This is a genomic window from Falsiruegeria mediterranea M17, assembly GCF_900302455.1.
Classification (GTDB): Bacteria; Pseudomonadota; Alphaproteobacteria; order Rhodobacterales; family Rhodobacteraceae; genus Falsiruegeria; species Falsiruegeria mediterranea.
Genome location: NZ_ONZG01000010.1, coordinates 113,163 through 208,401, shown reverse-complemented (window position 1 = coordinate 208,401; position 95,239 = coordinate 113,163). Strand labels below are relative to the sequence as shown.

Sequence of the window (95,239 nt, the reverse complement as noted above, 5' to 3'; positions counted from 1 at the left end):
GCCGGCGCCATCACCCCGGTTCCCGGCGGCGTCGGCCCGATGACCATCGCCTGCCTGCTGGCCAACACGCTAACCGCCTGCTGCCGCGCAAACGGCCTGACGGAGCCAGAAGGCCTGACTGCCTGAGTTAGACAGGGACCGGAACAATGGTGCCCTGCAGGGCCGCCACATGTGTTTCCGTTCCGTCGCTGATGGCATAGACGTCAGCCGCCACAACAATCAGCCGTCGGCCGGGTTTCAACACCCGGCCGATTGCTTTCAGCCGGTCACCCCGCCCCGGAGCAAGCATGTTGATCTTGATTTCTGCGGTCACAACTTCGTGATCCGGAGGCGCGCAAGTCAAAGCGGCGTATCCGGCGGCCGTATCCCCAAGGGCAAAGCTGAGCGCCGCATGAGCATGGCCTTGTTGTTGTGCAAATTCAGGGACAATCGGGGCAGAAATCTCGACCCGGCCTTTTTCGATGCCGTCCAATTGCGCGTTGAGGGTGGTCATCATCCCCTGTTCCGCAAAACTCTCACTTATTCGTGTTTTCATATTTGTGGTGCTCAACCTCTGGTATTGTCTTGGCTGGTCCGATACAAACAAACCCCTAAAATGCCACTTAACATCACTCTGGGGATTTGAGGTCGTCCAGCGTCCGAAGTAAACAAACAGCGTAGTAATTGCTCAAGTTCTCGTAGTTCATGATTTCCAAATTCAAAAAATTATTGGCGGAACACAACCTTTTGGTTCTGGGGCCGATATTGGTTTTTCTGACGCTTCTCGCCGCGCAGGCCAAACCGTTCGGGGCCGAGGGCGTCTCGTTTCCGGGGCGGTTCCTGTTCTGGTCGGCAGTCATGACAGTGGGCGCGGTTATCGCCCATTTCAGCGCCAGATGCGTGCACCGCTACGCGGAAACTCACAGGCAGATCGTGCGCGACGTGGCCACGGTTGTTCTGGTGACGGCCCTGTTCACTCCGGTTCTATGGGCGCTGATCTGGCTGACAGCGCTGCCCGAGACACAGGATGTGCCTGATCTGACAACGATGCTGCAATACGGTACGATCTTTGCCAGCGGTCTGTTGGTACTGCGGCGCAGTTTCCCAGGGTTGGAACCTCAATCCCAGCAAGAAGAAGAGCAGGCGATTCAACCGCGTCTGTATCGTCGCCTGCCCGATGGGTTCGAGGGGCCGGTGCTGCGGCTCACGGTGCGTGACCACAGCGTTGACGTGGTCACGATGGACGAGACGATCACCATCCGATCGCGATTTGTCGATGCCATCGACGAGATGGAACCCATCATCGGTTATTGCACCCATCGGTCGCATTGGGTCACGCGCGATGCCATCGAAAGCGTCGAGCGGACCGGTGGGCGTATTCACATACGTCTTATCAACGGCGATCAGGTGCCGGTGAGTCGCAATTACAAGCCCAAACTGGAAGAGGCGGGGATCGTTTAAACGCTACCGTGGCATGGGCAGCAGGCAAGGGGTTGGACCGATCAGAATGGCCTGTGCCTTGGGTCCCATCAAATCACACAGCGGCGCGTCTTCGCTGCGCAAACCACCTGTATAGGTGCCATAGGCAGGCTGGATGATCCGCGTGTCATCCATCAGAAATGCAGGCCGGGTCACCGTCCGACCGCGCATCCTGATCCGCGCCTTGGGGTGATAGTGGCCTGACACTTCGCCATGTGCATCAGGTTCGGTGATGTGCCGAAATGTAAGGCCGCTCACGACCAGCTCAGCCACGTGGCTGCCCCCCATTTCGATCGGCCCGGGATCATGGTTGCCCTCGATCCAGAACCACTGCCGCCCGGCTTGCAGCTTGGCGATCCACAACCGGTGCTCTTCGTCCAGCGCCTGGGCCGCGGCAGTGTCGTCAAAACTGTCGCCAAGGCAGATCACCGTCTCGGCCCCGGTGCGATCCAGATCGCCTGACAGGCGCGTCAGTGTATCTTGCGTCTCATACGGCGGTAGCGTGCCGCGCCCCAGCCGTGCAAAGCGTTCGGATTTCCCCAGATGCAGATCCGAGACGGACAACAGGCGCTTGTCCGGCCACCACAACGCCCCGCTTTCAAGCGCAGTCAGGGGCGTATCGCGAAAGGTGAAATTCAAGCTGTTCATGAAACGTTCTTTGCGCGGATTTCGGGTCAGTGCAAGGGGGATCTGAGCTTAACCCACCTGCGCGAGACCCGAGGTTTCCATCAACCGAGCGCTTTCTTCCTGCAGCAGTTTCTCCTCCGCCGACCCTTTGACCGGCACCTTACCAACTTCCAACAGCAAGGGGGCGGCCAAGGGCGACACCCGCTCCAGCCGCTTGAGGTCGATGTGCGTGCCCACGCGCGCAATCATCTCTTCGATCCGACCAAAGTCCACCAGCCCGCGCATCGCCTCGTCCCGCGTGATCTGCATCAGCAGGTGGTCGGGGTCGTATTTCAGCAGCGTATCGTACAAGATATCCGACGAGAACGTCGCCTGCCGCCCGCTTTTGCGGGCCGAGGGCGTGTTGCGTTCAATCAGCCCGGCGATGGTGGCGCAGCCCCGAAACGTCCGCTTCATCACGGCGTTCCCGGCCAGCCAGGTGTCCAGCCCGTTGCGCAGGGCGTCGATCTGAAAAAGAGGCGCAGGGTCGCTGAGCGGATCCAGACCCCAAATCAGTGTGGCGTAATCCGTGGCCACAAACCCCAGGGGATGCAGCCCCAACTCCTCCATCCGCTTGGTGACCAACAGGCCCAGGGTCTGTTGCGCGTTGCGCCCGGAAAAGCCGTAGATGCAGGTATGTTCACGCCCATCATGCTGAAAGCTCTCGATCAGCAATCGGCCCCGCTGTGGCAGGGTGGAAACATGCCGCTGCAGTGCCAGCCACTCGGCCGTGTGCTTGGGCAACTGGGGCCAATCATCTTGTGCGAACATGTCCAGGATGCGATTGCTCAGCTGGGTAGAGGTGGCGAATTTCGTCCCCGAAAAGGTGGCGATCTTCGGTTTCTTGGCGGCATTGCGCGACACCTCCACTGTCATCTCGCGCAACCCCTCATAGCGCACGATCTGGCCCCCGATCAGAAAGGTGTCACCGGAGGTGAGTGACGCGGCAAAAGCTTCCTCGACTTCACCCAATGGCTTGCCACCCCGGCTGCGCCTCAGGCGAACCTTGAGCGTGTCGGTGTCCTGAATGGTGCCCATGTTCATGCGGATGCGCGCGGCGGCACGCGGGTCCCGCAACTGCCACTGTCCATCCGGGCGCTGCATCAGGCGTTGCCACCGGTCATAGGCGCGCAGCGCATAACCACCTGTGGCGCAAAACTCGAGGCAGGCGTCGAATGCCTCTCGGCTGAGCCCGGCGTAGGGGCCGGCGGATGACATCTCGGCGTAAAGGTCGTCGGCCACAAACGGCCCGGCTGCCGCGGCGACAAGGATGTGCTGGCAAAGCACGTCACGGGGGCCGTCGCCGCGTGGATCACCGTCCAGAGCGTGGGCTTTGACGGCCTCAAGCGCTGCCACGCATTCCACCACTTCGAACCGGTTGGCAGGCACCAGCAGGGCTTTCGAGGGCGCATTGTACTGGTGATTGGCGCGTCCGATGCGTTGCACCAGGCGTTTGACGTTCTTGGGCGCGCCGATCTGGATCACCAGATCCACATCGCCCCAATCAATGCCCAGATCCAAAGAGCCGGTGCAGACGATGGCGCGCAGATCACCGCGCACCATGGCAGCCTCGACCCGCTCGCGCTGTTGTCGATCCAGCGATCCGTGATGAATGCCGATGGGCAGCGCCTCGTCATTGGCGAGCCACAGGTTATGAAAGAAGATCTCGGCCTGCGCGCGGGTGTTGTGAAAGATGAGCGTGGTCTTGTGAGCCTTGATCTGCTCCATCACCGCCGGGATCGCATAGGCCGCACCACCCCCGGCCCAGGGAGGCATCTCTTCGGTGTCCAGCATGCCGATGTCCGGATCGGGACCAGGGTCTGCCATCAGGATGTCGCAGGTGTCCGGGTGACGGGCGAGGAACCGCGCAATGGCCTGCGGGTCTTCGACCGTGGCCGACAGACCCACGCGCCGCAGATCGGGGCAGAGCGTTTGCAGTCGCGCCAACGCCAGCATCAACTGATCCCCGCGCTTGCTTTCGGCCAACGCGTGGATTTCATCGACGATCACCCGCTGCAGGCCTGCAAACATCTGCGGAGCGTCCTCATAAGACGTCAGCAAGGCCAGGCTTTCGGGCGTCGTCAGCAGGATATGTGGTGGATCGGCGCGTTGGCGTTTCTTTTGTGTGGCCGAGGTGTCGCCGGTCCGATCCTCGATCCGAATGGGCAGGCCGATCTCATCCACTGGCGTGCGCAGGTTGCGTCTTATGTCCGCCGCCAGTGCTTTGAGCGGCGAGACATAAAGCGTATGCAAACCCTCATGTTCCCCCTGTGCCAGCTCTGCCAGAGTGGGCAGGAACCCGGCCATCGTCTTGCCCCCGCCGGTCGGCGCAATCAGCAGGGTCGCAGGGTCACGGGACCTGTCGAGCATTGCGCTTTGATGCGGGTGGATAGACCATCCGCGCGCGGTGAACCAATCGGCGATCTGAGAGGGGAGGGCGGACATGTCGCGACCCTAACTTGTGGGGCAGCGATGCGGAAGGGGGCTCTGCCTCCGCCGCCCCGCGGGGCTTTCCCCGGTAAGTTCGCGGCAAGAAAAAGAGAGGGGTGTGGGCCCGAATCTGTATTGTATTTTTAGCCGTACGGAGGCAAAAATATCTAACCTATTTTGCGAAATTTCAGCATCGAAGGTGTCCAGATATTTGCGCCGAAAGGCCAGCCAGCCTCTCGGTTCCCGTGGGATTGCTTGAAACACGCAAAGAAAGTACGTGCTATTTCACGATCGTCTCGTCCTTGACGAACATGTTGGCCCAGGCGCGGTCGATCAGTTCGGGCGACATCTGATACGGGATGCCTTCGAATTCGCAGATCGAGATCATCTGATCGATCAGGAACACTGGCTGATAGTTGGCATAGGTATTGTCGATGGTCGGGTATTTAACCTTGAGCAGATGCACCAGTGCGGTTTCGTCCAGCGGGATACCCTTTTTGCGGGCCACCAGGGCAAAGATCTTCAGGAAGTTTTCCTGGTTCGGCCCGTCGATCTTGATCTTGAAGAAGATCCGGCGCAACGCCGCTTGGTCAAAGATCTCGTTGGGGTGGAAGTTGGTTGAAAAGATCACCAGCGTGTCAAACGGCACTTCGAACTTTTCACCCGATTGCAGGCCGAGGATATCCTTGCCTTCTTCAAGCGGGACGATCCAGCGGTTGATCAGCGCCTGGGGCGGTTCTGCCTGACGGCCAAGGTCGTCGACGATGAAGATGCCACCGGTGGATTTCAATTGCAGCGGCGCCTGATACGTGCGCGCGGTGGGGTTATAGACCAGATCGAGCATCGACAGCGACAGCTCGCCCCCGGTGACCACTGTGGGCCGCTCGCATTGCACATAGCGGGAATCGAACCGCTTGCGACGGCGCAGCTGCGTGGGGTTGTCGGCCTCTTGTTCGATGGCGGTGTGCACGATGGGGTCGTAAACGGTGATGACCTGACCTGAATACTCAATAGCGCGGGGGACATAGACCGTATCGCCAAGTGCGTCTCGAATGCCGTTCGAGATCGAGGATTTGCCGTTGCCCGGTGGGCCGTACATCAGGATCGACCGTCCTGCGCTGACCGCCGGCCCCAGATGATCCAGCAGGCTGTCGGGCAGCACCAGATGTCCCATGGCATTGGTCAGCTGCGTGCGCGTGACCTGAATGTTGCGGATCGATTGGCGTTCGACCTGCTCACGGTACACCTCGAGCGGGACGGGCATGGCGCCAAAATACTCTGATTGGCTTAGGGCATCCAGCGCCCGCGCCTTGCCGGCATCGGTCAGCTGATAGCCCATCTCGTTGCCGCTGTTGGCGTTGAGCGTACCCGTAGCCTCCAGCAGTTTTTGATCGCGGGTCAAATCTACCAGCTCTTGGGTCACCGACAGGGGCAGGCAGATGGCCTCGGAAATCTCAGTGGCCATTTCCAGGTTCTTGCGGAACAGGGTCTTGAGCAGAATGTCCCGCATCATGACGATGGGAAGCTGCATGTCACCCAACCCTTTGGGGGCGGGGGGTGCGATCACCGAAGTGGGTTGCATGTTCATGGGCTGGACCTGTCTGTTTCGCGATCAACAATCAGCGGCCAATCTGGCCCAGCAATGTGGCATCACAAGGGCGCAGACAGGGCGCGAAAACGAAAGTGTCAGCTGCCGAACACCGTGCCCAGGATCAGGTAGAGCCCCAATGTGCCGCCGAGTGAGAGCCCCATGGGAAACTCCAACCCCATGGTCCAGCTTTGCCAATTGGGAGCAAGGCGGCGCAGAGCGGTAAACTTGGCGATCTTGTGGGTCGTCCAGGCGGCCAGCAGATTGGCGGCAAAGAGTGCCACCAGAACACGGATGTCACCAGCGGCGATAAAGGGCGCGGCAGCGGCGGCAAATTTTGCATCACCGGCCCCAACGGCGCCGATCATGTTCAACACCATACCCAAGAGCAGAACCACGACCAGTTGCAGAAACTGCCAGACGTACAATGGCAATTCGACCGCAAAGGGGCCGATAAACCCGACGGGCCAGGGATCGGTCAGGGGCAGGGCAAAGGGCCCCACGATCACAAAGACAAAGAACAGGGCCATCACGGCCTTGTTGGTGATCCGCATCTCACGCAGATCCGTCAGCGCCACATAGCAACAGATCGGAAGGACGAAGGGCAGGAACCACCACGCCGCATAGGCAGTCAGTGCCATGGATCAGCTTTCAAGCGCCCGCAGGGACCGGACCGCTTCTTCAAAGTGCTGCGGATGCGTGGCGATGGCTTCGCGCAACAGGCCCTTGCCGGTGCTCACGTCGCCTTGCTTGATGGCCGACAGTGCCATGGTGTGCAACAGTTGCGCGCGCTCCATCTGGTCCATCGGGATGACCGGCAGAGAATAGTTGCGCTGCGCGCCGCGGGCCAGAACAAGGTTGTTCTTGGCGGTAAACAGCGACTGGTCCTGGCGGATGGCATCGCCGAACAGGCGCTCGGCTTCGGCATAATCGCCCCGGGTCAGCTTGGAATAACCCCAGTTGTTCATGACACTGGCAGGCCGGGTCGTCAGGCCAACGGCTGTCTCGTAAAACGTATCGGCGCGAGACCATTCACGGTTGGCGTCGGCCACCATCGCCTCAAGCCGGTAACGTTTGAATGTTTCATGGGTGGGGGGCACGGAATCGAGCAGCTTTTCCGCTCCGTCCCAATCCCCGGTGCGGATCAGCGCATCAGCAAGATCGACCGAGTCATCCGGGCGTGCGCCGTCCATTTTCGACACGCGGGTCCAGGCGGTCACACCTTCTGTATTGCGTTTGGCGCGGATAAGAGATTTGGCCAAGCCTCGCTGCAGATCGATCCTGTCAGGGTTCGATTTGGCGGCGCGTGCAAAATAGTCGACGGCTTCGTTGGGGTCTGCCACCGTCAGCATCACGTCATTCAGATCGGTCTCGTCTACGACGTTCACGTCTTGAAACGCACGCTCGACGGTTTCATCTCCGCTTTCGGAGCACGCCGAAAGCGCCAAGCCACTGGCCAGCATCGCTGGAATCAAGATGAGGTGGCGCATTTTTTGCGTCCTTTACTGCTCTTGCCCTAGTCATGGTGTCTTGCGGATCTGGAACTCGCCCTGTCCCCGCTGCACCAATTTATATTCTTGTTGTTGTCCAGCATTATTATCAGGATTTTCGGATTTTGCGAGTGCAATCCGTAAATTATCCCGAATTGAGTCACTTTGGCCATTGTCCAGAGCATAAGCTTTGCGGAATACTCCGGTGGCCTCGGCCAACTCGCCTTTCTCCATCAGGACGACACCAAGGTTATTCCAGGCTTCAGGCCAATCGGGGGCTTCCTGGACGGCGCGGCGCAGCATCTCTTCGGATTGCCCTAGGCGACCCAGACCCAGGTTGGCCGTGCCCAGACCTGTCAGGATCTCGGTCGTCATGCCTTGATCCAGTGCGGCCCGCGTAAAGGCGTCAAGCGCAAGTTCGTATTCGCCTGCATTCAACAGACGTTGCCCGACCTCGATGCCGCTGACGGCCTCTTTCTTGTGATCCACACCAGGGGGAAAGGGGCCATCTGGTAGCTCATCCAGGTTGGTGGACGTGCAAGAGGCCACCGTCGCCGCTGCAACGATGGCCAGAAATCTTATTTTCATGGGGGTGCCTGTCTTCACACCGTGCCCGTGCCTTTTGTTAGTTGGAGCTCATGTTGCCCAGGTCCATGATACCTTTTGCTGACGGCCCAACAAGGATGATCAGCAGCGGCGGGACCGTGAGCATCATTGTGGCAAGCGTCATTTTGGTTGGCAACTTGTTTGCAGCCTCTTCTGCGCGCATCACGCGTTTGTCACGCATTTCCCCCGCGTAAACCCGCAACGCCTCGGCGATCGAGGTACCAAAGGTCGCAGATTGGATCAGCACAGTCACAAACGACGCGACATCAGACACGCCACAGCGGATCCCCATGTCGCGCAGAACCTTGTCCTTGTCCTTGCCCGCTTTCATCTCATAGGCGACAACTTCGAATTCATCGGCCAGATCAGGATAGGATGCGCGCAGCTCTTTGGCGACGCGGACGATGGATTGGTCCAGCGACTGACCGGCCTCGACACAGACCAGCATCATGTCCAGCGAGTCCGGGAAGCCGGCGGTGATGTTTTCCTTGCGCGTTTCCACGCGACGCGTGATCCAGTAGCGGGGCAGGAAGTAGCCAACGCCACCCGGGCCAAGCACGCGGATCAGCATGGCCTGGCTGTCGAAGTCTTGATCCGCGGCAATGATCGTTACGTAAACGACCCCGCAAATCAGACCAAAGATACCCAAGGCGAACTGGGCAAAGTGGAAGAACCGAACCGCGTCCTTGGATTGATAGCCAGCCTGACGCAGCTTGAGTTGCATTGCGGACAGCTCTTCGGCGTCCTGCGGTTCCAGAAAGGTTGCAAACCGGTCGAGCTGCTCGTTGCGCCCGCCCTGTCGAAGCTGCTCTTTCTTGGGTTTCTTCTGGGTTTTGGGATCAATGTCGCGCTTGAGTTTCTTAAGTGGATCCTCGGGTTGGCTCAGCATCATCGGAACCGTCAAAAGGATCATGAACAGACCCAGGATGCCGACAACGATCAGTGGGCCAAATTCGCCCAGATGCTCGGTCAGAAGGTCATTGATTTGTGTCAGGAACTCCATTTTGCTCCCTCCTTCAGACTTTGATGTTGGTCAGCGTGCGCATGACGAACAGGTTGGCGGTCAACAGAATGCCCACGATGAAGCAAGCGGGGATGAAATACGGGTGATCCATCACGCCGTCATAGTAGGCGGGGTCATTGACCAGGATCACGGCCAGCGCGATCAAAGGGAAGGCGGACAGGAATTTGCCCGACCACTGCGCCTCGGCGGTGATGGCCTTCACACGGCGGAACAGACGGAAGCGTGCCCGGATCACCTTGGCCAGGCCGGCCAGAACCTCGGCCAGGTTACCACCTGACTGCTGTTGGATGGTCACGGCCACAGCCAGAAACCGCAGATCCTGCATGTCGAGCCGTTCGGCCATGTCTTTCAAGGCTTCGCCCACCTCGCGGCCATAGGCGCTTTCATCGGCAATGATGCCAAACTCTGTTGCGATCGGATCATCGGATTCCTTTGCAACGATCTGAATCGCGGATACAAAGGGGTGCCCCACGCGCAGGCTTCGAACCATCAGTTCCACCGCATCGGGCAGTTGCTCTTCGAACAGGGCCATGCGTTTCTTGGCCTTGCCGTTGACCCAAAAATAGACCCCCCCGACACTCATCAGTATCGATGCCCCAACGCGTAGGGGCACTTCGGTCTGGGTTCCGATGCTGAGACCAACAAAAGCAACGCCAGCCAGTCCGATCATGATCATGATCAATTGGCGTGGTGTGAAAGCAATCGCCGCTTTTTGTGCCCGTTCCGCCAAAAGCGAATACAGCGGGATCGACGTTGATTTCATATGCTGCTGCATTTCCTTGCGCAGCTGTTCCAGCACCTGTTCCCGTCCAACGCCCTTGTCCAGCATGTCCAGGCGGCGATTTACCCTGCTGTTAAGGCTGATCGACTTGCCAAAGGCGACCAGATAGATGCCGTTGATCAGCACGATGACGCCCACAAAGATCAGGCCATAGATGATTGGTTCTGCACTCAATTGCATGGCATGTCCCCTTACATGGTCGTCGGTTCATAGATGGACGGCGGCAGGTCATACCCCCACATCCGGAACCGTTCGGAAAAGTGGCTGCGCACTCCGGTGGCGGTGAAGTGACCGATGATCTTGTTGTCTGGCGTCAGGCCAACACGCTGATAGCGAAAGATCTCCTGCATCGAGATCACGTCACCTTCCATCCCCGTAATCTCGGTGATCGAGGTCATGCGACGCGAGCCGTCTTGCAGGCGGCTTGCCTGCACGATCAGGTTCACAGCCGAAGAAATCTGGCTGCGCACCGCCTTGATCGGCATTTCGATCCCGGCCATAGCAATCATGTTTTCCAGACGGCTGACCCCATCGCGAGCCGAGTTGGCGTGGATCGTCGTCATCGATCCGTCGTGGCCAGTGTTCATGGCCTGCAACATGTCGATGACCTCTTCGCCGCGCGTCTCGCCCACGATGATGCGGTCTGGACGCATCCGCAGTGCGTTTTTCAGACAGTCGCGGGGCGAAACCTCGCCCTTGCCTTCGACGTTGGGCGGGCGGCTTTCCATCCGGCCCACATGGGTCTGCTGCAGCTGGAGTTCGGCCGTATCCTCGATCGTCAGGATGCGTTCGGCGTTGTCGATGAAGCTGGACAGTGCGTTGAGCGTTGTGGTCTTACCCGAACCGGTACCGCCCGACACGATCACGTTAAGCCGCGTTGAAACAGCCGCTTGCAGATAAGCTGCCATTTCTTCGGTAAAGGCGCCAAAGTTCACCAGGTCGTCGATGCCCAGCTTGTCCTTTTTGAACTTACGAATGGACACCAACGAGCCATCCACCGCAATCGGTGGCACCATTGCGTTGAAACGCGAGCCATCGGCCAGACGGGCGTCAACATAGGGGTTGGATTCATCGACGCGGCGACCCACGGCGGATACGATCTTGTCGATGATCCGCATCAGGTGCTTTTCATCCTTGAACGTCACATCGCTGATTTCCAGCTTACCGGCACGTTCGACAAAGACCTGTTGCGGGCCGTTGACCAGGATATCGTTGACGGTTTCGTCCTGTAGCAGCGTTTCCAGCGGGCCCAGGCCGGTGACCTCGTCATAGAGATCCTTGTTCAGCGTCGTGCGATCCTCGCGGTTGAGCACGATGCCCTTATTTTCCAGGATTTCGCTGGTAATGGTGCTGATTTCGTTGCGCAGTTCTGCCTCGGCGGCGTGTTCCAGCGCCGAAAGGTTCAGGTTTTCCAAAAGTTCTCGGTGCAGCTCGATCTTGATCTCGCCCATACGCTCTTTGCGTTTGCGATCCTTGTCGCCGGGCGCTGCAGTGGCGGCCTTGCCGGCCATCGGCTTGCGCAAGCTGGCTTGCGCAGGTTTTGGCTGGGGTGCGCTGGGCGCTGCTTCGACCTTTTTGACAGGCTTGGCCGGCTGCACCGGTTCGGCCTTGGCGTTCTTTTTGTATCTCGAAAACATTTCAGTCCCCCAATCTCACTCGTTTACGCGGCCTCGGCGTCGCTGCGACCCAGGTCATGCAAGGATTGCGCGAGTTTCGCGATTTCCTTGCGCAGTGGGTTTTTGACAGCGGACGAGGCCAAAGGCAGACCGTGATCGGCGCCTTGTGTGACCTGCTTGCCGCCGTCGGGCAGTTGCAGGTCGATGGAAATCCCAAGGGATTCGCCCATGCGTTTAACCCTGCTCTTGCCGCTCAGGTCCGTGAACTTGGGCGCCCGGTTCAGGGCAAAGCGCAGCTTGTTGAACGGCAGATCCTCTGATTGCAGTGCGCGTTTCATCCGCAGGGAGTTCTGTGCAGAACGCATGTCCAGTTCGATCAGCGCAAAATAGACATGGGCGGCCTGCAACACAGTTTCCGACCACTGCACCAGTGTCTTGGGCATATCGACAACGACATAGTCGAAATGCGCCCGCGCCATTTCGATCACGCGTTCGATGTCTTCCGGCGTGATGATATCCAGCGGCACCATGTCCGACGGTGCTGTCAGAACCTGAAGCTTGTCCTCAAAACTCAGCAACGCTTGGCCAAAAACCTCTTCGTCCATGCTGTCGGTGTCCGACATCATTTCAAACACGGCCTCGCGGCGCGGCAGGTCCAAATAGGTGGATACCGAGCCGTATTGCAGGTCCAGATCCAGTAGACAAACGCTGGGCGCATTGTCCTTGTCCACGTTGGTCAGTTCCCAGGCCAGGTTCACCGCCATTGTTGTGGCGCCGGTTCCACCCGCCAAGCCGTGCACGACAATCAGCGCGCCCTCTTTCGAGCTGCCGGACTTCAGTTGGGCGGTGTTGTGTTGGCTTTGTTGGGGTTCCGGCTCCGGCGAACTCAACCGGTCGATGGCGGATTGCAGTTCCTGCTCGGGCAGGGGATAGGGAACAAATTCGTCCGCCCCTTTGCGCAACAGTTGGTGAAGCGATGCCGGTGTCACATCTTCAGCTATGAGGATGACTTTGACGCCCCGGGATTTGGCCTGCGTGATGATTTCACCCATCAAAACCAGGTTGTCTTCATCATCGCCGTCAATGGCCAAGGCGATGAACTCGAGTGATTCCGCTTCGCGCTGTCCAAAAAACGCCAGTGCTTCGGCAAATCCCAGGTCGCCCCAGCTTTCGCCAAGCGCGGTTTCCATGTCCTCGATCAAAAGATCGAAATTCTGCACGTCCCGGCTGACCGTACAGGCCAGGATCGGGTTGTGTTCGGGTTGTGGCGCTACACTGCTCATTGCCTTCATCCTCTTTACGGGGCACCTGAGACGAACTTGCCCAGCTCGGTTCAGATGCTGTCGCGCAACCTGAAAACGGTCGCACGTCACCTATTGAAAGCAATGTCGCTGTGAAGTTGGGCGAGATTTGGGCCGAAACAAACCAATTGTAGGGAAATGGGCGACGATACCGCCCAATTCGCTTGGATTGTTACTCTGAGAAGCCGCCCGAGCTCGAGGTCGAGGTCACTTTGGTTGGTGCCTCGGCGCTCTTGACGTAGTCGCGGTAGATTATCTGCGCATATTTTCCATCCAAAACAGTGGGATGGCGGCCGACAAAGCCCGATACCTCGGTCACGGTGCGGCGGTTGCGGCGATCCCGATCAGGGGTGTTCACCAGCGGTTTGGTTTCTCCGAACGAAGCCAGCGCCTCGAGCCGTGAGCGTTTGATGCCCTGGGCTGCAAAAAAGGCAACAACAGCCTGCGCGCGCCGCAATCCCAGGCGCTTGTTGTACGAGGCCGAGCCGACCGCGTCGGTGTGACCGTAAACGCGGAACTTCACTTCGGGAAACTGACGAATGAAATTTGCCTGTTTCAGCAGGGTTTGGCGGGCCGTATCGTCCAAGCTTGCGCTGTCGAAGGCAAAGTTGATCTGAGTGGGCACTTCGCGGGCGAATCTATCCGCCAGGGTCTGGGCGAAGTTGCGTTCGCCGTTCTGCATTTGTGTGTTGTTCAGGGTAGAGTTGCCGAAAGTACCGGAATCAACCTCGTATCCGGCCTCGCGACCACAGGCTGCAACGGCAACCATCAAACCCAGTGAGACAACCCATTTATGCATCGGACCCATCCCTTGTTTAGTCCAGCACGTAGCCGTACGAGCCGCTGAAATCTTGCTTGGCCACTTCCGAGGCCGCCCCGCCACCGGCACGTTCGGTGCGTGCAACCTGGCCATAAAGGAACAAGCCATTCTCGCTTGGCGGTTTTACCCGGTCTGTCGGCAGGGCGAGCGCCTCGCCACGAGTGGGGGTGACCAAATGCGCGGTCACGATGATCACCAGCTCGGTCTGGCTGCGCTGATAGTTGGCGCTGCGGAACAATGCTCCCAGAACCGGTACATCCCCGATCCAGGGCAATTGCGAGTTGTTGTCCAGGAATTCGTCTTCGATCAGGCCGGCAATGGCAAAGCTTTCACCGTCGCGCAGTTCCACCGTGGTCGAAGTTTCGCGCCGTGCAAACGCGGCGATGTTGAATCCGTTCACAACAACGCTGTTGTTGGGGTCAAGCGATGAGACAGCCGCCAGCAGTTCCAGGTTGATCAGATCACCGTCGACTACGCGCGGGATAAAGCTCAACTCGATGCCGAAGGGTTTGTATTCAACTGAAAACAGCCCGTCGCGCTGTGCCACCGGGATCGGATACTCGCCGCCTGCCAGGAACTTTGCCTCTTGGCCCGACAGGGCCGACAGGTTCGGTTCCGCCAGCGTGCGTACAACGCCTTTGCGCTCCAAAGCTTCGATCAGCAGGCGGATCTGCGTCGCGCCTGCGCTGAAACCAAAGAGGATGGCACCAGTGTTCTGATTTGTCGCCGGAATGTTCCCGTTCAGGGCGCCGGTCAGGTTCGGCTGGTTGTTCAGGGTGTTGATACCACCGGTCGCGTCACCGCCGCTGAAGCCCAGCGAGGCACTGAGCGATTTCGAAACCGACCGCTGCATCTCGGCAAAGCGGACCTTGAGCATGACCTGCTGCACGCCACCGACGCTCATCAGGTTCGACACCCGCTCGGGCGCATAGCGTTCGGCTAGATCGAGGGCCCGCTGGAGGCGTTGGGCGCTGGACACCGTACCCGACAGGACGATTCCGTCGTTGGCGGTGCGCACTTCAATTCTTTCACCTGGCAGGATCTGTCCCAGACGTTCCTTGAACTCGGTCACATCTGCCGCCACGCGCACATTCACATTCGTGATCAGGCGGCCGGTGGCATCCAACAGGGTCAGGGTGGTCAGACCGGGCGATTTGCCCAAGACGTAAATCGTGCGATCCGACAGGGATGAAATATCGGCAATTCCGGGATTGGCGATACTGAGTTCCGCAAAGGGTTCGTCGCTTTCGACAACAACTGCGCGGTTCATGGGCACATCCAGCGTTGCCGCCGTGCCCTTCTTCACAACACGCAGATTTTCCGCCTGCGCCATGGATCCGATGATCGGGGTACACGCCAGCGACAGCCCCAGCAGGGCTGCTTTGATCCATCCATCAATCTTCATGTGACCTGCCTCTCCGATCACGCCTCAAACTCGGGTCTTGTTGCCCGCTCTTTGCGCTACTGTGCGCCAGTTCCATTTTTTTTGCAAGAATCAATGGTTTCCGGGGCATTTCTTATGTGTGGTCCAAGCAACAACACAAAAGAGGCCCGCGCAGAAAGCGCGAACCCCTTTTTGGTAACTGTCTGATTTCCCATCAGTTTGTGCAGGGGATCGGAATTTCCATAACCTCGGCACCACGACGGGTGCGAATGGTGCAAACCTTCTCTTCAACCTGTTGCGGAGCAGCTTCGAGCTCGCCCAGTCCCAGCAGCGAGCGCTGGTTCACTTCAATGGCCGATGCGATGGTGTCGTCTTCGGCTCCCACCAGCGACAGCGACAGTCGCCCGGTGGTCTGGGCCTGTGCCAACGCTGCAACCTGCTCGGGTCGCGCCGAGACGGTGACTGTCCGTGCAATGGTGGCCCCGGTCAGATCGCCGCCTGCAATCTGGTCGACGGCAATCAGGTTGATGCCGGCCTGGATCAGGCGGGTAACTTCGCCTCGGGCCCCTTCAACAGTGTCGCCGATGTTGCCGGTCCAATACACGTCGACGCGGTCGCCGGGACGCAGGAATCCGGACACGCCCGAGGACACGTCAACGCGGATCGCAAAGGCCCGCATACCCCGTTGCAGCTGCGAGGTCAGGCCCGCATCTTCGCCAGGGGCGGTGACCTTGATGGCCATGATGGCCTCATCCTTTTCCATGGCGCGCAACACGAACCGATTGTCTTCAGTGTTCTCTGGGAACAATGCGTTCACTTCGGAAAAAGACCCTTCTGGCAAGGCACTTACGGGCCATTTCACCACTCGAACGTCGTCTTTGTTAAGCCGCTCGCCATATCGCAGAGCACGGGTCGCCACAAAGACGTCCTGGGTCGGAACAACCGCTTGTCGTGCTTGGCGTTCTCTTGCCAGCTCATTCTTGTGAGCGGTGATATATTTCTGCGCCATCATCACGGCCCCGCCCGCAAGGGCGACTCCGACGATCAACACCAATCCAAACACTGCACGCATGATTGTACCTCTACTTGCTATTTTCTTCGCGACTTCGAGGTTCAAACCCCCCCTCGACGCAAACACCCATGCTCACAGCTATTGGCCAATTGTGTCACAAAAAGGGACAATAGGGGCCAATTCGATGTTTGTTGATTAGCTTTTGTAACAACTGTAGCTGGGTATGAATTCTGACGTCAGGCCTGGCTGACGTGCCGAAAGCAGCCTTCTGGCTGCGATCGAGCTTGTGGCTCTGTCGAATTTTGACAAGACCTGATTGCGGTCTTCGGCGTCGACGTTTTATTCGCCACCGACGGGGACTGCTACGGTCGAGTTGCTGAGCGAGTTGTTCAGCGCTGACGATACGTCACCAGTGGGGCCATGAAGCGAAGCGATTGTTGCCCCGGCCAAGCCAACGACTGCGGCGCACAACACAACCCAGTCAACGGTAACTGCACCATCTTCATCCCTGAAGATATTCTTTACTCTTTCCCACATGACAATTCCTCTCTGGGCAGCTGTATGAGGAACAAAGGGCCGCGTCTTCGTTAAGACGCGGCCCCTCGAAAACTTTTGGCTCTAAGCCGGAATATTACTCGCCGCCAACAGCAGTTGCCACGGTCGAGTTGGTCAGGGCGTTGTTGACGTCGGTCGACAGAGCGCCTGTACCGCTGTTGATGCCCTGGTAAGCAACGCCAGCCAGTGCAACAACGGCTGCGGTCAGAACGACCCAGTCAACAGTCACGGCACCGTTTTCGTCTTTGCGGAAGTTTTTGATGAACTTGATCATGGTATGTCCCTCCTAAAGGATCACTTAGATTTGGTTGTCTCACCCTCGGTGACCTTCGAACCTGCTCTCTCTCGTTGGCCCGTGTCCGCCGTGGTATGAATGTATGTTTGCCTGTGAGGCGTGGCAGGATTTGGGCCAAAACCGGAATTTTCGTGCCCGAATTTAACTTTTTGCTCAGAATTGACCTAAGGTATTGATTTTGCGTTGGAAAAAATTTGAAACTTTTTCTGCACAACCTATGCGGCGGTGCAAAATGGTGCCAAATGGTGCCAAATGGGGCGAAATCGCCTCAATTCGGCGGGTTTTTCTGGATTTTGAGCCCCTTATCGGGAAGAAAAAACAAAAAAACATATCCATGAGGCGAGCAGAATGAACCTCAGAATAATTGTATTGGGCGCAACCGCGCTGTTTTTGGCGATTCCTGGCGTCGGATTCTCGCAATCCCCGACGCCGTTCCCTGATTTTCAGGCCAAACGACTCAAGGCACCGCCAAAAGGCAGCCGCCCCAAGATCACGGTGCAGATCGACCCGACTCAGCAGGTGCGCCCAGCCAAGGCCAAACCGGCCGAGGATGCGCCTGAGACACCAACACCGGGCGCGCCAGGGAAATACGCCTGGTTCTGGGACAAGATCTCTCCGGATCTGAACAAATCCGGTCCCGGCCGGTTGGAAGAGGCGATGCACACGCTGGCGGCAACCGGCGGCGTGTCGGTGCCACGGCTGCAGTTCATGCAGAACATCGCCAAGGAGCGCGGCATCCCTATTTTGCGCTCAACCGTGGGGACGGATGTGTCCCCGGCGCTGGTCCTGGCCGTCATCGCAGTGGAATCGGCTGGCAAGGCGGACGCAGTCAGCGGGGCAGGGGCCCAGGGTCTGATGCAGCTGATGCCTGCCACCGCAGCCCGCTTTGGTGTCAGCGATAGCCTGGAGCCGGATGAAAACATCGCTGGCGGCGTCAAGTATCTGGATTGGCTGATGGGAGAGTTCGGCCACGACCCGATCATGGTTCTGGCAGGTTATAACGCTGGCGAGGGGTCGGTCAGGCAACATCAAGGCGTGCCGCCTTTTCCCGAAACGCGGGATTATGTGCCCAAAGTGCTGGCGGCGTTTCAGGTAGCCAGCGGGCTATGTGCTACGCCGCCACAGTTGATCTCGGATGGCTGTGTGTTCACTGGTATGAACTAAAGGGCATCTCGGACCGCCAAATAGAAAAGGCCCGCCGAAAACGGCGGGCCTTTGTGATTCCATGTTGGGATGATCAGTTGACGATGGTCGCCTGAGTCGCCGCGCGCAACTCGTCTTCGGTCACGCCGTCGGCGGTTTCCACGATTTTCAGGCCACCCTCGACCACGTCTAGGACGCCCAAGTTGGTGATGATGCGGTCGACCACCGATTTGCCGGTCAGTGGCAGGGTGCATTCCTTCAGCACCTTGCTGTCGCCGTGCTTGTTGGTGTGGTCCATGACGACAACCACGCGGCCAACACCAGCGACCAGGTCCATCGCGCCGCCCATGCCCTTGACCAGCTTGCCGGGAATCATCCAGTTCGCCAGATCGCCGTTTTCAGCCACTTCCATCGCGCCCAGGATCGCCATGGCGATCTTGCCGCCGCGGATCATCGCAAACGACTGCGCACTGTCAAAATACGCGGTCTGGGGCAGTTCGGTGATAGTTTGCTTGCCTGCGTTGATCAGGTCGGCATCCTCTTCACCCTCGATGGGGAAGGGGCCCATGCCCAGCATGCCGTTTTCCGACTGCAGGGTTACTTCGACACCCTCGGGGATGTAGTTCGACACCAGCGTCGGAATGCCGATGCCAAGGTTCACGTACCAGCCGTCCTGCAGCTCCTGTGCCGCGCGGGCGGCCATTTGATTACGGTCCCATGCCATGTTGCGGTCTCCTTATGCTGCCGGGCGCGTGGTGCGCTGTTCGATGCGTTTCTCGTGATCGCCCTGGATGATGCGATGCACATAAATGCCGGGCAGGTGGATCGAATCCGGGTCCAGCGAGCCAGTGGGCACGATTTCCTCGACCTCAACGACACAGACCTTGCCACAGGTGGCAGCAGGCGCGTTGAAGTTGCGCGCGGTCTTGCGGAACACCAGGTTGCCGGTTTCATCCGCTTTCCACGCCTTGACGATGGCCAGATCGGCAAAGAGGCCCTCTTCCATGATGTAGTCTTCCATCGCACCATCTGGGCCGGTGGGGAATTGCTTCTCCATCTTGCCGTCGGCGATCACGGTGCCCACGCCGGTCTTGGTAAAGAAGCCCGGGATGCCTGCGCCACCGGCGCGCATACGCTCGGCCAGGGTGCCCTGCGGGTTGAACTCAAGCTCGAGTTCACCGCTCAGATACTGGCGCATGAACTCGGCGTTCTCGCCCACGTATGAGCTGATCATCTTCTTGACCTGTTTGGTCTGCAACAGGATGCCGATGCCGAAATCATCGACGCCCGCGTTGTTGGACGCAAAGGTCAGATCCTTGGTGCCAGCTTCTTTGATGGCGTCGAGCAGCAGCTCGGGAATGCCGCACAGACCGAAGCCGCCGGCGGCGATGAACATGCCGTCGTGCAGCAGCCCGTCGAGCGCCTCGGCGGCGTTGGCGTAAACTTTCTTCATGGAAAACTCCCCCAATGACTTGGTGATGCAGGGGTTTTGCCGCCACGTCACGGTGAAGTCAACAAAGCGCAGGGGGCGCTGGTATTTCTACCTAAAGCGTTTCCGGGTTTGAGTATGAGAAATTTATCGCAAATGTCCTGAAAGCGCGCCGCGCGGCAAGGTTTTTGCGATTCTTCAGGCCCGAAACGCTTTAATCAAACGGCCGGGTGCGTGACCCGGCCGTCTGTAAACTTCAACTTTCAGCGGCCTTCTTTGTTGCGGCTTTCTTGGTCGTCGTCTTTTTGGCAGCCGCCTTCTTCTTAGGGGCTGCCTTTTTCTTGGAGCCCTTCTTGGCTGCCTTTTCGTTGACCAGCTCAACCGCCATCTCGACCGTCACATCCTCGGGCTTGGTCTCCTTGGGCAGGGTCGCGTTGACCTTCTCCCACTTCACATAAGGACCATAGCGCCCTTCATAAACGGCCATGACGCCGCCATCAGGGTGCTCGCCCAGCTCACGCAGGGGCTTGGCCGCTGTGCCACGTCCGCGGCCCGGATTGGCGCGCTTGTCAGCCAAAAGCTGCACGGCGTGGTTCATGCCGATGTCGAACATCTCTTCCCAGGTTTTGACGTTCACATAGGTCGGCTTTTCTGCGTCCGGCAACTTGTGCATGATATAGGGGCCAAACCGGCCCAGATTGGCGCTGATCTTGCCACCCTCGGGGTGGTCGCCCACATGGCGCGGCAGACTGAGCAGTTTCAGCGCCTGTTCGAATGTGGTGTTCTCCTTGGGCCAGCCGCCATGACGTACCTGCGGCAGAGAACTGCGCTTGGGCCGCTTGTTCTCGGGCGTTGCCTCGCCGCGCTGCACATACGGGCCAAAGCGTCCGTCCTTGAGCCAGATTTCGTCGCCTTCATCCGTGCCTAGCAGTTTCTCTTCGCCCTGCGCGCCTTCGCCCGCGATGGGACGCGTATAATTGCACTCAGGATAGTTGCCACAGCCCACAAAGCCGCCGGTGCGAGAGGTTTTCAGGTGCAACTGACCGGTGCCACACTTGGGGCAGACACGCGGGTCGGTGCCATCTTCACGCGGCGGATACAGCTGCGGGGCCAGCGCCTCATCGAGCTTGTCCAACACCTCGGAAATCCGCAGCTCGGATGTCTCACCAATCGCGGCCGAAAAATCGCGCCAGAATTTGCTGAGCAGCTCTTTATAGTCGCCGTCGCCCGCGCTGACGTGGTCCAGCTGGCTTTCCAGGTTCGCGGTGAACTCGTACCCCACATAGTTGCGGAAAAAATTCAGCAGGAAGATCGTGACGATCCGGCCCTTTTCTTCGGGAATCAGGCGGTTCTTGTCCTTGCGGACATATTCGCGGTCCTGAATCGTGGTCACGATCGACGCATAGGTCGACGGACGCCCGATGCCGAGCTCCTCCATCCGTTTGACCAGAGTGGCTTCGGTATAGCGCGGCGGGGGCTGTGTGTGGTGCTGCAGCGCCAGCACCGCTTCATTCTTGGCCAGGATCGCCTCTTTCGCGATCTTGGCCCCTTCGGTTACCTGCGCCTCGCCGGTGGCCTTGGCAAACTGATCCGCCAGAGAGGTCTTGGCAAAGACCGCCGGTTCGCCCTGCATCACTTGCGGCAGACGCTTGTCATCCTCGTCCGCTACATCATCGCGGCCCTCTTCATAGACGCGCATGAACCCGTCAAACAGCACGACTTGACCAGTAGCCCGCAGACCAACCTGGCCATCGTCACTGCCAACCTCAACCGTGGTGCGTTCCAGCCGCGCTGCCGCCATCTGGCAGGCAATCGTCCGTTTCCAGATCAGATCATAGAGCTTGCGCTGATCATCTTCGATTCTCAGCTGCGAGGCGTCCTTGGTCATATCCGTGGGCCGGATACATTCGTGCGCCTCTTGTGCGTTCTTGGCCTTGTTCTTGTACATGCGCGGACTGTCGGGCACGTACTCTGCGCCATAGCGATCCGCGATCGCGTCGCGTGCGGCAGTCACAGCCTCGGGCGCCATGTCGATGCCGTCGGTCCGCATATAAGTAATGTAACCCGCCTCATAGAGACGCTGCGCCGTGCTCATGGTCTGACGCGCGCCCATGCCGAACTTGCGGCTGGCCTCTTGCTGCAAGGTCGAGGTCATGAAAGGCGCCGAAGGGTTGCGGTTGGCAGGCTTGGCCTCGACCGACTGCACGCTCAGCGCGCGAGAGGTGATCGCCTGCACCGCCAATTCGGCCTGAGTGGCGTTGGTCAGGTCCATCTTGTCAAGTTTGTTGCCCGCCAGTTTGACCAACCGCGCCTCATACGTCTGACCGCGCGGCGTGTCGAACAGCGCCTTGACCGACCAGTACTCCACCGGCTTGAAGGCCTCGATCTCCATCTCGCGTTCGACGATCAGGCGCAGACAGACTGACTGCACGCGGCCCGCAGATTTCGCACCGGGCAGCTTGCGCCACAGAACGGGCGACAGGTTGAACCCCACCAGATAATCCAGCGCACGGCGGGCCAGATAGGCCTCGACCAGGGGCATGTCGACCTGGCGCGGGTTCTGCATCGCCTCGGTCACGGCAGATTTGGTGATCGCGTTGAACACCACGCGGCTGACCGGCGTGTCCTTTTTGATTGACCGGCGCTTGGTCAGCGCCTCTTGCAGGTGCCAGCTGATCGCCTCGCCTTCGCGGTCGGGGTCGGTCGCGAGGATCAGTTCGTTGTCTTCTTTCAGCGCATCGGCAATGGCTTTGACATGTTTGCGGCTGTCGTTCCCGACCTCCCATTTCATGTCAAACTCATTGTCTGTATCGACCGATCCATCCTTGGGCGGCAGGTCGCGAACGTGACCGTACGAGGCTAAGACGGTGTAGTTGGAGCCAAGATACTTGTTGATCGTTTTGGCCTTGGCTGGCGATTCTACAACAACTACGGGCATTTAGGGGCAAACCTCATTAAGCGGATACGGCGCGTTCTATGGCCGGGCAAGATGTGGGGTGCAAGGGCCGATTGTCAATCCGTGCCGTTTCGGCGCAGGATTGACGAAGCGTTTTGGATACAGGGGGTAGGGATGCGTACGGTTTGGGCAGCTGTGATATGGGCACTGCTGGCGGCGTCAGCTCAGGCCTGGACGGAACCCGCACGCGGCAGTCAAACCCGCAGCGATTTGATGAGTGCCGTGCGCCCGCTGGTCGAATGGCAGTTGGGCGCACCGGTGCAATTTGTGGTGAACGAACTGCGGGCCGAAGGCGATGTCGCCTACTGGTCGCTATCGCCGCAAAGACCGGGTGGCGCGGCGATCGACCTGTTTTCCACACCGGCCTATCAGCGGGGCGCGCTGAGTTACGAAGAACTCGATGGTTTGCGATTTCACGTGCTCTACCAGAAATCCGGCACCGTCTGGGTCGCTGTGCAATGGTCAATGGGGGCGACAGACGTTTGGTGGGCGGCGCCGGACTATTGCGCGATCTGGCGCCCAGTGACGCCAGAGGTCTGTCAGGGACTGTAACCGTCAGTGCGCCAATGACAGCAATCCACCTGCCTGTCGGTTGATCTTGCCATCAAGCTCCAGATCCACGAGCGCTGGGCCGACGTCTCCGGCCGAGGCCTGCAGGTCCCGGATCAACTGATCCTCGGCCACAGGCGAGGGGCCCAACCGGTTCAATATCTGGGTGTGCAGTTGCGCGGTCTCCTGCAAGCTGCGTTTTGGAGCAGGGCGCGGGGCCTCTTGCAGGACCTGATCCAGAGCCAATTGCTCGGGTTCCTGCATCGGCAATGCGGCAATCACGTCATCAGCGTTGCGCACAAGCTGCGCCCCGTCGCGGATCAACATGTTACAGCCCGCAGCGCGTGCATCAAAGGGGTGCCCCGGCACCGCCAGAACCTCGCGCCCCTGATCCAGCGCGTCGCGCGCAGTTATGAGACTGCCGGATTTGGCGGCGGCCTCGACCACGACAACGGCCTGAGACATGCCCGAGATGATCCGATTGCGACGTGGAAAATGCCGCGCCTGCAGGCGCATGCCCATCGGTTGCTCGGACACCCGCAGCCCTTGATGCGCAATGTCATTGGCCAAGCCTGCATTCTCGGATGGGTAAACAACGTCGACGCCGCCCGCCATGACGGCCACGGTGCCGGTTTTCAGCGACGCCAAATGCGCCGCTGTATCAATGCCACGTGCCAGCCCCGACACGATGACATTGTCCTTGGCCCCCAGATCATGCGCCAGGGCGCGGGCCATGCGGGCCCCCAACGAACTGCAATTGCGGGCGCCGACCATCGCGATCATCGATCGGTTCAGCAGGGACGTGTCGCCAATCGCCCACAACAGGGGCGGCGCGTCCGAGATGTCGGCCAGAAACTTGGGATACAAAACATCGCCCAGGCACAAAAGCTGCGCTTTGGCAGCCTTTGCGACCTTGAGCTCTGCTTCAATGACACCGGTCGGACAGATTTCATAGTCCTTTTCACCGGCTGCGCGCGCCACTTCGGGCAACGCGGCAAGCGCATTCTGCGCTGTGCCATGTTCGCTCAGAAGTCGCCGAAACGTTGTCGGCCCGACCCGTCGCGAGCGCAAAAGACGGAGCCACGAAAACCGATCCTCTTCCGTGGTGGGTGGGAGTGGGGGGTGATAGGAAGAATGCTGTTCCTCGGTCATCCTGTGCTCCGCCTTGTTGCAACTAAAGGTTTACAGGCGAGGAGGTTAACGCGCGGTGAATCGAATAAAATTTATTCCGTTTCTTTCACGTGTTTTGGGCGCGCCCATGGTTAGTAATTGAAATTACTTAGGAAAATCTTCCGTTGTGGTGGGGTTTGCACGCATGTGCCCGGTCAACACGGTCTCTCCCTGCGATTCGCCGCGGCGAAACGGGTTACTGCATTCACGTATTGACTCATAATACCAATGTACCTAGGTAACACATATGATCCAAAAGCCAGAACGCGTTCAAACCGGCATACGCATCGAAAAACGGTTGTTGAAAGTCCTCAAGGCGCTCGCCGAGCACCTCGACATGTCGTTGGGTGACATGATCGAGGGCATGGCGCTGCACAGTTTTGAGGGGAAACCACCTTTCTCAGCAGAGACGCTTGAGAAAATCGAAAAGCTCAAGAGCGTCTATGACCTGGATTGGACGGCTGCTGACAGTCACATGTTCAAAGAGGAGGACACATGACCCACACCCAAACCTCGGACCTCACGCAGGCGTTTGAAGCGCATGAGATCGACAACACGCAGTTTCGGCACGCCGAGCACGTGCAGGTCGCTTATGAACTGCTGCAGAAATACGATTTCATTGATGCGGCGGCGATCTATGCTAAAGGAATCCGTACCCTGGCCGCCGCCGCTGGGGCGCCGCAGAAGTTCAACCTGACGATAACTTACGCGTTCATGAGCCTGATTGCCGAACGACAGGCCCAATCACACAACGGCGGATTTGCCGGGTTCGTCTCTGCGAACCCCGATCTGATGTGCAAGGACGTTCTGGCACAGTGGTACGACACGGCACGTCTAACCTCGGATACCGCGCGCAATGTGTTCCTGATGCCGGAACCGGCATCCAACATGCGCGCGGCTTAGGGTCAGGCCGCAGAGCCGCCCACGGTCAGCCCGTCCATCAAAACGGTGGGCTGGCCCACGCCAACAGGCACCCATTGGCCGTCCTTGCCGCAGTTGCCCATGCCGGGGTCCAGCGCCATGTCGTTGCCCAAGCCCCGGATACGCTTAAGGGCCGAGGCGCCATCCCCGATCAGGGTCGCACCCTTCACAGGTGCGCCGATCTTGCCATTCTCAACCCGGTAGGCTTCGGTGCAGGAGAAGACAAACTTGCCGTTGGTGATGTCCACTTGACCGCCGCCAAAGCCCACGGCCCAGATGCCATCCTTGATCTGCGCCACCAGATCGGCTGGGTCTGCATCGCCGCCTAACATATATGTATTGGTCATCCGCGGCATCGGCTTGTGCGCATAGCTCTGCCGCCGCCCGTTGCCTGTGGGGTCCACCCCCATCAGTCGCGCGTTCTGCCGGTCCTGCATATAGCCAACCAGAATGCCGTCCTCGATCAGCGTGGTCTTGTGCGACGGCGTGCCTTCGTCATCCACGGTGATCGACCCGCGCCTGTCCGGGATGGTGCCATCGTCCAGAACGGTCACACCCTTGGCGGCCACCTGCTGTCCCATCAGTCCTGCAAAAGCCGAGCTGCCCTTGCGGTTGAAATCCCCCTCAAGCCCGTGACCGATGGCTTCGTGCAGTAGGATGCCGGGCCAACCGGGGCCAAGCGCCACCTCCATCACACCCGCAGGGGCGGGCACGGCCTCAAGGTTCACCAGGGCGACCCGCAATGCTTCGCGCGCTTTGGCCTGCCAATCCACCGGATCAATCAACCCGTCCAGGCCCACACGACCGCCACCGCCAGCACTGCCAGATTCACGGCGGCCGTTTTGTTCCACGATCACGGACACATTCACGCGGGTCATCGGACGCACATCGCGCACATGCACCCCATCGGGGCGCAGGATCTCGACCTCTTGCAGGGATGCCCCCAACGAGGCCGAGACCTGAACCACCCGCGAATCCAGATCGCGGGCAAAGGCGTCGATCTCGCGCAGCGTCTCGATCTTGACCGGAAATGAGGCGGATTCGATCGGATCTGCGTCCGTATAGAGATGCGTGTTGGTGCGGGCAGGGGCCTCGGCCAGGGTGCCACCCCCAGCCCCAACCGCAAGGCGCGCGGTCTCTGCGGCGCGCTTCATCGCCGCGATCGACACCTCGGTCGAGTGGGCATAGCCGGTCACGTCACCCTGCACAGCGCGCAACCCGAACCCTTCGGAAGCATCATAAGACGCCGACCGCAGCCGCCCGTCATCAAACACGAGAGATTCGGATTTGCGCCGCTCGACAAAGACTTCTCCGTCGTCGGCCCCATCGGTTGCCCCTTGCAGGACAGACAGGGCGTCATCCATGGGAAGAACGGTTTCAAAAGGTCGAAAGGTGTCCTGGGACATGGGCGGGGCCTCGTTCATTTGATCCAGATCAAAAATAGCGTCTGTTTGACGCAAGCATTTTGCTTTATCTGCCACCCGGAATATGATTTTTAGCGTCGACAAAGACAATGGGACCGGTGCGTTTTGATTCACCGTGCCCCGTCAGGGACAAAAAGATCAAACGATCAGGACACGAAATGAAAAACCTTTTCACGCTTACGGGGCTGTTTGCCACACTTCTCAGCCTGCCCGCCGCGGCGCAAGATCTGGAAATCATCGGCAAGCCAGTCGACGGCGCCATGGGCTTTCAGCCCGCAGCAACCGGTCTGGCTTCTGAGCTTCACAGCCTGGACAACCTTCTTCTGATCATCATCACAGTGATCTGTGTGTTTGTGGCGGGTCTGATCCTCTACGTGATCCTGCGCTTCAACCGTCGCGCCAACCCGAACCCCTCGTCGTTCACCCACAACACCCCGATCGAGATTCTGTGGACGGTTGGTCCGATCTTGATTCTGGTCTTCATTGGCGCGTTCAGCCTGCCGGTGCTGTTCAACCAGCAGGAAATCCCCGAAGGTGACATCACCATCAAGGTGACAGGCTACCAGTGGTACTGGGGTTATGAGTATGTCGATCACGAGTTCGGTTTTGAGAGCTTCATGCTGGGCCGCGAAGGTCTGGAAGCTGCCGGTTACAGCCAGGATGAATACCTGCTGGCCACCGACACCGCCGTTGTCGTGCCCGTTGGCAAGACCATCGTGATGCAGGTGACCGGTGCGGACGTGATCCACTCGTGGACGATCCCGGCGTTTGGCGTGAAACAGGACGCGGTTCCCGGTCGTCTGGCCGAACTGTGGTTCAATGCCGACAAAGAAGGCATCTATTTCGGTCAGTGTTCGGAACTCTGCGGCAAAGACCACGCCTATATGCCGATCACCGTCAAAGTCGTCAGCCAAGAGGCCTATGACGAATGGCTGAAAGGCGCGATCGAAGAGTATGCGGGCGTTCCGCAGGCCTATCAGGTCGCCTCGAACTAAGTCGGATGGGGTGTGGGTGACACACCCCGACGCACCCGAACGTGACAAGTAAGGTGCGCCACGCGGCGCATTTTTCGCCCCCGAAGGACCCAAGATGACCGACGCAAGCATCAACGCCAGCACACAGAGCCAGTCAAAGGCTTATGAGGACGAGGCCAGCTTTGGCGATTACTTCTCGCTGCTCAAGCCGCGCGTGATGTCTCTGGTCGTGTTCACGGCCTTTGTTGGCCTGGTGGCGGCACCCGTATCGGTGCACCCGGTCATCGGCTTCTGCGCCATCCTGTTCATTGCCATTGGCGGCGGCGCATCCGGCGCGCTGAACATGTGGTGGGATGCGGACATCGACCGCGTGATGAAACGCACCAAGGGCCGCCCGATCCCGTCGGGCAAAGTGCAGGAAGGCGAGGCGCTGAGCCTTGGTCTGGCGCTGTCGGGCCTGTCGGTGGTCATGCTGGCCCTGGCTGCAAATGTGTTTGCCGGTTTGTTCCTGGCCTTCACCATCTTCTTTTACGTCGTCATCTACACGATGTGGCTCAAGCGTTCGACGCCGCAGAACATCGTGATCGGCGGCGCGGCGGGTGCATTCCCGCCCGTGATCGGCTGGATCGCGGCGACTGGTACCATGTCGGTCGAGCCCTGGCTGATGTTTGCCCTGACCTTCATGTGGACCCCGCCGCATTTCTGGGCGCTGGCGCTGTTCATGCGCTCGGACTATGACGACGCAGGCGTGCCGATGCTGACCGTGACCCACGGTCGCCGCTCTACCCGGGTACACATCCTGGTCTACACCATCCTGCTGGCCTTGCTGGCCGTTGGCACGGCGTTTTCGGACATCGGTGGTCCGACCTACCTTGTGGTCGCGGCGGTCCTGAATGTCATGTTCCTTCACGGCGCCTGGAAGATCTCGCGCCGCAACGAGGACGACTCCGAGGCCGACAATTTCAAGGTCGAGCGCAGCTTCTTCAAACTGTCTCTGCTTTACCTGTTCCTGCACTTTGGTGCGATCTTGGCCGAGGCCGTCCTGAAACCCTATGGTCTGGGAGGCTGGTCATGAGCCTGCGCAAAGAGCATGAACTGCACGGCCGCCGCTTTGGCCGTAACCTGGGCGTGGGCCTCACGCTGGCTGCCTTCATCGTGATCGTGTTCAGCCTGACCATCGTCAAGGTCTCGCGCGGCGATTTCCAGATGGTCCCCAACACCGAGGTGCAGAACTGATGGCGATGAGCGGTCCCCAGAAAACGGTGATGCAGACCGTCGGCGTGGTTATCCTGATGGGCGGCCTGGCTTGGGCGTCGGTGCCGTTCTACGACTGGTTCTGCCGGGTCACCGGTTTTGGCGGTGTCACCGGCGTGGCCGAAACCGGCTCGGACACCATCCTGGACAAAACCATCAAGGTGCGTTTCGACGCCTCAAAAGACCGCGACATGCCGTGGGAGTTCAAGCCGGTTGAACGCACCATGGAGGTGCGCATCGGCGAGACCGGGCTCGCGTTTTACGAGGCCTACAACCCCACCGACCGCCCCGTGGCCGGGCAGGCGTCCTACAATGTGACGCCCTATGCTGCCGGTGGATATTTTGACAAGATTCAGTGCTTCTGCTTCGAGGAGCAGGTGCTGCAACCGGGTGAACGGGTGCAAATGCCCGTGACCTTCTTTGTCGATCCCGAGATTGTCGAGGATCGAGAGGGCAAATATGTGCATACGATCACGCTGTCGTATACATTCCACGAAATTGATCTGCCCGAGGGCTATGCCGCCCTTGATACAAAAGCAGACAATCAAACGAACTAAGCCGCTAGGTGAGGGACACTGAAATGGCACACGCTAAAAACCACGATTACCACATTCTACCGCCATCGATCCTGCCTTTGCTGGGTGCGATCGGTGGCTTTATCATGCTGTTCGGCGCTGTGCTGTGGATGCATGGCATCACGCCCTACATGTTCTGGGGCGGCCTGGTTCTGGTGCTCTACACCATGTACGACTGGTGGTCCAAAGTGGTGCAGGAAAGCCGTATCGGCGATCACACCAAAGTGGTTCGCATCGGCCTGCGCTATGGCTTCATCCTGTTTGTCATGTCCGAAATCATGTTCTTCTTCGCGTGGTTCTGGTCGTTCTTCAAACATGCGATGTATCCGATGCAGGAATACACCGGCACCGAATACGTCCAGCCTGACATCCACGTGGTTGACGCCTTCCACCTGCCGCTGATCAACACCGTTGTTCTGCTGCTGTCGGGTTGCGCCGTCACCTGGGCGCACCACGCTCTGGCGCACGACAACGACCGCAAGGGCCTGATCCAGGGTCTGGCCATCGGGATCGTTCTGGGCGTCTTCTTCACCTTCCTGCAGGCGTTCGAATACTACGAGCTGCTGGCTCACGAAGGCTGGAAATTCGGCGACGACATCTTCTACTCGAACTTCTTCATGGCCACCGGTTTCCACGGTTTCCACGTTCTGATCGGTACCATCTTCCTGCTGGTCTGCCTGGCGCGCGCTGGCAAGGGTGACTTCACCCCCGAGCAGCACGTCGGCTTTGAGGCCGCTGCCTGGTACTGGCACTTTGTTGACGTTGTATGGCTGTTCCTGTTCTTCGCTGTCTACCTCTGGGGCCAGTCGGTTCTGTAAGAAAGGCGTCGAGCGGTTGCAAAACGGCTGACAACACGTAACAAGCACAGCGCGCGGGGCACATCCCCGGGCGCTGTTTTCAATTCAACCAGTTGGGCAACGCACATCCATGGGCCGTTTCCTTTTTCTGCTGATCATCGTGGCCGCTGGCCTCGGGGTGCTGCTCTATCTGGGCACCTGGCAGGTGCAGCGCCTGGCCTGGAAGGAGGGCGTGCTGGCCGAGATCGAGGCCCGCATCGCCGCCGATCCCGTCGCCGTCCCTGATCAGATCGACCGCGAGCGTGATCGCTATCTGCCTGTCACCGTGACCGGGGAAATGCTGCCGGGCGAAATCCACGTGCTGGTCTCGGTAAAACGCGTTGGCCCCGGATACCGCATCCTGGCCCCGTTTGATGATGGCACCCGCGTGATCATGATCGACCGCGGTTTTGTTCCGCTAGAGGACAAGAACACGCTCCGCGCCATCGGCCCGATGACGATCACCGGAAACCTGCATTGGCCGGACGAGGTCGACGACTATACCCCCGAACCGGACGTCCAGGGAGAGATCTGGTTCGCGCGTGAGGTCGACATGGCCTCGGTCGTTTTGGGCACCGATCCGATCCTTTTGATCGCAAGGTCCAAAACCGACCCGAATGTGACGCCCTTGCCCGTCGACACCAGCGGCATTCCCAACGATCACTTGCAATACGCGGTCACATGGTTTGGCCTGGCCCTTGTCTGGGCCGCCATGAGCGCGTTTTTCCTGTGGCGCACCCGCGCCCGTACAGAGAGCTAGAGAGCGATGAAATACATCTCGACCCGGGGCCAAGCGCCCGAGCTTACATTTGAAGAAGCCATGCTGACCGGCCTGGCGCGCGACGGCGGCCTCTATGTGCCCGCCGAAATTCCGACGATGACCAAGGACGAGATCGCCGACCTTGCGGGCAAATCCTATGAAGAGGTCGCCTATCGCGTGATGCGCCCCTTTGTGGGCGACAGCTTCACGGACGAAGAATTCCGCGATATCATCGACCGCGCCTATGCAGTGTTCGGTCATGACGCCCGCGCGCCTTTGGTGCAGCTCAACGAAAACCACTACCTGCTGGAACTGTTCCACGGGCCCACGCTGGCGTTCAAAGACTTCGCAATGCAGCTGATTGGTCAGCTGTTTCAGGTGGCCCTGAAACGCCGCGGCGACCGTGTGACCATCGTTGGTGCGACCTCGGGCGATACCGGCTCGGCCGCGATGGAAGCCTTCAAGGGGCTGGATGCAGTCGACGTCTTCATCCTGTTCCCCGATGGCCGCGTCTCGGAGGTGCAGCGCCGTCAGATGACCACCCCGCAAGAGGCCAACGTTCACGCGCTGGCGCTGGATGGTGATTTCGACGACTGCCAGGCGGCTGTGAAGGAGATGTTCAACGATTTCGACTTCCGCGATGGCGTCAAACTGGCCGGTGTGAACTCGATCAACATCGCGCGCGTGTTGGCGCAGGTGGTCTATTACTTCACTTCCGCCGTCTCTTTGGGGGCTCCGCACCGCAAGGTCAGCTTTACCGTGCCCACCGGCAACTTTGGCGACATCTTTGCGGGCTACATCGCCAAGCAGATGGGCCTGCCCATCGAGCGTCTGGTCGTGGCTACCAACCAGAACGACATTCTGCACCGCTGCCTGAGCGGGCAGGGCTATCACAAGGGCGAAACCATCCCCTCGATCAGCCCCTCGATGGACATTCAGGTCAGCTCCAACTTCGAGCGCGCTTTGTATTTTGCCTATGGCCGCGACAGCAACGCCGTGGCGCAGCTGATGGACGAATTGAAATCGGGCGGCGGGTTCGAGGTCAGCCAGGGCGCAATGGAAGCCTTGCGCGAGCAATACGACTCGGGCCGCGTCAGCGAAGACGAGACACTGGCGACGATCAAGTCGACACTGGCGTCGAGCGGCGAGCTGCTGTGTCCGCACTCGGCTGTTGGTGTGATGGTGGGCGAGGCACAACGCGACGCCGCCATCCCGATGATCACCCTTGCCACCGCACACCCGGCCAAGTTCCCGGCAGCGGTCGAAGAAGCCAGCGGTGTACATCCACCTCTTCCCTCTCGCATGTCTGATCTATATGAACGCTCGGAACGGATGACCCGCGTTGCCAATGATCTGGGCGTCCTGCAATCCCATATCAAAGAGCATATCGCCAAGTGACAGTAAGACAGGACCAACTGAGCAACGGTTTCCGGATCGTCAGTGAACATATGCCGGGGCTGCAATCGGCCTCGATCGGGATCTGGGTATCCGCCGGTGCCCGCCACGAACGCATCGAGCAGAACGGCATTGCGCATTTCCTTGAACACATGGCGTTCAAGGGCACCAAACGGCGCAGTGCGTTGCAGATCGCCGAGGCGATCGAGGATGTGGGCGGCTATATCAACGCCTACACCTCGCGCGAGGTGACGGCTTACTATGCCCGAGTGCTCAAGGCCGATGTGCCGCTGGCGATGGACGTGATCGGCGACATCGTGATGAACCCGGTCTTTGATCCCAAAGAGATCGAGATCGAGCGCGGCGTGATCCTGCAGGAAATCGGTCAGGCCGCAGACACACCCGACGATGTGATCTTTGACTGGCTACAGGAAGAAAGCTATCGCGATCAGCCTTTGGGCCGGACTATTCTGGGCTCGACCGAGCGGGTGAGCAACTTCACGCGCGAGGATCTGTCTGGTTTTGTTGCCGAGCATTATGGTCCCGAACAGATGATCCTGTCCGCAGCCGGTGCCGTGGATCACGACATGCTGGTCAAAATGGCGACTGAGATGTTTGGCCACCTGAAACCCCGCAAGGGCCTGATCGCGGATGCGGCCCGGTTCACCGGCGGTGAGGCGCGACAGCTCAAGGATCTGGAACAGGCGCATTTTGCGCTCGCCCTGGAAAGCCCCGGCTACCGCGACGACCAGATCTACACCGCGCAGATCTATTCCAGCGCTTTGGGTGGCGGTATGTCGTCCCGTCTGTTCCAGGAAGTCCGCGAAACCCGTGGCCTGTGCTATACCATCTTTGCCCAAACCGGCGCTTATGCCGACACGGGTGCCACCACGATCTATGCCGGCACCTCGGGCGAGCAGGTCGCGGAACTGGCCGGGATCACCATCGACGAGATGAAGCGCGCCGCCGACGATATGTCGGATCAAGAGGTCGCCCGCGCCCGCGCCCAGATGAAGGCGGGGATGTTGATGGGGCTGGAAAGCCCGTCAAACCGCGCCGAACGCCTGGCCCGCCTAGTGCAGATCTGGGACGAGGTGCCCTCGCTCGAGGATACGGTGGCCCGGATCGACGCAGTCTCTCGCGACGACGTGCGCGCCTTTGCCGAGCAGATGGCCGTCCGCGCCCCCGCCGCACTTGCAGTCTATGGCCCGGTCGACGCGGCGCCCTCTCTGCAGGAGTTGCAAGAAAGGCGCGCCGCCTGATGCTTCTGTCCAAGCGCAAGCTGAAGATCGAGACCGAACGTCTGAGCCTGCGCCCGCCGGTGCATTCGGACTTTCGTGAATGGTCTGCCTTGCGCCGGTCAAGCGAAGCCTACCTGACCCCGTGGGAGCCCAGCTGGGCCCCCGACCACCTGACGCGCAAGGCCTTCACCAACCGGGTCTATTGGGCGCAGCGCTCGGTCTCGGGCGGCACTGCGATCCCACTGTTCCTGTTCCGGCGCGAGGACGAGCGCCTGTTGGGTGCCATCACGCTGGACAACATCCGTCGTGGACCTGCACAAGCAGGTACGCTGGGGTACTGGACCGGCCAGGCCTATGCGCGCCAAGGCTACATGCGCGAAGCCATCGGTGCGATGCTGCATTACGCTTTTGCCCGCCTTGACCTCAGCCGGATCGAGGCTGCGTGTTTGCCGGAAAACACGGCCTCTCGCGGGCTACTGGAAAGCTCGGGCTTCAAATACGAAGGCGTGGCGCAGTCTTATCTGCAGATCAACGGGCGGTGGCGGACGCATGTTCTGTATGCATCGTTGCGCAGCGATCGGCGTGGGAAAACGGACGTTGGGTGAGTGTTGAGACGTTGGATAGGGGTTTAACCCCAAACCCCAGAGTATTTGAAAAAGGGTGAAGATAGGGTGACTTGAGGCTCAACTACGCTAAACTTCGCTCATGCGGTGGTTTTTGGTAGGGGTCTTGAGTTTGGTGGCGGCGGCGGCGGGCGCGCAAGAGCGGCGGCCGAGTCACTGTATCGCCATCGCCGATGCAGCCCCCGGTCTCGAGTATCTGCACAAAGCAAGCTGGCAGGATCCGGTGCCGCAGTATTCGGTCAGGATCAGCTATATCGCCCATGCTTCGTTCCTGTTGCAGACCCATGGGGGGCTGAGCGCCGTTACAGATTTCACCGGCTTCATTGGCAACGTCGATCTGATCCCGGATGTGGTCACCATGAACCACGCCCATGAAACTCATTGGACCGCCTTTCCCGACCCTGCGATCAAATACCCGCTCAACGGCTGGGGCGAAGAGTTCGGCCAAGGCATTGAGCATCATCTGGATCTGGGTGAAATGCTGGTCCGCAATGTCTCGACCGACATCCGCTCGCAGTTCAGCGGGGTCGAACCCAAGGGCAATTCGATCTTTGTGTTCGAGGTCGAGGGGCTGTGCATCGGGCATCTTGGCCACCTGCATCACATGCCAAGCGACCAACAGTTTGCAGCCCTCGGGCGGCTCGATGTGGTGATGGCCGCCGTGGATGGCGGTTCAACACTTGCGCTGCCGGAAATGATCAAAGTGATCAACCGGCTCAAGTCGTCAATTGTTATTCCAATGCATTGGTTTGGAGATTATACGCTTGGGGCGTTTCTGGTCGGAATTCGCGAAGAATTCGATGTACAGCGCAATTGGACAAGCGAGATCGAGGTGTCTTTGGCAACCTTGCCCGACCGCCCCACGGTGATCGTGCTCGAACCCAAATACCTGATCGATCCCGAAGACTAGGGTTAGAGGACTAGCATGACTTTGAACGCGGCGGATGAGGCATTTGCAACGCGGTTGAGCACTCTTGTGCCCCAGGACGGGCTGCGCCCACCCGAGGCCCGTTATGCCCAGGATCCGCGCGGGCGGCGTGAGGGGCAGGTCGGTGTTCTGGCTTTGCCGCGCGATGTTCATCAGGTCTCAACTTTGGTCAAAGCCGCAGCCGAGGCGCGCGTGCCGGTTCTGCCCTATGGCGGTGGCACCGGGCTAGTGGGCGGACAGGTGGCTTGGGACGGTCCGGCACCGCTGGTGATCTCGTTGGAACGCATGTCGGCGATCCGGGGCGTGTACCCAACCGAAAACGTGTTGGTGGCCGAGGCGGGCGCTGTGCTGGCTGATGTTCAGGCCGCGGCCGAGGCTGAGGACCGGCTGTTCCCCCTGTCACTTGCTGCCGAAGGGTCTTGCCGTATCGGCGGCAACCTGTCGACCAACGCGGGCGGGGTGAACGTGCTGCGCTATGGCAATGCGCGGGATCTGTGTCTGGGGCTTGAGGCGGTTTTGCCCAATGGCGAGATATGGAACGGCCTGACCCGGCTGCGCAAGGACAACACCGGCTATGATCTGCGCAATCTGCTGGTTGGGGCCGAGGGGACGCTGGGGATCATCACGGCAGCGGCGCTGAAACTGTCGCCGGTGCCGGTGGGGCAGGGCACAGCGATGATCGTGGTACCTTCGGCGGCTGCCGCGCTGGACTTGCTTGCTGTGGCGCGCGCGATCGTGGGGGACGGCGTCAGCGCTTTTGAACTGATCCATCGGCAGGGATTGGAGTTCCTGACCGAAGTGCTGCCAGACGTCCGCCAACCCTTTGCCGAGCCGCCGGAATGGTGCGTGCTGATCGAACTGGGGCTGGGGGCCGGACTAGACCCGGCGCAGATGCTTGAACAGCTGTTTGAGCAGGCCGCTGAGCAAGGGCTGGCTCTGGATGGCGTGATCGCGCAGTCTCAGGCGCAGCGGCAAGAGCTTTGGACCGTGCGCGAGCACATCCCCGAGGCGAACCGCCTCATCGGCTCCATCGCCAGCCACGACATCTCGGTCCCGATATCGCTAATCCCGGATTTTGTGGAGGAAGCAGGCAAACGCATTGCGGCAAAGGGTGAATTCCGCGTCAACGCCTTTGGCCATGCCGGCGACGGAAACCTACACTACAACATCTTCCCACCCAAAGGGCAGTCACGAGATGCATTCAAACCAATGGCCGGTGACCTGACCCGCATCGTGCATGATCTGGTGCATCAGATGGGCGGCTCGATCAGCGCCGAGCATGGCATCGGGCGGCTCAAGGCGGCGGACCTGGAACGCTATGGCGACCCGACCAAACTGGCGGCGATGAGGGCGATCAAAGCCGCCCTCGACCCGTTGGGGATCATGAATCCCGGTGCGGTGCTGCGGGCCTAAGCCCGCATGTTGGCACCGTTGGCGTCATAGATCGGCGCGCCCAGGACCTCGGCGTCATACATCTCGCCCAGGATCTCGACCTGCAACTGCGTGCCGGGTGCTGCGTGCTCGGTGCTGACATAGCCCATCGCCATCGAACTTTGCGCGTGATGCGCATAGCCGCCCGAGCTGACGTATCCCACAGCCTTGCCGTCCTTGAGGATCGCCTCGTCGTTTGAGACATCAATCCCGTCCACATCAATGGTCATCGTCACCAGCTTTTGTTTCGGTCCGGCTTCGCGCGCGGCCAAAGTGGCATCTTTACCGACAAAATCCTTCTTCCAGTTGATGAAGACATCCATGCCGCTTTCCACCGCATCGAAATCAGGCCGGAAATCCAGCGTCCACACGCCCCAGCCCTTTTCCAACCGCATCGACATCAGCGCTCGCGCCCCATACCAGCGATAGCCCTGATCGGCTCCGGCTTCTTCGATCGCCTCGGCTAGACGCAGCAGGTATTGCGGCTTGCAGTAGATTTCATACCCCAACTCGCCAGAGAAACTGATCCGGTTCAGGATCACCGGAACCCCGCCCACAAAAGTCTGGCGCAGGTCGCGGAACTTGAACGCCTCGGCGCTCACATCCTCGCGCATGATCCGTTGCAGCAGGTCCCGCGATTTCGGCCCCGACAGGGCGATCCCGTGCCAATCATCGCTGACGTTGGCATAGGTCACATCCGCAGGCAGGTTCTTTTCAAACCACCGCCGATGCGCTTCCTGCATCGCGCCCGAGCCGAACAGCATGAAATGCTGCTCGCCCAGACAGGCCACCGTCAGATCACCATACAGCTTGCCCTTGGGCGTCAGCATCGGCGTCAAAGTCAAACGCCCAGGCTTTGGCACATAGCCCGCCAGTATCCGATCCAGACAAGCCCGTGCTCCGGGGCCCTTGAATTCATGCTTGGCAAAGTTGGCAATCTCGATCCCGCCAACAGCCTCACGCACCGCCTGAACTTCGCGCGCCACATACTCATGGCTCCGATTGCGCTCGAACGTCGGCTCTTCATGGGCATCCTCTGGCCCATCACCAAACCACAGCGCGTTCTCCAGGCCAAAGCCCTGACCCATCCGCGCACCGCGCGCCACAAGCCGATCATACAGAGCCGTCGTTTTCTGCATCCGGCCCTTGGGAAGCGTTTCGTTCGGGAAGGTCATCACAAACCGACGCTCATAGTTCTCGGTCGATTTCACCGTGCCCCAATCGGGCGTCGCAAAGTCGCCAAATCGCGCTACGTCCATCGCCCAAACGTCGATGGATGGCTCGCCGTCAATCATCCACTCAGCCATGGTCAGGCCCACGCCGCCGCCCTGACAGAAGCCCGCCATGACCCCCACGGCGCACCAGTAATTCTTCATCCCTGGCACTGGCCCGATCATCGGGTTGCCATCAGGACCAAAGGTGAAGGGCCCATTGATCATGTCCTTGATCCCGACCTCACCAATCGCCGGGATGCGTTCGAACGACATCTCCAGACGGTCCGCGATCCGATCCAGATCAGGCTGCAACAGCTCATGTCCAAAGTCCCAGGGCGTGCCACCCACTTTCCACGGCGTCCCCTTGGGCTCATAGGTGCCCAAGAGCATCCCCTGACGCTCCTGCCTGAAATAGATGTTCGCCTCGTAATCAATCCCCGCCGGCAGGCGAGTCGGGTGCGCAGCCACAGCGTCAATCTTTTCGGTGATCAGATAGTGATGCTCCATCGGCTGCACCGGCAGGTTCAGCCCCTGCATATGCCCGACTTCACGCGCCCACAGACCGCCACAGTTCACGATGTGCTCGGCATTGATCACACCCTTGGGCGTGGTCACATCCCAACTGCCATCGGGGCGCTGCGTGGTCGCGGTCACGCCACAATGGGTGAAATACTGCGCCCCATGCACCTTGGCCGCCTTAGCAAAGGCATAGGTGGCGCCCGACGGGTCCAGATCACCATCCTGATCATCCCACAGCGCGGCGTAGTAGTGTTTCGGATCAATCAGCGGATGCCGCTCGGCGACCTCAGCCGGGCTGATGAACTCCTGATTCAACCCCATGTAGCGCGCCTTGGACCGTTCACGCTTCAGATAATCATACCACGTCTTGTTCGACGCCAGATAAAACCCGCCGGTGATGTGCAGACCAACGGAATGACCCGAGGTCTCCTCGATCTCTTTGTACAAGTCGATGGTATAGCTTTGCAGACGCGAGATATTGGGATCCGAGCTGATCGTGTGGATTTGCCCCGCCGCATGCCAGCTCGACCCGCTGGTCAACTCGTCGCGCTCCAGCAACACAACGTCTTTCCAACCGAACTTGGCCAGATGGAACAGGATCGAACAACCGACGACGCCGCCGCCGATGACCACGACCTTGGCATGCGACGGCAGGGGCTTGCCGCCGGTGCCGTCTTCCTTGTGGATGTTGAGGGTGGATTGGGTGAATTGATCTGACATTTCTGTTGTCCTCAGCTCTGGGGCAAACGGCGAATGGGAAAGCGGAGCGGTGGCGCAAAGTCGGTGCACGGGTTGTGCACGCATGGTGCACGCTTAGTGCACAGGCGATTTTGCGATTTGGCATCACCTGAGCATATGCGTGAAGATTGGGTTAACTCAGTACCACGCATCCGGCAGCTCCTCCTTGCGGCGGGCGACATATGCGGCCAGTTCTTCGCGCAGCCCCTGTTCCATGGCTGGAGCCTCATAAGCGTCAAGCATCGCGTTCCAGCGTTCATACGCGCGGCGGCGCATATCCTTGGAACCCCCTTCCTCCCAGCTTTCGACATTCTCGCTGTCGCTGAGCGCAGGCTCGTAAAACGCGGTCTGATAGTTGCGCATCGTGTGATCACAGCCCAGGAAATGCCCACCCGGCGCGACCTCGCCATAAGCGTCCCGCGCAAGCGCCTCGTCGCTGGTATCCAATCCTTGGCTCAACACCTTTTGGTAGGAACCCAACCGGTCCGCATCCATGATCAGCTTCTCAAACCCGGTGCACAGCCCACCCTCAAGCCAACCGGCCGAATGCAGCACGAAATTTCCACCGGCCAGCATGGTAGAATGCATAGAGTCCGCACTTTCATACGCCGCCTGCGCATCCTCGACCTTGGACGCGGTCAGCGAACCGCCACAGCGCAGAGGCAATCCGACACGACGGGCCAACTGACCAATCGCATAATTCGAGATCACCGGCTCGGGCATCCCAAACGTGGGCGCGCCGGATTTCAGCGACATCGAACTCAGGAAATTGCCCAGCACAAAAGGTGCGCCGGGGCGGATCATCTGCGCATAGGCACAACACATCATCGCTTCGGCCATCGCCTGGGCCACACTGGCAGCGGTCGACACTGGCCCCATTGCACCAGAGAGAATAAAGGGAACAACAACAATGCCTTGGCCTCGCCCGCAATAGGTGCGGATTGCCTCGGTTACCACCTTGTCCACCAACAAGGGCGAGTTGGTGTTGACGTTCCCCATGATGACGCAGTTCTGCTCCATCACATCCGCGCCAAAGACGATCTCGGCCATATCCACACTGTCCTGTGCGCGGCTCATTTCAGTGATCGCGCCCAGGTGGGGTTTGTCGCTCAGCGTCATGTGGGCGAGTAACATATCCAGATGCCGCTTGCTGACGGGTACGTCGCAGGGCTCGCAAGTGACAAAGCCACCGTGGTGCAGATTGGGGTGCAGATAGGTGAGCTTCACCAATTGCTCGAACGCCGTCATATCACCATAGCGGCGGCCCCCTTCCAGATCGCGCACAAAGGGCGCGCCATAGATCGGCGCGAACACCTGGTGGGTGCCGCCGATGATCACCGATCGCTCGGGGTTGCGGGCCAACTGCGTGAACTGCGAGGGAGCCTTGGCGCAAAGATCCCGGATCCAGGCCGCATCTGCGCGCACGGTGTCCTCTTCGATCCGGGCGCCGTTCTCGCGCCACAGATCCAAAGCCACCGGATCGTCGCGAAAGGCGATGCCCACGTCCTGCATGATCCAATCCACTTGCGCCTCGAGCGTGGCAATCTGCTCTTCGTCCAGCGGATCAAAGAACGGCAGGCTGCGCTGGATGTGCGGCGAAGCCGGAGCTCCGATCTCTGCGGTCTGGCGGGCGCGGCTGGCGCGGGCACGTCGGGCCATGGGGTCTCTCCCTTTGGTGATGCGTAAGACTAGGGTGGTGGAACGCGCCTGTGACGGTTGAAAAACTTGATGCATTAGATAAGCATGAGTTATGCAAGAGCTCTGGAAACTCGTCACATCCCCCCGCCACCTCATCGTGTTCGAAGCCGCCGCGCGGCACGGGTCGTTCACCCGTGCGGCTGCCGAGTTGAATGTGCAGCAGCCCGCCGTCAGCGCGTCCATCGCACAGCTTGAGGCCTCTCTGGGTGTCCTGCTCTTCGATCGGGCGCACCGCAAAGTGGGGCTGACCCACGCCGGAGAACGTTTGTTTTCAGACGTTTCCGCCGCTTTGACCCGCATCTTGCAGTCTGCGCGTGAAGTGCATCAGCGTGGTCGCAATGATCATGTGACGGTGTCGGTCAGCTCGGCCTTTGCCAACTATTGGATGGTGCCGCGCCTACAGCAATTCCATGACAGCCATCCAGGCATCGATCTGCGTGTGCAAACCAGTGACCGTGAGCCCGACATAGACGCCGAGGGAATCAGTCTTGCCATAAGGCGGGGCGATGGATCATGGCCCGGTGTCCATTCTGCCTTGATCGCTCACGAAGTCATCTCTCCCATCGCCAGCCCACAGGTGATGGCGGCTGCAGTGAACCTGGCCACGCCAGCCAATTTGTTGCATGAGCGGTTGATCCATCTGGAAGAGCCGGTGCGGGAACGGCCCGCCTGGCAAGCCTGGTTCGCGCATCACGACATCCCGGCGCAAGCGCCAAAGGCGGGGCTCAGGTTGAATGACTATGCGTTGGTGTTGCAGGCGGCAATGGCAGGCGAAGGCTTTGCCTTTGGCTGGCGCCATGTGACCCGGCGGCTGATCGAGCAGGGGTTGCTCGCAGCCAAAGCAGATTGGGCCTGGAAGACCGGCAAGGGCTTTTACCTGGTCTGGTCCAAAACCGTCCCGCTCATCCCGCAGGCCGAGCAGGTGCGCGACTGGATGATCGGGATGGGAGAGGGGGAGGGGCGACCCAATTAAGCCGCCCCAAACAGATTTACGAGCTGGGCAGAATGACCTTGTCGATCACGTGGATCACGCCGTTGCTGGCGTCGATGTCTGCGGCCACAACGGTTGCGTCATTCACCATCACGCCGTTGTCCAGATCAATGGTGACCTTGCCGCCCTGTACGGTTGCGGCTTTCATGTCGTCGCTCAGGTCGGTCGACATAACCTTGCCCGGCACCACGTGATAGGTAAGGATTGCGATCAGCTGATCCTTGTTTTCAGGCTTCAACAGGTTCTCGACCGTGCCCTCAGGCAGCGCGGCAAAGGCCGCATCGGTCGGGGCAAAAACGGTGAACGGGCCATCCCCCTTCAGAACGTCCACCAAATCAGCAGCCTGAACGGCAGCCACGAGGGTACCGAAGTCCCCTGCGCCCACGGCGGTGTCGACGATGTCTTTGGATGAGCTGCCGGCAAAAGCGGCGGTGGCTGCGATGGCGGTGGCGGCGGCGGTCAGTGCGATTTTGCGAAACATAAGGTATCCTCCATGTCATGCCGTCAGTGGCAATGCGAAGGGTACGGAGGGGGGTCAGAACCGGATCAGAGCGATCCCGAGGTTTCTTTCCTTGAACCGGTGGTGTCCTGCGCTAAGCCGCGCAAGACAGAGGCGTCCAGTCACGATCTTGTGACAAATTCGGGGCTTATTCGCCCTCAAACGCGCACAGGACGTGCGCGTCCATGCCCATCTCTTCCAATCGTTTGCGGCCGCCCAGATCAGGCAAATCGACGATGAAAGAGCACGACACGATCTCGCCGCCCAGTCGTTCGATCAGTTTGATGCCCGCCTCGGCCGTGCCGCCAGTGGCGAGCAGATCGTCGACAACAAGAATCTTTTCACCCGGTTGGATGGCGTCATCATGGATCTCGACGATCGCTTCGCCGTATTCCAGTTTGTAGTCTTGGCTGATGGTGGTGCCGGGCAACTTGCCCTTTTTGCGGATCGGGACAAAACCCACGCTCAATTGGTGGGCAATGGCGCCGCCCAGGATAAACCCGCGTGCCTCAAGCCCAACGACCTTGTCGATCTGCTCGCCCGCATAGGGGTGCAGCATCTGGTCGATGGCCATGCGGAACCCACGCGGATCGGCAAAGAGAGTTGTCACATCGCGGAACATGATCCCTTCGTGGGGGAAATCCACGATGGTGCGAATGTAATCTTGGACGGATGTCTTCTTTGGCATGATGGCCCCCGATCAGGTCAGTTGAGCGGGGGTTTGGCCGATGTGGGATCGGCTTGCAAGGGTCAAGAGGTCACGCTGGACAGCGTTTGAGCTGGCGTGACTTATTTCTTGTCCTTCTTGCTGAGGTACGAGCGGTAGAGGCTGGATGGCAGCCACAACAGGTGTGGCCTGCGCCAATCGCGGCGGTCCTGTACAAGAAGGGATGATGCGGCCAATAGGTTCATTTGCTTTCTGCTCTTTTCTGTTGTTAGTGTTCGGTAATATGGATTTGCTATTCATTGTATATACAAAGTATATCGAAATGAATCAAGATACCCATGAAAAATCGCATAGGGCGCGGACACGGTGAAGAAAAAAGACAGCAAGTCGTCGAGCAAGAAGAACGCGCAACTGGTTCTGCGTTTGGACAAATCCGAACGGGACGCATTTGTCGATCTATGCAAAGAGCTGGATACCAGTGCGGCGCGCGAAATCCGCCGGTTTATCCGGGGGTTTCTAAAGGAAAACGCACAGGACTAAGTGCTCAGGCCGGGCGGCGCAGGAATGCGGTTGCCAGTCCCATCCCCATCAATGTGACACCCCCAAAGCGGGTCAGGCCCGTAATTACCGATGGGCGGTCGATCCACTGGCGCAGCTTGTCCGCCAGCAGGGCATAGGCAAGTGCGTTGAACCCTGCCAGACCAACAAAGGTCGCGATCAAGATCGCAAACTGCGGCAGCAGAGGTTCCGATGGGCGCAGGAATTGCGGCACAAAGGCGATGAAGAAGGCGATGGATTTTGGATTCAGCGCCGTTACGGCAGCGGCATGCACGAACACGCTGCGCGGGGTGACATCCTTGCCGGTCGCAACGGTGCCCATGCCTTGTGACGGCGCCGATCGCAAAAGTTTGAATCCCAACCACAGCAGATAGGCCGCCCCGACCCATTTCAGTGCCGTAAAGAGCGTGGCCGACGCCAACACCAAAGCGCCCAACCCGGCAAGCGAGGCTGACATGGCAATCAGATCCCCCAACGCCACGCCCGTGGCCGAAGCAACGGCGACAGGGCGTCCCTTGGACAGGGCATAGCTTAGAACCAACAGGACAGTTGGCCCCGGTATCAGCAACAATGCGGTCGAGGCAGCGGCAAAAGCGAGCCAAAGATCAAAGGACATGCGGGGTCTCTCTGCAAACGGTCGGAATCATCCGGTCAATTTGCGCATGATGGCCTCCAACGGGCCGCGACGGAAGAGGCGAAACCACAGCAGGGCATAGATCGATGTTGCTGCCGCAAATCCCAGTCCGATCCAGGTGATCTGTGGCGCGGTGAGGGAACCGCCCAGCAACCCCAACTCCTCCAACGTGCCCATGCCGATGAGAATGTGCGCCACGTAGAGTGTCAGGGTCTGCTTGCCCGGTGCGGTTAGAAGCGGGGACATATGCAACCGGTCCAGTGCGGGTATAAGCTTGAGCGTCAGGCCAATAACCACACAGGCCGTGCCTGTGCCAGCCATGATGTAGAAAGGGCCAGGCGGAATGGATTCGGTTCCCAGCAGAGCTTGCAAGTCCGGGTCTTGGGTCAGGTCCTGTGGCACCAGCGCAAAGATCGCTGCAGCCAACCCCCACAGGATGAGCCGATGCTGGGTGCATCGCTTGCCCAGATCACTGCGGCCAAGTGCCATTCCGATGAGCAGGAATGCAGCCCAGGGCAAAACCGGATGCCAGCCGTTGAAGAACGCATTGCGCAAAAAACCGGGCAGGGTCCACAAATCGTTGTAGACCAGCGCGTCCCAATCCCAACCGGCATCATAGTCCAGGATGCCGTGGATCAGCAGAGATGCGACGACGATGCCGATCGCGCCGATCCAAAGGGTGCGATTGCTGCTGGTCAAAAATGGGATCGCGACCACGAAGTAGAGCGCATAGAAATGCAGGATGTCCGCGTCAAAGATGGTCATGTTCAACATGCCAACGACAAACAGAAACGTCGCGCGTTTCGCCATCAGCCAGGGGGTTGGCTTGCCCAAAGTGACACCGACCCCGGCCAGCACAACAAACAAAGCGGCCGCCCGGCCCTCAAGGCTGTTGATCAGAACATTGGCCCAATCGGGGCCAGGGGCAACTTCGGCGGCGATGCGGAAGTTGACGAGAACCATGCCACAAAAGGCCAGAAATCGGGCTGCGTCCAACCCATGAAGGCGGGGTTTGTGTCGCGTTTCAACCCCGACCACGAGAAACCGTCTCTGTCATCACAAGCACCCTGTCGGTAAGTCAATTTGCCATGTTTCCAACAGGTTCCGACATTGGGCGGATCTTGACCGATTTCAACCCTGCGTCGAAATTGTCCGTTTTTGCGTGTCTTGCAGGTGTCAGGCCGCAGATTTGAACAAAGGCTAAATTCACTGTGCGTTGACGTTTCGGGGCCCCCAGATTCGGAGTTTTCAAGAAATTGTGCTAAGGTGAGCGCATTATTTTGTTGGAGTTATTGCTATGAAACTGATTGCTGCGGCCCTTTTGGGCCTGTTCGTCATTCTACCCTCAATCGCACTTGCGTGTCCGCCTGGTTACTACAACTGCGGCGGCAGCTTGTGCTGTCCTAAGTGAGGCCCGCCATGTCACGTAAGATATTGTTCGTGGCCCTCGTCGGGCTGATCGTCATCTTTGGTGTGTCCCGAAAAAGCGTTCTGGACGCCGACCACCTGGATCTGAGGTATCATTTCAAACTGGTGGATGCCGCCCATGTGAACGAACCCAAACCGGGTGACGCCTTTGCCTATCACGGTCCGTCAAAGACCTTTGCCGACAATGCGATTTGCAGCCTTTATGGCCAACAGTTCATTTCTCACCCTAATGCAGTGAACCTGACCGTCTTCAACTATCTTGGTGAAAGCGTGCATTGGGCGATGGGGCAAAGCGAAACTGTCGCGCAGCAGAGCATTTGGGAATGGTTCCACTTTGATGAACACGTGTATTCTATCTCGTTGGACAAGATTTTCCGCCAGACGGCCGAGCGGGAAAACATGCGCGAGAGATGTCGGGACAAGGTGTTCGAAAAAGCGACCGAGGATGGATACTTCGTCTTCATCGTCGAAACCGTATACCTTGATCGCGACCGTGACGGGGTCGAGCGCTACGTGAAATTCAACCCAAGGCCCATCGTGACGAGTGATTGCACCGCCAATTGCGGCACCGGCGTTTCGCTTGAAACGCTGTTGGATGTTGGCTGGCTGACCAAGCAGAAAAAGAACTGGAACATCGTGCAGGTCTTTGGCGCAAATCAGCCGAGCGGAGATGACGCGTAACCTGAAGACGCGTGAACTCGGGTCATCCTCCCGGGGCCCGAGGCCTCCCGTCGGTCCCAACTGACCGGCGGGAGTGATTTTTGTCTTACAGAATGCGCCCGGCGACTGCGTCAAGCTTGGCCAGCAGCGCAGGATCGCGTTTCTCAGGAGCGGTCAGGATCGCGTATTCCAGCGCCCGGTCGCAGCCGTGGGGGCAAGGATCGCGGTCTGCACCCAAAAGGGCAGGCAGGCCTTTGACCAGGTTGCGACCCTTTTCGGCGTTGCCGGTCAGGGTGGCGATGATGGCGGTCACGTCCACCTCGCCATGATCCGGGTGCCAGCTGTCATAATCGGTGACCATGGCCACAGAGGCGTAGCAAAGCTCGGCCTCGCGGGCGAGTTTGGCCTCGGGCATGTTAGTCATGCCAATGACATCCGCGCCCCAGTGTTCGCGGTACATCTTGGATTCTGCGAGGGTTGAGAATTGTGGACCTTCCATCGCCAGATAGGTGCCACCGCGATGCACGTTGATGCCAGCAGCTTTGGCTGCGGTTTCGCAGGCATCGCTTAGACGCGGGCATGTGGGGTGGGTGACACTGACATGAGCCACACAACCGGTACCGAAAAAGCTTTTTTCGCGGGCAAAAGTACGGTCGATGAACTGGTCGACGATGACGAAATCGCCCGGTGCCATCGCCTCGCGGAACGACCCGCAGGCGCTGACGCTAATCACATCCGTCACCCCCAACCGCTTGAGCGCATCGATGTTGGCGCGATAGGGCACTTCAGTCGGGGAATGCACATGGCCGCGCCCGTGTCGCGGCAGGAACGCCATGTCGACCCCGTCCAGCGAGCCTGTGAGAATTTGATCCGAAGGGGTGCCCCAAGGCGTTTCGACGCTGACCCATTCCGCGCCTTGCAGCCCGTCGATATCATAGATGCCCGAGCCGCCGATGACGGCGATTTTCGTTTTGCTCACGGGTCATATCCCCCAGTTGGATTGAGTGTTTCGCAAGTTGTGAGGGTTGGTGCCCCGTTTGGCAAGGGTGGCCTATTCATCAACGGGCAAAAGGCCGCGCGCCTTGATCTGCTGCTGAAAATCCTGCCAGGCGTCACCAAAACCGGACAAGGGCCAACTTAGATCCTGCGGTTGTCCATGACGGTCGCGAAAGGTGAAACGAAACGCCTCGCCGTCTTGCATGCTGGCAATCAGCACATCGGCGTCATCGCCGGTGAAGGTGCAGCTCAACCCCGTCAGGCAGCCCGGAAACCGGGTGCGCCAGATGTCGCCCTGCATCGTCTCGATCCGAAACCCGTTGGGTGAAAACAACGTTCCCGGCTCCATCCCGAATTCGACCTTGTACCCCTCCACCTCAGGCGTGATGAACAGGAACTGTGCCACGAATTTGGGGCGCGGGGAAAAGACATCGACCCTGCGCAGATAGCAGCGCTGCACCAGGGTGCCCTGTTCCTCGCGCTCGTCGCACATGGAATTCCAGATGTCGTGAATTTTGTGATGCGTCACCCGCCAGTTGCCCGGGGTGTCATTGCCTTGCAAGTCCTGTGCCCAAGCTGCCGGAGAAAGCAGCAAATATGTCATACATAGCCATCTCATGCTTCAGGGATGACGGCGGTGTGGCATTCTCGCAAGTCACGTTGGCGAGAGGGGTGGTTTTTCGCCTCAGGTATGTTAAGGGCTGCGCGACGTTCAGTTGCCGGGCTCGCAGGTTTTCCAGCGGTTTTCGGCGAAAACGCGCCAAAGTCGCGAACAAACCCCGTAGGATCCCGCCATGCCCCGAGCCCTTTTGGCCTCATTCGCCAGCCGTCTAGACTATCCCGATCTGCGTTGGATGCCCGACGAAGGCTTCAGCATCGGCCGTATCCGCATCGAGCTTTTGTCCGGTCTGACTGTTGCCCTTGCGTTGGTGCCCGAGGCGGTGGCCTTTGCCTTTGTGGCGGGTGTGCACCCGTTGGTGGGTCTGTATGCGGCGTTTCTGGTTGGCCTGATCACTGCGCTGATCGGAGGCCGCCCCGGCATGATTTCGGGCGCGACCGGGGCCTTGGCCGTGGTCATGGTGGCGTTGGTGGCGCAGCATGGGGTCGAATACCTGTTTGCGACCGTTGTTTTGATGGGGATTTTGCAGGTCATTGCGGGTGTGATGCAGTGGGGCAAATTCATCCGGTTGGTGCCGCATCCGGTGATGCTGGGCTTTGTGAACGGTCTGGCGATCGTGATTTTCCTGGCGCAAATGGGCCAGTTCAAAGTGCCCGGCACGATGGAAAACACCGGTCACGGCATGTCTGGCGGTGAATGGCTGTCCGGCACACCGCTCTACATGATGCTGGGGCTGGTGGCGCTGACCATGGCGATCATCTGGGTCATGCCGCGCATCACTCGTGTGATCCCGGCACCTCTGGCAGGCATTGCCGTGGTCGCCGGTCTTGTCATCGCGATGGGTCTGGATGTTCCGCGCGTGGGTGATCTGGCCTCGATCAAGGGCGGTTTGCCGAGCTTTCACATCCCGATGGTTCCGCTGAATTGGGAAACCTTTGAAATCATCCTGCCCTATGCCGTAATCCTGGCCGCCATTGGCCTGATTGAATCACTGCTGACGCTGAACCTGGTGGGCGAGATGACCGGCAAACGCGGTGGTGCCAGCCAGGAGTGTATCGCTCAGGGGGCAGCCAACGTTGTCACCGGTTTCTTTGGCGGTATGGGCGGTTGTGCGATGATCGGTCAGTCGATGATCAACGTGAAATCCGGCGGACGGACCCGAGTTGCAGGGATCGCGGCGGCCTTGTTCCTATTGCTCTTCATTCTTGTGGGCTCGCCCCTGATCGAGCAGATCCCGCTGGCCGCTCTGGTCGGTGTAATGTTCATGGTGGTGATCGGGACCTTTGCCTGGAACTCGTTCAAGATCATGCGCAAGGTGCCCCTGATGGACGCCTTTGTCATCGTTCTGGTGACGGTTGTGACCGTGATGGAAGACCTCGCCGTCGCCGTTGTGGTTGGTGTCATCGTCTCAGCTCTGGCCTACGCTTGGAACAACGCCAAACGCATCCACGCTGAAACCCGCGAGTCGCTCACCGAAGAGGGCGCCAAGGTTTACGAAATCAACGGCCCGCTGTTCTTTGGGTCGGCCGATGGATTTGGTGAACTGTTCACTGTAAGCGAAGACCCTGACACCGTGATCGTGGACTTCGCCAACAGCCGCGTTGTGGACCAATCGGCGCTGCAAGCGATTGAGGCTGTTGCGCTAAAATACGAAGAAGCGGGCAAAAAGATCATGCTGCGCCATCTGACCCGCGACTGTCACCAACTGCTGACAAAGGCCGGTCACCTGATGGTCGACAGCGATGATGACCCCGATTATGCGCTGGCGGTTGATTACTCGGTCCGCACCGGTGTTTTGGGCGGCCACTAATCCAAATCACAATCGGGCGGCCAAGCGGTCGCCCGATTTGTTTCAAATCCGCTTGAGTGCGTCGACATCTCCACTCAGCAATGCAGATTCGGCTTGCGCGATCTGCTCTGCGGGCCAGTCCCACCAGCTCATATCCAGCAGCGTCGCGATCGTGTTTGCATCGAACCGGTATTTGACGACCGTGCCCGGATTTCCGGTCACAACGCCGTAATCCGGCACGGTTCCACGTACCACTGCACCTGCACCGATGATGGCGCCGGTTCCGATCTGCGCGCCCGGCAGGATCAGGGCGCCGTAGCCGACCCACACATCATGGCCGATCATCGTGTCACGGGTATCGGGCTGGAATCCGATCATCTGTTCGGGGTCGAACACCGGGAACGGGAAACAGGTCAACCCGTCCATCGCGTGATTGGCCGAGCTGGTGATGAAGCGAACCCCATGGGCAATCTGACAGAACTTGCCGATACGAAGTGCCTCGGTCGAGTTTTTAAACAGATAGGGCGCAAGATGGCTGGCCCAATCCTGGGGCGGATCAAAGTCCGAGGCGTAGGTGTAGTGGCCCACCTGAAACCGGGGATGATCAATCACGCGGTTCAGGAACACGGTTCCCTTGTGTTCGCTGCCATCTGGCAGCGTCACTGGATACCGTCGTGTGGCGTCGGGCAGGGGCATCAGTCGTCGGGTCTTTGCAGCGAGAACAGCTCGCGCACTACAGAATAATCGCGGTACCCCAATCTGGCCAGCGGTCGATAGGTGGTCACGTCAAAGATCCCATCGCGCAGGCAATCATCGCGCAAATGGATGCCGGTCACCTCGCCGAACGCCACACGGTTCGATTCACCTGGCAAAGTCACGATCTTGGTCAATTTGCATTCCAGCGCCGCCGGTGCACCTTCGATGCGGGCGCAATTGATGGTTTCGCATTCGACCGCCGTCAGGCCTGCATGGGCAAATTCGTCCACCGATTTGTCCAAAGTGGCCGAGCTGGCGTTCATCGCGTCGCGGGCGGCAAATTCCACCACGTTCACGCAGAACTCACCCGTCTCTTCGATGTTGGCCATGCTGTCCTTGGTGTTGTCCTGATCCTCTTTCACACCGGTCGAGGCAAACATGACCTGCGGCGGAAAGTAAGCCACGCCGTTGAAAAAGGAGTAAGGCGCAAGGTTGTTCACGCCATCGCCATCACGCGAAGAGATCCAGCCGATCGGGCGCGGGGTTATGATGGCGTTGAACGGGTTGTGGGGCAGGCCGTGGCCGTCCTCGGGGCGGTAGAACATCAATCTCTCTCCAAGTGTTTGCCCTAGGGGTAGCGAAGTGGTAGGGCGATTGCCACCCGTGGAAAGAGTTGGGTAAAGGGCAAGACGCAGGTGATCGAGGTCAAACCGGAAACTGCCAATGATTGGTGGGAGGTCGAGGCGCTCTTTGACCTCTGCTTTGCCCCCGGTCGCGAGGCGCTGTCGTCTTACCGTTTGCGCGACGATGTGGACCCGGTGAAGGAGTTTTCGCTGGTCGCGCGCGATGAGCTGGGCATTCTGGCGGGCGCCATCCGGTTCTGGCCGGTGCATGTGGGCGACCATGATAGCCTCCTGCTTGGTCCTGTTGCCGTGCACCCAACCCACCAAGGCGAAGGTCTGGGCGGGTTTCTAATCCAGGAGGGGCTAGAGGCCGCCGCCAATCACGGCTGGAAAAGGGTGATGCTGGTGGGCGATGCACCCTATTACAACCGGTTCGGATTCGAGCGTCTGACGGGCGTTGAAATGCCCCCCCCCACCAACCCGGACCGGGTTCTGGGCAATGCCCTGCAACAGGGGGCCTGGGAGGGCGTTGAGGGTATTGTAACCCGCTGGAGCGCTTGAAATCCGGCCTTTCGTTCCCAATCTTGAGTGACGAGAAGGGAGTACCATGCACGACATCATCACTCGCCCGCCATTGGACACCGATACGGAACTGGATCGGATTGCCAAGCACTACCGCTCGGCCGGGGGAACAGGTGTGCAGATGCTCAACGCCCTGGGTGGCAAGGCCGAAGGCCTGCTGGACCAACTGCCCGCCAATGTTCGCGATGGGTTGACCGAGGCGACGGAACGCGCGCTGCGCCTGTCGGTGCAGGCCGCTCAAGGGACGCGTCGGGCCGTCCCGGATCAAAAGGAATGGATCAACACCGCCGTCACCACGGCCCTTGGGGCCGCTGGTGGGTTTGGTGGACTGCCCGGCGCCTTGGTGGAACTGCCCGCCACCACTACGATGTTGCTGCGCGCCATTCAGGGTGTTGCCGCGGAAACCGGGTTTGATCCGGCCACCGAAAGTGTTCAGTTCGATTGTGTCCGGGTGTTTTCCGCCGCCGGGCCGTTGGATTTCGACGATGGGGCCGATCTGGGGTTTCTGTCGGCGCGTATGACGCTGACCGGCGGGGCGATGCAGAAACTGATCGCCACTGTCGCGCCCAAGCTGGCAACTGCGTTGGGGCAGAAACTGGCGGCGCAAACCGTGCCTATTCTGGGGGCGGTTGCCGGGGCGGGCACGAATTTTGCCTACACGCGATATTACCAGCAAATCGCCCATGTCCAGTTTGGCTTGCGCCGCTTGGCCGTGGACGCAGACCTGCCGCAGGATGAATTGGTTTTGCGTTTACGCTCTAGAATGTCGGATCAAATCAGCTAGAGTGAATATGATGGGGTTTAGCGGCTTTCCTGTTGTGATCTCGGGGCTTTACGTCCGGGCTTGATCTTGGGGCCGGTGTGGATATCTATTCGCGAACCTAAACGACGAGCCGACGATGATTCAGTATGCGTTGAAATGCAGCAAAGGCCACAGCTTTGACAGCTGGTTCCAGTCCGCCGAAGCCTATGACAAGCTGGCGGTAACGGGCATGGTGACATGCGCGGTCTGTGGCCACACCGAGGTCGAAAAGGCGATCATGACGCCGCGCGTTCGGCCTGCGCGCTCGGCTGCAGCGACGCCGCCTGTACCCGAGGCTGCGCCTGCACCGACGCCAAAGCTTAGTGAACCTGCTTCGGACATGGAAAAAGCCATGGCCGAGGTGCGCAAGCAGATCGAGGCGAACTCGGATTATGTCGGCAAGGATTTCGCGTCCGAGGCGCGCGCCATGCACGAAGGCGAAGCGCCGGAACGATCGATCTATGGTGAGGCGAATCTGGAAGACGCCAAATCCCTGATTGATGATGGTGTGCCGGTCACACCGCTTCCATTCATGCCAAACAGAAAGACAAATTGATCCAATGCATATCCTGATCACGGGCGCCAATCGCGGTATCGGCAAGGAAATCAGCAAAAGGTACCGCGCAGACGGCCACACCGTGACCGGAACCGCGCGTGACGGCTCCGAAACCGTGACGCTGGATGTCACCGATCCAGCACAGCACCGCGAGATGGCCGAGCAAATGTCCGGCAAACCTGTGGACCTGCTGATCTGCAATGCAGGCGTCTATCTGGACAAGGCGCAGGAGCCGGACGGCTACCCGGCCGAGATGTGGGCGCAGACCTTTGCCGCCAATATCACCGGCGTGTTTCTGACCGTGCAGGCGCTGATGCCGAACCTGGAACTGGCCGATGGCGCGCGCATCGCCATCATCTCCTCGCAAATGGCGTCACACACCCGTGCGCCGGGCGGTAGCTATATCTATCGCGCGTCCAAGGCGGCGGCTTTGAACCTGGGTCGCAATCTGTCCGCCGATCTGAAGCCGAAAGGCATCGCTGTGGGAATCTACCACCCAGGGTGGGTCCGCACTGATATGGGCGGAGCCGAGGGCGATATCTCGGTCGATGAAGCCGCCGAGGGTCTGATCGCCCGCTTTGCCGAGTTGGACTTGGCCAGCACCGGCTGCTTCAAAACCTGGGACGGGCGCGATCACGCCTATTGAGGTTTCACCGCGTCTGCGGGTACCTCGAACACTTCGCCGGGCTCGATGAAAATCCGCATGATTCCCCCTTGCACCTCGTGGCTGATCGGGGTGGGGGAGCTGGACGATGTGGGTTTGCCATCCTCGAAATAGATGCGCCGCACGTCACCGCCGGGAATTTGCACCGCAAGCGTGACGCCACCGTCTTCTTTTCTGCGCAGCTCGGCATGGCAGTTTTGCAAGGCATTGCCGGGGGCGGCGCAAGGCACGGTACCCAAGGCATTGTTGTTGCCATCGGTGCCGGAAACAGTGGCCTGTTGTGCAAACAAGGGTGAGGCGAGCAGGGTCAGCGCAAAGGCCGCGGGAAACAAACGCATTGAATGTCCTGTGAGATCAGTGATTTTGTTTCAAACTGGCACCGCGAAACCAGCCTGTAAAGCAGTTGCGACATAAAAGCGGTACAGATGACGCTAACATTGCGGCCGCGCCACTTGCGATTGAGACCCCCCTCGCATATGAGGCGTGGAACCAATAATCCAAGGCGCGGAGACTTCTGACCCCATGCCCGTACTCGTGATGAAATTCGGTGGCACGTCTGTTGCCAACCTTGATCGTATCCGCCGCGTGGCCAAGCGCGTGGGTGTCGAAGTGGCCAAGGGCTACGACGTCATCGTCATCGTGTCGGCCATGTCGGGCAAGACCAATGAACTGGTGGGCTGGGTGAACGAAACCTCGCCGCTCTATGATGCGCGTGAATATGACGCCGTTGTGTCCTCGGGTGAGAATATCACTGCGGGCCTGATGGCGCTGACCTTGCAGGAAATGGACGTTCCCGCGCGCAGTTGGCAGGGCTGGCAAGTGCCGCTGATGACCACATCGGCCCACGGTCAGGCCCGGATCGAAGAGATCCCGACCAAGAACATCAACGAAAAGTTCGGCGAGGGTATGCGCGTGGCTGTCGTGGCCGGTTTCCAGGGCATCAGCCCCGAGGGTCGGATCACCACCCTGGGCCGTGGCGGCTCGGACACCACTGCGGTGGCCTTTGCTGCTGCTTTTGATGCGGAACGTTGTGACATCTACACCGATGTTGACGGCGTCTATACCACCGACCCGCGCATCTGCGAGAAAGCGCGCAAGCTGGACAGGATCTCGTTCGAGGAGATGCTCGAACTGGCCTCGCTGGGGGCCAAGGTGCTGCAGACCCGCTCGGTCGAGCTGGCGATGCGCTACAAGGTAAAACTGCGTGTTCTCAGCAGCTTTGAAGAACAATCCGACGAGGCCGGTACCCTGGTCTGCGATGAGGAGGATATCATGGAATCCAATGTAGTTTCGGGCGTCGCCTATTCGCGGGACGAAGCCAAGATGACCCTGCAATCGGTCGCAGACCGTCCGGGTATTGCTGCCACCATCTTTACCGCGCTGAGCGATGGCGGCGTCAACGTCGACATGATCGTGCAGAACATCTCGGACGAGGGCCGCACCGACATGACCTTCAGCTGCCCCACTGATCAGGTCGCGCGCGCCGAACAGGCGCTGCTGGCGATCAAGGAGCAGGGGGAGCTGAACTATGCCGAACTGATCGCGGACACCGACGTGGCCAAGGTTTCGGTTGTGGGCATCGGCATGCGGTCGCAGTCGGGCGTTGCGGCCAAGATGTTCAAGGTGCTCTCGGATGAGGGGATCAACATCAAGGTCATTACAACCTCCGAGATAAAAATTTCCGTTCTGATTGATCGGAAATACATGGAACTTGCTGTTCAGGCACTGCATGATGCCTTTGAATTGGATCAGGCGGCCTGAGCGAAACGCTTTTGGTCTATCTGAATGAAACAAGGTGACAGGCCCGATGGCGGACGGCACAGAAAGTGAATCCCGCAAGCTGCTTGGACGGCTGCGTGAAGCCATGGCCAGCGATGACGCTGGCCAGGCGCGTCTGGACAAGATCACGCATCTGATCGCGGACAGCATGGGGACCGAGGTCTGCTCGATCTACCTGTTCCGCGACTCCGAAACGCTGGAACTCTGCGCGACCGAAGGGTTGCAGCCTGAATCTGTCCACCAAACCCGCCTGCGCATGGGCGAAGGTCTGGTGGGCCGCGTTGCCAAGTACAGCAAGGTCATCAACACGCCCGACGCGCCGTCGGCCAAGGGCTTCCGCTATATGCCAGAAACGGGGGAAGAGCGGTTCTCGTCCTTCCTGGGCATTCCGGTGCAGCGTTTGGGTGAAAAACTGGGCGTTCTCGTCGTGCAATCCCGCGATGCGCGCGAGTTTTCCGCTGATGAGGTCTATGCTCTCGAAGTGGTTGCCATGGTCGTGGCCGAAATGACCGAACTGGGAGCCTTTGTCGGCGAAGGCGCAGCTCTGTCGCCGCTGCACCAGCAATCGGTCTTGTTGCGCGGGGGCACCGGCCAAGAGGGCGCGGCTGAGGGCCACGTTTGGCTGCACGAGCCGCGCGTGGTGGTCACCAACCCCATCGCCGACGATCCTCACCGCGAGCTTGAGCGCCTGAACGAGGCTGTAGAAGAGCTGCGCGTTGGCGTCGACAAGATGCTGGAGATGTCCCAGAACGGGGACAAAGAGCAGCTGCAAGTCCTTGAAGCCTATCGCATGTTTGCCAACTCCAAGGGCTGGATGCGCCGCATGGAAGAGGACATCGCCCGCGGCTTGAGCGCCGAGGCTGCTGTCGAAAAGGAACAATCCCAAGCACGTGCGCGCATGGAGCAGGTGAATGACGCCTATCTGCGCGAACGCCTTGCGGATCTGGATGACCTCAGCAATCGGTTGCTGCGCATTCTGACCGGACAAGGGAGCAATTCAGGCGCTGAACTGCCCGCCGATCCGATCCTGGTTGCGCGTAATATCGGACCCGGAGAGTTGCTGGAATACGGTCGTTCGCTCAAAGGTATCGTGCTCGAAGAAGGCTCGGTCGGCAGCCATGCAGCCATCGTGGCCCGTGCATTGGCGATCCCGCTGGTAGTGCACACGGCCCGCATCACGACCGAGGCGTTGAACGGCGACCACATCATGGTTGATGGCGATCAAGGGATCGTTCATCTGCGCCCTGATGATACGGTTGTGACCGCCTTTCGTGACAAGATAGCGATGCAGGCGGACGCGCAGGAACGCTATGCCTCGATCCGTGATCGCAAGACTGTGACCCTTGACGGCAAAGAACTGTCGCTGGTGATGAATGCCGGCTTGATGGCGGACCTGCCGTCTCTCGATAGCTCTGGCGCCGAAGGGGTGGGGCTGTTCCGCACCGAGTTGCAGTTCCTGGTGCGCAATCAGATGCCCAAACGATCCGAACTTGTGTCGCTTTATGGTCGGGTTCTTGATGCTGCACACGGCAAACGCGTGGTGTTCCGCACACTCGACATCGGATCGGACAAGGTGCTGCCCTATATGAAACCCACAGACGAGCCGAACCCCGCCCTGGGGTGGCGCGCGATCCGGGTTGGCCTGGACAAACCGGGCGTCATGCGCATGCAACTGCAGGCGCTGATCCGCGCCGCCAACGGCCGTCCACTGACGATCATGTTCCCCTTCGTGGCTCAGGCCGAAGAATACCACATGGCCCGCGCCGAGGTCGACAAGACCATCGAGCGCGAACGGAAGCTGGGGCATGTGCTGCCGGAAACGCTTGAAGTTGGGGCGATGCTTGAAACCCCATCGCTGGCATTTGCACCGCAAAAGTTTTTTGACGATGTGGGTTTCCTGTCCGTCGGTGGTAATGATCTGAAGCAGTTCTTCTTTGCCGCAGACCGTGAAAACGAGCGGGTGCGCCGTCGCTATGACACGCTGAATGTCAGTTTCCTGAGCTTGATAGAGCGGATCGTTGAGCGGTGCGCTATCTCAGGCACACCGCTGAGCTTTTGCGGCGAAGATGCCGGCCGCCCGATCGAGGCGCTGTGCCTTGCCGCCATGGGTATTCGCACATTGTCCATGCGTCCAGCTTCAATTGGGCCGGTCAAAAGTTTGCTTTTACGATCAAATCTGGACGAGCTGCGCAAGATCATCTCGGACGCGCGACACCGCGGTGAGCAAAGTGTTCGACCTGCCGTGATGGCGTGGTTGAAACAGCAGAGTTGAGCGGTGAAATCCAATCGCTCAACTTGCTGAAATTTAACAACATTTCACTGAATTGGATGTGCTTCGTCACCCTGCAGGACTGACGTTGTACCGCTTTAGCCAACTCTTGCGTCGATTGGTTCGCAATCAGATTTATCCCCAAGGTTTTCCACGATCTTTCAGGTATTGTGTGGATAGAATCGCTATCACAAAATTGACTATTTGGAACATTTATTGGGTAAAATCTAGATAATTGAGGGTCATTCTTTCATATTTGTAGCAAGATGCAGAAATCAACCAAGCTTCTATCCCCGGAGCAGTCCATACGCGAATGCTCAATGCAGTGGCCATGCGGTGCAGATGCAGTTTTCTTCATTGAATGGCGTTCACCGTTCAATTTGCTTCTCCCGTATTGAAGATGAAAGTCTTGTAAGAACAATGCATTACCCTCAGTAACTTCTTGGTTGAATTTCTTCACATAACCTCTTGGAAATAGACATTTGTGGATAACTCATCACTTCGCGTATGGGAGTTAACAATCTGAAATGTAGCAACTTTCCGATGAGTTGGGTTTCTGGTCCAACAACGAGTTTCCAGGGCGCTCGATCCAGAATTTCTGAGAAACCTGCTATCGTACGATCGTAAGTGATAGGGTTAGATGGGTTGCTTTTTGCCTGACTTGTGGGCAAAAGCAGATTTGAACTATGTTATCGCTAACATTGCCGTTAACTCACTGACACTGATCGCGGCAGGGAAAGGAACAATTCGATGGTTTCGCGTGTGATCCCAGTTGATCCGTTCGATCTTGTGCTGTTTGGAGCCACAGGCGACTTGGCGCACCGCAAGATTCTACCGGGTCTGTTCCACCGTTTCGTCGTGGGGCAGATGCCTGACACGGCGCGCATCATTGGCACGGCCCGGTCCGCCATCAGCGCAGATGAGTTCCGTGCCACGGTGCGCACCGCCATACTTGAACAGGCCGGCGAAGAGGCCGAGCAGGACGATGTGTTGAACACCTTTCTGTCGCGCATCGATTATGTCGCGGTCAATGCCACGGGGCCCGAAGGATGGGATGATCTGGCAAGCAGGCTCCGGCCGGAAACGGTGCGGGCGTTCTACTTGTCTGTTGCACCATCTCTGTTCTCCGAGATTGCGTCACGCTTGCACTCTGGCGGCCTCGCGACGGCTGACAGCCGGATCGTGGTCGAAAAACCCTTTGGTCGCGACCTGCAATCCGCGCGTGAGTTGAATGCGGGGCTGCGCGCCTGTTTTGACGAACATCAGATTTATCGCATCGACCATTACCTGGGCAAGGAAACCGTACAGAACCTGATGGCCCTTCGGTTTGCGAACTCGCTGTTCGAACCCCTGTGGAACTCCACCCACATCGACCACGTGCAAGTCACGGTATCCGAAAGCATCGGCATCGAAGGGCGCGAGGCCTATTATGACAAGTCCGGCGCCATGCGGGACATGGTACAGAACCATCTGGTACAGCTACTGTGCCTGACCGCGATGGAACCGCCGTCGAAGTTTACACCCAATGCGGTGAGGGACGAAAAGGTCAAGGTGATCGAGGCGCTCGATCCGGTTCCGGATGGTGATATTGCGCGGGGACAATACCGGGCTGACACAGGCGATGACAGCTATCTGGATCATGTGGGTGACCCCGACAGCCGGACCGAGAGCTTTGTCGCGATGAAAGTGCGGGTTGCCAATTGGCGATGGTCAGGCACGCCGTTCTACCTGCGCACCGGTAAGAAGCTGCGCGCGCGGGAATCAGAGATTGCCGTCGTGTTCCGCGACCCCCCGCACACGATCTTTCCCAATGTCGGCCATCTGCGCGGCAACGTTCTGGTGATCCGCCTGCAACCGGACGAGGGGATCACGCTGCGCACCACGATCAAGGATCCGGGCCCCGGCGGCCTTCGTTTGAAAGAGGTTTCGCTGGATATGTCCTTTGCCGAGGCCCTTGGCGCCGACAACCGCCCTCAGGACGCCTATGAGCGGTTGGTAATGGATGTGATCCGGGGCGATCAGACCCTGTTCATGCGCGGAGACGAGGTCGAAGCGGCCTGGACCTGGGCCGACCCGATCATCAGCGCCTGGGAAGAGCGGACCGATCGGCCGGCGCCTTATGACGCGGGCAGTTCGGGTCCCGAAGATGCCTTGATGCTGATGCATCGCGATGGTCGCCGTTGGCGCCAGATCGGAGAGTGATCAGATGACATTGAACCAAACCCTTGCCGATGTGACCAACCGTATCATCGACCGCAGCGCGCCGATGCGCAGCGCTTACCTGGCCCGCATGGCCGAAGCCACGTCCCAAGGTCCAGCGCGCGGACATCTCAGCTGTAGCGGGCAGGCGCACGCCTATGCTGGTGCCGGAAAGGACCAGACACGGCTCGCCGAGGGCGGCGTTGGGAACCTTGGGATCGTCACCAGCTACAACGACATGCTGTCGGCTCATCAGCCATTCGAGCGTTATCCCGAATTGATCCGCACTGCCATCCGCGCGGCAGGTGGTACGGCTCAGGTTGCGGGCGGGGTGCCCGCCATGTGCGACGGCGTCACCCAAGGCGCGCCGGGGATGGAGCTGTCGTTGTTCTCCCGCGATGTGATCGCCATGGCGGCGGGCGTTGCTCTAAGCCATAATACGTTCGACGCGGCCGTGTTCCTTGGTGTGTGTGACAAGATTGTTCCCGGGCTGGTGATCGCAGCGCAGAGCTTTGGTCACCTCCCGGCGGTGTTCTTGCCTGCGGGGCCGATGGCCAGCGGATTGGCCAACGACGAAAAGGCCAAGGTGCGACAACAGTTTGCGGCCGGAGAATGTGACCGCGATGCGTTGATGGCGGCCGAAATGGCGGCCTATCACGGGCCTGGAACCTGCACGTTCTACGGGACCGCAAACACCAACCAGATGCTGATGGAGTTCATGGGTCTGCACTTGCCCGGCGCGTCCTTTGTGCCGCCAAACACAGATCTGCGCGACGCTCTTACCGTCGAAGGGGCAAAGCGCGCCCTTTCGCTCAGTGCGCTTGGCAATGACTTTACGCCGGTGTGCCAGATCTTGGACGAAAAGGCGTTTGTAAACGGCATCGTGGGGTTGATGGCGACCGGTGGCTCGACCAACCTGTTGATCCACTTGGTGGCGATGGCACGGACCGGTGGCATTGCATTGGACTGGCAGGATTTTTCGGACATTTCGGCCGTGGTTCCCCTGATCGCGCGGGTCTATCCCAACGGCTTGGCGGATGTGAACCATTTCCACGCGGCAGGCGGGTTGGGCTATGCGATCTCGACCCTTCTGGATGCGGGACTCTTGCATCCTGACACGCAGACAGTCGCGGGCGAGGGGCTCGCGCATTACACCCAAGATCCCAAACTGATCGATGGTCAGTTGGTCTGGCAGAGCGGGGCAGGCCAAAGCCTGAACGACAAGATCCTCCGACCTGCATCCGACCCGTTCCAACCCACGGGCGGCCTGTCACGGCTTAGCGGTTCGTTGGGGACGGGCGTGATGAAGATTTCCGCCGTGGCACCGGAACATCGGATCGTCGAGGCACCTGCGCGCGTGTTTGAAGACCAAGACAGCGTCAAGACGGCGTTCAAGGCTGGGGAGCTGACGGGCGATGTGGTCGTTGTTGTTCGCTATCAGGGGCCAAAGTCCAACGGGATGCCCGAACTGCATTCTCTGACGCCGGTGTTGCAGGTTCTGCAGGGGCGGGGACAAAAGGTGGCTCTGGTCACGGATGGGCGCATGTCCGGGGCGTCGGGCAAAGTGCCTGCTGCGATCCATGTCTGCCCCGAAGCCCTCGATGGGGGCCCGATCGCTCAGCTGCGCGATGGGGACTTGCTGCGCGTTGATGCGGTGGCCGGGCAGTTGGAGATTCTGACACCCGGCGTGACCGAGCGCGAGATCGCCCCGGTTGACCTGACCGCAAACGCCTTTGGCACGGGCCGCGACCTCTTTGCTACATTTCGTCAGACGGTTGGATCCGCTGACACCGGCGCAACTGTATTCGGGAACTGACCCATGACATCGAAATCCATCCGCACGCGCGAGATCTGCGCGCTCGCCCCCATCGTTCCGGTTCTGGTGGTCGACGACGCCAAGCAGGCCGCACCTCTGGCCGAGGCGCTTGTTGCGGGTGGTTTGCCTGCGCTTGAGGTGACGCTGCGCACGCCTGCGGCGTTGGACGCCATTCGCGAAATGGCCCGCGTTCCGGGCGGTGTCGTGGGGGCAGGGACTTTGATCACGCCTGCGGATGTGCGCGCAGCCAAGGCCGCAGGCGCGCAGTTCGGTGTCTCTCCGGGTGCGACGGATGCTTTGATCGCGGCCTGCGAGGCCGAAGGGCTACCCTTGTTGCCAGGTGCAGCTACCGCGTCCGAGGCAATGTGTCTGCTGGAAAAAGGCTATGACATGCTCAAGTTCTTCCCCGCCGAGGCATCAGGTGGGGCACCAGCGCTCAAGGCCATCGGTGCGCCGCTGCCGCAGGTGTCGTTTTGTCCGACAGGCGGCGTGTCACCGGACAATGCGCGGGACTACCTGGGGCTGTCGAATGTGGTCTGCGCTGGTGGCAGCTGGGTGGCCCCCAAGGCGATGGTCCAGGCAGGCGACTGGTCCGGGATCGAACGGTTGGCGCGCGACGCCGCAGCGCTGGCCCGGTAGGACGCTCTAGCTCGACGCTCAACCGAACCGGCCAGCGTTCCGCGGTGACGCGTCGAGCCGAAGGCGAGGCGCGCCCGGCCCAACGGGAGGAGGTGCCCCGCCAGGGGCATCGACGACGGGCGGGAGTGCCCCCGGTCTTACCCCATCAGCCGCTCAAACATGCGCCGGACCCATCCAACCTGCGGCGGATCAATCTCTTTTGCGTGCGGTGTCAATGCGGCCATGCCCTCGGGGTCGATCACCGTTTTGCCGTCCTGAAACTGCAAGCGATACAGATCGGCATAGATGCCACCACGCGCCAAGAGTTCGTCATGCGTGCCCTCATCCGCAACCTCTCCGCGTTCCATCACCACGATCTTGTCGGCATTGCGAATGGTGGACAGACGGTGCGCGATGACGATGGTTGTGCGCCCCCCCGACAGCCGGTCGAGCGCCTCTTGCACCACCTTCTCGGATTGCGCATCCAATGCGCTGGTGGCCTCGTCCAGCAGCAGCACCGGGGTGTCCCGCAGCAAGGCGCGGGCGATCACCACCCGCTGACGCTGTCCACCGGACAGCGCCGAGCCGCGCGGGCCAACCAGGGTATAAAGCCCCTTGTCCAGCTTGGGCAGGAAATCCGACACATGGGCGGCGTCCAACACCTCCTGCAGCTGCGCATCGCTCACGTCCGTACGCCCCAGCAGGATATTCTCACGTAGGGTCTCGTCAAACAGCAACCCCTCCTGTGTCACCACCGAATAGAGATCGCGCAGCTTGTCGAGCGACATATCCCTCACCTCGACGTCACCAACCTGAACCGATCCGGCTTGTGGATCGACCAGACGGGTCAGCAGGTTAAAGATCGTCGACTTGCCCGCGCCGGATGCGCCCACAAGCGCTGTGGTCTTACCGGCTTCGGCCCGCAGGGTCAGCCCGCGCAGAACTGACGCCTCGCCATAGTTCAGTTGCACGTCGGTCAGGGCGATCTCGGGGCGGCCGGACGGGGCCGCGACGGGTTTGTCCGGCGAGAGCAGTTTGATGGGCTCGTCCATCAGATCCTTGAGACGGTCGAGGGCGGCGGCGGCCACTTGCCAGGTGCCGCTGACCGAGGCAAGCCGTCGCATCGGGTCAAAGGCCAGACCAATGGCGGTGAAGAAGCTCATGAATTCACCCACGGTCTTTTCGCCCGAGATGATTTCCGAGCCGCCGTACAGAAGCACCCCCATGAAGCCGACCCCCGCCATGATATCGACCAGTCCGGTGATCGACGCAGTGCCGAAACTGGCGCGCACTTCTGATCGGACAAAACCGCTCATATGGCCGTCAAAACGATTGACTTGGTACTTCTCCAGATTGTTCAGCTTGATCGGGACAATGCCGTGAAAGATCTCGTCCAGCCGCGTGGACAGTTCTGCACCCAGATCACGGGCCTGAGCCGCCTTCTTGCGCACATAGCGCTGCGCGGCAGCTACGGGTAAAAGAAGAACGGGAACGCCGATCAACATGACGGCAGTCCAGACCCAATCGACGTTGATGGCCACGCCGATCAGAACCACCAGGGACACCGCATCGCGCCCTGCGCCGGTGATGATCACCTGCCAGACATGGTTCACGGCGCTTACGTCCATCTGCACCCGCTGGATCAGAAAACCGGGCGGGTGGGTCTGGTGAAACGAAGTGTCCTGACGGATCAATCGGTTCAGCAGATCCAATCGCAAATGCGCTGCCGTCTCTTGCGAGATTCGCGTCAGCAGCACTTTTTGAACCACGCCGGCGATGCCTCGGATCGCAAAGATCACCAGAAACGCCAGGCTCACCCATTTCAGCGCATCCGTATTGCCCTTGACGAAGACATCATCGAACATCGGCTGCATCATATAGCTGAGCACACCGACCATGCTGCCTTCGAGCAGCATGAACACCATTGCGATGCCCAGCAACGGAAGATGCTTGTACAAGTAGCCGCGCCAGAGCCAGCCCATCAATTCGCGACTGGATTTGTGTTTTGCACTCATGGCGTTGCTTCCATTTGGGGGAGGGGGGATGACGACAGGTTTCGGGTCATGACGCGCCCATTTAAGCACGTCGCAGCCAAGGCGCAAGTTTGCAGCGCGCTTGCCGTTTGGTGAATTGACGCCGCGCGCGCGTCCGCTAGGGTGGCCTCCGGAGAGAGAACAGGCATTCAGATGACAACGAATTCAACGCCCGTTTCGGGTCGACACTACCTCGCCATTCCAGGCCCTTCCGTGATGCCCGATGCGGTTTTGCAAGCGATGCACCGCGCCGCGCCCAATATCTACGAGGGTGAGCTGATCGACATGATGTCGGGGTTGACCGCTGATTTGCGACGTGTGGCCCGAACCGAGCACAACGTCGCCATCTACATCGCCAACGGTCATGGCGTCTGGGAGGCAGCTCTGGCAAATACCATCGCACCCGGCGAGCGGGTGCTGGTCCCTGCGACAGGGCGGTTTGCCCATGGCTGGGCGCTGATGGCTGACGGTCTGGGGATCGAGACGCAGATCCTCGATTTCGGCAAATCCAGCCCGTGGGACATGGATAAGATCGCCGACGCGTTGCAGGCAGATACTGCGCATCAGATCAAGGCCGTGCTGGCGGTGCATGTGGACACCTCGACCTCGATCCGCAACAACGTGCCTGCATTGCGCGCGCTGCTGGACAAGCTGAACCACCCCGCACTGCTGATGGCCGATTGCATCGCGTCGATGGGCTGCGACCGGTTCGAGATGGATGCCTGGGGCGTCGATGTGGCGGTCACCGGAAGTCAGAAGGGGTTGATGGTTCCGCCCGGCACAGCGTTTGTGTTCTTCAACGACAAGGCGGCGGTCAAGCGGGCATCAATGCCGCGCGTGTCGGGGTATTGGGACTGGACGCCGCGTGCGAATCCGGAAGAGTTTTATCAGTATTTCAACGGCACGGCGCCCACGCATCACCTCTATGGTTTGCGCCAGGCCTTGGACATGATCCATGGCGAGGGGATGGAAAACGTCTGGGCAAGGCACGAGACGTTGGCGCGCGCGATCTGGGCTGCGTGTGATGCCTGGGCCCAAGGCGGGGCGTTAGCTTTGAATGTCGGGGATCCAGAGCACCGTTCGCGCGCCGTCACATCACTGCGCCTGGATCAAGGGCGAGGCACGGCCTTACGCAACTGGGTGGAAAGCAATCTGGGGCTGACCTTGGGCATCGGGTTGGGCATGGCAGAGCCCGGTGACCCAAAGCGGGATGACTTCTTTCGTTTGGGTCACATGGGGCATCTGAATGGTCAGATGGTTATGGGGATGCTGGGCGGCGTAGAAGCCGGTCTTGCGGCTTTGGATGTCCCCCGTGGCAAAGGGGCGTTGGATGCAGCGGCCGCGGTGATTGCTGACGCTAGTACTTGAGGCTCGGTGCACTCCCGCCCGTCGATCGAGCATCAAAGATGCCCTCCTCCCGTTGGGCCGGGCCTCGCTGCGCTCGGCGGTTGGCGCTTATGGCGGAACGGCTACCCCAAACGGAACCGCGCCGGGCTTTGCCCGGCGCTCGGCCCAAGGCCGCTAGCGGTGCTGACGCAGTCAGGATCGCTCGGGCGCGGGAGCACCCCGTTGACCATTATCAAGTGCGCTTTCCTAGACGGGTGATGCCAGCATTCAGAACGGCGGCCAAAATCAACGCTACACCAAAGCCAAAAAGCGCCCAGATTGCGCAGAGCATCCACATCAGGTTTACCCCCAACATGGTCAATGCCGCTGTTGTGTAATCGGGCGCGCGGCCCGGTGGCTTGCCTCGCACGGCTCTCTCCTCCACGCAACACTATAGCGCGGAGGCGGGATTTGTCAGGTCACGCTTGGGTGTTGGTCTGAACCCGCGCGATCTGCAGCGCGCCGGGCAGGGCAGCGGCAAAAGCGTCGAGGTCTTGCGGGCGACCACAGCTGATTCGAATGCATCGGTTCTGAGGCGCGGCAAACGGCATGCGCACGAACAGCCCGCTCGCGATCAGCGCGTCCAGAACTGCCTTGGCAAACACCCCGTCCCGGCCGCAGTCGATGGCGACAAAATTGGTCGCAGAGGGAACTGTACTCAGCCCGTTGTCTTGCGCAATTGTATCGATGCGCGCGCGCGCTGTACTGATTTCAGACTGCACATGCGCCAACCAATCCGCATCACCCAAAGCCGTAAGTGCACCAGCTTGCGCCGCCCGGTTCATGCCGAAATGGTTGCGCACCTTGTTGAAGGCCGAGATCAACTCGGGCGCGCCAAGGGCATAACCCACCCGGGCGCCCGCCATGCCGTAAGCCTTTGAGAATGTGCGCATCCGGATGAGGCGCGTGTCGCCTACGTCAACCGGTGCGGCGGTGCCTTCCGGGGCGCATTCGACATAGGCTTCGTCCAGAACCAGAAGGCACCCTTTGGGTAGGGCTTCCATCGCAGCAACGATCTCTGCGCCTGAGTGCCACGTACCCATCGGATTGTCCGGGTTGGCCAGGTACACCAGTTTGGCGTCGACTTCAGCTGCTTTGGCAAAGAGCGCCGCCGGGTCTTCGTGATCGCCCGAATACGGCACCTTGTGGAGCACGCCGCCAAATCCCGCGACGTGATAGTTGAATGTGGGATACGCTCCCTCCGACGTAACCACCGCATCACCGGACCCGATGAAGAGCCGCACCAGATAGCCCAACAGCCCGTCGATCCCTTCGCCGACAACGATGTTCGCGGGGGATACCCCGTGGTGTGCGGCCAAAGCGTGCCGCAGATCGTGGTTTTCCGGATCACCGTACATCCAGATGTCACCAGCCGCCTTTTGCATCGCTTCGATTGCGCGGGGAGAGGGGCCAAAGACGTTCTCGTTCGCCCCAAGGCGCGCATCAAAGGGCGCGCCGCGCTGGCGTTCCTGTGTCTCGGGCCCGACAAAAGGCACAGTGGCAGGCAGGGATTGGGCGAGGGGGGTAAAGCGAAGCTGTGTCATACCCGCAGATAACCGCAGCGCGCGGGCTCTCGCAAGCCTCGCGCGCTGTCAAAGGGTCTCGATCGGCTTAGAAGAAGATCAGATAGATGATCCCGGCATAGATGCCGTACTGGATGGCGTAATAGACAGTCCTGTTCCACGCCTTGATACGCTTGCCGAAGGCGCGCACCTTGTAAATCCAGGCAAAGGCCTTGTTCACGGCACCCACTTTGTCGCCCGGCACATTCTTGGTGGCCGAGGCTGACATGACAATGTTGGAAAACGCGGTGTTGATCCAGTTGATCGGCGCAAAGGTCACCGGGCGCTTGATGTCCAGGAACAGCACGATGCGGTTTGCATCGGTCGTGTTTTCCGCGTGGTGGATGTAGGTCTCGTCGAACATCACCACTTCGCCGTCGCGCCACGAGTAGTTCTCGCCATCAACATTGATATAGCAGTCGTCATCGTTGGGCGTTGTCAGCCCCATGTGATAGCGTAGCGAACCTGCAAAGGGATCGCGGTGGCGCACCAGCGTGGCGCCGGGCGGCAGGCTGGCAAACATCGCGCCTTTGATCGAAGGGATCTGTTCCACCATCTGCGTGGTCACCGGGCAGTTGTCCTTGGCCGACCCCAGCGAAGAGCCGTACCACTTCAGGTAAAACCGGGTCCAGCCGGTCTTGAAGAACGAGTTGAAGCCGATGTCGTCCAGATCATCGGACGCCTTGATCGCGCCGGTGCTGTTAAGCTGCACGGCCTCGTCGCGAATGGTTTCCCAATTGTCTTGCAGCGGCTTTAGTTCAGGAAACAGGGCCGGGTCGATGTAGGGCGTCGTCGGTACCTTGGAAAAAGCGTAGAACAGGCAGTTCAGCGGCGCAAAAAGGTTGGCGTGGTCCGTGATCCGGCGGCGGATCAATTCGTGACGCAGCTTACCTCGGGTCTGCACGTAGATCGAGCACAACACAAAGATCGCGAGTATGGCAAAACCCATTCAATGTCCCTCCGAGGAAATCTTATTGTTTAACTTTGATTTGACCGCATATGCAGATGGGCCGTCGGCCGTGCAAGAGGGCAGTATTCACTTTTTACATATTGCGACAATCCTTTCAGCGGGTCTTTGCCGAGGTATTTGAGCTATTTGGTGAAGCAAAACCAGTGTTTAACCCCGTCAGCGGGTTGCGCTGATCGCCTCAAGGTTGCAGGGTTCGCACGAGTTTTGTAGCGGCGGGGACATTCATGCGCATTCTTTTGATTTTGCTTCTGGCAGGGCTTGGGTATCTGCTGTTCTGGCCCGTTCCAGTTGATCCGATCGCATATCACCCACCCGAAGATCGCGGTTTTGTGGGGGACTTTGCCGAGAACGCTGCGCTCGACGAGGCACAGATCGTCACCCTGCCGGATGGCGAAATCGGCCCCGAGGATCTGGCGGTGCTGCCCGACGGTCGCATTTTCACGACCAGCCTGTCCGGCGTGCTTTTTCAGATTGAGGGTGACGTCCCTGTCGAAGTTGACCGACTCGGAGGGCGACCTCTGGGGCTCAAGGCCGGACCAGATGGTGCACTTTATATTGCGGACAGCTTTCGTGGGATCATGCGGTGGACAGGTCCGGGCACGCTGGAAAGCGTAGTGTCCGAAATTGACGGCGAGCCGGTGATCTATGCCAACCAATTGGACGTGGGCCGCGATGGCACGATCTATTTCTCGAACTCGACAGACCGGTTCGACCCGGAAACCATGGGCGGGACCAAACCAACCTCTGTTTTGGCGATTTGGGAGCAGTCCGACGCCGGATATGTCGCGCGGCGCACCCCGGATGGTACGGTCAAAAAAATCGCAACAGGGTTCGTCTACACCAACGGGGTGGCGCTCTCACCAGACGAGGATTTCCTGCTGATCAACGAAACCGGGCGCGCAAGGGTGCACCGGTTGTGGCTGATCGGCCCCAAGGCGGGGGAACAAGAGGTGTTCATGGATAATCTGCCGGGCTACCCCGACAATCTGGAACGTCAGGACGATGGCACTTTCTGGCTGGCCTTTGCCAGCCCACGCGTCCCGGCCGAGGCGTTGATGCCCTATCCTTTCCTGCGCAAGGTCATCTGGCGTCTGGGGTCGGCCGTGCGCCCGGCGCCGATCGAACGCGGAATGGTCATTCAGTTCGACCCGGACGGAAAGATCCTGCGCACATTGCAAGATCCCTCGGGTCGGTTGGGCATAACCACCGGCGCGCGGGTTGTCGGAGATCAGTTCTTTGTCATGACGCTGGATTCGCCCGGCTTTGGCCGCATGTCTGTAGCGGACATGCCGTAGACTGCCCCGACGTTTTGATGGCGTGGGGGCTCTGTTCGCGGCAGAGTGCCGTCAACAATAGATGAGGAGGGGCCAAGCCATGGCACGTGTATCGGTTGAATATCAGGACAACATCGCCCGGGTGACCCTGACGCGCGGCGACAAGATGAATGCGCTCGACAAGGCGATGATCGAAGCCATCGTGAGCGCCGGGCAAGAGGTTGCCGCTTCGGACGCGCGCGCAGTGGTGCTGTCGGGCGAAGGCAAATCGTTCTGCGCCGGTCTGGACATGGCAAGTTTCGGTGCGCTGGCCGCAAGTGGCGGGGTGGAGCAGCTGCTCGAGCGCACGCATGAAGACGCCAATCTGTTCCAAGAGGTCGCGCTGGTCTGGCGCCGGGTCAAGGTGCCGGTGATCGCAGCCCTGCAGGGCGCGGCCTATGGCGGTGGTCTGCAACTGGCGCTTGGGGCCGACATTCGCATTGCTGCGCCTGACACCAAGGTCTCGGTCATGGAAATGAAATGGGGGCTGATCCCCGACATGGGCGGTATGGTCCTGCTGCCACAGCTGATGCGTTCGGATGCGCTGCGCCAGATGACCTATACCGCGCGGCCCGTGGATGCCAACCAGGCGCTGGCCTGGGGGCTTGTAACGTCGATATCAGAGGATCCGCTGACGGCGGCGCTGGCGTTGGCCGAAGAAATCGCAGGCAAGAGCCCAAGTGCCATCCGTGCAGCCAAACGCCTGATCGACCTCGCTGAAAGCCACGGGCGCCAGGACGTGCTGCTGGCCGAAAGCGCCGAGCAGGCCAAGCTGATCGGCGGGGCCGAGCAGATGGAGGTGATCGCCGCCAACATGCAGGGGCGTGCACCGGTCTTCAAATGATCTGATCCGCGCCAAGGGGCGGGGGGCTCCCGCACCCGAGCGTTCCCGACTGCGTCGGCACCGCTAACGGCTTTGGGCGTGGCGCCGCGCTGCGCGCGGCGCGGTACCGTTTGGGGCAGCTGGTTCCCGCCAGGATCAACCGCCGAGCGCAGCGAGGCCCGGCCCAACGGGAGAAGGGCATCTTTGATGCACGTACGACGGGCGGGAGTGCTCTCGGATTGCGTCAGCGCATGAAGCTGCGTCGAGCGTCCTGGGCCATATGATAGCGCATTTCCAGATCGGCGAGACGGGCCATTGCGGCTTTGCGTTCTTCTGGATCGGTCAGTGTAGGATATTCGGCTCGCGCGGCATCAAGTTCTTTCTTGATCTTGAACTCTTCTGGTAAAACGCCGGCCTGTGCCATGATACGGTGCGCCGTGTTCAGAGCCGCGTCGCCGCTTGCCTCGCCCGAGCGGTCAGGCAGAGGTTTCCCGGCGCCGGGCAGGTTGTCGAGTTGCCCTTCGGCCTGGGCCTTTTTGATCTGTCGTTCGATCAGGTTTCGAAAGCTTCTCATAGCGGCAATATAGTTCGGACTGGCGGCCTTTGATATGCGCTATGATGTCTTACGAGACAGCAGATAGACGATACCCCCTGCCAGCAGCCCCCAGACGGCAGCCCCCAGGCCAAAAACGGTTATGCCAGAAGCGGTTATGGCGAAGGTGATGACGGCGGCCTCGCGTTCTTCGGCCACAGCAAGGGCCGCATGGGTGGCATTGGCCAGAACGCCCATCAGCGCCACGCCCGTGAGCGTGGCCATCAAGAGCGGGTCGGCATGGGCGGCAAAGCCTGTGATGGCGGCGGCAAAGATGCCAAGGATGCAATAGAAAACGCCCGCCATGATCGCGGACCAATACCGCAAGCTGGGGTCTGGATGGCTGTCTTCGTTTGAACACATGGCCTGCGTGATGGCCGCAAGACAGGTGGCGGCGGCTCCAAAGGGAGCGGTCAGGATGCTGGCAGCGCCGACCGATGCAAACAGGGGCCCCGGTTTCGGCTCATATCCAAAGCTGCGCATCACGGCGATGCCGGGAATATTCTGGGTCGCCATGGTGACCACGAACAAAGGCACACCGATGCCGATGGCCGAGGCCAAGGAAAACGTCGGCGTGATCCAGAGCGGTGCCGTCAGCACCTGATCGGGGGCGATGCCGGTGTCGCTCGCGTTCAGGATCACAACAATGGCGGCGGCGATCACCGCGGCCGGTACAGCAAAAAGGCGGTTGAACCTGCCCGCAATGAACCAAGTCAGGATGACAGGCAGGGCTTGGGTGGGTAATTCGGCTGCGGCTTGAAACGGAGCGATGCAAAGGGGCAGCAGAACGCCTGCCAACATGGCCTGGGCCAGTGTGGTGGGGATGGCCGAGGCCAATCGCGCCAAAGGCTGCCACATGCCCGCAAGCACCGTCAGGGCGCCGGCGCAGACGAAGGCGCCTGCCGCCTCGGCAAAGCCGCCGACGGGCAGCACCGAAACAGCAAGGAGCGCCACACCAGGCGTCGACCAGGCTACGCTGATCGGCTGGCGGTAGAGCAGGCTGAGAACAATGGCGGTGATCCCCATAGCAAGCGCGGCACTCATCAGTCCAGAGGCTGCTTGTGGTGCAGTGGCCCCCATGGCCGACAAGCCCTGAAGAACGATGGGGAAGGAGCTGAAGAAACCCACGACAGCCACGACAAGGCCGGTTGAGATGGTTTGCAAAGGGGGAAAGGGACGCGTCATTAAAGGCCTCGTGCTCAATTGGGCCGAGCTAACAACCACAGCGTAGGGAAGGCAATGAAAAACCCCGCCGTGGCGTGCGCGGCGGGGTTTGGGATTTCCGTATTTGGAACGAGAAGAAGGATCAGGCCAGTTCTTGGAGACGGGCCAGAGCCTGTTTGATCTTGCCTTCTTCCTCTTCCCGCGCAGCCAGATTGGCGCGGGTTTCTTCGACCACCTCTTCGGGGGCCGATTCCGCGAATTTGGGGTTCTTGAGACGTCCGCGCAGGCCGCCAAGTTCCTTGGTCAGTTTCCCCAGAGTTTTCTCAAGCCGCGCGATTTCCGAACCCACATCGATGATGTCCGCCAGCGGTAGGCCAAAGGTACCGCCCGCGACGGGGATGGTCACCGTGCCTTTGGGGAACTCATCGACAGCCGTAAGACTTTCGATCCGGGCCAGGCGCTGGATCAGGACGTGGTTGTTGTCCCAGGCCTCCTGCCCCTTGTCATCCAGGCTCGACACCAGCAGTGCCACCTTGAGACCTGCAGGCACGTGCGTCTGCGCGCGGGCAGACCGAACCGTGTCGATCAGGCCGATGACCCAATTCATCTCGCGATCCGCCTCGGCGTCCACCAGATCAGCTGCTGTATAGGTCGGCCAATCGGCGTGGATCAGCATCTTGGCGCGTTGATCGGCGTGGCCCCAAAGCTCTTCGGTGATGAAGGGCATGATCGGGTGCAGCAGGATCAGCGACTGATCCAGAACCCACCGCAGTGTCGCCTGCGTTTCGGCCTTGGCCGCTGCATCATCGCCCTGCAGGATCGGTTTCGAGAACTCCAGATACCAGTCGCAGACCTTGCCCCAGACAAAACCGTAAAGCGCAGAGGCCGCGTCGTTAAAGCGATAGCTGTCGAGCGCCGCGTCGACCTCTTCGCGGACCTTGGCGGTCTCGCCGATGATCCATTTGTTCAGGGTCTGGGTGGCTTCGGGGCGCTGGCTGTCGCCGGTGTAGGGGATCTCATAATGTTCGGCAAAGCTGAAGGCGTTCCACAGCTTGGTGCCAAAGTTACGGTATCCGGTGATCCGGTCGCGGCTGAGTTTCAGCACGCCGCCAATCGCCGCCATCGAGGCATTGGTAAAGCGCAGGGCGTCGGCACCGAATTCGTCCACAATTTCCAGCGGGTCGATGACGTTGCCGGTGGTCTTGGACATCTTCTTGCCCTTCTCGTCGCGGACGAGCTGGTGCAAGTAGACGGTGTGGAACGGGATCTGATCGACCACGGCCAGCTGCATCATCATCATGCGCGCGACCCAGAAGAACAGGATGTCGAAGCCGGTGATCAGAACGTCCGTGGGGAAATAGCGCTGCATCTCCTCGGTGTCGGCAGGCCAGCCGAGCGTGCCAATGGGCCAGAGACCGGAGGAGAACCAGGTGTCGAGAACGTCTGGGTCGCGCCAGACGGGGTAGACCAATTTGGTCGGGTCCTGATCAACCGCGTAACCGGCAAGGCTCTCGGCAAACTGATGGATTGCCTCATGTTTGTCTGCGACTTCGATGACGGTTGCGTGGCTCAGCGGGCTGGGGATGTTTGCATTGTCATCGAGGAACTTTTCGATGGCGTCTTCGAAGCTAGCGGCACATTCCATGACATTGCCACGGTGCAACATGCCACCCTCGTTCAGCAGTCGACCCAGTTCGACCAGATCCAGCTGACCGTCGTTTTCGTCGTCCTTGAAGTTCTCCGCAGACAGGTCGAGGCCATACCAAACCGGAATCTGATGTCCCCACCACAGCTGGCGCGAGATGCACCAGGGCTCGATGTTTTCCAGCCAGTGGTAATAAGTCTTCTCGCCGCTTTCAGGGATGATCTTGACCGTGCCGTCCTTGACCGCATCCAGCGCCGGGCCAACGACTTTTTCGGCGTCCACAAACCACTGATCGGTGAACATCGGTTCAATGACCACTTTGGACCGGTCGCCAAAGGGCTGCATGATCGGCTTGGCCTCGACCAGCGGAACGGTGGTGGCCTCGGGGGCCTCTTCGCCCTTTTTGAGTTTGGGCTTGGGGCCAAGGCGGGGGTCGTCCGAGGTGGTCATGACGGCCAGGCCGTCGGCGGTGATTTCCTCGACAACCTTGGCACGTGCCTCGAACCGGTCGAGGCCGCGCAGGTGATCGGGGATCAGGTTGATCGCGTCGATTTCGTTTTCGGTAAAGGCTTTGCCACGCGCGTATTCCTGCGCCTTGCTTGCCTCTTCGGCGTAGGGGGCTCCATCGGCCCGCATCGCGCCCTTGGTGTCCATCAGGCGGTACATCGGGATGCCGCCGCGCTTGGCGACCATGTTGTCGTTGAAGTCATGCGCGCCGGTGATCTTGACCGCGCCCGAGCCGAAATCGGGATCGGGGTAGTCGTCGGTGATGATCGGGATCTGGCGGCGGTGCTCTTTTGGACCCACGGGGATTTCGCAGAGCTTGCCGACGATGGGCGCATAGCGCTCGTCCGAAGGGTGCACGGCCACGGCGCCGTCGCCCAGCATGGTTTCGGGGCGCGTTGTGGCGATCGAGATATAGTCGCGTTCCTCTTCCAGGATCACGTTCCCGTCTTCGTCTTTCTCGATGTAGGTGTAGGTGACCCCATCCGCGAGCGGGTATTTGAAGTGCCACATGTGGCCCGCAACCTCGATATTCTCGACCTCAAGGTCCGAGATGGCGGTTTCAAAGTGGGGGTCCCAGTTGACCAGGCGCTTGCCGCGATAGATCAGCCCCTTGTTGTACATCTCGACGAACACCTTGATGACGGCGTCGTGGAAGTTGGGCGAGTTCTCGTGGCCCGTACGTGGGTCTCCTGCGGCGCCAGCCATGGTGAAGGCGTTGCGCGACCAGTCACATGTGGAACCAAGGCGCTTGAGCTGCTCGACGATGGTGCCGCCGTATTCGCCTTTCCACTCCCAGACTTTCTCCAGGAACTTCTCGCGGCCAAGCTCGTTGCGCGAGGGCTGCTGCGTGGCGGTCAGCATCTTTTCCACCTGCATCTGGGTGGCGATGCCGGCGTGGTCCTGACCGGGCTGCCAGAGCGTGTCGAAGCCGCGCATGCGGTGCCATCGGATCAGGATGTCCTGCAGCGTGTTGTTGAAGGCATGGCCCACATGCAGCGCGCCGGTGACATTGGGCGGCGGGATCATGATGGTGAAGCTTTCGTCACGCGATTTGTTCGCGCCTGCCTTGAAGCAACCGGCCTCTTCCCAGGCCTTGTAGAGCCGACTTTCGGCCTCGGCTGCGTTGAATGTCTTTTCCATCGCCATCTGATGTGTCCTGCGTCATCGAATTTGGGGTCAGCGCCTGCAATAGCGAATGGGCGCGGGAAGGGGAAGGGTTTGTCGATGGGATCCGTGCGAGAGGTGCGGTTTGTATCATGGTGACCGGGAGCTCTCCCGCCCGTCGATCAGGCATCACAGATGCCTTCCTCCCGTTGGGCCGGGCCTCGCTGCGCTCGGCGGTTGGCGAAAGTGGCGAAACAGATATCTAAGACGGGACCGCGCCGAGCCATAGGCGAGGCGCCCGGCCCAAGGCCGCCAGCAGTGCCGACGAAGTCGGGATTGTGCGGGCGCGGGAGCGCCCCCGCAGTCCAAAGGTGGATCGTCTGACAGAGCATGCGTCAGGCCCGTGCAAACCTCTCATGAAAATAGGTTTCGACCCTGTGATACGCCGGATCATGAAAGTGCAGTGTGAGCAGGGAATGGTCATTGCCGGGGAACTCGACCGTTTGCAGGTCTTCGCCAAACGCGCTCTCCAGCGCGCGCATTAGGCGTGCAGGGGCCATCTGGTCGCCGGTGTACCGCATGGCAAGTCCGGGGCCTTTGCTTTTCATCCCGGCGCGCGCCTCGGTGATGTCAGCCTCGCTCATGTGCAATGTGTCGCCGCCAAAAAGCGGCAAGGCGGGCTGGCTGGCCACGCCGCCGAGAACCGCCTCATCCGCCATCAACGCCAGTGCAAAACTGCCTGTCAGGCACATGCCGATGACGCCAACGCCTGCGGCGTCCTCTTCGGATCGAATGTGGCGGCACAAGGCGCGCATCCAGGTTGAGATCGGGCTTTGTCGACCTTTCAGGAACACGTTGAATTCACGTCGGATGCAGAACATGCGCAGGGCGTTGCGCGTCATCGTCACCTTGCCGAATGTGCCAAAGAGGTGTGGTAGGTAAACGCGAAACCCAGAATCCGTCAGGCGATCGACCAAGTCCAGCGTTTCCGGGCCGATGCCTGGCAACTCCTGCAGCAACAGGATCGGTGGGCCGTCGCCCCGGACATGCACCGTATGCGTGGCCTCGTCCCCGGTGCTCAGCGCAGCGGTGAATTCAAAGGTTCGATCAGGTTCCCACAAGGACATATCGGGGACATAGCGCAGTACCCATGCTAAATCCACGGATCGTGCGAAAACGCAGTGTTTCCGGCCCAAATGGGCCGAAATTCTGCTATTTCGCGGCTTTTTTGATCGGTTTGGGGTTCACTCGGGTCGAGCCGCCGCCACTTCCGCGTTCTGGAGCGGCTCGCGGGCGCCGGGGCGGATCACGTCCGGGTCATAGGGGGTGCGATCAAAGACCTCGCGCACCATGGGTGCAAAGAACTCCAGCGGCAGGTCCTTGTATTTTGGATCGAACGAGGCCTGGTCCCAACGTTCGCAGAACACCTCGTTGTCCTCGAAATAGGCGTGACCACGGTGACGCTCCCGCTTGTTCTGGTCGAACCCTTCCAGGTGATGGCCATAGTAGAGCATCTGGAAATCGCCGTGGGTTTGCACGACCCAGGAACATTGCTCGCGCACAAAGGGCTTCAAGATCGTCGCGGCATATTCATCGTGGTTGTAGGGTGCATAGATGTCGCCGATGTCATGCAGCAGGGCCGAGACGATCCAGTCGATGTCGGCCCCATCGCGATAGGCGCGTGTGGCCGATTGCACCGAATGTCCCAAACGGGTGATCTGATAGCCCGAAAGGCTTTCGTCCAGATCGACCAGCGCCTGCAACAGGCGGTCGGCGGTGTGTTTGGTGTGGTCGATCTCGTGGGCGGTCAGGAATTCATACTCTTCCTTGGTGCCGTCCTTCATTTGGGTAAAACTGACTTTGTCCACAGTCGGTCCTTCCTAGTCGTTTGCGGCCGCGAGGCCCTGATACAGAGAAACATCCTTTTTCAGGCCCTCGGCAAGCGCTTTTGTCTGCTCTGTTTGAATTTCGTGGTGCAGGGCCAAGGCTTCTGTCGCGAACAGGCCAGTCGGTGTCGGTACGTGGATAAACGCGCCCGAGGTGTCGGTGCCGCGCGCCATCATGGCAAAGTCCCGGTCGGCCACCTCTTGTCGTGCATTCGGGTTGATGTACCGGATGGCAAAGCCGATCCGGCGGTCGTCCGAGACGTTGGGGCCGAACCCGTGGAACGTCAGGCCATGGTGCAACGAGATCTGCCCCGGTTGCAGTTCGATGTGGGTCTTGTCTTCTTCTCGCACATCCACCGCAATCTCTTGCCCACGCGACAGCAAGTTGGTTTCTGCGAACGTGTCATTGTGCGGCATGATCGGATTCTTGTGGCTGCTTTTGACAAAATCCATGCAGCCGCTTGCGACCGTCGCGGGCGAGAGCGCCACCCAGGCCGTGACCTGATCCGAGGTTTCTCCCAAGCCCCAGTCAGTCAGATCCTGGTGCATGCCGACGACGTGCTTTGTGTGGGGTTCCTTGATGAAGAATTCGGCCGACCAGATCATCAGGTCTGGGCCCAGAATGCCCTCGACTGCGTCCAGGATGCGCGCATCGGTCGCTAGCTTGGCCGCCAGCGGCATCACCATATGAGCATGGTTGCGTTTGTAGGTCATCAGCGGCTTGGGCAGATCAGCCGCCAGCCAGTCTCGTTCGATCTGTTCCAGTCCCGCCCGTATGTCGGATGCTTCCTCAGCGGGCATGATCTGGATCGGAAAGAGGAAACCCTCTGACCAGTATTGGTCTTTTTGCGCCTCGGTCAGACGACCGTAATCCAGGGAAAGGGGCTGCGGCATGATGGCTCCTGCGGGCTGCGGCTGTGTTGCTCTACGCTAGACGGGGTGGCAAAGATCTCAGAACGCGAAGTCTTGCAGCTGAGGCTAAGTTTTGCTTAGCCTGCTTCTCATGGCGTCTCGTATTCCCTCCCTCAATTGGCTGCGTGTGTTCGAAGCAGCCGCGCGCACCGAAAGTTTTGCGCGGGCCGCGCAGCAGTTGAACATGTCCGCGGCCGCCGTCAGCCAGCAGGTCAAGGCGTTGGAGACGCGACTGGGAGCAAGGCTCTTTGTTCGCCACCCCCATTCGGTGACCTTGACCGAGGCGGGACGAGGCTATCTTCCATCGGTTCAGCAATCGCTGCTGATGCTGGAAACGGCGACAACCGGTCTGTTCGGCGAAACGCGGCAGCAACGGGTGTTTGTTCAATCCAACATGCTCTTTGCGCATGGGTTTTTGTCCGCAGGCATCCCGCGCTTCAACCAGGCGCATCCGGACGTGCGCGTGATGCTGGGGACCAGCAATCAGGCCAGTGAGAACGCCAGCCAGTTCACCGATCTGCAGATCGTCTTTGGCAATCCGACCCTGTTTGGCGCGGCCCATGACCCTTTGCTGCAGGAACGGCTTTACCCCATGGCTTTGCCTCAGGTGGCGGACAGGATCACCGCGCCGCAGGATCTGCTGGATCATGTGCTGATCGAGGTCGCCTCGCATAGGGCGGGCTGGCCTTATGTGTTCGAGGCGCTGAAGTTGCCACAAGGCAACGCGCGTCACACATTTGTCGATAATACAATTGTGGCGGCCACAATGGCCGCTGCAGGGGGCGGTGTCTGTCTGGCACGGGCGCCTGCCAGCGACACCATTACCGTGATGTGTGGTCTTGTGCCGTGTCTACCGGGCTTTGAGGTGGCGGGTCAGGAGGGGTATCATCTCGTTTACGCCGAGACATCCGCGCTGCGTCCAGCTGCCCGGATCTTTCGCAAGTGGCTGTTGGGGTATCTAACGCCGACCTAGGACACGTTGTGCATCGGGGCCGCCGTGCCAGTCCTCGGAATGCTCCCGCCTGTCGATCAGGCATCAAGGATGCCTTCCTTCGGTTGGGCCGGGCGCCGCGCTTTGCGCGGCGGGCCGCCACCCGCAGGGGCTGGCACGTGTCGGGAGCGAGAGTGCTGGCCGGGCTCAGCGCCCGCCCCGGTCCAGTTTGGTGGAGAGGTGGATAAGGCTCTCGGACGACAAGACGCCGCGGGCTTCACCGATCCGATCGAGGGTTTCGTCCAACTCTGCCGTGGTTGCCGCGCTGACCTGCACCAGCAGATCGAACCGTCCCGATGTGGTGTGCACCACCTCGACCCCTGGCAGATTGCGCAGGCGGCTGAGGACCGCCGGGCCGGTGCGCGGCTCGATCGAGACCAGAACCGTGGCCTGCAAAGGGGGGCGTGCAGCAGCACTCAGGCGCAGGGTGTAACCCGCAATGACGCCTGTGTTTTCCAACCGTTCGATCCGGGCCTGAACCGTGGTGCGTGCCAGTCCCAGAAAACGCGCCAATTCGGTCACCGGCGTTCGAGCGTTGTCCCCCAAGAGCGACAGAAGTCTGGTGTCTATTTCATCAAGTTGCATGGCTCTTTCGGCATAATGACGAATCTTTCCTGCATGTTATTCAATCCGCCGCGTGAAATCGACGTCTGATGACCTCATCCTAAGAAAAAACGCAGTGAGGCACCGATGCAGCATCTCTCGACCCCTTGGGCCACCCCCGAAACCCATCTGAGCCGAATTCGTCCCGATCACCCGGTGATGTATCTGTCGCCTGCGGTGCTGCAAGCCACCGCACGGCGGTTCCAGCAGGGGTTCGACGGATTGGTCACCTATGCGGTCAAGGCCAATGATCGGGCCGAGGTACTGGCCAATCTGGTTGCGGCGGGTGTGACGGCCTTTGACGTGGCCTCTCCGGTCGAGATGCAGGCGGTGCGTGCGGCGTTGCCGGATGCAGTTTTGCACTACAACAACCCGGTGCGGTCCGAGGCAGAGATTGCTGCAGGCATTGCGCATCAGGTGGCCAGTTGGTCGGTGGATGATGCCACCGAGTTGGACAAGTTGGCGGAAGTACCAAAGTCCTGCGAAATCTCGGTGCGCTTTGCCTTGCCGGTTGAGGGTGCGGCTTATGATTTTGGCGAGAAGTTTGGTGCGACCAAGGATGAGGCCACAGTGCTGTTGCGGTGCGTTCAAGAGCAGGGATGGTCGCCGTCTTTGTGTTTTCATCCGGGTACGCAGTGTGAAGACGCAAGCGCCTGGGCGCGCTACATCGAAGCCGCCGCCGAAATTGCGCAAGCCGCGGGCGTCACCTTGGCGCGCTTGAATGTGGGCGGTGGGTTTGCCGCGCATCGCAATGGGCAAGCTCCAGATCTGGAGGGCGTGTTCCAAACCATCCGCGAGACGGTGGATCGGGTGTTTGCGGACACCGCGCCCGCGCTGATCTGCGAGCCGGGACGTGCCATGGTGTCCGAGGCTTTTGTCTTGGCGACGCGGATCAAGGGCATGAAACAGGACGGTCGCACCGTGTTTCTCAACGATGGCATCTACGGAGGCCTTGTTGACCTGCGGGATATGGGACTGATGGACCGGGTGCGCGTTGTATCAGATGAAGGAACTGAGCGCACAGGCTCGGGGATGGCGCGTATCGTGTTCGGCCCAACCTGCGACAGTCTTGATCGCTTGCCCGATGGGTTGGTTCTGCCGGACGACACGCAAACCGGCGATTATCTGTTAATCGCCGGCATGGGTGCCTATTCTGTCGCCATGTCGACCGTGTTCAACGGCTATGGCCTGCGCGACGTGGCAACGGTGCTTTCCTTCTCTGGACAATAAAGCCTCACGGGCTATCGTCGCGATCTGAGCCAGCAGGGAGCGCGCGATGGAAAAGTTCGGAAAAAGCCAGCCAGTCAAAAGGGTCGAAGACGTCCGCTTTCTGACTGGGCAGGGGCGGTTCATGGAAGACGTGGCCCCGGACGGCGCGCTTTATGCCGCGTTCTTTCGCAGCTCGGTTGCGCATGGGATCATCACCTCGCTCGATCTGGAGGCCGCGCGCGAGATGGATGGTGTACATCTGATCGTGACGGTTGAGGATCTGGAGGCGGCCGGGATCAAGGTGGCGATGGATGGCACCACCCTGCAAAACCGCGATGGCTCCAAGGCAGCAGCTCCTGAACGCCCAATGCTGGCACGAGGGCGCGTGCGTTTCGTGGGGGAGCCCGTGGCCATGGTGGTGGCCGAGACGCCGGAGCAGGCCCGTGACGCGATCGAAGCGATCTGGATGGACACCGAAGATCTGCCCGCCAAGACCGATCTGGCCCCGGGCGGAGCAGAGCTGCACCACGAGGCGCCAGACAACCGGGCCTTTGATTGGGGTTTGGGTGACGAAGAGGCGACGCAAGCGGCCTTTGACGCGGCGGCGCATGTCATATCGTTGGATGTGCATGACAACCGGATCATCGCAAATTCGATGGAGCCGCGCGGATGTCACGCCGCGTGGGAAGGCGACCACCTTCATTTCTCATACGGTGGGCAGGGCGTTTGGGCCATGAAGGCACAGCTTGCCGACAAGCTGGGGATGGAGCCTGAGAACCTGCATGTCATCACCCCGGATGTTGGGGGTGGATTTGGCATGAAGGCGATGCCGTACCCCGAATACATTCCCGTTGCCCACGCCGCGCGCGTCTTGGGGTGCCCCGTGCGTTGGATGTCCGAGCGCACCGAGGCAATGCTGACCGACAACCATGGCCGCGACCTGACCTCACTGGCCGAACTGGCCTTTGACGCGGATCACAAGATCACCGCCTACCGCGTGCAGACGCGCTGCAATCTCGGCGCCTACAACAGTCATTTTGCGCAGGCCATTCAGACGAACCTGTTCAGTCGTGTGCTGATGGGGGTCTATGATGTGCAGACCACCTGGCTGCAGGTCGAAGGGATCTACACCAATACCACCCAGGTCGATGCCTATCGTGGCGCTGGGCGACCCGAGGCGATCTATGTGCTGGAGCGGGTCATGGACCGCGCCGCGCGCGAGTTGGGCGTCGATCCTTGGGAGCTGCGGCGCAAGAATTTCATCAAGCCCCATGCCTTTCCTTACAAGACCGCAACGGGCGAGACCTATGACGTGGGCGACTTTGACATGATCCTGTCACGTGCTGGGGAACAGGCTGGGGCGGCAGGGTTTGCTGCGCGACGCGCTGCGGATGCTGAACGTGGCCTGCTGCGGGGGCAGGGCCTGTGTTACTATATCGAAAGTATTTTGGGCGACCCTTCCGAAGGTGCGACGGTCGAGTTCTGTGACGATGGCTCGGTCAACCTATATGTCGGGACGCAGTCGAACGGGCAGGGGCATGAAACGGTATATGCTCAATTCCTGGCCGATCAGACGGGCATCCCGGCTGAGTTGATCCGGGTTGTGCAGGGCGACAGTGACCGTATCGCGCAAGGCGGGGGAACGGGCGGGTCCCGTTCCGTGACCACACAGGCCAACGCCACCTTGGCAACGGTCGATGTGATCCTCGCCGCATTCACGCCCTATCTTGCCGACAAGATGGGGGTTCAGGAGAGCGACGTCATGTTCGACGACGAGACATTCCGCGCACCCGGGTCAAACCTGACCCCGACGCTGGTTGAGGCGGCCGAGATGGCGCGCGCGGATGGTCGAACCGACCTGCTGAGGCACGAGGCCCGGGCGCAACTGCCCGGTCGCAGCTATCCCAACGGCGCCCATGTTGTCGAAGTTGTGATCGACCCCGAGACCGGGGTGACGACCGTAGACCGTTATACGGTGGTTGATGATTTCGGTAACCTTATCAACCCGATGCTGGCCGAGGGGCAAGTACATGGCGGGGTGGTCCAGGGGATCGGTCAGGCAGTCACTGAACATGTTGTGCACGATGCAGATGGACAACTGCTCACGGCAACGTTGATGGACTATGCCTTGCCCCGCGCCGCCGACGTGCCCATGATTGAGTTTACCTCGGAACCGGTTCCGTCGACGGCCAACCCCATGGGGATGAAGGGCTGCGGTGAGGCCGGAACGGTCGGGGCGCTGGCCGCTGTGGCAAACGCCGTGCAGGACGCGCTCTGGGATCGGGGGGTGCGTCAGGCTGACATGCCGTTCACACCCCTCAAAGTATGGGAAATGATCAAGGATGGTGCTGTCGCGGCTGAGTAAGAAACTTCTGGGTTGGCTTGGACGGCCACTGCGGTCCGAGCATTCTGCAGAAACGCCGCATCGCGGACCGCGAACGCATGTGATCATTCTGGACGGCACAATGTCGACGCTGGAGCCCGGTCGTGAAACGCATGCCGGCCAGTTCTTGCGCTTGGCCTGCGAGGCAGGCTCGCAAGTATCGGTGTTCTACGAGGCCGGGGTGCAATGGAAAAGCTGGCGCACGACCTTGGACGTCATGATGGGGCGCGGAATCAACCGGCAGATCAGACGGGCGTATGGCTATCTCGCCTCACGCTACAAACCCGGCGATCGCATCTTTCTGATCGGCTATTCGCGTGGAGCATATGGCGTGCGAAGCCTGGCTGGTGTGATCGATATGGTTGGGCTGCTCAAGGCCGAGCACGCGACAGTGCGCAACATCCGGCAGGCCTATCGCCATTATGAGTGCAATCCCAGCGGCCCGCATGCCGCGGCCTTTGCGCGGGCCTTTTGCCACGACGAGACGCCAATCGAGATGGTGGGGGTCTGGGACTCGGTCAAAGCTCTGGGCATGAGGTTGCCGCTCTTGTGGCGCTGGGCTGAGGCGCGCCATGCGTTCCACAACCATCAGCTGGGCCCCAGCATCCAGCATGGCTATCACGCGCTGTCCCTGGATGAGACCCGGCAGGTGTTCACTCCGGTTCTGTGGCAATGCTCGCCCGGGTTCAAGGGCCATGTCGAACAGGTCTGGTTCCGAGGCAGTCACGGCGATGTTGGTGGTCAGTTGGGCGAATACGAACAAGCCCGTCCCTTGGCGAATGTCTCTCTGGTGTGGATGCTGGAAAAGGCCGAAGCACACGGCTTTCCTTTGCCACTGGATTGGCGCGCCCGGTTCCCAACCGATCCGGATGCGCCATCGGTCGGGACGTGGCGGGGATGGGGCAAAATCTTTCTGCTGCGCGGCCCACGCATCGTAGGGCGCGACAGATCAGAGCGGTTACACGAAACGGTCAGGCCTGAAGACGTACCGGGCGCAACCGGTGCCCCGATGGCAGAACCTACAGCCACGCATTGAGCGGGCTATCGTTATTGGAGCCGGTGGTTGCAGCTTGGGGGGCGCTCCCGCACCCGAGCGGTCCCGACTGCGTCGGCACCGCTAACGGCCTAGGGCCGAGCGCCTCGCCTGCGGCTCGGCGCGGTCTCAATTGGGGCTACTGTCTTGCAACAAACGCCATCTGCCGAGCGCAGCGAGACTCGGCCCAACGGGAGGAGGTGTCCCGCAAGGGGCATCGACGACCGGCGGGAGCACCCCGTTTTGTGCCAGACATGCAGGGTGCTGTTTGCAGAATGACAGATCGTCAGTCTATTTCATCTTCATGATGATACAGGTGGTGGACCCTGTGGCATAAAGCTTGCCGTCGTCGACACCGCGAATTTCACCATGCGCGATTCCGGTGGATCGGCCCGCGTGATCCGTGACGCCGATGGCCTCGATCTGTGTGCCCAGTTTGATCGGGCGGATGATATTCACCTTGTACTCCAGCGTCGTATAGGTCGATCCGGCAGGTACTTTGGTCCAGACCGCGCAAGCCATGCAACTGTCGAGCAGCGTACCGTACCATCCGCCATGGACACCGCCGTGGGGGTTGGTTGCACCCTCGGTTGGAGTTCCGCGAAAGATCACCTTGCCTTCTTCGACGAGGTAAGGCGCAAAGCCCAAGGTTCGGGCAATCGGCGCGCCAGGGATGTCGCCGTTCAGCACCGCCTGCATCAGTTCCAGCCCGGACATGTCGGTGATATCGAATGTGTCGCTCATGGCGCGCCTCCTGCTTTTGAGACGCCACGCTAGCAGCGGCGCACCGGGCAGCAAGCCTTACGCAACGTTCTGCAGATCGACCTTGGGCACGACGCCAAGCGCATGACACACGTCGCGCGTCAACTCAGGGCGATTGAGCGTGTAGAAATGCAATTTGTCTACTCCGCCGTCGATCAGGTCCGAGCACAGCTCGGTGCAAATTGCGGTTGCGAGCAGGTCTTCGCGATCATCGCGGACAGCCTTGGCAAATGCATCTTCGACCCATTGCGGGATGTTCGTGCCGCAGCGGCGGGCAAAGTTGCGCGCGCCCTTCCAGTTCTCGATCGGCAAGATGCCGGGTGTGATCTGCTTGTCGATCCCCGCCTTGGCGCAGGCGTCGCGGAACCGAAAAAACGTCTCGGCCTCGAAAAAGAACTGCGTCAGAGCCTCATCAGCGCCCGCGTCCAGCTTGCGCTTGAGCCAGTCGACGTCGGCCTGTGCATGCTGTGCTTCGGGGTGGATGTCGGGGTAGGCGCCGACGCGGATGTTGAACTTGCCGGTGGCGGCCAGCGCCTCGATCAGCTCAACGGAATTTGCAAAGCCTTCGGGGTGCGGCGTGAATTGCCCTTGGCCTTTGGGCGGGTCGCCGCGCAGCGCCACGATGTCTGTGACCCCGGCGGCTGCAAATTGATCGGCGATGGCCAGGGTTTCTACCTTGCTTGCATTCACGCAGGTCAGATGCGCTGCCACGTTCAAGCCCGAGGATTTGTGCAGCGTTGCCACGGCATCACGGGTCAGATCGCGGGTGGTGCCTCCCGCGCCATAAGTGACAGAAACAAAACGCGGATTCATCGGTGCCAACGTCTGAACCGTATCCCACAGGCGGAAAGAGGCCTCCAGGTTCTGGGGCGGAAAAAACTCAAAGGAAATGTCAGGCGCGGTCATCGGTGTCTCACTCATGTCTCTCGGATTTGACCTCTTGTCGCACGCGCAGCATTGTGAGACAATTTCATAATACTCAAGAACAACATGAGGATCATTGGGCGTGCATATCGAATTCCGTCATCTCAGGACGATCAAGGCCATCCACGAATGTGGCGGGCTGGCGCGCGCGGCGGATCAGTTGAACATCACCCAATCGGCACTTAGCCATCAGATCAAAGGGCTCGAGGATCAAGCCGGGGTGGAGCTGTTCATTCGCCGGTCCAAGCCGATGAAGTTGTCAGCGGCCGGCGTGCGGCTGTTGCGGCTGGCCGAACAAGTCCTGCCGCAGGTCGAGGCGGCGCAGGCCGAATTTTCCTCGCTAAGGGATGGCAAAACAGGACGGATGCATATCGCGATTGAATGCCACGCCTGTTTTGAATGGCTGTTTCCGGTGCTTGAGCAATTTCGCAAGAGCTGGCCGGATGTGGATGTGGATATCCGCCCGGGACTGGCGTTTGACGCCTTGCCTGCCTTGCAAAAGGAAGAGGTGGATTTGGTGGTGTCTTCGGACCCCGAAGAATTGCCAGGCGTCGAGTTCATAGAGCTCTTTGACTACAAGGCGGTATTTGTTGCTGCGGCGTCTCATGCTCTGGCGAAAAAGCCGTTTATTGAAGCCGAGGATTTTCGTGGCCAAACCCTGATCACATATCCGGTCGAGCGAACGCGCTTGGATGTATTCAGCCAGTTGTTGATCCCGGCCAAAGTGGAACCGGCGATGATCCGGCAGGTGGAGCTGACGGCGGTGATATTGCTTCTTGTCGCGTCAAACCGCGGGATCTCGGTGTTGCCGGACTGGGTGGTGCGCGAGGTGAAATACAGTTCGGATTATGTGACGCGTCCGCTGACGCAAATGGGGATCACACGAAGATTGTATGCTGCGGTCAGGTCCGATGACCTGGAGAAACCGTTCGTGCAGAAACTGATCAATCTGGCGAGCGCCGAGGCAAAGAAACTTCAGTCGCAATAGAAGCGGTGGCGCGGGGGCGGCGGCCATATGGTCGGGGTGCCCGCCCATATGGCCGCCGCCCCCGCGCGGTTCCGTGGTACGGACCCGTTAGAGGACTTTTACGATCTGTTTGCCCATGTTGCCGCCGCCCAGCATCGACATGAACGCTTGTGGCGCGTTCTCCAGCCCCTCGGCGATGTCTTCAACATAGCGGATCTCACCGCTGGCGATCTTGGGGGCAATCTGTCCAAGGAACTCCGGATAGCGGTCAAAGTGGTTTGAGATGATGAAGCCGTTCACGCTCAGGAAGTTCACCAGGATCGTGCGCCACAGCCCCGGCGCGCTCAGGCCCGGGTCAGAGGCTCCGGCCCCCAAACCGCCCGCATTGTACCAGCTGATCATTCCACAAATCGGAATACGACCGTGGGGGTTCATCAGCGGCATCACCGCCTCGAGCACCTTGCCACCCACGTTTTCGAAATAGATATCGACCCCGTCCGGGCAAGCCTGTTTCAGATCGGCACGCAAGGCCTTGGCGTCTGGATAGGCGCGGTGATCCAGGCAGGCATCAAACCCAAAAGTATCGGTCGCCAGCTTGCATTTGTCGGCTCCTCCGGCGATGCCTACCGTCCGCAAGCCGGCCAATCGCGCGACTTGGCCCACCATCGAACCAACTGGCCCGGTGGCTGCGGCAACAACCAAGGTTTCGCCCGCCTTTGGCCGACCCAACTCGGTCAACCCGTACCATCCCGTGAACCCTGGCATGCCAAGTACGCCGAGCGCTGTGGTGATCGGCATCTGGTTCGGGTCGATCTTGCGCATCATGTTGGCAGGCTGCACCGCATGTGTGGCCCAGCCGAACATGCCAAACGCAAAGTCGCCAGGTGCAAAATGCGGGCTGTTTGAGGCGATGACCTCGCCCACACCGCCCCCTTCCATGGTGCCGCCGATGGGCACGGGCGCGGCATAGGATTTGGCGTCATCCATCCGCCCGCGCATGTAAGGGTCGAGCGACATGTAGTGGACGCGGACCAGCACTTCGCCCTCGCCGGGCGTTGGAATGGCTGCGCTTTCATAGCTGAAATTGTCGGCCTCGGGCGCGCCGGTAGGGCGGCTGGCTAGGGCCACGCGGTACATCTGTTCGGTCATTGACTTGCTCCTCGCTGTTGGGCGACAGCGTAGGCGAGTGCACGCACAAGGCAAGCATTGGCGTTTCGTAACGCCACGATAGGCAAAAGTACGGGGGCAGCCATGCAAAAGCTGCCTCTTGGCAAGAGCGTCCGGTCCAAGTATACGCGCGATCTGACCGAACAGGAGCCCACCCGATGATTGGCAGTGCAAACCTCAACATCATGCAAAAGGCCGCGCGTAAAGCGGGGCGTTCCCTTGTGAAGGATTTTCGCGAGGTTGAAAACCTGCAGGTGTCGATGAAAGGCGCCGGGGACTTTGTCTCCAAAGCCGATATCGCGGCCGAGGCGATCCTGAAAGAGGAACTGATGGGCGCGCGCCCGACTTATGGCTGGATCGCAGAAGAGGGCGGCGAGATCGAGGGCGAAGACCCCACCCGCCGTTGGATTGTTGATCCGCTGGATGGTACCACAAACTTCCTGCACGGTTTGCCCCACTGGGCAATCTCGATTGCCTTGGAACACAAGGGCAAGATCGTCGCGGGCGTGATCTATGACGCCGCCAAGGACGAGATGTTCTTTGCGGAAAAGGGCGCGGGCGCCTGGATGAACGAAAGCCGCATTCGCGTGTCGGGCCGTCATCGCATGATTGAATCTATCTTTGCCACCGGTCTGCCGTTTGCCGGTCGCTCTGATCTGCCTGCGACGCTGCAGGATCTGGCGCGTATCATGCCGACATGTGCGGGCGTGCGTCGGTTCGGGTCTGCCGCGCTTGACATGGCCTATGTTGCGGCAGGGCGTTACGAAGGGTTCTGGGAACGCCGTTTGAAAGCCTGGGATGTGGCTGCCGGTATCATCATCGTGAAAGAGGCTGGCGGTTTTGCGCAAGCCATCGACCCCGAAGGGCACATCCTGTCGGATGGTGAAGTGATCTGCGCCAACGAGCCGATCTTTGAAACCTTTGCCAAGGTGATCCGTGGCTGACGTCTGATCCGGTGACAATCGGGATGAAAAGAAGGAGCCGGTTGGCTCCTTTTTTGTTACTTCCGATCAGAGGGATGATTGACCCCGTCATGCCAAGGGATCGGGTCGTGGTCGCGTGGATTAACGCCCGCAATGCAACCAAGGTTAACGCCGCATTCTGACGGGTCCGAGCGGCGGTGGTGGTGGGTGTAGATGCCGCAGATCTTGCAGAAATGGTGTTTTGCGGTGCCCGTGCCCCAAGTGTAGAGCGTCAGGTTTTCGGCGCCTTTGGTCACCCGCAGACTGGCGGCGATGGCGGTTACTGCGGCGGCTCCCCGGCGGCGACAGAAGGAACAGTCGCAGCGGGCGGCCGAAGCCAGGCCTTGCGGAAACTCGGCCTCAAGTTCGACTGCGCCGCAATGGCAGCTGGCGGTCAGGGTCTCGGTCATTTGCGTGGCACCTTTGGAATCCGAGAGGTTGAGAAACGGTACTCGTGTTCGGGATGCGGCGGGTGGCCATGAGTGCGATCCCAGTACGCCACTCCACCGCGTCTGAGCCAGAGCGGAATGCACAAGATGAGCCCCACGAAAAAGCCACCTGCATGCGCCCAATAGGCAACGCCACCCTCGTCCGGATTGGATCCAATGCCACCCAGAAACTGCATGCCAAGCCAAACGCCGAGCATGACAAAAGCGGGAATTGAAAAGACGCGGAAATAGATGATCAAGATCAACAGGATATCGACGCGCGCTTTGGGAAAGAGCAGCAGATAGCCGCCCATGACACCTGCGATGGCCCCCGAGGCGCCGACCAGCGGGACTGTGGATGAGGGCGAAGCCAGTACGTGCAACAACGACGCGCCTACGCCGCTGACCAGATAGAATATCAGAAAGGGGACGTGCCCCATCTCGTCTTCCATGTTGTCGCCAAAGATCCACAAAAACAGCATGTTGCCCGCCAGATGCATCCAGCCACCGTGCAGGAACATCGAACTGATCAGTGTCTCGGGCGCAAAGCCGTCGGCCGTGCGGGCGGGGATCAGGGCCCAGTCAAAGAAGAAGCGGTTGATTAGGGGCGCGTCGTTCAGGATGCCCACATAGCTGAGGAAGATCAGGATGTTGGCCGCCATCAGGGCGTAGACGACATAGGGCGTGCGCCCGGACGGGTTGTGGTCGCGGATGGGTAACATGGGGCTGACGCTGGGCTGAAAGCCGCCCAGCGTCAAGAGAGGTTAGGTCTCGAACATCGGGCAATTTTGCTCCTTGCGACCAAAACTGATCCGGCTCGCCGTCGCGTCTTCTGGTCTAACACATAACACGAACGTCTGGTTCGAGCCCAGAGTGTGCGTTCAAAGTTCGCCGCTCTTCACCCGCCGGGCGTGTAAATTATTCCAATGAGCGGGTTGCTAAGTGCAATCGGCCAAACGATCAGATTAATCTCTGAGCACCATCTTGGTCTAGAATTTCTAATCCCGGCGTCGTGTAGGATGCCAGATCCACATCACTGCCGCGAGGACAATTGTCAGCGGGATGTCGGCCCAGAGATGGGCATGTTCGTTCGGATAAATGAAGGCCTGCGGTATCATCACGATGCAATGCAGCAGGTTGGCGAGGATGCCCCAGTCGAACAAGGCAACGTTTCGAACGGGATCGGTCGCGCCACGGACCAGCAAAATTGCCCAGGCGGCATAGAGGGCGACCAGCATGAACACGTACGGGTGCAGCCCGTCATAAGGTGACGCGGGATGCGCCGGGCCGATCTGCAGAGCATCGGGAAGCACCCCCCAGACAAAACCCGGCGAGTATCCGACGAACCCCAAGAGCAAGCCGGGCACCAAGGCCCAGCCGACAACCCGCATGGCCAATGAGGATTGCCGAAGATGCGCGTCCTGAGAGCTGCTCATGATTGGTGCCCTGTCTGGCCGGATCAAGGCGTGTACCAAATCGGGCTTGTATAGGCACGGTCTTGCACCGTCATAGGCACTTCACTGGGCATCGTAATCCCAAACCGCTTCGCATCGTAGGCCGTCCAACGCGGCGTGGGGATCTCAATGACGCGCGCGTAGTAAAAGGCGCTCTGGCTCGGGTCGAAATCCGGGTCCGTCCAGTGGGTCATAAACATGGCTTCCCCGATTGAGTTGGTGTAGCTCGCATCGGCGACGTCCACTGTGCTACCGACAGCTCTGTTGCAACGGCGGTTCTCAATGGATCGATTGTCGGAACAGGCGACGTCGTAGATCCGCTCTTCGGTGCTGCCATCGGCAGTGAGCCAGCCCTTGATGATCTGGATGCGGTCGAGATTGGCGCCATCGGGATCGCGCAAGGCACGGATCATCAGTGTGGGTGCTTTTCCATCGGGAGCGCCAGTCAAGTCACCGCCCATTGGCACGCCGCGCGCGTAGCCCTGCGCGGCGAAATCGGGTCGCTGGACTTCATCGGGCAGGAAATCCCAGCCGCCGAATAGCCGCACCGTCAGGCGAGTCCCGGTGCTGGCGTAAACCTCTTTGCGGGCCATAGCATCGAAAATTTCTTCACGTGTGTTTTCTCTCGCCCACACCGCAACTAGCCCCGACGCGACCAGTTGCCAGTCGCTGACAATCACTTCGCCGGTTTCCGAGTCTTTAAGGAACACACCTTTGTACCGGTCTGGCGAGGGGTCTTCGCTCGGGAGCTTGCCAAAGTAATTCTCCTCGCGCGTGGTGGTCATGCTTACATGGTTATCGGTGCTGCCTATCATCCCGTACTTGAAGGGATTTGCCCCGAGCTTTTCCTCCAGCCTGAGCCCATTCTGCAGCGTCGACCGGGCGTATTCGTACTGCAGCATCCAGTCTTCCTTGGGGTTCCCAAAGGAATCGCCAAAGTCCCAGGTCCCGTAGTCCGCGAACTCGTCGTTAGGCGACAGGAAGGGGTGCGCCTCGCCATCGCCCTTCTCCTGGGTGACCTCCATCAGCGGCTCCCAGCGCGCGCGCCGCTCGGCATAGTCCGCCGTCATATCGCTGCCTTTAATGACCTCCGCGTACATTTGACCATTGCTGATATTGCCGTTGTGGGGAATCGCCAGGATCTGACCTCCGGTCTTCTCTTCGTATGCGGCCATGTACTCCCAGAGCTTCTCTGGGTCGCCGCTGTCGAAGGCGCTGAAGGGAAGGACCTGCTTCACCCGATCGGGCCCGTCACGAAAGATCACGACCCGGTGCAGGTTGGCACCTGCCGGGCCGGAGCCGTCTTTCCCATTGCTGACCGTCGACCATTCGTAACCGTTGAGTGCGGTGAAGGTGCCGGGCTGGTTGTACTTGGAGGCAATGTCGACGACATCGTCCCAGACGGAACGGCTGACCTTGGGATCAGAGAACCGTGGCACGCCGGACGTGAAGTCATTCTGCATGGAAACAACGGCTTGCCATGCGTCCTGCGGGCTCCCGTTCATCTTTGCGTACCACTCCTTGCCGACGTCGGTTGCTAGCAGAGCGGGGTCTGCCTCATTGAGCAGCTTAGCAATGCCGAGGTATTCGGCGTGGTCGGTGACCACCAGGAAGTCCAGCGGCCGAACCAACTGAACCCGCAAGCCGGAGTTGGATGTGACCTCCTCACCCCGGGCCAAGCGGAAGCTCACGTCTGGACTGTTGTTATTACCGATCATGCCACTGTCCACGGACAACGAGGTATGGTGGTGGGCATCGCCCCAGAGCACCCGCTGCGGGAAATGCTGATCCACATAGGGCGAATAGGGTTCTGGCTTCTCGACCACTCGCCCCTGATCCAGCGTTCCGGTATCTTGCGCCCCAGCCGCACCACCCAGCAAGGCGAGAGATAAAGTGCCTGCGTACAGGGGCATCGAAATAAACTGTATTGACATAATTGCCTCCAGAATTGGCTCCAGAAAATTCTAAACTATCCTCCTGATCACAACCGACCTTGACATATCTCAAAGCAACCCGCTTAGCATTTGAGGCCAAATGCCAACAAATTTTGGGAGAGAGCTTTGTCCGATAGTGAATTTTCAGCGTTCTTGCTCGCGGGGGTCCTTAATGTTTGTGACAGCGACGGCGTTTCTGCTGAAGATGTTCTGGCGGCAGGTGGTGTAACCCCACATTCTCTTCAGGTGCCCGGCGCGACTGTTCTGCGCAGCAAGGCCGTTGCCGTTTTCGATGCCCTTTCAGCGGTGTCTCACCGACCAGACGCCGCGTTTCGGGCGGGCCTATATCTGCCTATCGAGCGGTCCTCGGAACTGGTGCAACTATTCCGTTCGGCACCCGACCTTCTGGCATTGGTCGCCCCGCTGAACGCTGCGCTCGGTAGCGTATGCGGTGGTCTGATCGGCGTTTCTTTCAGGAAGGACTATGCGCGCCTTGGATTTGGGTTTCCATCGTGGAACATCAAGCTCGAAGAGCCCTTTCAAGAAGCCGCGGCGGGCGCTGTCGTCTGTGCCCTTCGCACCCGTTTTGGACCAAACTGGAGACCTGTTCGCGTTTTAATGGGGCACCGGAGGCTCAAACCAGAAATTTCAACTTTCGAGGGCATTCAGTTGGTATTTGGAACTCCAGACAATGCGGTAATCCTTAGGGCAGAGGAGGCGAAATCGGAGCCGCGCCTGTCGACGTCCACTGGACAGGTTAGTAAGCAGCCGGAGCCCAGGCAGCCGCGCGCAGGCGATGTCGAGTTTGCCAACGAGGCCCGCCGAGTCGTTCATGGCAGGCTCTTGCTCAGGTTGGGTGCGGAACTGGAGGACGTTTCGAAGGTGTTTGGAATATCGGGACGTACCTTGAAGCGTCGTCTCAGTGAAGAAGAGACATCGCTCAGTTCTATTGTCGAGGGCATCAGGTTGGCGGAAGCCGAGCGCCTGCTAATCGAAAGCAGTTTGCCGGTCACCGAAATCTCAGGTGCTCTAGGGTATGCGCACTTGCCTAGTTTCACGCGAGCTTTCAAGCGCGTGACAGGACGTTCCCCGTTTGATTTTCGTCACGAATCCCAGTCGCCCCAAGGTTAATTTGTTCATGTGACAAGCTGGCCAATGACGGCAACTGTAAATGACTGCTTCGTCCCGCGTAGCTGACATTGGCTCAGAATTGCTTGCCGATTAGGCCAAGAGTGCGTGATGCGTCGCGCTGACTAAGTTCAGAAAACCGCTGAGCTTTAGTCAAAGGTGCGAGACACTCCACATTAGGCCGCGCCGCCCAGAAGGGCGGCATTTCCCCCGGCGGCGGTGGTGTCGACGCAGACGTGACGCTCGGCCAGGACGCGGGTGCGGTCAGGTTGGCCCGGGATCAACGGCAAGATCGGGCCATTTCGGCGCGACAGGGCCTGTTCAATCTGAGAAGCCGTGTCCGCGTCGCCCCACCACAGCACCCCGGCGAAACGGTCTGCGTGTTCCAATCGGTGCAGGTCGATCATGCCGGTGGCGCGGATGGCCGTGCCTCCTTGGGCCTCGACGCTTTTGGCCTGCGCGGCGACGGCCTCGGGTCCCGGTCCCATGCACAGCAAGGGTGGCCGGGGCAAGGTGGTCAGGCGGTTTGATTCACCGGTTGGGCCGGGCAGGGATTGCGTTTCCGGTGCCGCGGGTTCACCTGTTGGCGCAGGCAACTCTGCCATGATGCCGGACCAGCTGTCATTGGTCGACTGACGATCCGGGGCGCAGAAACGGGACATGTAGTTGGGGCCGCCCGCTTTGGGGCCGGTGCCGGAAAGCCCCTCGCCCCCAAAGGGCTGGCTGCCAACGATGGCGCCGATCTGGTTGCGGTTGACATAGATGTTGCCCGCGTGGATGGCGTCGGTGACATGCTGCACCCGGTCGTCGATGCGGGTGTGCAACCCGAACGTCAGGCCATAGCCGGTGGCGTTAATGTCGTCGATCACCCGATCAAGATCCTGCGCCTTGAACCGGGCCACGTGCAGGACAGGGCCAAAGATCTCGCGTTCCAGATCACCGATGCCGGATACTTTGATCAGTGTCGGGGCGATAAAGGTGCCTTGTTCCGGAGTGGCCATTTCCTTGAGGACGTGACCGTCGGCACGTGCCACCGCGATGTGATCGGCAATGCCTCTGTGTGCAATCTCGTCAATGACCGGCCCGCAGTCGGTCGAGATGTGCCAAGGATCGCCCACTTGCAGCGCGTCCATCGCGCCCATCAGCAT

At 59.9% G+C, this 95,239-nt stretch carries 90 protein-coding genes and 1 pseudogene (1 of these 91 running past the window's edge); 40 read left to right on the top strand and 51 right to left on the bottom strand.

Going from position 1 to position 95,239, the window contains the following annotated elements; genetic code table 11:
• A pseudogene (locus tag TRM7615_RS19045) lies at positions 1-126 on the top strand (bifunctional methylenetetrahydrofolate dehydrogenase/methenyltetrahydrofolate cyclohydrolase); the annotation flags it as partial.
• A 1-nt stretch (position 127) separates the two neighbouring features.
• Here TRM7615_RS19045 and TRM7615_RS19040 read toward each other — a convergent pair.
• Positions 128-496 carry a PaaI family thioesterase gene (locus TRM7615_RS19040; protein WP_235824143.1) on the bottom strand — a complete coding sequence of 123 codons (369 nt, stop codon included), beginning with the start codon at positions 494-496 and terminating at the stop codon, positions 128-130.
• 248 nt (positions 497-744) lie between these two features.
• Here TRM7615_RS19040 and TRM7615_RS19035 point away from each other — a divergent pair, with 248 nt between their 5' ends.
• Complete coding sequence (locus TRM7615_RS19035) at positions 745-1,440, top strand: LytTR family DNA-binding domain-containing protein (RefSeq protein WP_165821478.1); 696 nt, start codon at positions 745-747, stop codon at positions 1,438-1,440.
• A gap of 3 nt (positions 1,441-1,443) precedes the next feature.
• On the opposite strand, the gene pdeM is transcribed toward TRM7615_RS19035, so the two are convergent.
• The 15 genes from pdeM to TRM7615_RS18960 all read right to left on the bottom strand — a co-directional run bounded on the left by pdeM (position 1,444) and on the right by TRM7615_RS18960 (position 17,005).
• Positions 1,444-2,106 carry a ligase-associated DNA damage response endonuclease PdeM gene (pdeM, locus tag TRM7615_RS19030; RefSeq protein WP_108790624.1) on the bottom strand — a complete coding sequence of 221 codons (663 nt, stop codon included), beginning with the start codon at positions 2,104-2,106 and terminating at the stop codon, positions 1,444-1,446.
• A gap of 48 nt (positions 2,107-2,154) precedes the next feature.
• Positions 2,155-4,569 carry a ligase-associated DNA damage response DEXH box helicase gene (locus TRM7615_RS19025; protein ID WP_108790622.1) on the bottom strand — a complete coding sequence of 805 codons (2,415 nt, stop codon included), beginning with the start codon at positions 4,567-4,569 and terminating at the stop codon, positions 2,155-2,157.
• A 265-nt stretch (positions 4,570-4,834) separates the two neighbouring features.
• Positions 4,835-6,142 (bottom strand): DUF8689 domain-containing protein, encoded by a 1,308-nt coding sequence (locus TRM7615_RS19020; protein ID WP_108790620.1) that lies wholly within the window; start codon positions 6,140-6,142, stop codon positions 4,835-4,837.
• A 98-nt stretch (positions 6,143-6,240) separates the two neighbouring features.
• Positions 6,241-6,783, bottom strand: a complete 543-nt coding sequence (locus tag TRM7615_RS19015) for a prepilin peptidase (RefSeq protein ID WP_108790618.1) — start codon at positions 6,781-6,783, stop codon at positions 6,241-6,243.
• Between the two features lie 3 nt (positions 6,784-6,786).
• Positions 6,787-7,632 carry a tetratricopeptide repeat protein gene (locus TRM7615_RS19010; RefSeq protein WP_108790616.1) on the bottom strand — a complete coding sequence of 282 codons (846 nt, stop codon included), beginning with the start codon at positions 7,630-7,632 and terminating at the stop codon, positions 6,787-6,789.
• 30 nt (positions 7,633-7,662) lie between these two features.
• Positions 7,663-8,220, bottom strand: a complete 558-nt coding sequence (locus tag TRM7615_RS19005; protein WP_108790614.1) for a tetratricopeptide repeat protein — start codon at positions 8,218-8,220, stop codon at positions 7,663-7,665.
• Between the two features lie 37 nt (positions 8,221-8,257).
• On the bottom strand, positions 8,258-9,241 hold the full coding sequence (locus TRM7615_RS19000) for a type II secretion system F family protein (RefSeq protein WP_108790612.1): 984 nt from the start codon (positions 9,239-9,241) through the stop codon (positions 8,258-8,260).
• Positions 9,242-9,254: 13 nt separating this feature from the next.
• The gene (locus TRM7615_RS18995; RefSeq protein WP_108790610.1) at positions 9,255-10,223 is read right to left on the bottom strand and encodes a type II secretion system F family protein; all 969 of its coding nucleotides are present in this window, start codon (positions 10,221-10,223) and stop codon (positions 9,255-9,257) included.
• An 11-nt stretch (positions 10,224-10,234) separates the two neighbouring features.
• Complete coding sequence (locus TRM7615_RS18990) at positions 10,235-11,680, bottom strand: TadA family conjugal transfer-associated ATPase (protein ID WP_108790608.1); 1,446 nt, start codon at positions 11,678-11,680, stop codon at positions 10,235-10,237.
• A 23-nt stretch (positions 11,681-11,703) separates the two neighbouring features.
• On the bottom strand, positions 11,704-12,942 hold the full coding sequence (locus TRM7615_RS18985) for a CpaE/TadZ family protein (protein WP_108790606.1): 1,239 nt from the start codon (positions 12,940-12,942) through the stop codon (positions 11,704-11,706).
• 190 nt (positions 12,943-13,132) lie between these two features.
• Positions 13,133-13,759 (bottom strand): OmpA family protein, encoded by a 627-nt coding sequence (locus TRM7615_RS18980; protein WP_108790666.1) that lies wholly within the window; start codon positions 13,757-13,759, stop codon positions 13,133-13,135.
• A gap of 16 nt (positions 13,760-13,775) precedes the next feature.
• On the bottom strand, positions 13,776-15,185 hold the full coding sequence (locus tag TRM7615_RS18975) for a type II and III secretion system protein family protein (protein WP_108790604.1): 1,410 nt from the start codon (positions 15,183-15,185) through the stop codon (positions 13,776-13,778).
• Between the two features lie 193 nt (positions 15,186-15,378).
• Positions 15,379-16,236: a Flp pilus assembly protein CpaB gene (cpaB, locus tag TRM7615_RS18970; RefSeq protein WP_108790602.1), complete on the bottom strand. Its 858-nt coding sequence runs from the start codon at positions 16,234-16,236 to the stop codon at positions 15,379-15,381.
• Positions 16,237-16,515: 279 nt separating this feature from the next.
• Positions 16,516-16,713 carry a hypothetical protein gene (locus TRM7615_RS18965; RefSeq protein ID WP_108790600.1) on the bottom strand — a complete coding sequence of 66 codons (198 nt, stop codon included), beginning with the start codon at positions 16,711-16,713 and terminating at the stop codon, positions 16,516-16,518.
• Positions 16,714-16,807: 94 nt separating this feature from the next.
• Positions 16,808-17,005 (bottom strand): hypothetical protein, encoded by a 198-nt coding sequence (locus tag TRM7615_RS18960; protein WP_085796554.1) that lies wholly within the window; start codon positions 17,003-17,005, stop codon positions 16,808-16,810.
• Between the two features lie 369 nt (positions 17,006-17,374).
• Between TRM7615_RS18960 and TRM7615_RS18955 the strand changes: the two genes are divergently transcribed.
• On the top strand, positions 17,375-18,190 hold the full coding sequence (locus tag TRM7615_RS18955; RefSeq protein ID WP_108790598.1) for a lytic transglycosylase domain-containing protein: 816 nt from the start codon (positions 17,375-17,377) through the stop codon (positions 18,188-18,190).
• A 73-nt stretch (positions 18,191-18,263) separates the two neighbouring features.
• On the opposite strand, the gene TRM7615_RS18950 is transcribed toward TRM7615_RS18955, so the two are convergent.
• The 3 genes from TRM7615_RS18950 to topA all read right to left on the bottom strand — a co-directional run bounded on the left by TRM7615_RS18950 (position 18,264) and on the right by topA (position 22,536).
• Entirely contained in the window at positions 18,264-18,893 is a 630-nt protein-coding gene (locus TRM7615_RS18950) for a 3-oxoacid CoA-transferase subunit B (protein WP_108790596.1), read from the bottom strand.
• Between the two features lie 12 nt (positions 18,894-18,905).
• Positions 18,906-19,622, bottom strand: a complete 717-nt coding sequence (locus TRM7615_RS18945; protein ID WP_108790594.1) for a CoA transferase subunit A — start codon at positions 19,620-19,622, stop codon at positions 18,906-18,908.
• A 232-nt stretch (positions 19,623-19,854) separates the two neighbouring features.
• The gene (topA, locus tag TRM7615_RS18940; RefSeq protein WP_108790592.1) at positions 19,855-22,536 is read right to left on the bottom strand and encodes a type I DNA topoisomerase; all 2,682 of its coding nucleotides are present in this window, start codon (positions 22,534-22,536) and stop codon (positions 19,855-19,857) included.
• 132 nt (positions 22,537-22,668) lie between these two features.
• On the opposite strand from topA, the gene TRM7615_RS18935 reads away from it, so the two are divergent.
• Positions 22,669-23,106, top strand: coding sequence for a hypothetical protein (locus TRM7615_RS18935; protein ID WP_108790590.1), 438 nt, complete (start codon positions 22,669-22,671; stop codon positions 23,104-23,106).
• A gap of 3 nt (positions 23,107-23,109) precedes the next feature.
• Here the strand turns inward: TRM7615_RS18935 and dprA are convergent, their stop codons facing one another.
• A complete protein-coding gene (dprA, locus tag TRM7615_RS18930) occupies positions 23,110-24,255 on the bottom strand; it encodes a DNA-processing protein DprA (protein ID WP_108790588.1) in 1,146 nt (381 codons plus the stop codon).
• 265 nt (positions 24,256-24,520) lie between these two features.
• On the opposite strand from dprA, the gene TRM7615_RS18925 reads away from it, so the two are divergent.
• Positions 24,521-24,772, top strand: a complete 252-nt coding sequence (locus TRM7615_RS18925; RefSeq protein WP_108790586.1) for a hypothetical protein — start codon at positions 24,521-24,523, stop codon at positions 24,770-24,772.
• A complete protein-coding gene (locus tag TRM7615_RS18920) occupies positions 24,769-25,176 on the top strand; it encodes a hypothetical protein (protein WP_108790584.1) in 408 nt (135 codons plus the stop codon). The genes TRM7615_RS18925 and TRM7615_RS18920 overlap by 4 nt, the downstream gene beginning before the upstream one ends.
• A gap of 2 nt (positions 25,177-25,178) precedes the next feature.
• Here TRM7615_RS18920 and tldD read toward each other — a convergent pair whose 3' ends face one another.
• A complete protein-coding gene (tldD, locus tag TRM7615_RS18915; protein WP_108790664.1) occupies positions 25,179-26,600 on the bottom strand; it encodes a metalloprotease TldD in 1,422 nt (473 codons plus the stop codon).
• Between the two features lie 176 nt (positions 26,601-26,776).
• On the opposite strand from tldD, the gene coxB reads away from it, so the two are divergent.
• The 11 genes from coxB (at position 26,777) to TRM7615_RS18865 (ending at position 36,617) form a co-directional block, all read left to right on the top strand.
• Positions 26,777-27,613, top strand: coding sequence for a cytochrome c oxidase subunit II (coxB, locus tag TRM7615_RS18910; protein ID WP_108790581.1), 837 nt, complete (start codon positions 26,777-26,779; stop codon positions 27,611-27,613).
• Between the two features lie 94 nt (positions 27,614-27,707).
• Positions 27,708-28,667: a heme o synthase gene (gene cyoE / locus TRM7615_RS18905; RefSeq protein ID WP_108790564.1), complete on the top strand. Its 960-nt coding sequence runs from the start codon at positions 27,708-27,710 to the stop codon at positions 28,665-28,667.
• Positions 28,664-28,828: a cytochrome c oxidase system small membrane protein gene (locus tag TRM7615_RS25610; protein WP_165821477.1), complete on the top strand. Its 165-nt coding sequence runs from the start codon at positions 28,664-28,666 to the stop codon at positions 28,826-28,828. Before cyoE ends, TRM7615_RS25610 begins: the two co-directional genes overlap by 4 nt.
• Positions 28,828-29,403: a cytochrome c oxidase assembly protein gene (locus tag TRM7615_RS18900; protein WP_108790559.1), complete on the top strand. Its 576-nt coding sequence runs from the start codon at positions 28,828-28,830 to the stop codon at positions 29,401-29,403. Before TRM7615_RS25610 ends, TRM7615_RS18900 begins: the two co-directional genes overlap by 1 nt.
• Positions 29,404-29,426: 23 nt before the next feature.
• Complete coding sequence (locus TRM7615_RS18895) at positions 29,427-30,239, top strand: cytochrome c oxidase subunit 3 (RefSeq protein ID WP_085796563.1); 813 nt, start codon at positions 29,427-29,429, stop codon at positions 30,237-30,239.
• A gap of 109 nt (positions 30,240-30,348) precedes the next feature.
• Positions 30,349-31,017, top strand: a complete 669-nt coding sequence (locus tag TRM7615_RS18890) for an SURF1 family protein (protein ID WP_108790556.1) — start codon at positions 30,349-30,351, stop codon at positions 31,015-31,017.
• A gap of 6 nt (positions 31,018-31,023) precedes the next feature.
• Entirely contained in the window at positions 31,024-32,415 is a 1,392-nt protein-coding gene (thrC, locus tag TRM7615_RS18885; protein WP_108790553.1) for a threonine synthase, read from the top strand.
• Positions 32,412-33,674: a M16 family metallopeptidase gene (locus TRM7615_RS18880; protein WP_108790550.1), complete on the top strand. Its 1,263-nt coding sequence runs from the start codon at positions 32,412-32,414 to the stop codon at positions 33,672-33,674. Before thrC ends, TRM7615_RS18880 begins: the two co-directional genes overlap by 4 nt.
• Entirely contained in the window at positions 33,674-34,258 is a 585-nt protein-coding gene (locus TRM7615_RS18875; RefSeq protein ID WP_108790547.1) for a GNAT family N-acetyltransferase, read from the top strand. Before TRM7615_RS18880 ends, TRM7615_RS18875 begins: the two co-directional genes overlap by 1 nt.
• A gap of 100 nt (positions 34,259-34,358) precedes the next feature.
• Positions 34,359-35,186, top strand: a complete 828-nt coding sequence (locus tag TRM7615_RS18870) for an MBL fold metallo-hydrolase (protein ID WP_108790546.1) — start codon at positions 34,359-34,361, stop codon at positions 35,184-35,186.
• 15 nt (positions 35,187-35,201) lie between these two features.
• Positions 35,202-36,617 carry an FAD-binding oxidoreductase gene (locus tag TRM7615_RS18865; RefSeq protein WP_108790545.1) on the top strand — a complete coding sequence of 472 codons (1,416 nt, stop codon included), beginning with the start codon at positions 35,202-35,204 and terminating at the stop codon, positions 36,615-36,617.
• On the opposite strand, the gene TRM7615_RS18860 is transcribed toward TRM7615_RS18865, so the two are convergent.
• Both TRM7615_RS18860 and TRM7615_RS18855 read right to left on the bottom strand, forming a co-directional pair.
• Positions 36,614-39,088 carry a GcvT family protein gene (locus tag TRM7615_RS18860; RefSeq protein WP_108790543.1) on the bottom strand — a complete coding sequence of 825 codons (2,475 nt, stop codon included), beginning with the start codon at positions 39,086-39,088 and terminating at the stop codon, positions 36,614-36,616. The genes TRM7615_RS18865 and TRM7615_RS18860 overlap by 4 nt on opposite strands.
• 156 nt (positions 39,089-39,244) lie before the next feature.
• Positions 39,245-40,765 (bottom strand): trimethylamine methyltransferase family protein, encoded by a 1,521-nt coding sequence (locus tag TRM7615_RS18855; protein ID WP_108790541.1) that lies wholly within the window; start codon positions 40,763-40,765, stop codon positions 39,245-39,247.
• Positions 40,766-40,856: 91 nt separating this feature from the next.
• Here TRM7615_RS18855 and TRM7615_RS18850 point away from each other — a divergent pair, with 91 nt between their 5' ends.
• Positions 40,857-41,777 carry a LysR substrate-binding domain-containing protein gene (locus tag TRM7615_RS18850; protein ID WP_108790538.1) on the top strand — a complete coding sequence of 307 codons (921 nt, stop codon included), beginning with the start codon at positions 40,857-40,859 and terminating at the stop codon, positions 41,775-41,777.
• 16 nt (positions 41,778-41,793) lie between these two features.
• On the opposite strand, the gene TRM7615_RS18845 is transcribed toward TRM7615_RS18850, so the two are convergent.
• Both TRM7615_RS18845 and TRM7615_RS18840 read right to left on the bottom strand, forming a co-directional pair.
• Entirely contained in the window at positions 41,794-42,276 is a 483-nt protein-coding gene (locus tag TRM7615_RS18845) for a fasciclin domain-containing protein (RefSeq protein ID WP_108790535.1), read from the bottom strand.
• A gap of 166 nt (positions 42,277-42,442) precedes the next feature.
• Positions 42,443-42,982, bottom strand: a complete 540-nt coding sequence (locus tag TRM7615_RS18840) for an adenine phosphoribosyltransferase (RefSeq protein ID WP_108790534.1) — start codon at positions 42,980-42,982, stop codon at positions 42,443-42,445.
• Between the two features lie 345 nt (positions 42,983-43,327).
• Between TRM7615_RS18840 and TRM7615_RS25605 the strand changes: the two genes are divergently transcribed.
• Complete coding sequence (locus TRM7615_RS25605; protein WP_165821476.1) at positions 43,328-43,501, top strand: hypothetical protein; 174 nt, start codon at positions 43,328-43,330, stop codon at positions 43,499-43,501.
• Between the two features lie 4 nt (positions 43,502-43,505).
• Here TRM7615_RS25605 and TRM7615_RS18835 read toward each other — a convergent pair whose 3' ends face one another.
• Together TRM7615_RS18835 and TRM7615_RS18830 are read right to left on the bottom strand one after the other, a co-directional pair.
• Positions 43,506-44,135, bottom strand: coding sequence for a LysE family translocator (locus TRM7615_RS18835; RefSeq protein ID WP_108790531.1), 630 nt, complete (start codon positions 44,133-44,135; stop codon positions 43,506-43,508).
• A 27-nt stretch (positions 44,136-44,162) separates the two neighbouring features.
• Positions 44,163-45,191: a DUF418 domain-containing protein gene (locus tag TRM7615_RS18830; protein ID WP_268877561.1), complete on the bottom strand. Its 1,029-nt coding sequence runs from the start codon at positions 45,189-45,191 to the stop codon at positions 44,163-44,165.
• Positions 45,192-45,572: 381 nt separating this feature from the next.
• On the opposite strand from TRM7615_RS18830, the gene TRM7615_RS18825 reads away from it, so the two are divergent.
• A complete protein-coding gene (locus TRM7615_RS18825) occupies positions 45,573-46,262 on the top strand; it encodes a hypothetical protein (protein ID WP_108790528.1) in 690 nt (229 codons plus the stop codon).
• 85 nt (positions 46,263-46,347) lie between these two features.
• Here the strand turns inward: TRM7615_RS18825 and TRM7615_RS18820 are convergent, their stop codons facing one another.
• Together TRM7615_RS18820 and TRM7615_RS18815 are read right to left on the bottom strand one after the other, a co-directional pair.
• Positions 46,348-47,220, bottom strand: coding sequence for an S-methyl-5'-thioadenosine phosphorylase (locus tag TRM7615_RS18820; RefSeq protein ID WP_108790525.1), 873 nt, complete (start codon positions 47,218-47,220; stop codon positions 46,348-46,350).
• A gap of 72 nt (positions 47,221-47,292) precedes the next feature.
• Positions 47,293-47,841 (bottom strand): invasion associated locus B family protein, encoded by a 549-nt coding sequence (locus tag TRM7615_RS18815; RefSeq protein ID WP_235824142.1) that lies wholly within the window; start codon positions 47,839-47,841, stop codon positions 47,293-47,295.
• Positions 47,842-48,031: 190 nt separating this feature from the next.
• On the opposite strand from TRM7615_RS18815, the gene TRM7615_RS18810 reads away from it, so the two are divergent.
• A complete protein-coding gene (locus tag TRM7615_RS18810; RefSeq protein ID WP_108790520.1) occupies positions 48,032-49,666 on the top strand; it encodes a SulP family inorganic anion transporter in 1,635 nt (544 codons plus the stop codon).
• Positions 49,667-49,708: 42 nt separating this feature from the next.
• Here TRM7615_RS18810 and TRM7615_RS18805 read toward each other — a convergent pair whose 3' ends face one another.
• Positions 49,709-50,341 carry a CatB-related O-acetyltransferase gene (locus tag TRM7615_RS18805; RefSeq protein WP_108790517.1) on the bottom strand — a complete coding sequence of 211 codons (633 nt, stop codon included), beginning with the start codon at positions 50,339-50,341 and terminating at the stop codon, positions 49,709-49,711.
• Positions 50,341-50,946: a flavin reductase family protein gene (locus TRM7615_RS18800; protein ID WP_108790514.1), complete on the bottom strand. Its 606-nt coding sequence runs from the start codon at positions 50,944-50,946 to the stop codon at positions 50,341-50,343. The genes TRM7615_RS18805 and TRM7615_RS18800 overlap by 1 nt, the downstream gene beginning before the upstream one ends.
• Before the next feature lie 90 nt (positions 50,947-51,036).
• Here TRM7615_RS18800 and TRM7615_RS18795 point away from each other — a divergent pair, with 90 nt between their 5' ends.
• The 4 genes from TRM7615_RS18795 to TRM7615_RS18780 all read left to right on the top strand — a co-directional run bounded on the left by TRM7615_RS18795 (position 51,037) and on the right by TRM7615_RS18780 (position 53,550).
• Positions 51,037-51,525, top strand: coding sequence for a GNAT family N-acetyltransferase (locus TRM7615_RS18795; RefSeq protein ID WP_108790511.1), 489 nt, complete (start codon positions 51,037-51,039; stop codon positions 51,523-51,525).
• Between the two features lie 46 nt (positions 51,526-51,571).
• Positions 51,572-52,330 carry an EcsC family protein gene (locus TRM7615_RS18790; RefSeq protein ID WP_108790507.1) on the top strand — a complete coding sequence of 253 codons (759 nt, stop codon included), beginning with the start codon at positions 51,572-51,574 and terminating at the stop codon, positions 52,328-52,330.
• Positions 52,331-52,445: 115 nt separating this feature from the next.
• Positions 52,446-52,904 (top strand): DUF1178 family protein, encoded by a 459-nt coding sequence (locus TRM7615_RS18785; RefSeq protein ID WP_108790504.1) that lies wholly within the window; start codon positions 52,446-52,448, stop codon positions 52,902-52,904.
• Between the two features lie 4 nt (positions 52,905-52,908).
• Positions 52,909-53,550 (top strand): SDR family NAD(P)-dependent oxidoreductase, encoded by a 642-nt coding sequence (locus TRM7615_RS18780; RefSeq protein ID WP_108790501.1) that lies wholly within the window; start codon positions 52,909-52,911, stop codon positions 53,548-53,550.
• Here the strand turns inward: TRM7615_RS18780 and TRM7615_RS18775 are convergent.
• A complete protein-coding gene (locus TRM7615_RS18775) occupies positions 53,544-53,906 on the bottom strand; it encodes a hypothetical protein (RefSeq protein ID WP_235824141.1) in 363 nt (120 codons plus the stop codon). The genes TRM7615_RS18780 and TRM7615_RS18775 overlap by 7 nt on opposite strands.
• A 184-nt stretch (positions 53,907-54,090) precedes the next feature.
• On the opposite strand from TRM7615_RS18775, the gene TRM7615_RS18770 reads away from it, so the two are divergent.
• From TRM7615_RS18770 to eda, 5 genes are all read left to right on the top strand, one after another.
• A complete protein-coding gene (locus TRM7615_RS18770; protein WP_108790498.1) occupies positions 54,091-55,329 on the top strand; it encodes an aspartate kinase in 1,239 nt (412 codons plus the stop codon).
• A gap of 46 nt (positions 55,330-55,375) precedes the next feature.
• Positions 55,376-57,619: a phosphoenolpyruvate--protein phosphotransferase gene (gene ptsP / locus TRM7615_RS18765; RefSeq protein WP_108790495.1), complete on the top strand. Its 2,244-nt coding sequence runs from the start codon at positions 55,376-55,378 to the stop codon at positions 57,617-57,619.
• A gap of 747 nt (positions 57,620-58,366) precedes the next feature.
• Positions 58,367-59,818 (top strand): glucose-6-phosphate dehydrogenase, encoded by a 1,452-nt coding sequence (gene zwf / locus TRM7615_RS18760; RefSeq protein ID WP_108790492.1) that lies wholly within the window; start codon positions 58,367-58,369, stop codon positions 59,816-59,818.
• 4 nt (positions 59,819-59,822) lie between these two features.
• On the top strand, positions 59,823-61,631 hold the full coding sequence (edd, locus tag TRM7615_RS18755; RefSeq protein ID WP_108790489.1) for a phosphogluconate dehydratase: 1,809 nt from the start codon (positions 59,823-59,825) through the stop codon (positions 61,629-61,631).
• 3 nt (positions 61,632-61,634) lie between these two features.
• Positions 61,635-62,270 (top strand): bifunctional 4-hydroxy-2-oxoglutarate aldolase/2-dehydro-3-deoxy-phosphogluconate aldolase, encoded by a 636-nt coding sequence (gene eda, locus TRM7615_RS18750; RefSeq protein WP_108790486.1) that lies wholly within the window; start codon positions 61,635-61,637, stop codon positions 62,268-62,270.
• A 137-nt stretch (positions 62,271-62,407) separates the two neighbouring features.
• Here eda and TRM7615_RS18745 read toward each other — a convergent pair whose 3' ends face one another.
• A complete protein-coding gene (locus TRM7615_RS18745) occupies positions 62,408-64,264 on the bottom strand; it encodes an ABC transporter ATP-binding protein (protein WP_108790483.1) in 1,857 nt (618 codons plus the stop codon).
• 171 nt (positions 64,265-64,435) lie between these two features.
• On the opposite strand from TRM7615_RS18745, the gene TRM7615_RS18740 reads away from it, so the two are divergent.
• A complete protein-coding gene (locus tag TRM7615_RS18740) occupies positions 64,436-65,650 on the top strand; it encodes a pyridoxal-phosphate-dependent aminotransferase family protein (RefSeq protein ID WP_108790480.1) in 1,215 nt (404 codons plus the stop codon).
• A 211-nt stretch (positions 65,651-65,861) separates the two neighbouring features.
• Here TRM7615_RS18740 and TRM7615_RS18735 read toward each other — a convergent pair whose 3' ends face one another.
• The 3 genes from TRM7615_RS18735 to TRM7615_RS18725 form a co-directional block, all read right to left on the bottom strand.
• Positions 65,862-66,038: a hypothetical protein gene (locus tag TRM7615_RS18735; protein ID WP_235824140.1), complete on the bottom strand. Its 177-nt coding sequence runs from the start codon at positions 66,036-66,038 to the stop codon at positions 65,862-65,864.
• A 49-nt stretch (positions 66,039-66,087) separates the two neighbouring features.
• A complete protein-coding gene (locus TRM7615_RS18730) occupies positions 66,088-67,212 on the bottom strand; it encodes a pyridoxal phosphate-dependent aminotransferase (RefSeq protein ID WP_108790474.1) in 1,125 nt (374 codons plus the stop codon).
• A 67-nt stretch (positions 67,213-67,279) separates the two neighbouring features.
• On the bottom strand, positions 67,280-68,179 hold the full coding sequence (locus TRM7615_RS18725) for an aspartyl/asparaginyl beta-hydroxylase domain-containing protein (protein WP_108790471.1): 900 nt from the start codon (positions 68,177-68,179) through the stop codon (positions 67,280-67,282).
• A gap of 245 nt (positions 68,180-68,424) precedes the next feature.
• Here TRM7615_RS18725 and TRM7615_RS18720 point away from each other — a divergent pair, with 245 nt between their 5' ends.
• Together TRM7615_RS18720 and TRM7615_RS18715 are read left to right on the top strand one after the other, a co-directional pair.
• Positions 68,425-69,495, top strand: a complete 1,071-nt coding sequence (locus TRM7615_RS18720) for an SMP-30/gluconolactonase/LRE family protein (protein ID WP_108790468.1) — start codon at positions 68,425-68,427, stop codon at positions 69,493-69,495.
• Positions 69,496-69,574: 79 nt separating this feature from the next.
• Complete coding sequence (locus tag TRM7615_RS18715; RefSeq protein WP_108790465.1) at positions 69,575-70,357, top strand: crotonase/enoyl-CoA hydratase family protein; 783 nt, start codon at positions 69,575-69,577, stop codon at positions 70,355-70,357.
• A 223-nt stretch (positions 70,358-70,580) separates the two neighbouring features.
• Here TRM7615_RS18715 and TRM7615_RS18710 read toward each other — a convergent pair whose 3' ends face one another.
• The 6 genes from TRM7615_RS18710 to TRM7615_RS18685 all read right to left on the bottom strand — a co-directional run bounded on the left by TRM7615_RS18710 (position 70,581) and on the right by TRM7615_RS18685 (position 78,128).
• Positions 70,581-70,910 (bottom strand): DnaJ family domain-containing protein, encoded by a 330-nt coding sequence (locus TRM7615_RS18710; protein WP_108790462.1) that lies wholly within the window; start codon positions 70,908-70,910, stop codon positions 70,581-70,583.
• A 39-nt stretch (positions 70,911-70,949) separates the two neighbouring features.
• Positions 70,950-72,113: a benzoate/H(+) symporter BenE family transporter gene (locus tag TRM7615_RS18705; protein ID WP_108790460.1), complete on the bottom strand. Its 1,164-nt coding sequence runs from the start codon at positions 72,111-72,113 to the stop codon at positions 70,950-70,952.
• Positions 72,114-72,234: 121 nt separating this feature from the next.
• Positions 72,235-75,390, bottom strand: coding sequence for a valine--tRNA ligase (locus tag TRM7615_RS18700; protein WP_108790457.1), 3,156 nt, complete (start codon positions 75,388-75,390; stop codon positions 72,235-72,237).
• 353 nt (positions 75,391-75,743) lie between these two features.
• Positions 75,744-76,511: a dienelactone hydrolase family protein gene (locus TRM7615_RS18695; RefSeq protein ID WP_108790454.1), complete on the bottom strand. Its 768-nt coding sequence runs from the start codon at positions 76,509-76,511 to the stop codon at positions 75,744-75,746.
• A gap of 81 nt (positions 76,512-76,592) precedes the next feature.
• Positions 76,593-77,192, bottom strand: a complete 600-nt coding sequence (locus tag TRM7615_RS18690; protein ID WP_108790451.1) for an HD domain-containing protein — start codon at positions 77,190-77,192, stop codon at positions 76,593-76,595.
• Between the two features lie 36 nt (positions 77,193-77,228).
• Positions 77,229-78,128 carry a phytanoyl-CoA dioxygenase family protein gene (locus TRM7615_RS18685; protein WP_108790448.1) on the bottom strand — a complete coding sequence of 300 codons (900 nt, stop codon included), beginning with the start codon at positions 78,126-78,128 and terminating at the stop codon, positions 77,229-77,231.
• Positions 78,129-78,237: 109 nt separating this feature from the next.
• Between TRM7615_RS18685 and TRM7615_RS18680 the strand changes: the two genes are divergently transcribed.
• The gene (locus TRM7615_RS18680) at positions 78,238-79,119 is read left to right on the top strand and encodes a LysR family transcriptional regulator (RefSeq protein ID WP_108790445.1); all 882 of its coding nucleotides are present in this window, start codon (positions 78,238-78,240) and stop codon (positions 79,117-79,119) included.
• Positions 79,120-79,284: 165 nt separating this feature from the next.
• Here the strand turns inward: TRM7615_RS18680 and TRM7615_RS18675 are convergent, their stop codons facing one another.
• The gene (locus tag TRM7615_RS18675) at positions 79,285-79,722 is read right to left on the bottom strand and encodes an Lrp/AsnC family transcriptional regulator (protein ID WP_108790442.1); all 438 of its coding nucleotides are present in this window, start codon (positions 79,720-79,722) and stop codon (positions 79,285-79,287) included.
• Positions 79,723-79,827: 105 nt separating this feature from the next.
• On the opposite strand from TRM7615_RS18675, the gene TRM7615_RS18670 reads away from it, so the two are divergent.
• From TRM7615_RS18670 to TRM7615_RS18660, 3 genes are read left to right on the top strand one after another with little or no spacing between them, the layout of a single operon-like run.
• Complete coding sequence (locus TRM7615_RS18670) at positions 79,828-80,970, top strand: type III PLP-dependent enzyme (RefSeq protein WP_108790439.1); 1,143 nt, start codon at positions 79,828-79,830, stop codon at positions 80,968-80,970.
• A 46-nt stretch (positions 80,971-81,016) separates the two neighbouring features.
• On the top strand, positions 81,017-83,314 hold the full coding sequence (locus TRM7615_RS18665) for a xanthine dehydrogenase family protein molybdopterin-binding subunit (protein WP_108790436.1): 2,298 nt from the start codon (positions 81,017-81,019) through the stop codon (positions 83,312-83,314).
• A complete protein-coding gene (locus TRM7615_RS18660) occupies positions 83,292-84,368 on the top strand; it encodes a T6SS phospholipase effector Tle1-like catalytic domain-containing protein (protein WP_108790433.1) in 1,077 nt (358 codons plus the stop codon). Before TRM7615_RS18665 ends, TRM7615_RS18660 begins: the two co-directional genes overlap by 23 nt.
• A 288-nt stretch (positions 84,369-84,656) precedes the next feature.
• On the opposite strand, the gene TRM7615_RS18655 is transcribed toward TRM7615_RS18660, so the two are convergent.
• On the bottom strand, positions 84,657-85,109 hold the full coding sequence (locus TRM7615_RS18655; RefSeq protein ID WP_108790431.1) for a PaaI family thioesterase: 453 nt from the start codon (positions 85,107-85,109) through the stop codon (positions 84,657-84,659).
• Between the two features lie 57 nt (positions 85,110-85,166).
• Positions 85,167-86,033: a methylenetetrahydrofolate reductase [NAD(P)H] gene (gene metF / locus TRM7615_RS18650; RefSeq protein ID WP_108790428.1), complete on the bottom strand. Its 867-nt coding sequence runs from the start codon at positions 86,031-86,033 to the stop codon at positions 85,167-85,169.
• 100 nt (positions 86,034-86,133) lie between these two features.
• On the opposite strand from metF, the gene TRM7615_RS18645 reads away from it, so the two are divergent.
• Positions 86,134-87,039, top strand: a complete 906-nt coding sequence (locus TRM7615_RS18645; RefSeq protein WP_108790658.1) for a LysR family transcriptional regulator — start codon at positions 86,134-86,136, stop codon at positions 87,037-87,039.
• An 87-nt stretch (positions 87,040-87,126) separates the two neighbouring features.
• Here the strand turns inward: TRM7615_RS18645 and curA are convergent, their stop codons facing one another.
• Positions 87,127-88,167 carry an NADPH-dependent curcumin/dihydrocurcumin reductase gene (gene curA, locus TRM7615_RS18640; RefSeq protein WP_108790425.1) on the bottom strand — a complete coding sequence of 347 codons (1,041 nt, stop codon included), beginning with the start codon at positions 88,165-88,167 and terminating at the stop codon, positions 87,127-87,129.
• Between the two features lie 176 nt (positions 88,168-88,343).
• Here curA and TRM7615_RS18635 point away from each other — a divergent pair, with 176 nt between their 5' ends.
• Positions 88,344-89,129 (top strand): inositol monophosphatase family protein, encoded by a 786-nt coding sequence (locus TRM7615_RS18635; RefSeq protein WP_108790422.1) that lies wholly within the window; start codon positions 88,344-88,346, stop codon positions 89,127-89,129.
• Positions 89,130-89,185: 56 nt separating this feature from the next.
• Here the strand turns inward: TRM7615_RS18635 and TRM7615_RS18630 are convergent, their stop codons facing one another.
• From TRM7615_RS18630 to TRM7615_RS18615, 4 genes are all read right to left on the bottom strand, one after another.
• Complete coding sequence (locus TRM7615_RS18630) at positions 89,186-89,557, bottom strand: GFA family protein (RefSeq protein WP_108790419.1); 372 nt, start codon at positions 89,555-89,557, stop codon at positions 89,186-89,188.
• The gene (locus tag TRM7615_RS18625; protein WP_108790656.1) at positions 89,554-90,297 is read right to left on the bottom strand and encodes a rhomboid family intramembrane serine protease; all 744 of its coding nucleotides are present in this window, start codon (positions 90,295-90,297) and stop codon (positions 89,554-89,556) included. Before TRM7615_RS18625 ends, TRM7615_RS18630 begins: the two co-directional genes overlap by 4 nt.
• 276 nt (positions 90,298-90,573) lie before the next feature.
• Positions 90,574-91,011: a DUF6632 domain-containing protein gene (locus TRM7615_RS18620; protein ID WP_125133712.1), complete on the bottom strand. Its 438-nt coding sequence runs from the start codon at positions 91,009-91,011 to the stop codon at positions 90,574-90,576.
• A 23-nt stretch (positions 91,012-91,034) separates the two neighbouring features.
• Complete coding sequence (locus TRM7615_RS18615; protein ID WP_235824139.1) at positions 91,035-92,963, bottom strand: DUF3604 domain-containing protein; 1,929 nt, start codon at positions 92,961-92,963, stop codon at positions 91,035-91,037.
• Positions 92,964-93,089: 126 nt separating this feature from the next.
• On the opposite strand from TRM7615_RS18615, the gene TRM7615_RS18610 reads away from it, so the two are divergent.
• Positions 93,090-94,094, top strand: a complete 1,005-nt coding sequence (locus TRM7615_RS18610; protein WP_165821475.1) for an AraC family transcriptional regulator — start codon at positions 93,090-93,092, stop codon at positions 94,092-94,094.
• A 173-nt stretch (positions 94,095-94,267) separates the two neighbouring features.
• Here TRM7615_RS18610 and putA read toward each other — a convergent pair whose 3' ends face one another.
• Positions 94,268-95,239: the end of a bifunctional proline dehydrogenase/L-glutamate gamma-semialdehyde dehydrogenase PutA gene (gene putA / locus TRM7615_RS18605; RefSeq protein ID WP_108790408.1), read on the bottom strand. Its footprint extends 2,430 nt past the window's final position; the window shows 972 of its 3,402 coding nt (coding positions 2,431-3,402); its start codon lies beyond the right edge, outside the window; the stop codon is at positions 94,268-94,270.

Bases quoted from the DNA above. Each gene is read 5' to 3' on its own strand.
- TRM7615_RS18675 (WP_108790442.1), bottom strand. From the start codon at position 79,722: ATGCAACTTGATGAAATAGACACCAGACTTCTGTCGCTCTTGGGGGAC.
- TRM7615_RS18685 (WP_108790448.1), bottom strand. From the start codon at position 78,128: ATGCCGCAGCCCCTTTCCCTGGATTACGGTCGTCTGACCGAGGCGCAA.
- TRM7615_RS18630 (WP_108790419.1), bottom strand. From the start codon at position 89,557: ATGACCGAGACCCTGACCGCCAGCTGCCATTGCGGCGCAGTCGAACTT.
- TRM7615_RS18960 (WP_085796554.1), bottom strand. From the start codon at position 17,005: ATGATCAAGTTCATCAAAAACTTCCGCAAAGACGAAAACGGTGCCGTG.
- TRM7615_RS18995 (WP_108790610.1), bottom strand. From the start codon at position 10,223: ATGCAATTGAGTGCAGAACCAATCATCTATGGCCTGATCTTTGTGGGC.
- topA (WP_108790592.1), bottom strand. From the start codon at position 22,536: ATGCCCGTAGTTGTTGTAGAATCGCCAGCCAAGGCCAAAACGATCAAC.
- TRM7615_RS18990 (WP_108790608.1), bottom strand. From the start codon at position 11,680: ATGTTTTCGAGATACAAAAAGAACGCCAAGGCCGAACCGGTGCAGCCG.
- TRM7615_RS18700 (WP_108790457.1), bottom strand. From the start codon at position 75,390: ATGGCGATGGAAAAGACATTCAACGCAGCCGAGGCCGAAAGTCGGCTC.
- TRM7615_RS18775 (WP_235824141.1), bottom strand. From the start codon at position 53,906: ATGCGTTTGTTTCCCGCGGCCTTTGCGCTGACCCTGCTCGCCTCACCC.
- dprA (WP_108790588.1), bottom strand. From the start codon at position 24,255: ATGACCGAGGAACAGCATTCTTCCTATCACCCCCCACTCCCACCCACC.
- TRM7615_RS18845 (WP_108790535.1), bottom strand. From the start codon at position 42,276: ATGTTTCGCAAAATCGCACTGACCGCCGCCGCCACCGCCATCGCAGCC.
- TRM7615_RS18665 (WP_108790436.1), top strand. From the start codon at position 81,017: ATGGAAAAGTTCGGAAAAAGCCAGCCAGTCAAAAGGGTCGAAGACGTC.
- TRM7615_RS18925 (WP_108790586.1), top strand. From the start codon at position 24,521: ATGATCCAAAAGCCAGAACGCGTTCAAACCGGCATACGCATCGAAAAA.
- TRM7615_RS18710 (WP_108790462.1), bottom strand. From the start codon at position 70,910: ATGAGAAGCTTTCGAAACCTGATCGAACGACAGATCAAAAAGGCCCAG.
- TRM7615_RS18985 (WP_108790606.1), bottom strand. From the start codon at position 12,942: ATGAGCAGTGTAGCGCCACAACCCGAACACAACCCGATCCTGGCCTGT.
- TRM7615_RS18855 (WP_108790541.1), bottom strand. From the start codon at position 40,765: ATGGCCCGACGTGCCCGCGCCAGCCGCGCCCGCCAGACCGCAGAGATC.
- edd (WP_108790489.1), top strand. From the start codon at position 59,823: ATGACATTGAACCAAACCCTTGCCGATGTGACCAACCGTATCATCGAC.
- TRM7615_RS18705 (WP_108790460.1), bottom strand. From the start codon at position 72,113: ATGACGCGTCCCTTTCCCCCTTTGCAAACCATCTCAACCGGCCTTGTC.
- TRM7615_RS18720 (WP_108790468.1), top strand. From the start codon at position 68,425: ATGCGCATTCTTTTGATTTTGCTTCTGGCAGGGCTTGGGTATCTGCTG.
- tldD (WP_108790664.1), bottom strand. From the start codon at position 26,600: ATGTCCCAGGACACCTTTCGACCTTTTGAAACCGTTCTTCCCATGGAT.
- TRM7615_RS19010 (WP_108790616.1), bottom strand. From the start codon at position 7,632: ATGCGCCACCTCATCTTGATTCCAGCGATGCTGGCCAGTGGCTTGGCG.
- TRM7615_RS18770 (WP_108790498.1), top strand. From the start codon at position 54,091: ATGCCCGTACTCGTGATGAAATTCGGTGGCACGTCTGTTGCCAACCTT.
- TRM7615_RS18810 (WP_108790520.1), top strand. From the start codon at position 48,032: ATGCCCCGAGCCCTTTTGGCCTCATTCGCCAGCCGTCTAGACTATCCC.
- pdeM (WP_108790624.1), bottom strand. From the start codon at position 2,106: ATGAACAGCTTGAATTTCACCTTTCGCGATACGCCCCTGACTGCGCTT.
- cyoE (WP_108790564.1), top strand. From the start codon at position 27,708: ATGACCGACGCAAGCATCAACGCCAGCACACAGAGCCAGTCAAAGGCT.
- TRM7615_RS18840 (WP_108790534.1), bottom strand. From the start codon at position 42,982: ATGCCAAAGAAGACATCCGTCCAAGATTACATTCGCACCATCGTGGAT.
- TRM7615_RS18660 (WP_108790433.1), top strand. From the start codon at position 83,292: ATGGTGCTGTCGCGGCTGAGTAAGAAACTTCTGGGTTGGCTTGGACGG.
- TRM7615_RS19040 (WP_235824143.1), bottom strand. From the start codon at position 496: ATGATGACCACCCTCAACGCGCAATTGGACGGCATCGAAAAAGGCCGG.
- coxB (WP_108790581.1), top strand. From the start codon at position 26,777: ATGAAAAACCTTTTCACGCTTACGGGGCTGTTTGCCACACTTCTCAGC.
- TRM7615_RS18625 (WP_108790656.1), bottom strand. From the start codon at position 90,297: ATGTTACCCATCCGCGACCACAACCCGTCCGGGCGCACGCCCTATGTC.
- curA (WP_108790425.1), bottom strand. From the start codon at position 88,167: ATGACCGAACAGATGTACCGCGTGGCCCTAGCCAGCCGCCCTACCGGC.
- TRM7615_RS19020 (WP_108790620.1), bottom strand. From the start codon at position 6,142: ATGAACATGCAACCCACTTCGGTGATCGCACCCCCCGCCCCCAAAGGG.
- TRM7615_RS18780 (WP_108790501.1), top strand. From the start codon at position 52,909: ATGCATATCCTGATCACGGGCGCCAATCGCGGTATCGGCAAGGAAATC.
- TRM7615_RS18730 (WP_108790474.1), bottom strand. From the start codon at position 67,212: ATGACACAGCTTCGCTTTACCCCCCTCGCCCAATCCCTGCCTGCCACT.
- zwf (WP_108790492.1), top strand. From the start codon at position 58,367: ATGGTTTCGCGTGTGATCCCAGTTGATCCGTTCGATCTTGTGCTGTTT.
- TRM7615_RS18725 (WP_108790471.1), bottom strand. From the start codon at position 68,179: ATGGGTTTTGCCATACTCGCGATCTTTGTGTTGTGCTCGATCTACGTG.
- TRM7615_RS18655 (WP_108790431.1), bottom strand. From the start codon at position 85,109: ATGAGCGACACATTCGATATCACCGACATGTCCGGGCTGGAACTGATG.
- TRM7615_RS18670 (WP_108790439.1), top strand. From the start codon at position 79,828: ATGCAGCATCTCTCGACCCCTTGGGCCACCCCCGAAACCCATCTGAGC.
- TRM7615_RS18860 (WP_108790543.1), bottom strand. From the start codon at position 39,088: ATGTCAGATCAATTCACCCAATCCACCCTCAACATCCACAAGGAAGAC.
- TRM7615_RS18850 (WP_108790538.1), top strand. From the start codon at position 40,857: ATGCAAGAGCTCTGGAAACTCGTCACATCCCCCCGCCACCTCATCGTG.
- ptsP (WP_108790495.1), top strand. From the start codon at position 55,376: ATGGCGGACGGCACAGAAAGTGAATCCCGCAAGCTGCTTGGACGGCTG.
- TRM7615_RS18825 (WP_108790528.1), top strand. From the start codon at position 45,573: ATGTCACGTAAGATATTGTTCGTGGCCCTCGTCGGGCTGATCGTCATC.
- TRM7615_RS18835 (WP_108790531.1), bottom strand. From the start codon at position 44,135: ATGTCCTTTGATCTTTGGCTCGCTTTTGCCGCTGCCTCGACCGCATTG.
- TRM7615_RS18745 (WP_108790483.1), bottom strand. From the start codon at position 64,264: ATGAGTGCAAAACACAAATCCAGTCGCGAATTGATGGGCTGGCTCTGG.
- TRM7615_RS18740 (WP_108790480.1), top strand. From the start codon at position 64,436: ATGACAACGAATTCAACGCCCGTTTCGGGTCGACACTACCTCGCCATT.
- TRM7615_RS19015 (WP_108790618.1), bottom strand. From the start codon at position 6,783: ATGGCACTGACTGCCTATGCGGCGTGGTGGTTCCTGCCCTTCGTCCTT.
- metF (WP_108790428.1), bottom strand. From the start codon at position 86,033: ATGACCGCGCCTGACATTTCCTTTGAGTTTTTTCCGCCCCAGAACCTG.
- TRM7615_RS19005 (WP_108790614.1), bottom strand. From the start codon at position 8,220: ATGAAAATAAGATTTCTGGCCATCGTTGCAGCGGCGACGGTGGCCTCT.
- TRM7615_RS19000 (WP_108790612.1), bottom strand. From the start codon at position 9,241: ATGGAGTTCCTGACACAAATCAATGACCTTCTGACCGAGCATCTGGGC.
- TRM7615_RS18870 (WP_108790546.1), top strand. From the start codon at position 34,359: ATGCGGTGGTTTTTGGTAGGGGTCTTGAGTTTGGTGGCGGCGGCGGCG.
- TRM7615_RS18615 (WP_235824139.1), bottom strand. From the start codon at position 92,963: ATGTCAATACAGTTTATTTCGATGCCCCTGTACGCAGGCACTTTATCT.
- TRM7615_RS18620 (WP_125133712.1), bottom strand. From the start codon at position 91,011: ATGAGCAGCTCTCAGGACGCGCATCTTCGGCAATCCTCATTGGCCATG.
- TRM7615_RS18865 (WP_108790545.1), top strand. From the start codon at position 35,202: ATGACTTTGAACGCGGCGGATGAGGCATTTGCAACGCGGTTGAGCACT.
- TRM7615_RS18935 (WP_108790590.1), top strand. From the start codon at position 22,669: ATGCGTACGGTTTGGGCAGCTGTGATATGGGCACTGCTGGCGGCGTCA.
- TRM7615_RS18680 (WP_108790445.1), top strand. From the start codon at position 78,238: ATGGCGTCTCGTATTCCCTCCCTCAATTGGCTGCGTGTGTTCGAAGCA.
- TRM7615_RS18690 (WP_108790451.1), bottom strand. From the start codon at position 77,192: ATGAAGGACGGCACCAAGGAAGAGTATGAATTCCTGACCGCCCACGAG.
- eda (WP_108790486.1), top strand. From the start codon at position 61,635: ATGACATCGAAATCCATCCGCACGCGCGAGATCTGCGCGCTCGCCCCC.
- TRM7615_RS18715 (WP_108790465.1), top strand. From the start codon at position 69,575: ATGGCACGTGTATCGGTTGAATATCAGGACAACATCGCCCGGGTGACC.
- TRM7615_RS18920 (WP_108790584.1), top strand. From the start codon at position 24,769: ATGACCCACACCCAAACCTCGGACCTCACGCAGGCGTTTGAAGCGCAT.
- TRM7615_RS18950 (WP_108790596.1), bottom strand. From the start codon at position 18,893: ATGGCATGGGACCGTAATCAAATGGCCGCCCGCGCGGCACAGGAGCTG.
- TRM7615_RS18900 (WP_108790559.1), top strand. From the start codon at position 28,828: ATGGCGATGAGCGGTCCCCAGAAAACGGTGATGCAGACCGTCGGCGTG.
- TRM7615_RS18790 (WP_108790507.1), top strand. From the start codon at position 51,572: ATGCACGACATCATCACTCGCCCGCCATTGGACACCGATACGGAACTG.
- cpaB (WP_108790602.1), bottom strand. From the start codon at position 16,236: ATGCGTGCAGTGTTTGGATTGGTGTTGATCGTCGGAGTCGCCCTTGCG.
- TRM7615_RS18945 (WP_108790594.1), bottom strand. From the start codon at position 19,622: ATGAAGAAAGTTTACGCCAACGCCGCCGAGGCGCTCGACGGGCTGCTG.
- TRM7615_RS18980 (WP_108790666.1), bottom strand. From the start codon at position 13,759: ATGCATAAATGGGTTGTCTCACTGGGTTTGATGGTTGCCGTTGCAGCC.
- TRM7615_RS18785 (WP_108790504.1), top strand. From the start codon at position 52,446: ATGATTCAGTATGCGTTGAAATGCAGCAAAGGCCACAGCTTTGACAGC.
- TRM7615_RS18635 (WP_108790422.1), top strand. From the start codon at position 88,344: ATGATTGGCAGTGCAAACCTCAACATCATGCAAAAGGCCGCGCGTAAA.
- TRM7615_RS18975 (WP_108790604.1), bottom strand. From the start codon at position 15,185: ATGAAGATTGATGGATGGATCAAAGCAGCCCTGCTGGGGCTGTCGCTG.
- TRM7615_RS25610 (WP_165821477.1), top strand. From the start codon at position 28,664: ATGAGCCTGCGCAAAGAGCATGAACTGCACGGCCGCCGCTTTGGCCGT.
- TRM7615_RS18895 (WP_085796563.1), top strand. From the start codon at position 29,427: ATGGCACACGCTAAAAACCACGATTACCACATTCTACCGCCATCGATC.
- TRM7615_RS18890 (WP_108790556.1), top strand. From the start codon at position 30,349: ATGGGCCGTTTCCTTTTTCTGCTGATCATCGTGGCCGCTGGCCTCGGG.
- TRM7615_RS18955 (WP_108790598.1), top strand. From the start codon at position 17,375: ATGAACCTCAGAATAATTGTATTGGGCGCAACCGCGCTGTTTTTGGCG.
- TRM7615_RS18815 (WP_235824142.1), bottom strand. From the start codon at position 47,841: ATGACATATTTGCTGCTTTCTCCGGCAGCTTGGGCACAGGACTTGCAA.
- thrC (WP_108790553.1), top strand. From the start codon at position 31,024: ATGAAATACATCTCGACCCGGGGCCAAGCGCCCGAGCTTACATTTGAA.
- TRM7615_RS18800 (WP_108790514.1), bottom strand. From the start codon at position 50,946: ATGTTCTACCGCCCCGAGGACGGCCACGGCCTGCCCCACAACCCGTTC.
- TRM7615_RS18875 (WP_108790547.1), top strand. From the start codon at position 33,674: ATGCTTCTGTCCAAGCGCAAGCTGAAGATCGAGACCGAACGTCTGAGC.
- TRM7615_RS19025 (WP_108790622.1), bottom strand. From the start codon at position 4,569: ATGTCCGCCCTCCCCTCTCAGATCGCCGATTGGTTCACCGCGCGCGGA.
- TRM7615_RS18965 (WP_108790600.1), bottom strand. From the start codon at position 16,713: ATGTGGGAAAGAGTAAAGAATATCTTCAGGGATGAAGATGGTGCAGTT.
- TRM7615_RS18805 (WP_108790517.1), bottom strand. From the start codon at position 50,341: ATGCCCCTGCCCGACGCCACACGACGGTATCCAGTGACGCTGCCAGAT.